Consider the following 115,343-nt stretch of genomic DNA (forward strand, 5'->3'; position numbering starts at 1 on the left):
AAAGCAATAAAAAAAGAATGAAAAATATCCCAAAAAGGATGCTTTCATTCTTTAGATTACTCTTTAGCCCATGGCTTCAGATAATATTTTTTTCCTTTTTTCAGATGAACAAGGAGAGCTAGCATTGGAAAAGCTATCGCCAAAAGCAATGCCGTATTCGGACTGAATTGATAATAACTATAGCTTCCGATCCATGATCCAAACGCTCCTCCTAAGAAGAAAATGGTCATATATAACCCATTTAATCTATTTCGAATGGCCGGGTTTAAGCTAAAAATAACCTTTTGACCTAACAGCATATTTCCTGATACACCGATATCTAGTATAATCCCAGAGATTACAATAAGTGCAATACTTAAGATAGAATGATCTTTTACAAAAAATAAAAGAAAAATCGAAACAACTACTAGAACCATTGATACATTCGTCATGGAGTAAATATATCCCTTATCCCCTAACTTTCCAATATATGGGGTTAACAATGCACCCGCAATGGCAACAAAGCCAAATAGGGCAATTTCGTTATTAGTAAAATGCAAGGACTCGGATCTTAATAAGATGGGCAAAACTGTCCAATACAGACTAAAGGTAGCAAAGATACAAGCATGGTAAAATGCCCTTTGTTGGAGAGGCTGCGTTTCTTTTAGGAAACTTAACATCGAGCGCAATAAAGCAGGATACGTTATGCCAAGATTAGATTCTAATTCAAAATCTGGTAAAAATTTTAATAATAATAGCAAAATAGTAACTAATATAAGGCAAGAAAAAAGAAAGACCATCCGCCAGCCAAGCCAGTCAGTAACGGCGATTGAAAATGGTCGCGCCACCATAATTCCAATAAAAAGCCCACTCATTACTTTACCGATATAATTCCCAGCTTGTTCTTTAGGGACAATTTTCATCGTTAATGGCACTAACATTTGAGCAGCACTTGCTCCAATCCCGATGAATGTAACAACAAATAAAAAGATCATCCCATTTGTCGAAAATAAAGCACCAATTAAAGAAAGAATGGTTAGCCCTATTAACAAGACAATGATTCGTTTACTTTTATAAAGATCTGCCAAGGGAACTAAGAAAAACAAGCCAGCACCATATCCAATTTGCGTTAAAGTCGTTAACAGCCCAGAGATATTTGAAGCAATATGTAAATCAGTAGAAATAAATTGAATAATCGGTTGGGTATAATATATATTAGCTACTACAGCTCCACAGCTTACCGCCAATAAAAAAATGAGAAAATTTGTTTTCGTGTTCATTACCAACACTCCTTTCACCAACCAAGATGATATATAATTATAACATAAGGACTATATCTGAAAATGTCTAAAACATTAATACTTGGCTAGTTGGTACTATATTTCATAACCCTATCCAAAGACAAGCTTTTTAAGAAACCTATATAAAAAAACAAGGAGTGTTCCCCCCCCTTGTTTTTCACTGCTAAATTACTCCCATATAAATGTACAAATCTCCGCTTCGTTCATTTGATTGGAATCGAACATTTCTCCGTTCATTTCTTCCAATAAATTAGATTTCCTTGGGTATTTCCCATTATATTTCACCGTTAAAGGCTGTTTTTCGTCCGTTAAATTGTATCCTCGAAGAACTATTTCTTTGCTGTTTTCTCTCCGCTTAAATGCTGTTAGTCGAAAAGCTTTTCCGTCCAATTGAATAAATTCATATATGGACGGATATGCACCTTTATGGATATCTGTTTGCACACTAGAAAAAGGAATTTGAAAGTTAATTGCTGCATGATAGGATTCCAGCTTGTTCGTGCTATCGTGAAATCCTACGGCAAATTTCACTGCTTGATTTCCTTGGCACTGAGCTTCTGGAGTTGGGAAGTAACCCCAATCTCCTAATTCCCCAACCGCTCGAAGCAAAGTAATGGCAATAGTATCTTCCATGATTTCATATTCATTCAGTCCATAATTCGCAACAGTCACCCCTCTATTCTCATCATGTAAATTAACGAATGCATGCTGATGCTGTGGGTTAGTTGGATTTTCCCAGTTGGAACTTACCTTATTTGCTCGCTTCACTACTTCGAAAATACTGTCTGCTTCATGCTCCTCTACATGAATGCCTGTTGGAAAGAGCACTCGTATGCGATGGTCCTTCATTTGGTTAGCAAATGATGTTTCGAATAAAAGCTGATTACTGTTTCGCTCTAATCTTATTTTTGTTTTCAGCTCCAATGTTTCCAGCTTGTTCGAACGACCTGCATGACGGCCTCGAAATTCAATTAGCCCTTTCTGCTCTTCCAATAACCTTTCATCTGCTGATTTTGGAATCAGCATTGTTTGTGTTAAAAGCACTTCTCCATATGCAAAAGTATCACCGATAACCTCCACCTCTGCTTTTCCTGCTGATGATAAAATGGGCTGATCTCCTTTTGGCATTTTGTAAATATACTCATTGCCAACATCGCCCGTATTCTCAAAAGTGAGGAAGTTTGTGTATATACTATTTGTTCCTTTATCCAAAACAGTCAATGTACCATTTTGTTCTATTTGCACCTTTAAATGATTATTTTCTAAAAGATGCCCTTGCTGCTGAACAATTCTTTTGTGTTCTTGCTGCTGAGATTCTCCTTCTATCAACGCATAGGTTTGCCATGATAATGGACTCATTTCGTTTAATGGGAGCTCAACAGTCACATAAGCACCGATAAACGGCTGACGAAAACGATCCTCTGGAAGATCATATCCAAACCGGATATCTGTATAGATAACCCTTGCTGGAACTTCCACTCCCTCTTTATCGATTACTTTCATTGCTGGAAACTCTTCGGCTTTTAGCTTGCGATACAATTCATCTGGACGTCCGCTCGAAAAGGGAAGCCTTTTCCACTCTATCTCTATTTCAACCAAACCTGTTTTTGTACTGCCAGCAGTATTAAAGACAATAAAAGGGCGGCTTCCAGCTGGAAATTCACTCGTGTCAATTTGTTCTGCAAGCATAGTTAAAGCTTCTGTTTTTATAAATTGACCTACTTCCTCTGCTTTATGAAAGCGAGTCATCATTTCACGATGCACCTCATCCACACTGCAGCCGCAAATACTGTCATGGGGATGGTTTTGCATCAATTGTTTCCATGCAAACTGAAACATTTCATGGGGATATTTTCCGTCCTTTTGATAGGCCATTGCAGCCAATGGTTCCGCAATATTTTCTAACAATCTACTAACATCTGTATTTCTTTGTTTCAGATATACTCTAGAGGAAGCGGTATTTGCTAAAGTATACCAGCCATCTGTCTCCTGACTAGTTAATTCTCCTTTCACTGTATGTAAATTTTCAGGAATGTCTTGTTTTATTATTTTCATATACTCATCAAAACTACTATGAATGAAGGTTATGTCAGGATATAGATTATTGGCAGCTTCAATGGCAGCTGTAATATTCTTTTGAACTGGCTGATGATCACAGCCATTCATAAACAATAGATGATCTGTAGATGCATATTGAAGGGCATCCTTTAATTTCTGATCCCAAAATTGCTTTGCTTCCACTTCATCCACAGGAATTTCATTCCCATTACTATACCAATTGGCAAAAAGAATGCCTAAAACAGTGGATTTATCAGGGCCTTCCCACCACATTTCTGAATATGGTGAACTATATTGATCATCATTGATAACAATATTATTAAACCCCGTAGGTTTAACCCCGCGCCCAAACGCCGCCACATCCATACCAGACTGTTTAAGAATTTGTGGTGCCTGCCCCATATTCCCAAATGTATCTGGGAAATAGCCTAACTTAACTGGTGCTCCCCATTTTTGGCATTCTTGCAATCCAATTAAAATATTTCGTACATTTGCTTCACTACTAATTAAAAAATCATCTTGCAGAATATAGAAGGGACCAATTTTTAATTTTCCTTCTTGAATATATTTTTTGAGCTTCCATTCGTTTTGCGGCTTTATCTCCAAATAATCATCGAGAATAATTGTCTGCCCATCTAAATGAAAACTATTAAAATGAGGGTCTGTGTCAAACAACTCTAATAAATCATCGATGAGCTGAACCAATCGCATGCGATGCTGTTCAAAAGGCAAATACCATTCTCGATCCCAATGACTATGGGATACTATATACACTTTTTTCATCTTCAGCTACTCCTCTCTAGTTCCTTTACTGTCCTGTCATTTATTTTTTCTTTACTCGAATATCAAAGTAATCCATTACTAGTTCGCAAAACATCATATTTGCCCAAGAAAACCACTCTCTCGTATATTGAGTAGGATTATACACATCAAAGCCTTCATGCATTAAATGTGTTCCTCCATCACAGGCTACTAGTAAGTCTAGTATTCTTTCTTTCTCCTTTTTATCCTCTGTCGTTAGACCTTCCATCGCAAGAGCAATCGGCCAAATATAATTTTCCGGTGTATGGGAGCTGCCAATCCCTTCCGCATATTTCCCTTTATAAAAGTAAGGATTCTCTTCACTAAGTATTGTCTGGCGTGTTGCTCGGTATCTTTCATCATTTTCCTCCACATATCCAAGATACGGGGCAGATAATAGATTAGGTATATTGGAATCATCCATAATTGTAAAGTTGCCTTTTCCATCTACTTCATAGGCATAAATTTCTTCACCGTTTTGATTGCGTACAACAGCAAACTCCTCAATCCCCTTTTCTATCTCCTCTTTGAGTTTTTGAAAGGCAGGAACTTGCTCCGTTATCTTCAAAACATCTTCATAAATCTCGGTTAGATAACCTAGAACTACACTAGCAAACATATTCGAAGGCACTAAATAACCATATGTACAAGCATCATCACTTGGTCTAAATCCTGACCAGGTCATTCCAGTAGGCACTACTTCTGCCCCTCTCCCTTTGTTTATTAACGTATCCTCTTGTCGATCAGTCACTCTTTCAAATGTATAGGAGGAATTCGTATGATCTTGCTCTATCATCCATACCTCGATTATTTTTTGGACCGCTTCCTGAAACGACTGATTAAAATGATCTGTTCTCCCTGTTGCCTTCCAGAACAAATAACTAAGCTGGATTGGATAACACAGTGAATCAATTTCATACTTTCTTTCCCATATCCATGGATTCATTGTCGTTAAATCGGTTTGATGTCCTGCCCCATTCGCTTCTTTATTGAAAGCGTTCGCATAAGGATCTAAACAAATATACTGACATTGTCGTTCAATAAGACCGGCAATCATATTAGCCATTTCTTCGTCCCTTTCAGCCAATACTAAATATGGTCTTACCTGTGCAGTGGAATCTCGCAGCCACATCGCTGGTATATCCCCTGTAAGGAGAAAAGTAGTTCCATCCTCCAGCTTTTCAACTGTTGTTTCTAATGTATTGGCAAAGCAAGTATTGAAATTAACGGCCCAATCCGCATGTTCATCCCCACATTTTTCTGTAATCCTTTTTATAAATTCTTTTACCGAAGACATCGTTGTTTTTTGATATGACATTTTTTAACCCCTCTCATATTTGATATATCATTTAAACTCATTTTAATTTCAATCGTCTTTATTGTCTAGTGTTTCTTTTTCTTAATTTAATGAAAAATTGTTTGTCTATCAATGGATATAACTTCTCTCCTATTTATCTTCATAAAATTTACTTAGCTTTACTATTTACGGAAAGCATTTTCATGTTATAATAAATTTGATATATCATTTAAGGAGTTTATGATGAAAAAAGAACCACTTTATCAAAAAATTGTCACTGACATACTAGCACAAATCCAAGCCGGTCATTTAAAGCCAGGTGATCAAGTACCGACAGAATTAGAAATTTCTAAGCAATACAACGTCAGCCGCATCACTTCAAAGAGAGCTTTAACCGAGCTGGAAAACAAGGAGCTAATCGAACGAATCCAAGGAAGAGGAAGCTTTGTTGCCGAACAAAAACCGTCTCCTTCCCATGTTATTCTGTTTATTCTTCCTTTTCCCAATAATCCGGGACTAGGAGATTATGCACAAGGCATTAGTCGCTTTATCGCGAACACACCCTATACAGTGCAAATCCAGACAAATGCTTACTTAAGCCAGCTTGATGCCAAAAAAATATCGTCTATGTATGCGGGTCTTCTCCTTTATCCAGAGGCTGGAACATCGCATTTAGATATTCTTTATACCTTATATCTCGAGAAATTTCCGGTAGTGGTACTCGATAAGAAAATCGAAAGCATCCCATTTCCTTTTATTACCTCTGATAATATGCAAGGTGGTTATCTAGCAGCACAGCATTTAATTAACCAAGGACATAAGAAAATCGTCTTTTATGCTACACAAAATTTAGAGAGAAGTTCCACTATTCGAGAAAGGTATTTAGGCTATTTAAAAGCTATACACGAAGCGAATATCGCGTATCATGGTTCAAAAGTAGTGCTCTCAGCTGAGGACAACAGCGCTTTTATCCATCAGCTAAAGGAAGAAGAAATTACAGGACTGATAGCGGAAAACGATATTAATGCAATTCATTTAATGAAAGAAATCAAAAGATACGGCTATCAAGTTCCTAAAGACTTTTCGATTATTGGCTTTGATAATATTCAAGCAGCTGAACTTGTCGACCCAGCATTAACCACAATTGCCCAAAGCTTCGAGGAGATCGGATATCAAGCAGCTGAACAACTTATTCAATTAATTGAAAACAAAGAAGCAATTCATTCTGTCGTCATTCCTATTGAAATGATCATTAGAGAATCCACTAATTAAGGAGCGGTGTCTATGCTAGAATTAATTGATACAAGACAAGGGACAGAAAATCAACATAGCTATTCAAACGGGAATACACTTCCCTATACAGGCTTTCCCTTTGGCATGAATTTCTTTGTTCCGCAAACGAAACATACAAATGGAAGTTGGTTTTTTCATCCGCGTGATCGGGTTTTTCAAGGCTTTCGGTTAACTCATCAGCCGAGTCCATGGATGGGGGATTTCTCTCATTTATTATTAACACCTCTTTCAGGCGCCGTTCACCATGACGATATTTACCATAATCAAAGTTCCTATCGACCTGAAAGTTCCGTATACCAACCACATTATTTACAAATAACGCAAGCACGCTACCGAATTAAGAATGAATTGGTTCCTACTACATATGGCTCCATACTTCGTTCTGCTTATAGAGATTTAAAGCTACCTGGTTTATCTCTACATCTTCCTGGCAAAGGAAACGTTTCACTAGATATAGAGAAAAACAAGCTAACTGGATATGTTTCCAATTTTGCTGGCTGTGAAGATTCTGATTTTAAAATGTACTTTGTCATGACCTTTAGCCATCCCATCGATCAAGTTAATACTGGCTTTTTCCAAGAGAATAAGATGTTTACTTCCGCTCTTTCAGCAACTGGCGAAGACCAGCACTTTTTGATGCGCTTCTTATTAACCGAAGACAAACCGCTAGAAACTCGTCTTGCCACTTCTTTTATAAGCAGTGCTCAAGCAGAATGGAATCTAAGTCAAGAACTATCGCCTTTTTCATTTAATGCTCTCAAAGAAAGGGCAGAGGAAGCTTGGGAACATTACTTAAATAAAATTGAAGTGAAGAATAAAGATTTTTCTACAGTTAAGACATTCTATCACTGTATGTATCGGATGTTTCTTTTTCCGCAAAAATTCTATGAAATAAATCAACAAGGTGAGCCGATTCATTATGATACAACAAGCAAAAGTGTAAAACCTGGTGTCCTGTATACAAATAACGGCTTTTGGGACACATTCCGAACCGTCTATCCTTTCTATTCTCTTCTTATTCCAGAAGAATATGAAGAAATGCTGAGAGGCTTTCTGAATAGTTATAAAGAAACGGGATTTCTCCCTAAATGGCTGTCTCCCGATGAACGTGGACTTATGCCGGGTACGTTAATCGATGCTGTTATTGCAGATGCGTCGCAAAAAGGAATTGCTGTTGATATCATTCCTGAGTTGTTTGAAGCAATGGTGAAAACTGCTTCTACCGTAAGTTCAAAGCGAACCTATGGCCGACAAGGAATCGAAGATTATGATACATATGGCTACATTCCTTCCAGCCATCATGAAAGTGTAAACCATACACTTGATTACGCATTTAGTGATTTCTGCATTAGCAGAGTAGCCCAAAAATTAGGACAGGATGATCTAAGGAAGACCTTCGAAAAGCGCGCTTATAATTATCGCAATATCTTCCATAAAGAAACGGGATTTATGCGTGCCAAAGATAAACAAGGCAAAGTAGAAGAACCCTTCAATTCCTTTAGCTGGGGGCAGGATTATGCAGAAGGAAGCGCTTGGCAAAGCAGCTTTGCGGTTTTTCACGACTTCGCTGGATTAATAAATGCTTATGGTGGAAAAGAACCTTTTCGAAACAAATTAGTAGATCTGTGCAATCAAGAACCGATTTTTGATACCAAAGGCTATGGTTTGGAAATACATGAAATGAGCGAAATGGCTGCAATTGATTTTGGCCAAGTTGCCATATCCAATCAGCCAAGTTTTCATCTGCCTTATTTATTTACCTATGCTGGTGATCCCGCTTCGTCTCAAGTTTTATTAAAACAATTAATGACCCAGTTATTCTCTAGTAGTCCAACTGGCTATCCTGGTGATGAAGATAATGGCAGTATGTCTGGCTGGTTTATTTTTAGCAGTATGGGCTTTTATCCTATCTGCCCTGGTACAGGGGAATATGTAATTGGAATGCCGATTTTTGATGAGATTACAATACATCTACCAAATGACAAAAAAATCGAAATTTCAACTGCATTCAACCAGCCACAATTTAATTTTGTTCATCAGGTTACTGTCAACAATGAAATTTACAACAAGCTATTTTTAAAGCATGACGTACTTATAAAAGGCTGCACCATCGACTTCCAGCTTGGTATTGTGCCGCCAAATAAAGACTATGCAGAAACAGATTTACCTTATTCCTTGTCGACAGACAGTGCCTCCCTCCTATAAATAAAAGCACACCAAAAACCTACCCGCGCCGACCAAGCCAAAGGGTAGGTTTTCTTTATATTCAAATCCACTTCCTCATTCATCAATCGGCTCAAATAATTGCTGATAGCTGTCCCTAAACTCTTTTGGAGAAATACCACAATATTTTTTAAAGTTTTTATAAAAGTAACCTGGACTCATATAGCCAATTTTTTCGGAGATTTCATTTATATTCAGCTCTGAATTCAGCAATAGATTCTGCGCTAGCTTTATGCGATAGTGATTTAAATATTGAGAAAAACTCTTATTGGTTTCTTTCTTAAAAATCTGCCCTACATACATCACATTTAAGTGGAGCCTTTCGGCAATTGCTTTTAATGTTAAATCCTCGTGATATTCTTCTTGGATGATTTTGAGGACATTTTGAACATTCATGCTGTATTCTCTTCTAAACTTCTTATACTTCAGATTGTCCAACAGATCTTTAATGATCATTTGCAGCTCTTTAAAAGAACAAGCTTTATTTATTTTCTCCACCATCTCTTCATAGATGAATTCATCCTGAACCTCAAGTTCGCGATAAATATCCATGAATACCAGGAAGATAATATAGCGAGTGTATGCAGGTGAAGCGGCGGATTCCATTAACTCCGCAAAGATTTGTTTAATCTCCGTTTGAATTGTTTCTATATTTCTTATTCCTAATGCCTTTTTAAACGCTGTGAACGATATATTCGGTACATTTTCATTTAAAACATTGGCGGTTGCCGTGTCCATAAATTGTTGCTGTCTTTCATAAAAAGAACTAAGATATAAACTACTCTTTGCATGTTCATAGCTTAAGGAAACATCAGCCATTTTCTTTACTTCTTCCCCGATTCCAAAAGTCACTTTATTTTGGCAGTATAGCACTTGGATTGATTTCATTAAGCTCTCCAGTCCCCATCTTCCACCAAAATAGATAACGACCCATTGGTCTTCTTCATAATGATGAAAAAAATATAAATCTTTATTCGTATGTAACAGCTGATGAACTTGGTCATGGAGTTTCTTTTTATAGGTAAAGATCAGCACTTGATACCTTTTCATCTCCGTACTTATATCAAAGGCAGCAAGCATCTTTTTTAAATCCATATAATCAATATCATCATGTACCCAGCGTTTGAGTAAATGTGCAAATAAATATTTTTCGCCTTGGATTCGCAGCTTTTCCTCTTCAAACTCCTTGATACACTTTTTTAACGTCTCGATTAATTCCTCTTTGTTTATCGGTTTAATTAAATAATTCTCTGCTCCCATCTGGAGACTTTCTTTCACATATTCAAACTCTTGATAGCCAGACAACACAATAAAACGGAAAAAGATGGACGCTTCTTGTGCTTGTTTTAGAAAGTCAATCCCAGAAAGGATCGGCATGGTTACATCGGTTATCACAATATCTACCTTTTGTCTTTTTACAAATTCAAAAGCCTCTTGGCCATTACCTGCTGTGCCGACAATTTCAAATCCAAGATTCTCCCAAGGAATCAACTTTTGCAAACCTCTTACAATCATATATTCATCATCAACAAGCAGAACTTTATACAAAGCTATCCTCTCCTTTTAAAACAAGATTTCGATTGTTAATCCGCCTAATGGATTGGTCATTAACCTCATGCTGTATGTATCTCCAAAAAAGGATCGCAATCTTGCATTTACATTATGTATGCCGATAGAGGACTCTAACTGATTTTCTGAAGAAGGCGTTTTCAATAATTCGTTGATTTTCTTTAATTTATCTTCGTGTACTCCTGTTCCGTTATCTTTGATTAAAATGCAGGTATACCCATCTTGCTTTGAGACCTTTACACTAATTGTATTGTTTTTCCTTGTATGATCAATCCCATGTATAAAAAAATTCTCCACCAGCGGCTGAATAGAAAATTTAGGGATGCTAATTTCTCCAAGCTCCTTTTCTATCTGAAACCCGTAAGCGATTCGATCCCGATAGCGCATTTGATACAAATAAGCATATTTCTCACAAAATTCGAGCTCGTGTCTGATTGTAACTACTTTCTCTTGGGTAATGCTGTTTCTTAACAAGCTTCCAAAAACATAAACAACATTCGATAATTCATCCGCCCCTTCACTAACCGCATACATCCGAATGTACTCAAGCGTATTATAGAGAAAATGCGGATCAATTTGAGACTGAAGCGCCCGCATATTAGCATCCTTTTGTTTGATTTCTAAGTTATAGATATCCTCAATATTGCGATTAATGCTATCTAACATCTGATTGATACTATGAGAAATATCCTTTAGCTCCCCTTGCTTCGTCTTTTCTTCAATGCGTACTTCCATATTCCCGTTTGAAACTTGATTGGTTCCTTTTTGAATATCTTCTACTTGAATCACATATCGTTTAAACGTTTTTCGGAGCCCAAAAAGAAGAATACCGTCTAAAATAGCACTAACAAATAAAAAGAAAAACAGGCTTTTCATCGATTCGTTAATTACTTCCTTTTTACTGTTGAAAGCGAGCACCTCAAAGTCATTGCTTGTATGAACACTTTTAATATAATATTGTTTTTCTAAATCCTTAAGACTAATAACGGAAGACTCTTCTAAATTTGCTGCAATCTTTTGGTGGAGCACAGGGTCTTGTCTGTATTGTCCTTGATAGTATACTAGTTTTTTTGTATCAGAAATAATTGCTACTTGAAGAGATGTTTTCTCTTTGTCATTATCTAAAATCCGTTCTAATTCTTTATCATTAAAGACAATTGATACAATTCCAATTTGTGATAAAGTATTGGGATCCTTTATTGCTTTTTGGTAGACTACTTGATTGGTGCTGATAGGAATATGGAGATATTTCTTACCCCCCTTGTTTTCCTTCGTTGAATAATAGACTTCTTTATAATCATTTAATGAAATGGTTACCGATTCAATATCATCATCCAAGTAATACATCTCTGTTACGATGCGCGGAAGATAAAGAAAGGCATTATTTTTTTGCTCACTTAACGATTTTTGTAAATATGCTGCTGGTTCTAACTCAAAATACTGATACATACTTGTGATCATTTCTGAGCTGGCCATTAAATTAGCGACTACTTTATCTAACTTTTTCTCATTGTCTGTCACAATATTTTCTAATTGATTAGCGACCCTCTCAACAGAATCGATTGCGGTCCTTTGCTTACCCTGGCTTGTATTATAGCTGACTAATAAAGAAAAAAGAGTAACAGCAGAAATTAAGATAATAGAATATGTTTTTAATAGTGAATTAATAAAATACTTACTTCCCAATTAGCATCATCCTTAAGATACATATACGAGTTTTTGACTAAGTCTTATAAATAGCTTATTGGAAATAAGGCTAGCTAGTATGATAAATAGCGAGATACTTCCGAATAAAATTAGGGCAGGATTAAAATAGGTAAGAACAGAAATGACAGCGAGCAGCCCTCCTAGTTTAAGGAGTGTCCAGAAGTCCATAAAGAACAAGAGAAACGACAGCTTCCATACATCTTTTATCGCTGCTTCATATTGTGCCTCAATAAAGAGCGAAAACAGGAAGCTGATAGCCATTAAAAATAGGGCAAAAATAAGCAAGAAGTCAATGATGAGAAAGAGCAAATGATTAATTTGTAGGGAAAAATAAAGATTATAGCTTAAAATGACACCTAATAGCAAAAATCCGTAAAAGGAGAAATTGCCACGTTTATAGCTGGTCTTAAAGGTAGAAAAAACATTCTTCCATGTTAATTCCTGATGGTCCCAACGGCACTCTAAAGATAGCTTTACAATCGTTAACAATGCAGGGCCAATACCAAAAATAACCCCCCCCATTATAGTCAGCAGCCAAAAATACAGATTCAGTTTTACTACTACATAAAATCGGTTAAAAAAAGTAGTCAAAAAAGAGGCAATCATATCGCTTTTCTCCTTTCTATTATATGATGAGAAAAGGCACGTTAACTAGAGCTAACGCACCTTTTAAAGATTAGTTTTTAGAGGCTTGAAATGCATCAAATTGCTTCTGCATTTCTTCGCGGACTTTTTCATACCCCGCGCCTTCTAATTTCTCATTTAATTCAGGGATTGCTTTATCTGGATCTAATGTTCCTGTGTTTAATCCATCAAGGTATTGGCTCATTACATTCGAAATATTGGTGATTTCTGTTTTCACGGAATCTGTATTAAAGGTGAAGCCTAGAATTGGAGAGCTTGTTGCATTGGCAATATTTTCATCTCGCTCTTTGATCTGTTCATCAGTAATAGAATCTTGAACATAAACAATTTTATTATTGCCTGTATTCCAGGCTGCCATATGGTTATTTGACTTATAGCCATCTAATAATTTTACTTTGTTTTCTCCGGTCTTTTCCCATGCCTTCCCCTCTTCCCCATAAATAAGCCCATTTAATAGTTCTGGATCAGAATTTAGAAGACCTAAGAACTCTACTGCTTTTTCTTTATTCTTGGAGTTACTAGAAACAACAAAGTTTGCCATTTGCGCTTGTGCTGTAGACTTAATTGGATCTGTAATCGGCATGGAAACTATTGGCTGCTCTGCCACTGTTGATAAAAGGGTATCACCATAGTCATACGGTCCCTGTGTCTCTTGGCGAACAAACCATGTACCACTATTTAATGGGTATTCCGTATTGCTTGTTGCTGCATCTTTAGCAATATATCCTTTATTGTAGTAGTCATGCATGATTCGCAAGTTTTCTTGCATTTGATCATTTTCATACTGATTAATAATTTTGGCGGTATCTCCATTTAAATCCACTGCAAAAGGCATGCCATTTCCTAAGACAAAATCCATATTAGGGAGAACGCGGAATCCTTGCCCAACCGAAAATGGCATGACGTCTTTTTCGTTTTCTTTTATCACTTTCAAAAGCGGCTCAAGATCTTTGTATCCTTTCACATCAGAAATATCTAAATTATATTTATCAATATATTGCTTATTAAATGAAAACATCGTCTGTGCGTACACATTACCATTTACCGGGAACGCATAAAGCTTTCCATTCACTGTATTCCCTTCAATATAAGCTGGATCCAGCATGTCATAGGCTTCTTTCGCATATTTTGGAAGTAATTCCGTTAAATCTGCATAAGCACCTTTTTGCGCATTTGTTACATAGTTATTGGCATAGGCAATATCATAATTTTCACCAGAAGATACGATAACAGACATTTTTTTCTCATAATCGCCCCAGCCAATATACTGTAAATTAACACGAACGCCAATCTCCTTTTCCGTTTTCTTGTTAACATTCTCCATTAACACATCAAAATTTTCCGGTTTATCGCCAATTTGATACATTAATAAGGTGGTTACACCTTCTTTAGAACTGTTATCCGCTGTTGAATTTCCTTTTAAACTACACCCAGCTAACACAGTGCCAATCAAATACATCAATACAAGCAAAAAAGGAACTTTTTTCTTCATTTTCATATACCATATCCCCCTTTTATTTACTTACTCTTTTACCCCGCCAATTGTTAAACCGCTAACAAAATAACGTTGAAAAAATGGATAGCTGCACGCAATCGGTAAGGTAGATATCACAACCATCGCCATTCGCGTAGCCTCTTTTGGAATAGCGGCAAGGCCACCAGATAAGTTTCCACTTAAGCCCGCATTTTGGGTCATAAAATCAATATTGCTTTGGATTTTCATCAATAAGTATTGCAGTGGAATTAGATTATCACTTTGAATGTACAGCAGTGCATTAAACCAATCATTCCAATATCCTAGTGCGGCAAACAGGCTTATTGTTGCAATTCCTGGCACCGCTAATGGTAAAACAATTTGTGTAAAGATCCTCATTTCACTTGCCCCATCAATACGGGAAGATTCAATAATCGATTCTGGCACCTGTCTTCTAAAGAATGTTCGCATCACAATGATGTTAAACGGACTTAAAGCCATAGGAAGAATAAGGGCCCACACGGTATCTTTTAACTGTAGCATATTCGTCATCACAATATAGCTTGGGACCATTCCAGGGCTAAATAACATCGTAATTAAAGCGAAGATAGTGAAAAATCGCTTATAACGAAAATTTGGCCGAGAGATGGCATAGGCATAGGTTGATGTGAATGCAACATTGATAAAGGTTCCGACAACTGTAACAAATACGGTAATAAACAAGGATTGAATAATTTGCGTTTTTAAATCAGCTAAATATGTGTACCCTTGAATACTCCACTCACTTGGCCACAATGCATATCCATTCGTTATCAAGGCTGTTTCACTTGTAAACGATATAATAATTACGAATAAGAAGGGGAAAATACAAGAGAAGGCAAACAAGCCTACCATGATATTAAAAAAGATATTTGTTTTTCGATTAAAGGTTCGGACTCGAACATGCTCTATTTTTTTCTTTTTCACTGTATGATTTGGACCTCCTTTCCTCAAAACAATGCAGATTCTTCATCAAATTTGCGAACAATGAAGTTAGCCAGAACTACTAAAATACAGCCGACAACTGATTGATAAAGACCTGCAGCTGCTGTCATCCCAATATCACCTGTACTTGTTAGTCCGTTATAGATATAAGTATCTAAGACACTTGTTACTTCATATAAAGCACCTGAGTTTCTCGGGATTTGATAGAATAATCCAAAATCAGCTCTAAAGATATTGCCGACGGATAAAATAGATAGAATAGATATTAAAGGTACTAGCTGCGGAATCGTGATATTTTTTATCTGCTGCCATTTCGATGCCCCATCAACCATCGCAGCTTCATAATAATCCGAGTTGATTCCCATTATACTCGCAAAATAAATGACACTATTATAGCCGACACCCTTCCATATTCCTAAGACGATTAAAATAAATGGCCAATATTTTTGCTCGTTATACCAATTAATTTCTTCTCCACCAAAAAGAGTAAGGATACTATTCATTAGACCTTTATCTGGACTTAAAAATGCAAAGACAAAATAACTGATAATAACCCATGATAAAAAATACGGAAATAGCATCGAAGTTTGATAAATCTTAATCATTCTTTTAGAACGCAGTTCACTGAGTACTATTGCCAAGAAAACAGCAAAAATCAACCCTAACACAATAAACGCAACATTATATAAAACAGTATTTCTTGTAATCAAGTAAGCATTATTGGAAGAAAATAAAAACTTAAAATTATCAAACCCAACCCATGGACTTTCCCGCAAGCTTTGAAAAAATCCGCCACTTGAATAGTGGAAATCTTTAAATGCTACAACATTCCCGAATACCGGAATATAGAAAAATAGAATAAGCCATATAGTTCCAGGCAATGCCATTAACAAAAAGGCCTTATTTCTCCACAAATTTCGTAACATGGCCATTTTTCTATCCCTCCCCCCTTTTTAGAAAACGCTTTCTTTTTTTATATAGCTAAATTATAATATCGAAGAGGGTGATAACCAATAAACAAATTATAGGAAAAACTAAACGAATTATATGTTTTTGGAGTTAGAATATAAAGATGATGAACAAAATCTTAAATAAGGTTACATCCTTAATATGTACTCAATCACAGCCACTTCTGAAAACTTAATGATTTCCACCATAAAAAGAAAACCTGCCATTTGTGCTTCAAATAGTAGGTTTTCCTCATTTCCAATTATCTTGTAATTTTTTCACATCGCTTTTCGGCGGCAAGCCAAACATTCTGCTATATTCTCTGCTGAACTGCGACGGACTTTCATATCCAACTTGAAAGGCTGCTTCTGCAGCTTCCAATCCTTCAGCTATCAATAACCTGCGCGCTTCCTGTAAACGAATCATTTTTTGGAACTGTAAAGGAGACATACCCGTAATCAACTTAAAATTATGATGAAAGGAAGAGAGACTCATATTCACAGCTTTAGCTAGTTCCTCTACGCGAAGCGGCTGGGCATATGCCTGATTTATCAATTTAATGGTTTCTTTTATCGCCTGGGCATGGGTTCCTAAAATGGCAAATTGCTTTATCTGATCACCATCCTCCTTCTGTAAAATCCGATATAATATTTCCTTTTGATATAATGGCGCAAGCACAGGGATATCCTTTGGAGTATCAAGCAGCCTTATTAATCTAAGTAAGGCATCTGACATTTCAGAGGTGGTTTTATTTACAAGCATCGCTCTTTTAGGAGGATCTGAAACTACTTCCTTATGATTAGCAACTGCTTCTAAAATCTGTTCTGTCGTAAATCCAAGTCTAATACATAAATATGGCTTTTCCTTCATAGCCTCTGTTATTTTCCCGCGAATAGGCAGATGCACAGATATAACTAGATACTGGCTGGAATCATAGCGAAATATCTCCTCCCCCAACATCACTATTTTGGAACCTTGTATAATGAAACAAACAGAAGGCTCGACAATAGAATGAAGCGGTTCTGTTAATGTGGATGCTCGTACAATGCTTAGATGGTTAATTTCTGTTGCGTGTGTACCATCTGTTTTAAAGTGTTTTTCTACTAGATCCGTTAACTCATTTTTATTATTCACCATATCCCCCCTACTTTTCATACATTTTACCTCTTATTTGGAGAATTAGGCAAAGATTATACAGAAATCTTCTATCACTCTTGCTGAAAGTTTTCTTATCATTACAGTATGTTATCTAAAGACTAATAATTAGCTATGGAGGAAGAAATGAAGCATTTACAAGATAAAGTCGCTATTATAACTGGTTCATCGAGAGGAATAGGAGCAACTATCGCAGAAGAACTTGCTCAATTAGGGGCGAAGGTGATAATTAACTATTCAAGTAGCTCAGAAAAAGCCAAAGAAGTTGTCGCAAGCATCGTGAATAAAGGTGGAGAAGCTATTGCAGTTCAAGCAGATGTCAGTAAAGTTAAAGAGGTAGAACGTTTATTTATAGAAACGCTTCAGCACTTTGGAAAAATAGATATTCTTGTTAATAACGCTGGCATAATGCACACCATACCATTAAAGGCTGTAACAGAAGAAGAATTTGATTTACATTTCTCCATCAATGTAAAAGGAACTTATTTTGCTTGCCAACAAGCGCTTCAGCATATGGAGGCTGATGGAAGAATTATTAATTTCTCCACTTCTGTAGCAGGAATGATGTTCCCTGGTTACAGCCTATATGCAGCAACCAAAGGAGCTGTCGAACAAATTACAAGACAGCTGGCAAAAGAATTTGGTCCCAAAAAAATCACTATAAACACGATTTCACCTGGTCCTACAAATACCGAGCTGTTTATGGATGGCAAAAGCCCTGAACAATTAGAAAACCTAAAAAAACTAAACGCCTTCGGCCGCTTCGGAGAAACGGACGATATCGCAAAAGTTGTCGCCTTTTTAGCGAGTGAAGATGCTCGTTGGATTACAGGTCAGACCCTTCGCGTTAATGGTGGAATGGTTTAATTGTAAGAAAAAAATCGATTGAAAGAATCGGATTCACACTGAACAGTGCAAATCGATGTTCTTCCAATCGATTTTTCATTATATTATTTTGCTATTAATGAGATGGATGGTCTACTTTCACTCGTTTGATAAAGAACGATAGAACTAGACCAATGATTGCAACAATAATCGCAAAGCTAAATGATTTTTGTACACCAGCTGTAAAGGCGAGCAATGGACTTAACGGGTTGGTTAAATCGGTCGCAGCACTATCTATATATTCCGCTGAACCTGAAGCTAAAAGAGAAATAGCAATTGCTGTTCCGATAGCTCCACCAACTTGCTGCAACGTATTCATAATTGCAGTTCCATGTGGATATAATTCAGGCGGCAATTGGTTTAATCCATTTGTTTGTGCCGGCATCATTACCATAGAGACACCAATCATTAATACAATCAGCAAAGCAATAATAAAACCTGATGATGTATCAATATCAATTGTAGAGAAACCAAATAATGCAAGAGTTGCTAGTGCAAGACCAGGAATAACTAACCATTTTGGCCCAAATTTATCAAAGAGACTTCCCATAATTGGCGAAAGTAATCCGTTAATTAAACCACCTGGCAGAAGTAGTAATCCTGCTGTAAATGTGCTTAATGCAAGCACATTTTGTAAATATAGCGGCAATAAAATCATGGATGAAAGCATAACCATCATAATCATGATGACAAGTACTAAACCTATAACAAACATTGGATATTTAAAAGCACCTAAATTCATCATCGGCTGCTCACTTTTCACTTGGCGAATAGCAAACAAGATTAATGCTATTAGTCCAATGGCAATAGAAATAATCACTTCTAAGCTGCCCCATCCGCCGCCTTCTCCAGCATTACTAAACCCGTAAACAATACCACCGAATCCAATTGTTGATAAAATAATCGATAAAATATCAATCTTTGGCTTCGTTAATGTTGTTACATTTTGCATAAATATACTACCGAATACAAGCGCAACCACAAGCAGTGGCAGGGAAATCCAGAAAATCCAGTGCCAAGTAAGAGAGCGAAGAATTAATCCAGAAATAGTTGGCCCTACTGCCGGAGCAAAACTAATGACCAACCCCATCATTCCCATTACTTTCCCCCGTTTATGCGGTGGAATTAACACAAGAATTGTGTTAAACATAAGCGGTAATAATAGTGCTGTACCAATTGCCTGAACAACACGAGCAACCATTAAAATGGTAAAGGTAGGCGCGATTGCTCCTATAAGCGTTCCCGAAATCGAAAAAATAAGGGAAGTAATAAATAACTGTCTTGTCGTAAACCATTGTAGAATAAGTCCTGATACAGGAACTAAAATTCCAAGTGTTAATAAATAACCTGTTGTTAACCATTGTACGGTTGTTTCGTTAATACTAAAATCCGTAATAATTGTTCTTAGCGCCATATTCAGTGCCGTTTCACTAAATAATCCAATAAAGCCCGCAATTAAAAAGGAGGCAATAATCGGCACCGTCTTAAACTCCGTTTTCCCAATTGTTTCGCCTTTAGCGGGAATATCCATTGTCATTTCTTTTCCTCCTTTAAATCCAAAAAAATCACTGTTTTAACAGCACTGCTATTTGATTCGAAATGCAACGCAGGGGGTTACTGCTCTTATTCGTGAGAGCAAGCATGCACCCACCTTCTATCATTGCATTTAACGTAATACCCAGTTCCTTTGCCAGAGGTTCTGCAAAGCCAAAGTCCTCTAGCCTATTTGTATAAAGCGCCTGCCAATCGGTAAAAGTAGCATCACATGCCAAGCGCAGCGTTTCATGTGTTAACGCTGTTTCAGAAGCAATCAAACTAATTTGCAAGCCTTCAAGTGCACTGCAGCCCATCTGATCAAATTCATTTGCGATAGAATTCACATGTTGTTGAAATGCAGCCACAGGAGTTTCCCCACTATATAAGTCTGCTTTCATTTTCTCTACGACTAGCTCTCGCATTCGCTTAATTGCTTCTAATGCAATTTCTTCTTTCCCGTTTGGAAAGTGATAATACAAAGAGCCTTTGGGAGCACCACTCTCATCAATTATTTGATTAAGACCCGTTGCATGGAATCCTTGCAGTTGAAATAGTTTCGTTGCAGTAGTTAGAATTGCTTCTTTTTTATTGTTGCCTTTCTTCATTAGATCATCTCTTCTTAAAATTATTATAACAACTGGTCTACATAATATTAATGTGGCATTCTAAAAGTGTCAAGAAGATAATAGCTGATTTTGCTTCTTTTTTATACAAAAATTACTGATTCTTTACTTATTTTTAAAGTAAAGGGTTTTTATTTATATTCTTCACCAAGATGCCTTCTGGTACAATTGTTTCATCATAAAAGTGACTGGCATAAATATTTCAACCAAATAGCCCCCAGAACAATTAGACGGACATCGTAAAAATACATTCGTCCAATTGTTTTGGGGGGTATTTATTTTAAGAAAGATATGCTAGTGATAATTTAAAGCAGGCTGAAGACTTATCCCGCTTATTGTGGTAGGAAGTCATAAACAATTAAAGCCATTGATAAGAGACCCCCTGTCAAGAATACTAATAGGTTTCCAACAATAGAAAGGTATTTCAAGCGACTTTTTTCGCCTTTAAATCCGAATATCAATCCGACTAAAGGGATGATAAATATACTTGCTAATATACTATAACCGAGATAATCGTTCCCAATTCCAATGTTAAATCCTGTTTCATCATATAACTTCCGCATCATGTTAGCTAGAATAAAGACAACAATAAACTAAGAAGCAATAAAAAGATATGCCAGTGTTCTTGCTTTTCATTCGCCTACTCTCCTCTTTCCTGTTGTAAATTAATGGAACTTATATATACGTCATACACAAATAATGGAAATATATGAAGAGAAATCAGACTGATTTACCACAATAATTTCCTATGCTATACTCATAAACAAATTGGTTATCTTAAAGAAGTACTGGGTAATCAGATGGTATATAAGAAGGGAGATAAATTATGCGCAATAAAGAAGAGTTAAAACAGGAAATTCTTGCTGCCTATCATTTTCGTCATGCTACAAAAGAATTTGATCCAGAGAAGAAGATTCCTGAAAGTGATATGAAGTTTATTTTAGAAACAGCTCGTCTTTCTCCAAGCTCATTTGGTACTGAGCCTTGGAAATTTCTTGTGATTGAAAATCCAGAATTGCTAAATAAAATAAAACAATCATCTTGGGGAGCGTCTACAAAGATTCCAGCCGCTAGCCATTTTGTGATTTTATTAGCTAGAACAAAATTAGATACAGCCTATAATTCTACCTATTTAAAAGAACAGTTTACCAATGTATCCAAGCTTCCTGCTGGAGTGATTCCAAAAATGATTGAACGGATAAAAGAATTCCAAAAGGAGGATTTCCGCTTAGATACCGATCGTGCTTTATTTGACTGGGCTTCCAAACAAACCTATATCGCGCTTGGAAATATGATGACCGCTGCTGCCCAAATCGGCATCGATTCTTGTCCTATAGAGGGCTTTCATATGGAAAAAATGAATCAGTTATTAGATGAAGAAGGACTTTTAGAAGATGGCCATTTAGGTATTTCCGTCATGGTAGCATTCGGCTATCGTGCGAAAGATCCATATCCAAAAACACGCAGAGAATTTGACGATGTGGTGACGTGGGTATAAGTATTGTTTAAAATTGCTTAACAGAAACTCTCCCCGCTTTAGTGAATGTATTCAATGCGGGGAGAGTTAAAAAGGGATAACTAGTTCTTTATTTATACTGTCTCCATGCATCTTTTCTTTACGCTTCCTTTATACTTCTAGATATAAGACGATATTTTCTAGGGGTCACATGCTTAACTTGCAGGAATTTTTTTATAAAATAATCAGGATTCTGAAAACCTATATTTGTCGCTATTTGATAAATACGATCATCTGTTTCTTCTAAAAGCTGGCATGCTTTTTCTATTCTATATTCATTTAAGTAATCTTTAAACGCTACTCCATATTTTTTACTGAATAATTGGCCTAAATATACACTATTTATATTATATTTATCTCCTAATTTTCTTAAACTCAATTTTTCCATATAGCGCTCTTCAATGTCCCTTTCAATTTTAATTAAGATGTCTTTTGATGAATAATTTCTGATACTATATAAATAGTTTGCAAAATGTAATGAATAGGTTAAAAACTCATCCATTGAAATTTTTCCAGATAAAATATTCTTCTGATCATGAATAAACAGCGAGGACTCATCATTAGAAAAATTCGGTTTATTATTCTTGTTCCATAGATCTGTTAATTGATAAATTAACAGAGTAAGATTGTTTTTTATTAATTGAGGATGCAGACATTTCCGTTGAAATTCATCGTATATTTCTTTAACAATGACGGTTATTTTTTGCTCATTATTTTCTGATATACTATCCATATATTGATTTATCCGTTTTGGAGATAAGTGATATTGCTCTAAAGAAAATACTGGTGTATTATCGCAATAAATGATTGATTTATCGGCACAATAAAAATATTCATATTCTTTTCCTAAAACTACTTTATTATAGGAATCAGTTAGTTCTTCTATTTTCTGTACTGTATTTCCGATATACATTTTCACCCTGAACGGTACTTCACTTATTAATCTTCTTTGAAGTTTCTCTATATAATTTGCTCTATAAACCTCCGAACGATTGCATTGCCAAACAAGACTTACTGAGTATTCCATGTTTGTATTTTCTATATCATAAAGAATAAGGAAGTTCTCTTCCTGCACCATTTTTTCTATGACTTTATACAGCTTATTTCTCCACTCCTTTTTTTCATCTGTTGTAACACGTTCCTGCCTAGTTTCTTGTACAACATCCATATTAATAAAGGTATAGTTTTTGAAATCTCCATATCTATCTTTGATAAATTCAATGTCCTTTAAGGTAAATTTATCATATAATATATTTTTTAAATGATAATCATTAATTGCCTTGTTCTTTTTTTCTTCCTCTTTTTCTTTTCGCTTTAATACTATAAATCGTTTATTAATGGTTTCTAGTAAATCGATTAACTCCTTTTCCTGTATTGGTTTTAACAAGTAATCAGTAACCCGATATTGAATAGCTTTCTTCGCATATTTAAATTCATAATATCCACTTAAGATCACAAACCTTATTTCCTTATCCATACTCTGCTTTACTTGTTTAATTAATTCTAGTCCGTCCATAACAGGCATTTTTATATCAGTAAAAACAATGTCCACTTCATAGTCTCGAATAATTTGAAGAGCATCTTCCCCATTTCCCGCTTCATAACAAAGTTCAAAACCATAGTTTCCCCAGTCAATCATGACTTTAATTCCTTCCCGAATATATGGCTCATCATCAACAATAAGGACTTTTAACATTATTTATTCCTCCTAAATGATCTTTCTCCTATTCAAAATGAATTTGTGAAAGAAACACTAAATGAAAAAGTAATTAACACCTGCCTTAGAAATACTTTTCCCAGCTTACTCTCTATATAATGGGTAACTTAATGTATACTTCTGTTCCAGTGTAATTTTGGCTTTCAATTTCTAATTCCCCTTCCTCTTGATAGTGCATTTTTAACCGTAAATAGGCATTTAAGATTCCTGTGCTCTCTTCCCAATTGGATGTTGTCACATCATTTTTCTCAAGGTCCTCTCTTATTTTCCTTAATCTCTTTGCATCCATCCCAACTCCGCTATCTAAAATTTCAATATAAATAGCATTCTCTTGTGTAGAGACGATGATGCTAATTTCTCCTCCATTTTTCTTTTTCTCAATCCCATGAATACAGGCATTTTCCACAAAAGTTACTATCAGCATCTTTGGAATATAATGCTCCTTGCATTCCTCTTCTACATAGATAGAAAAGTTTAATCTATCTACAAAACGATATTTTTGAATATTTAAGTATCTTTGAACATATGCTAATTCTTCCTCGACAGTAACAAAATATGAATCACTCCATTTGGTCATTCTTCTAAATAACTGTGCTAATTCATTAATAACTGTTGCACTTTCTCGATCTCCATTTAGTAAATTCCTCATTCTGATGCTATCAAGCGTATTATAAAGAAAATGTGGATTTACTTGACTTTGAAGCGCATTTAGCTCTGCTTTTGTTTTGGCTAATTCTATTTTCTGCTGTTCTCTCTCCTTTTTGTACACTTCACCTAATAATTCATCGATTTTAACCACCATGAAATTATAACTCCTTATTAAATCACCTATTTCATCTTTCCCTTCATTTATATTGATTCTTTCGAATATCCCCTTTTCTACTTTCAATAAATGCTGCTCTGTTAGAGCAATTCTATCTTGAAAGGACTTATTAATAAGCAAAATAACAAGTGTGGGAAATAGAAAATTAAAAATTATTAACACCAGGAGTATGGTTTTCTTGTTCTCAATGAGATCAAAAATATTAATCTGATTATTAGATATATAGATATCCCATCGATCATTGATTGCTAGAAAAGAATCAGATAGATTAAATCTGGATTTTTCTTTTGATTTTAATTTTCGGAATATGGTATTCTTTTTCTCTGAGCCCTGATTACTAAAAATAACCTGATCATTATATGCTATTACAATATTATTACTCGTATCTTCATTTTTGATATTTGCCAATAATCGATAATAATTAATATTTATTTTTACAATACTTTTATATCCGTTGCTTCTATTTGGTAATTCTCTTATAAAACTAATCGTTCGATTCGACTCTAACTTTGGTGGGAATTGCTTATTCTCTTCATAATAAGGATATAAAATCATATTATGATTATTCTCTTTGTAAATTCTATACCAATTCGTTTGCTCGACCGCTCGCAAATTCCAAAAAACCCCACCGTTAATAATAGTTGGATTAGTAGTGTATATTTCTATACTTTCCAACGCTTGAGATACATAAAAATTATTAATGATGTTTTCTTGAACAAGGGAAATATAGTCACTATAATAATCTACATTATCTTTATACTTTTTTTGAAGAAATTCGTTGATTTTCAAATCTCTACTAATATAATTGGATACTTCCGTAATCTCGTTGAAGCTCTCATTAAGATGATATTTCAGCCGTTCTATCGTAATCTCCATTGATTTATTTTTTTGAATATCCTCATTTTCTCGAATGGAATGGATAATGACTAAATTAGTAAGAACGATAGGAATCACTACAGCTAATAAATAAATTAGTACCATTTTTTTCTTTATTTTTATATTATTCAGAAGCAGTGCAAGCAAATTTTTTTCCCATCCTTCCAAACCAGTCTCTACACAAATAGTAAAGCTAAAGGCTATTATCTACCATACTCAGACAGAAATATTAAACGATTGCGACTTCTGGTCCATTTGTTTTGTAAGCGTTTTCCACAATGCGTATTCTACCATTTATTCACTACTACTAGATAGAGATTTTTTTCATATAAATCAGTATTGCTATATTTCTTTGAAGATTTAGTTATAGTCTGTGCTTAATTCCTCTTCTTTCCCCCACACTCTCCTGTTATTTTTCTTTCAAATAGCTGGAGAATATAGTTTCCATATAGCGACTTATTATATAGGAGAAAAATGCAGGAATGATTACAACTAATATTGGTAATAACCATATACTAACTATAAAAAACACTAGAAGTATTAATAGAAATAGCGATTTAGGCAAATGGCTGATGGCTAAAATGGCAGCATTTTTCCAAACAATTTTTAATGGGGATTGAAATCTCGCTATATAGGAGATAGCATAAATAAAACAACAACATACCAAAGGGATAAGCAGAAGAAATATTGTTTGCCCTATTATAGATACAACACTCCCATTTGTTTGCGCTCCTAAAAACAGACTATTGTAATAAAACACAGAAATGGCAGCTACAAAAAATACCCAAGTAATAGTAGCCTGTTTAAAGCTACTTTTCATCGCTTTCCAAAATTGTTGAAATATATATCCCTCTTCCTCTCTAATAGCATGATGGGCTGCATAATACAATGCAGCCGTTGATGCCCCAATCGTAATGATAGGTAACGAAAATACTGTCCAAAGAATACTTAAATATAATAAATTAGCTACCTTTGTCAATCTCCTCATATATATGCCATTCATTAACCTATTCATACTGTTTCACCTTTTCTGTTACATGCAGCTCTACTTCCTCGTTTACTTGCTCCAACCATTGAAAGTCTGCATAACAACTGTTTGTAAGATCCGATTTACTAGTTACATAAACTCCCATTGTACAACCAACAAATCCTCCTGCCACTTCCGTACTTAGGATATGTGCATCTATATTCTTCACCACTTCTATTTCCTCGCCATCTTCTTGAGAATAATAGAAATGGAGTTTTTGACAATCGCCTTTTATTTTTAAGGTTAAATTACGAGAATCCTCTACTATACGTTCTTCCAGCTTCTCTTCCCCATTATAATTTGTTATGACTCTCAATTCTCTTTTTCCATCAAACAATCCTGAGACAAAGCGAATAGAATAACGATCATTTTGCAGAATGACAAGCCCGGCTTCATCCCCATTTTGTTGCGGAGTAAAATCCAGCCTCGTTTTAAGCGTATACCACATGGATTGTTGTCTAATCCCTATATAAGAAGGGGATGCAATATCTGCGATTGTATGTGGGGAAGCGTACATTCTTAACCAACCGTCTCTTTCATCAAAAACATACTTTTCTATATCAGGATTTCTTAAAAATAATAACCGCTTATCTAAAGGTTGTTCAAACAGAATTCGGGGATTTACTGTTTCTGTTGGAAAAAGTGGCAGCCTGTGCATCTGCTCTCTTGCTAACCTTCCTAATCCCGGATTAATGACTGGCCAATCACTCTCCCAGACTACTTCTGCTAGAAATGTCTCTCTGCCTAAATTGCTATATCCGTCAAAAATACGACTTGCAAGACAAGTCATATACCACTGCCCATCCGCTGTTTCCACTAAGTCGCCATGCCCTACATTACATACAGGATAATCACGTCCAAGATGCCTATGTGTAAGAATAGGGTTACATGGATTTCCTATATACGGACCATCAATTTTTTCACTTCTCGCAATCGTGACACAATGTTCAAACGAAGTGCCACCTTCTGCAATCATTAAATAATAATAACCGTTCCTCTTATATAAATGTGGTCCTTCTGGCCAAATTGCCTCTCTTAGAGCACCCTTCCAAAGTTTTGTACTGACTCCAATCAGTTTCATAGATTTTAGATCTATTTCCTGTAGCCATACCTCCCAGTCTCCATTGTAGCGCACTCCTTTGGGATTGGGCCTTGTCCCTACATAATAGCTTTTTCCATCTGTATCAAAGAATAGACTTGGATCGATTCCTGCTGCTCCTTCTAAATAATATGGATCAGACCAGGGTCCTGTTGGATCAGTTGCTGTCACAATAAAGTTTCCACCATTTGGAACATTTGTCGTTATCATATAGAAAATTCCTTTGTTATACCTAATAGAAGGTGCAAATATTCCTTGAGAATGTGTAACATCTGATAGGGGAAGCTGCGATTTTCGGTCCAATATATTTCCGATTAATTCCCAGTTAACAAGATCCTTACTATGGTAGATCGGAACACCAGGAAAATAAGAAAAAGTGGATGTAACCAAATAATAATCATCTCCAACTACACAAATAGATGGATCAGGCGAAAATCCTTTTAAAATTGGATTCTTAAAAGTCTGCACTGCCGATCATCCCTTCTTCTCAAAAATAGCACTACCATATTCTATAATTTCCGCTTAACGATAAAAACGCAAAGCTATAAAGAAAGTTATCATAATATCTCCGCTCTCCCGTTCTAAGGGGGGTATTCCAAAATTTCTCTACACAGTCTTTCGCATAATCAAACTTTCCTTCTGTTGCAAGGGAACCCATCGCATTTGTTGCTAATAGGCCAACAGGATGTAACACATTCTGCTCCACCTTTGTTCCATCTATAGCATAAACGTAATCCTCTTCTCCTTTGACTGTTTCGCAAAAGAATTTTTGAATCTTTGCCACGCAATTTCTTAATTCTTCGTCTTTGCCAAACCATTCGTAATCGAGGCCAATATTAGCCGCTACCCGATACGAATCACTATAAAAGTAGAAATGCTCGCTGTCATAGTAAGGATTTCCATCATAATCGGCATATTCTGCTGTAAGCCCCGTAACTGGATGACATGCTTTTAACAAATAGCTTCTACTCGCTTCCGCTGCTCCCTTCCAAAAATCACGATCTTCTTCATTTGCCCATAGGGAAAAAAGTTCATAAAAGTGGGGCAAATGATAGGAAGGATCAGAGTACTCTACTTCTGGAATAAATTTGATAAGCTTATTTTCAGGATTCCACATTGGAAAGCCATCATTGTTTTCTCCTTTATGGATGCAATAGTGGAGAATATCTTTCGCTTCTTTTGAATATTCAAAGATTCCGTCTCCATCTCCCCAGCGATGCGAAGCAAAAAATAATGCCATTGCAAAAAATTCTTCTCCGTCGGGAGCTGGTCCATAAGAATTTTTTACTCCTTCGGGTGAAACAGACCATGAAAAATAGTTAGCATGAACACCAGAATCCATCCACATATATGTTTTTGTCCATTTCCATAACCGATCAAATACTTCCTTTTGATCTAATTGCACACTTAACATCATTGCATAGGACATACCTTCTGTCCTTACATCGTTATTCCCCGTATCTACCACATATCCCATCTGGTTATCTGTTTCATAATAAATTCGTTCCTCCTCCTTTCCGAAAAATAACGTTTGCCAAATAAGCGCTAAGCGATTGTTAATTTCCTCTTCTTGATAGCCATATTTTTTAAATAAATTAGTATATTCCCCCGTCTGAAATGCTTTAACCATATTAATCTACCGAACTATCACGTTTTGATAGTAAGGCAGCTCACCTCCATCACTTATTTTTAACATCTTTATTCTTTTACTCCACCTATTGTTAGTCCACTCATAAAATATTTTTGTAAGAAGGGGTAGAGACAAACAATCGGCAATGCTGTAATAATGGTTGTTGCGGCTCGTATTGATGTAGGAGTGACCATAGAAGACGAATTTTTCATAGAATCCGCATTTGCACCTTGATTCGTCACAGAAGAAAGCAGTTTCATTAATTCATATTGTAATGTAGTTAATCGATCATTAAATCCATTGTATAACATCGCATCGAACCAAGAGTTCCATTGGTATACTGCTATAAATAATGCAACTGTTGCTAAAACTGGTTTGCATAGCGGCATTATAATACTTATAAATATTCTAAAATGAGATGCACCATCCATTTTGGCCGATTCCACTAAACTCTCCGGTAATCCATTAATATACGTGCGGATAACTAACATATTAAACGCACTTATCATTCCCGGAATAATATACACCCAAAAGCTATTTAACAATCCTAATTTACTCATCAAAAGGTAATTCGGAATCAACCCCGCATTTAAATACATAGTAAAGATATAGAGCAATGTAATAGATTTTCTAAATACAAATTCCTTTCTGCTTAATATATAGGCTAAAAGAGCAGTCAGAAATAATTGAACGATTGTAGCAATTACCGTTCTTGCAACAGTAATAATAGAAGCTTGGATAAGCGTATCTTTTTTCAATACAGTTATATAGTTTTCAAGTGTTAATTCTCTTGGAAAGAGGTAAATTCCTCCTTTAATAGAATCTAATCCATCATTAAAGGAAACTGCTAGCGTATTTAAAATGGGGTACAGTGTTGCAAGAATAAAAAACAGTAAAAAAATCCATTTAAAAATATCAAAAAGTACATCAGAATAATAGACCTTTTTCATCACTCTCCATCCTCCTTTAGAATAGTCTTTCTTCTCCCGCTGCTTTCGCTAAGTGGTTAGCAATGAAGATTAAGGTAAGACTAATTATTCCATTAAATATTCCAGCAGCAGTAGCTAATGAATAGTTATTTAAGCTAATTCCGTATTTTAAAACAAAGATATCAATTGTTTGCGATACTCCTTGCACTAATCCATTTCCTAATAAATATTGAACTTCAAATCCAGCATTTAATATATTTCCAATATTGATTAATAAGAGAATAAAGATAGTTGGTTTAATCCCCGGCAATGTAACATGCCAAATTTTTCTTAAGCGATTCGCTCCATCAATAGATGCTGCCTCATACAGTTCTTCATTAATCGATGCCATTGCCGCTAAATAAATAATGCTTCCCCATCCAGTTGATTTCCATACATTTGCAAAGCCTACAATCCACCAAAAGTATTTGGGATCTGCAAAAAAGTTAATAGGTGTATCAATTATGCCAAAAACTAACAATAATTGATTGATAATACCTGTTTCCGGAGACAATACTTCCATAACAATTCCTGTCACGATAATCCAGGATAAAAAGTGAGGAAGATAAGAAACGGTTTGCATAAACTTTTTGACTGTTTTATTTCTTACCTCGTTTAATAGAAGTGCAAATCCAATAGAAAAAATGAATCCTAGCACTAGGTTTATCATACTCATTGCTAACGTATTACGGACTACATTAATGAATGTAGGATCAGAAAAGAGAAATTTAAAATTGTTTAGCCCCACCCATTCTTGTTCAAATATTCCTCTTCCTGGCCGATAATTTTGAAAAGCCATTAACCAGCCACTAAGAGGAGCATAATAAAAAATTAATGCATAAATTACAAAGGGGATAGATAACAACACTAATTCTTTTTGCTCTTTACATTTTTTAAATAATTTTTTTAAAGAACCTACCTTTTTCGGAGATGGATGTACGACAGTTTCTAACATTACCGGTTTCTCCTGCTGCACCCTTTACACACACCTTTCCTTAATACGAAAGGGATTGGGAAAACGTCCTATATTTCAGGGCGCACCCCAATATTTCGTTAAATAATCATTACCAGCATTTTTAATTATTAGATTCAGAGACTTCGATTCTTCGTTGTACTTCCTTTGTTAAGGCATCTTCATAGGCCTTTACATCAACTTGAGAATTGTAAGCATCCATGTAATCATCCCAAGCACTTTCAAACTTATCTGGTGATGTCATAATAACTTTTGGTAACCACTGCTGCTTTACTTCCGTCATTTTTTCTTTTGAAATTCCTTCTGGTGTGCTGGCAGTCCATCCATTTGTCGCTGAATAAATAGGATACCAAGGTGCATTTTCCTTCACTGGTGTTAAGAAATCTGTCCATTTTTTATAGCCATAAGCATCAAGAATTTTTCGATCCAAATCAGATAAAGTAGCATAGAATTCATCTGGCTGTTCACCTGGAGATACAGCATTGATTCCGTCTTCCAGCATTCCAGTGTATGTCGGGAAATAATTATAATCAGAAAAATTATTCGTCACGTAATTCTGATTTTTTGCGTTTTTACGTTGTTCTTCGGTTCGATAGAATAAACCTTTATCATCTACTTCATAATCAACGCCCTTTTCTCCCCAAGTTCTCATAACCATCACCTCAGGATCAAGTAAGTCATTTAGGAACTTCAAGGAGCCCTCAACATCTTTATTACTAATGCTAATACCAAGACCATTTGCAACATTCAATGTTGGCGGACTAAAATATTGCGGTGTAACATTTTTATCTAAGACTAAATCAAGCGGAACATAAGTTAGATGATCTAAACCTTGTGATTTAAGAGAAGTTTCTGCATCCTGGAATTGCCAATATTGATCAACCATTCCTAATACACGCCCTGAAGAAATTTTTGCAATATATTGATCATAAGACATCGTAAAAGTTTCTGGATCAACTATTCCTTTGGCAAATTTCTCACTTAGGATTTTGTAATACTCTTTTGCTTCTGGAATTTGATCATAAACTTTTGCTTCCTTTGTTACAGGATCAATAACCGCAGCTCCGTCATTAGGATATCCCGCTAAAAATTGCGGTGGGTTTTCTAAACAGAAATATCTCCAATCATCAGACAAAATGGAAAATCCAATATTCTTCTGGCCATCCTCTGAAGTAGGATTTTCTTTAAGATAGCTTTCAATTAGATCAAAATATTCATCTAATGTGGTGATTTCAGGATAATCAGCCCATTCCAAAATGCGCTTTTGAATCCAAAATGCTTCATCACTATGGTTAACTGCCATATTCTGCCCTTTAACGACACCAAATTGCGGAATAATATAAATATGTCCATCCTCATGTCTAATTTGATTCCATTGAGCATCCGTATACAAGTTTTTAATATTGGGATAATCATCTAAATAATCCTCTAATGGAATTAATGCACCAGCATTGATTAATGCAGCTGTACCATCTGATCCATCAATAAAATCAGGATATTCACCTCCTGCAATCATTACCCCGATTCGCTCAGAAGCGGTTTGTCCTGTTAACCACGTAACATCTGCTTTTGCTCCTATTTTTTCAGCAATTTTATTCATCATTCTATTATCATCCGGTAATTCTTTACCAGGCACAGCCATAAATGCAGTAAAAGTTTTTATTCCATTTTCATCCACATTAGACGATGTTTCCTTATCTGATTCGCAGCCTGAGAGCACTAATAAACCTATTAAAAACAAAGATAAAACGGATATTATCTTCTTCATCTGTACACCTCCGGATAATTGTTCAACCAATAAGAATAAAGAAATGTATATACTCCATATAAAATAAAAGATAGCAAGGTCTTCCTTATCTCCCCCTTTTCATTCTAATAAAGAAAACGCTTTCTTCATCAACCATAACAAATGTAAACAATGTTTTCATCCATACATTCTAAAGAGAATACACAAAAAAGACATGATATATTTAATTTGTCTTATTTTTTTGGTTTTTTTATCCAAAATTATAGAGGGTTTAATGATGTGGTGAAGGAGGTATTGAAGGTTGTTTTATTGATATACAAATAAATAGGACATTTTTTTTAGTCCTATTCCTTAGGAGGAAAAAACAAATATTTTCCTCCTAATTCTTCCTATACTGGTGACTATATGGATTAAACGGAGTGAAATAAGAAACGGAGTAGTCCAAGTTTATCATCTCACTATATTCAAATACGGTGCCATTCTGCAGAATTCCTCGATTAAAAATCTTCATAGCAGCCGTACCCTTTTTACAGTTAAGCAGCTCGGCATCTTCTTTACTGACATTTATGGCACTATAGGTAGTAATAAAATGAGAGATTTGATAGCCACATTGCTGGACATACTCATGAACGGAGTTTTTTACTGCTTCCTCCTCTAAATCTGGGAAATAGACACACGGAAGTCTTGTCGTTTCTATTTGCATTTTTTGAAAATCCACAATGCGAACACGTTTATACTCCCATACTTTTGTTTTTTTACCACTTAAGTCAAATATTTTTTCTAAAGCATGATCTGCCTCTATTTTTTTAAAATAAATAATTTTTGATTGAATATCTTTAAACTTTCTTTCTGTGAGTGAATTATATATTAAAGGGCTTTTATACCGTGTCTCATTTACAAAAATTCCTGAACCCTGAATAACTTTTACACACCCTATATTCACAAGCTTTTTTAGTGCTTCACGAATAGTGTATCTCGATACATCATAATGTCTTGCCAGTTCTCTTTCCGTTGGGATTTTTTCGCCAGCTTTATATTTATTTTGATAAATCTTACTTAAAATATCTTCTGCTATAAAGTCTCTTTTTTTCATCATTCTTACCTCTCAAACAGAATAAGTTTCATCCGCCTCATCATTCTAACATATATTTATTTCTTAAAAATAAAAGAAAGAGACAGATCCCTTTTACTAAGACCTCTCTCTTCATTTCTATTATGGTGTATGAATAGCGCCGTTTGGTATTCGGGCTTGTGTCCATTCATGTTTGCGATAGATAACAGGGTAATTCTTCGCCATTTCCTCATCAAATTCTACGCCAATTCCCTCTCTTTCAATTGGGTAAATATAACCTTCATGCACTTTTATCGCATGCGGGAACATTTTCATTGTCGTTTCATCTGGTTCCTGAATCTCTTGAATTGCCGCGCTATGAAGATGAATATTTAAATGCGTATTAACCGCCACCCCAATTGGCGTCATATCAGAAGGCCCATGCCACGCAATGCGCACACCAAAATTTTCACAAAGAGCAGCTAGCTTAAGTGCTGGGGTAATTCCACCAATTTGTGAAACATGACAGCGTATATAATCAATTTGTCGATTAACGATTAGATTTCTCCATTCCATTGGATTATTAAAAAGTTCTCCCGTCGCAATAGGTGTCGTACATTGTACTTTTAGTTGGGAAAGCCATTCATTTTGATCAGGCGGCAAAATATCTTCTAAGAAATAAAGCTTATATGGTTCCAGTTCTTTTGCCAACTGAAGGGCTTGATTTGGAAATAACCGCTCATGAACATCGTGTAAGAAGTGAATAGAATAGCCATATTTTTCACGAAGTGCCTTAAACATAGTAATGACATCTGTCATATAAATATCTGGATCAAAATATTCCCCTTCACTTAGCTCGTTCGTCAAGTGCATTTTTTGATTTTTCCCACCATATTTCCCCAACTGACAACGAATATGACGATATCCCTTTTGGATTAACTCATCAACATTGGCGAAAAGTTCATCGAGTGTTAATCCGTCTGCATGAGTATATGCGGCAATGGCATTTTTAGATTTTCCGCCTAGCAATTGATAAAGAGGCATATTAGCAAGCTTTGCTTTTATATCCCATAAGGCCATGTCGATGCCGGCAATCGCATTATTTATTACTGGTCCATTGCGCCAATAGGAATTCACCATCATCATCTGCCATAAATCTTCAATATGATTGGCATCTTTATTTAATAATAAGGGTTTTAGATATTCCTCAAGGATGGATTGAACTGCTAAAGGCCGCTGCTGAAAGGTTGCACAGCCATATCCATAAATCCCTTTATTAGTTTCCACTTTCACGACAACTAAATTATGCCGATGTGGATTGGTTACAAAAGATTTAATATCTGTTATAATTGTCGGTTCCACCAAAATCTCCTTCTCTCTCTTTGCTTCTTCTTGTCAAATCAAAGCCAATCAATACTTAAATTTAAACATAGGAAAAATACAGCGTCAATTTGGTTAGGCAAGTCATAATATAACGTTAATTTACCGTACCAATTTTATAAACAAATCGGAAAAAACCTTTATTTTATAAGGACCAGATCATTATCTTGGTATTTTTAAACCGTTTTCAAAAATTAAAGAGCTATGCTATGATTTCCTTGTCAAATCAAAGTGCAATTATACATTTTCCGCATTTATGTAAGAGGAAAGGATGCTATGAAACTATGAGGGAAAAAGACACGATTTCAAAAATCATTGAATATGTTGGCGGTAAAAGTAATATTAAAAAAGTTTGGCATTGTATGACTCGTTTACGTTTCGATTTATATGACCAGTCGTTAATAAAAAGAGAGCAAATAAAACAGCTGGATGGAGTAATCGGAGAACAATTACAAAGTGATCAATACCAAATCATTATTGGTACCCATGTCCAAAAATTTTATACAGCAATCATCGATGAGTTAGGACTAGATGAAGATAAGCAAGAAGCACAAGAAGGCGACAAGAAAAAAGGAGTTTTTGGAAGATTACTAGATGTTGTTTCAGGTGTTTTCGGACCAATAGTTCCTGCTATTGCCGGAGCTGGAATGATAAAAGGGATATTAGCTGGACTCATTGCCTTAAATATTCTTTCTAAGGAAAGTGAAACTGTCACTATTTTAGATTTAGTTGCAAGCGGTGTCTTTTACTTTCTACCATTCTTTTTAGCAGCCTCAGCAGCAAAAATCTTTAAAACCAATCAATACTTAGCTATTGCCATCGCTGGAGGACTGATGTATCCAACCTTATTGGATGCAGCTAAATTAGGAGAAATAAGTCAATTCCAATTTATCGGCTTACCGATTCCCGTTATTAATTATTCTGGTACAGTTATACCTGTTATCCTTTCAGTTTGGGCATTAAGCCATATTCACAAATGGGTGGACCGTTTTATGCCAAATGTTTTACGCACAGTATTTACACCTACTTTGGCTCTATTTATTGCTATTCCTTTTTCTTTAATTGTCACGGGTCCATTGGGTGGTTATGTCGGTAAGGCATTGGCTTATGTTATCGAACTTTTATTTGATATTTCGCCTATAGTAGCTGGTGTTGTAATGGGAGGAGCAAGACCCATTGAAATTGTATTCGGAGTGCATCACGCTATCACGCCAATCGCCCTGCAAAACTTCGCCGATAAAGGCTATGATATGTTAATGCCAATGATGTTTATGACCAATATGGCAATTGCTGGAGCGACCTTTGCTATGTTCTTTAAAGCAAAAAATAAAATGGAGAAATCGATTATCATTTCTGCAACTATATCAGCACTACTCGGCATTACAGAACCTGCTTTATTCGGTGTATTAATTAAAAATAAAAAAGCATTTATTGCATGTACAATCGGAAGTGCCATTGCCGCTACCTTCTTTGCCGCTGCAGGAGTGAGAATATATGGCTATATCCTTTCTAGTATCGTAAGTCTAGTTGCCTATGTTGGTCCTTACTTCCCATATGCGATAGCTGGAATTATTATTGCCATCGGATCCGCTTTCTTGATTGCCTACTTTACGATTAAAAAAGCTGATACTAATGATGTAAATGAGCCTGTTTCTGATACACAGAAGCTTTAATGCTAGCTACTAAAATAGCTGTCTCTACAAAGAGACAGCTATTAATCATAAGAATAGATAAATATGTATTAATTAATGAAAGATTTCTTATCTCTCACAAGCATACCCATCCTTATCTCTATCCATTTTTGACTGATAAGCAGGATGAGAGCTTGGTACCCCATTTGGATAGACAGATCTTAATTCCGTACAATTAGCAAAATTATTATTGCCTGAATTAACAGTTGAAGCAGTTGCATTATTATTTTTGGAACTAGCGGTACTGCCTGAATTCGAAGCTTTTGTTGAAGATCTTGATGGCGTGTTCGCCGCAGCAACTTTGTCTTCTAAGTTATTTACTTTTTCTTCAAGCTCCTTCTTTTCACTTTCTAAGTTAGCGATTTTTTCTTCTTGTGATTTTTTGTATGCTGCAAATTCCTTATCTTGATCCTTGCTATCAGAGAGCTTAGCTTCTGTATCACTTAATTCAGTTGAAAGTTTTTCTTTATCTGATTCGAGTTCTACAACTTTATCTTCAAGCTCTTTTGCTTTTGTTTTTAATGCTTTTACTTCTGACTCTAATTTACTATTCTTTCCCTCTACTTCTTGTAATTGTCCTTGAGTTCCTGTATCAAGAAAAGAAGCCGAAAGAATCATTAATAAGAAACCACCAATTAAGGAAAAATAAAATATTTTCTTTGAAAGAATTGGATTTCTGCCTCTCACCTTTTTAAGCAAATAGATAACGAAGTAAATAAGCGCAAATACCATTAATAATAATCCTATAAGTCCTAAGCCAATCATGCTATCCTCCAAAAAATTATATTTAGGAGCCTCTTCCTATAACTTGAAAAGTAGTCATTAAGAAGTAAATCCCACCCATTTACTATCGGTAGTTTTTCCTATATTTCTATAAAATTCTTTCGACAAAATCTGCATATTCCTTTTAATTTTACTATCTCAATACAAAAAACTCCAATCTCACAAAACCGATATAACGCAGTTTTGATGAGATGGGAGCCTCTTTGATTTGCATCTACTTCTCTTAAACAACTACTCGTTAATCTATAGGCAAAAGTTATAGCGTAATACTATCATTTTTAGATACTTTCATAAATATTAAGAGAGAGAGAACTGTTATTATCGTTAATATTGTAGACAGTGCTGCTGCAATACCATAATTCCCCCGAATTACCTCCGTATAGATTGCTACTGTCATTGTTTTGGTATTTACCGTATATAGCAATATGGACGTAGAAAGCTCTGAAAGCATGGTAATCCAGCTCAATATTGCTCCAGAGATAATGCCAGGCAACATCATTGGAACGGTTATTTTGATAAAAGTATTTAACCGGCTACTGCCTAAACTTTCAGCCGCTTCCTCAATAGAAGGTGGAATTTGCTGTAAGGAGGCTACTGATGATCTTATCGTATACGGCAATCTTCTAATAGATAAAGAAATAACCATAATAAACGCTGTACCAGTAATTGCGATTATTCCACTTCCACCTATTCCCGTATTAAATGATGCTAATAAGGCTATCCCTAAAACAGTGCCAGGAACAATATAAGGAATCATACTTAAACTATCAATCAATGATGTAAATAGGTTACGTTTCCTTACCGCCAAATAAGAAATAAAGATAGCAAAAATAACTACGATTACTAGGGCTAAGAAAGGTATCCTTATCGTGTTAATTATCGCTGATCCCATTCTATCCCATGCTTCTATATAACTATTAAAAGAATATCCCTCTTGAAATACCATCCCTTTTGTATTTAAAAACGAGGTATACATCAGGTAAAATTGTGGCAGCATCGCAATAAATACAATGCCATAAACTACTATATAAACAAAAAGTTTCTTAAATCCTTTCATACTTTTGGGCTGCACAGGGTGAAGCGAACTCATACTAAAAGAATTTTTATTGGACACATATTTCTGAATTAAAAATATGACTAAGGCAATAACAATTGCAATAATAGCTAAAGAAGCTGCAAATGCTGCATTTCCTCCTACCTCACTAATGAACTGCGTATAAATTAACACCGGGAAAGTTCGATAACCTTCTCCAATTAACATTGGGGTTCCAAAATCGGAAAACGCCCGCATAAAAACTAGTAAAGCTCCTGCTAAAATGGTAGGAATCAACAGTGGTAATAACACTTTGAAAAACCGAGCTATTCCTGTACATCCCATACTCTCAGCTGCTTCTAAAATCGAATTATCAATACTCTTGAAGGCACCTGTAACATATAAGAAAATAAGCGGAAACAACTGCAAAGTAAAAACTAGGGTTATTCCAGAAAATCCGTAAATATCAAATGGAGGAAAATGAAGATATTCCACTAAAAATTTAGTAATGACTCCATTTCTTCCTAATAATAGGATCCATGAGTAGGCACCAATAAAAGGTGCTGACATGGAAGCTATAATAATTAATACTTGCAGCACTTTTTTTCCTTTAAACTGAAACATGGAAAATAAATAAGCTAAAGTTATTCCAATTACTAACGCAAAGAACGTTGCAGAAATAGAAACTTTAAAACTATTGATTAATGTTTCCGAGTAGTAACTTTTAGAGAAAAACTCAACAAAGTATTTTAATGAAAAGGAACCATTTATAAATAATGCTTGTATTAAAATCATTAATACCGGATATATAAGGAAAACGGTATAAGTAAGAAGGATAAATAAGGAGGAGCCGGTCCAAATATTAAATTTAAACTTGTTTCTCATTATTTACACCCCCAATAAATTACGTGAACCATCATCTGTAAATATATTGATTTTTTGTTTATTTATCGCCAGCCAGACTTCATCCCCAGCCTTCAAATCCTCTTCAAATGTTGACTCTTCACTTACTTGAATATTTTCTCCTGTATCAAGATGAATGAAATATTCCGTATTCATTCCTAGGTAAACACTATCAGTTATTACGCCACGAATAGTATCAGGATTTTGCTTTGTTCTTACATATTCCTCTGGTCTAATACTCACTCTAACTCTTTGACTATGTTCGCTGGCTAGTTCATCAAAGGGAAGATTAAAACCATTTTCGAACTCTATTGTGGCACTATCTCCAGTAGAAACTAGTTTCGCTTCTTGTATATTGGTTCTCCCAATAAAGGTAGCAACAAATTCATTAGCAGGGCGGTGATATAATTCTTTCGGACTTCCAATTTGCTGAATTACTCCATTATTCATAACAGCAATCTGATCTGAAATTGCCATGGCTTCTTCTTGATCATGGGTAACATATACGGTTGTTATTCCCACTTCTCTTTGGATATCCCTAATAGCTTGGCGCATATCAAGTCTTAATTTAGCATCTAAGTTACTTAGCGGTTCATCCATCAGTAGTACATCAGGATTTATTGCTAATGCACGTGCTAGCGCAACACGCTGCTGTTGTCCACCACTTAATTTTTCTGGTTTCCGCTCACTATATTGCTCAATTTGCATTAATTTCAAATATTGAGTCGTCCTCTGTTGGATTTCCTCTTTCGTAAGTTTTCTTTGTTTTAAACCAAATTCTACATTTTCTCTTACCGTTAAATGAGGAAAGATTGCGTAGTTTTGAAATACCATTCCAATATTTCTTTTACTTGGTTCTTTATCATTTATTCTGTTCTCATTAAAATAGAAGTTTCCTCCTTCTATTGAATTAAAACCAGCTATCATTCTCAGTAAGGTTGTTTTCCCACATCCAGATGGACCTAAGAGGGTAAATAAAGATCCATCTTTTATGTTCAGGGTTAGATCTGGAATTACCGCTACTCCTCCATATTCCTTTTTGGCATGCTCTATATTAATAAAACTCATTCTCTTTCACCTCCTGGCCTCTCATTATTTAGATTGAATATCAACAAATATTTCATTATAATGTTGGACAATTTCATCCTTATGCTGAATAACATATTCATAGTCTTCTGTTAATGTCTTAATATCTGCAAGCGGCTTCATATTTTCTCCGATTTCTACATCATCTCTAACTGGTCTATTAGTTGTTGATTTTGCAAGTACCTCTTGAACATCTTTAGAAATAATGAAATCAAGGAATTTTTTCGCATTATCCATATTTTTGGCATTTTTCACAACCGCTGAGTTTGCAGGTAAGAAAACCGTACCTTCTTCTGGATAAATAATTTCAACATTCGCTCCATCATTCAATAACTTCACTGTCGGATCTTCATAAGATAATCCAACTGCCATCTCTCCATCGGCCACTGTTTTATATACATTACTAGAACTAGAGTTGATTTTTCCATCTATATTTGTAAAGAGATCTTCTACATAATTCCAGGCATCATCTGAATCATATCCGCCCTTTGCAAGTAAAATATTCGTTAATTGCGAAAATGCACTTGATGAATTAACTGGATCAGCTGTAGAGATTTTTCCTTTTAACTCGGGATTCAATAAATCAGCATATCCTTTAATATCCACTCCTTTTGTCAGATCTTTATTTACAACAAGTACACTTCCATCTAAAGTAAATGGAGTAGAATACCCATTAGTATTGCGATATTCCTCTATTACGTTTTCGTTTTCAGCAGAAACATATTCTTCGAATAATTCTCCATGAAGAGCATAAGTAGTATAGGTTCCTCCAAACATTACATCCGCCACTGGAGAGTCTTTTTCGCTTTCCAACTTTTTGAATAACTCTCCTGTACCAGCCTGAATTAACTCAACCTTGATTCCATATTTTTCTTCAAAGGCAGGGATTGTCGCATTAATTAACCCTTCTGAATTTGGTGTGTAAATAACTAATTTATCCGATGCTCCTTCTCCCGCTTTCTCTTCAGATGAACAAGCAGTTAGTGCTAATACACCCACAACTACTAAAATGAACATTTTCCAATATCTTTTCATTTATTATCCTCTCCTTATCATTGATATGTTTAGGATAATATATAAGCAAACGCTTTCAAATGGTACTATTCTATAAATTCAGAGAAAATTCTACACTACTTTCTCTCCAAAAATTCAGTACAAGTATATCCTGTGTATTTCTTAAACACTTGATTAAAATACTTATAATCAGTGAAACCAACTTTTTCAGCTATTTGATAAATTTTATACTCTCCGCGTTGAACCTCTTCAATTGATTTTTTTATTCGATATTGATTCAGGTATTCATTAAAAGTTTGTTTGGTTTCCTCTTTAAATTTCTTATAAAGAAGAGATGAGCTATATCCCAGTTCATTTGACACTGCATTAAAAGTAAACTTTTTTGCGTAATTTTTCTCAATATATTGAATCATCTGCTTAACTAAATGATCATAATGACCCTCAAAAGATGAATGTGCTAACCCCTTAATCATATCGTCTATTTTCTGCTTTTCCTTTTGTTCCAGTTTCAATATATCTACCATTGTCCCTGCTTTTCTGATAGCTTCTTTTAATTCGGATTCATTTGTCGGTTTTACAATAAATTCAACTGCGTCATAAGAAATTGCCTTTTTTGCATTAGGAAAATCATTATATCCCGAGACAATAATTTTTGAAAAAATAAGATATTTTGTTTCTTCAAGCATTTGAAAGGCATTTTTTCTTGGCATATTAATATCTGTAATGACAATATCAGGCTTTAGTTCATTTATAAGTTCAATTCCTTCTTCCCCATCACTTGCTTCTCCAATTACTACGCAATTAACTGATTCATAATCGAAACCATAACGCAGCCATTTTCTTATTAATTTTTCATCTTCAATAATGAGAACTCTGTACATTTTTCTCTCACTCCCTGATTTTCATAATGACAGTCGTATGTTCCCCAGGACTTTTTACTTTGAAGTAAGAATTTGGGTACATTAATAATAATCTTCTCTTTGCATTATATAGGCCATGATGGTTCCCACTTTTCTTAAATACATTTGAATTTACTTTAACTAACGTACTATCATCTATACCTCCTCCATTATCGCTTATTTGTATCGTCAAACTTTCCCCAGTTCTGACGATATTAATTGATAAATGTAAATCTCTTCTATCTCTAAATCCATATTTCATACTATTTTCTACTATTGGCAAAATTAACAATTTCGGAATGAGGAATTCCTCTGTTTGTTCCTCTATCGTTATGTCAAACGTAAATCGCTCAAACCGTTCTTTGCAAATTTCCAAATAGTTTTTAATATAAAGCATATCGGTTTTAATGGCTGCTACTTCATTCATTTTGGAAATGCTATATCTCAAAATGGTATTTAGATTTAAGATTAATTTGTTAGCTAATTCTGTATCATAATAAGTTGCTACTCGTATCGTTTCCAATGTATTATACAGAAAGTGAGGATTAAATTGCGCCTCTAGCATTTTGCGTTCTGAGATGACATTTTCCTTTAGTAAAGAAATGTTATTTTGATTTAATTCTTCTAATTCATCGAGCATTTGATTTATATTTTCACTCAAAAACTGGAATTCATCTTTTGACTCTATCTTAAAGCGATAGTTTTTATTATTTGTTACTTTTTTCATTTCATTGGATATAAATTCCACATATCTAGCATTATTGTAAGCGATCTTTTTAGAGGAATAACGAGAAAAAAGTAATAAAAAGAAAACCAAAATCATGACGATGCTAAACGAAAAGCGCCATAATATGTTTAGTGATTCTAATTTTTTATAAACAATTAAATTCATATTTGATTCCAGCAGTCTATGTTTGGAGTAATAGTTCTCTTCTTCACTTTGAAAATTTCCATCCCTTACTTCTGAACTTACTTTTTCTAAAGATCCTTTTAAAAATTCGAATGAGCTACTGGAGAAAACATTATGATAATTATCATACAGTAGATATTGGGTTCCATTTCCTGAAGAATTTTGCAGAAAATCATTTCCATTCATTAAAAAAGCCGCATATCCAATCGTATAGGAATCCTCCTTTATCTTTTTTAAGGATAATAAGGTATGCTCTCTTTGAGGAGTCATAAATATCCGACGGATAACTTTTTCCTCTAATGGATTATTATCTACTACCGTATTTAAGAAATAGATCAACCTAATATCTTCTTTCTTCTCGCTATCAAATAATAAATTTTTATTTTTATCCAATAATAATAACCGAATTCTTATATTCCTTTCCTTTCTGCTTAGAAGGTGATAATACTCTTCATATAAATCTCTATCAGTTAATTTTCCATCTACATATCTTGCAAATATGGTTTCGCTGTACATTTCTAAATTTTCATCAAGGTAACTAGTTATACTTTTATACTGATTAGTAATCCTTTCCCTTTCTTCTGTTATTTCTTGGTTGATTGAATAGTAATAGTAGCCAAATAGTCCTCCAAAAATCACCAAGGAAGCCAGCGAGATAGTAATAAGCGAACTTACCATAATTTCCTTTCGTAATCTATCTTTAAATTTAAACGTTTTCAAAAAAAATGATTCACCCACCTTTCTTTACTAACTCCTTATTATTACGACTACTTTACCAAGATAATTAAAAATTGGAAAGGTAATTTGAAAAACGATACTCACAAACTATTAAATACCAAAAACAGCAGAAGAGACAATTCAAGATAAATAGGATTGTTCTATGCGAATTATATGACTTTCAGGATCATATTGTAAGTCGCATATTAATGTATTCTTCACCATATAAGATAAAAAGAAGCATAGATTTCTTTTCACTTTCTTTCTTAATCATTTATGTAGGTATGTTTAAATAAAAACAGAAGATATCAATATGAATCATTGATACCTTCTGTTATAAATACTCTACTATTTATTGCGCCTTGCGCACTTTTCCAAATAATATTGTTAAAAGGAATGGGACGATTATGACAATGGCCATTCCAATGAAGAATGCTCCCCAATTATTAGGGAAAATGGACAGGAATCCTGGCAAGCCGCCTACTCCTATTGAAGGTGCTTTTACTGCTTGGATAGAAATAAAGGCACCAGCTATAGCAGATCCAATAATGGCCGAAATAAAGGCAAAGCGGAAGCGCAGATTAACACCAAACAACGCTGGCTCCGTAACACCAAGATACGCGGAGATAGCTGAAGTTACTGACAAACTCTTTAATTTTTCATCTTTTAATATAAACAACATGGCAAGTGCTGCTGACCCTTGAGCAATATTGGATAAAGCAACCATCGGCCATAGAAATGTTCCGCCAGTGCTTCCGATCAACTGCAAATCTACTGCTAAGAATGTATGATGCATACCAGTAATAACAAGCGGTGCATATAATCCGCCGTATATTAATCCACCTAAAATTGGCGCAAAATCAAAAATTGCTACAACGCCATCTGTAATTAAGTTGCCAATAAAAAATGTGATGGGACCGATTGCAATAAATGATACAAAACCAGTTACAAGTAAAGCAATAGGTGCTACGAATAACATTTGAAAAGAATCTGGAATTCTGTTTCTTAAGAAAATTTCTAATTTAGCTAAAACATAAGAAGCAAGCAGGACTGGTAAAACCTGACCTTGATAGCCAACCTTTTCTACTTCTAAACCAAAAATGTTCCATGTCGGAATTTCTTTTGCACTTCCATATCCCCATGCATTCAATAAATCAGGATGAACGAGCATTAATCCAAGCACAATCCCTAATAAAGGACTGCCGCCAAATCGAGTCATTGCAGACCAGCCGATTAAACCGGGTAAAAAAGTAAACGCTGTATTAGCTATTAAATTGATAATACTAGCAAAGTCTGCCCATTGTGGATATGCTTGAACCACCGATTGCTCAAAAAAGATACCTTCACCTGTTAGGACATTATTGATTCCCATTAGTAAACCAGCTGTTACAATTGCAGGCAAAATCGGAATAAATATATCAGCTAACATTTTTACAGCACGCTGTAATGGATTTAAATTTTGTTCTGAGGCTTTTTTGACATCATCTTTCGACCCTTCGGATGCACCCGTTTGATTGATTAATTCTTTATAAACCTTCTCCACCGTACCTGGACCAATTACAACTTGAAATTGTCCATTTGCCGAAAACGACCCTTTCACTAAATCTATTGATTCAAGCTTCTCTTTATCTACTTTTCCTTCATCTGCTAATGCAAATCGCAATCTTGTCACACAATGCGTTGCAGCAGAAATATTCTCTTTGCCGCCAATCGCGTCAATTATATTACTAACCTGCTGTTTATCTATGCTCATTTCTTACGTCCTCCCATTCTATGATGAAGATGAATTCTATTCCAAAACTAATAAAACGTTTGCAAATATTTGTCGAATCTTGTATATACATGTTATAAAACTAATGATATAGATGTATATACAAGTTGTCAATGAAAAAGTAATACGTTTACAATGATATTTTTTTCCATTTGTTTCTGAAATATAAATCCTATTAGTAGTTATAAAACAAGTAAAATCGTATTGTATTTAATGATGATATTAAATCCTGCCAACCTTCCGTAGCTGAAGGGAGAAGATATTCATTCTTTTCTATAATATTTTAAGGATGTTTCTAATAGTTTGAGTTTGGAAAGCAAATACTTACAATGAAGCCATTAGCAATCAGCTGTTTACGTCATAGGAGTAGTAAAATATAGGAGAAATTACTGGAAAGATGCTTCCCAGTATGGCAAAGATAAGAGAATTCTAGCCGAAATGGGGTTTTATCAGTCAAATCTGTTGGCTTTTCAGCCAAACTTCTTTTTTATCAGCTAAAACTGGGGGCTTTTCAGCCAAACTTCGATCTTATCAGCCAAAACTGGGGGCTTTTCAGCCAAACTTCGATCTTATCAGCCAAAACTGGGGGCTTTTCAGCCAAACTTCGATCTTATCAGCCAAAACTGGGGGCTTTTCAGCCAAACTTCGATCTTATCAGCCAAAACTGGGGGCTTTTCAGCCAAACTTCGATCTTATCAGCCAAAACTGGGGGCTTTTCAGCCAAACTTCTTTTTTATCAGCCAATCTCACTGGCTTTTCAGCCATACTTCTTTTTTATCAGCCAATCTCACTGGCTTTTCAGCCATACTTCTTTTTTATCAGCCAATCTCACTGGCTTTTCAGCCATACTTCTTTTTTATCAGCCAATCTCACTGGCTTTTCAGCCATACTTCTTTTTTATCAGCCAATCTCACTGGCTTTTCAGCTAAAGTCGAATTTTTTCAGCCAACATCAGTTTCCCTTGAAGCCTTACATAATTAACGTAAACACCTAATAAAGCTGATACCTTCCTTCTTTTACCCTTTTAGGCACTACATTATTCTTAAAATAAAAGCAAAATAGACTGTTCTATATGTAGAAACAGTCCTTCGCTTTCCATTATGGGAAATTCCTTGCCCATGTAGTTACTATTAATGTATAATCTCGCTTGCTTTTGCCTTTTCTGTCATTTTTCTTGTTCCATTTGCCAATGGCTTTTTTAAAAATAGAGCAATAATCAAAGCAATTACACTAAAGATGATAAGCATGCTGATTGAAAATAATACTTTTTCCTTTACCATCCCGCCTACGGTTTCTCTTAATAGGTTGATTGCATGTGTAAATGGTAGGTAGGGATTAATTTTTTGGAAAAAAGGTGGTGCAACTTGAATAGGAAAAGTTCCTCCAGAACCAGATAGCTGCAATACAAGAAAAATAATCGCTAATCCCTTACCTAAGTTGCCAAAAACAGAAACCAATGTATAAACAATTGTCATAAATACTAAGCTGATAAACATGCTGAACAATACGAATGCAACTGGCTCAGCTACGTATGCCTTTAAGATAAACATATCTCCCAGTGTCACAATTAAGCTCTGGCATAATCCAATTGTGACAAAGGTTAGCCATCTGCCAAAGTAAATTTGGTTCGGTGTGTAAATTCCTTCAGGATCTCGAACATCCACGCGTAATAAAGAAATGAGCAGCAAGGCACCAACCCATAAACTCAAGGTTGTATAAAAAGGCGAATTCGCTGATCCATAATTAGGAATAGGAAATAACGAATTTTCATTTAATACAATCGGATCAGATATAAAGTCACTTTCTTGTTGTATATCATTTTTCAACAAGGAAATAATTTCTCCTAAATCATACTCATCTTCAAAATTCCGGATAGAATCTGCCGTTTTAGTCAAGGTCGCTTCTAAATTTGGCAATTCATTTTGTACCATATCTGCCGCTTTATGAACAGCCTCTTCCACTCTAGGTAAATCTGTTTTAATAAATGCAGCTACTTTAGAAATATCTTTTTCAGCTGCCGGAAGATCATTACGAACAAAGCTTGCTGCTGCATGAATCTTCTCTTTTAGACTTGGAAAAGATTTTTGATAAAATTCTGCAGCATCATTAATCCTTGCTAGAACTTTATCCATATTTTTCTGGATAAGATTTGTTGTTTCATGAATCTTCTCTTCTATTGTAGGTAGGTCAGAATGAAGCTTTGTTAATTCTTCTTGCGCAAAGGCAAGTGACTCATCCGTATTTTTTAATATCTCTTCTAGCTTTGGTATATTCGCTTGTGCACTTTCCAAATCATTCATTGCATTTTGAGCCGAATCCTTTATCCCCTCTAAAGCACGATGAATAGCTGGCTCTGTTTGCTTGTCATAGCGATTCACTAGAGTAGTACTAAGCTCGATTGCCTCTTGCGACAACGCCAATAAACTGGATGCTTTTTCTTTATCCTCTGCCTGTATCGTTTGTAGCAGCTCTTTTTCTTGCTGAAAATTGGTTTGTAATGCCTGTAAGTTTTTAATTTCAGACAAAAGAGCCTCATCCCCATTTGGAGTTGCACTATTAAGAGTAGTAAATAATGCAATAGAACGTGTTAAACTATCGATACTAGTTTGCACTTGTGCTTGCAAAGCTACTGCATTTGTCTTTGTTTCCTCTTCAGTTAGATTACCATTTTGAACTAATCCAGCAAATTGATGAACAGCATCAGCCGTTTTTTGATGGAGAAGAAGATTTTGTTTATAAACTGGTCCCACCGCATCGAGCGCTTCCCCATTTGCATCGATAAACGCCGGCAGTGTATCTGCTAATTGCTTCCCGTTATTTATCCCTTGTTGGATTTTCTCTAATGAACCACTTGCTGTTTCCAGAAATGACTGCATGTCTTCTACATTTGATAATGCTTTTGTTACCATTTCACTAATGTCAGCAAAATGAGCATCTAGCTCTATCACGCCATCTGCTAGCTTTTGAATCTCTGGCGCCTTTTCCTGTAATACCAGAATGCCTTCTCCAACCTTATCTAGTTCCGGAAGCTTTTCTTCTAATAACAGAATATTTTTACTTGCTTCATTAATATCTGGAAAAGCTGCTTCTAATGTTAAGATTTTTTGGGCTTGTTTATTGATTTCAGGCAATTTACCTTCCAGTGTTACTACTTTTTCTCCTAATTCATTTATTTTCGGAACTTCTTTTTCTAATGCGAAAATTTTCTCTTCTATATTTCTAATCGTCGGTAATTCTTCTTCCAGCTTAATTCCAGCATCATTAAATACACCCAATACGGATTCACTTACCGTATGAATAAAGTTTTCTTTTACTTGCTGCACAATCGTCGAGGCACCAGTAGAAGTCATCTTTGGTGCGATTGCGTTTAACTTTTCATTTACGCTATAATCAATTTCTGGCTTTACTTGTTTGTCCTCTAAAATGGTTGCAATCTTGGCAGAAAAATCATGAGGTATGTACAAGCTTGCATAATACTCTCCTTTTGTAACACCCTCCTTCGCTTTTTCTTTACTTACAAATTCCCAGCCAAGCTTATCATTTTTCTTTAAGCTTGAAATAATTTCATCGCCAATATTGACGGAGGAATCGCGAATAACTGCTCCATCATCTTCACTTGTTACTGCTATTTTTATCCCACTCGTATTCGAATATGGATCCCACGAAGCAGCCAAATTAAACCACGCATATAAAGATGGCAGCACCATTAAAGCCACAATGAGAAGTGCAGCAATAGGCGCCTTAAATATACGAATCCAATCATTTCGGTAAATAGTAAAAACATTCTTCAAAAAAATCACCCTTCGTTAGTTTATGAAGCCGGATAGAAAAGCATTCAGAGGAAAGATTTATTTAATCTTAAACAAAAGCTTCCTTCTGCAATCCCTATCATCTTAATAACGGCAGTCACCTAAAATCCATCCTCTTTTTTCTTAGTATATATTGGAAAAATCTAATATTTCTCTATGATACCACTTCAAGTGATACAACAAAACATTATGGATAAAGGAATTCATACAAAGTCCAAGTAATCAATACAAAACAATCTTCTAAGTAGAAACACTGTAGTACCATTGAATTTTGATTTCTATTCCACCATTTCCGTTTCTCTTTCATGTTCCCACCAAGTTATAAAGCCAATAAAACTTTGTGTTAAGACCCGTCAGTATGTTCATACTCTTTTAAAGAGTTACTTTATCACATGAAACTTTTGTCCATCATCTTCGTAAAATATTAAAAGGAGTGATTGGGCAATGTTGGAAGTCAAAGTAACAAAAAATGATAACAAGTTACAAATAAAATGGCAGCTATGCACCATTGAAATCCCTTTATCAGATATAACAGCAGTAGCAAATGATGAAACCTATGCTGGGAAAGAAATAACCGGAATAAGAATTGGTTTCCCTTATGGAAACACTGACAGGGTCCTTATACATACCAAAACAGATCATTATATTATTTTTACAAGTAGCGGAAATTTGAAGGACAAGATTACGGATTTAATTAAGGAAGAATAAAATTCTTTATCGCCACGATATTGGCTGACTTGTATTTTTGGATAAAAGCCGTTTACTTGAGGTTAAGAGAAACTATTGATTAAAATATACTACCAGTTTTCGAAGTTAATATTACCTTTCTTAAAAATCTTAACCGTACAAGCGGGAGACTTAGTTTTCATCGTTGATGATAGCTGTGGGAGGATACTCCTTGATAAAAAAGATGGCAAGCTAGGCTGGGTATCAACAGCATGATTATAACTCAGAGGGACGGTTTTTTTCCGCTTTCCTTTTTTAGTATGTGCTACCAACAATCTTTTAAGGAAAGAGGAGATTTTCTTATTTGAACGCGTTATCATTTAATGGTATAGTTTATTTTATTAATAAGACTATACAATGAATATTAAGGATTGAATCTAACTATGCTTGTGATTAACGAACTTCCTGAGGTAACCAAGATTTATCCGTCAAGTAGCTTTAAAGGGCTGGAAATTTTATTCCGCATAGAAAATCATGATTATCACTTTCTAATTGGAAATTCTGTTAAACCTTTTCCCTTGAATGTAAAACACGTATTCAAAGAAAAGGATGTCTGTCCGTTATGCAAAAAGAATATTTATGCCGCTCCATTAGGCCAGCAGATTTGTTTAGAATTCCAGAAAAATTTACCCATTCTTTTGCAGTATTTTCAGAAAAAGTTTCCAGAAGTTTTTTAAAAGAAAAAACTAGTAGTGGTTCATGAATGATTAACGGCAGATAAGAGTAATTTCTAAGCTTAGTGATTGTCTTTATTCTGTGTCTTTTGCGCACTAACCAACCTATTATTCGTTTTCACAACTTAAATGTTCGTTCTCAACCCCTCTTTCTTTTAGAGAATATGCGTATCCTTCCTTGCATAGGTCTTTATGGTAAATAAATGTATCAGATACATGGATACTTATGGCAGCTGTCTCTATAGCTGTAACAGTTCTATCTGGGTTAAACATTCCAGTATACAAAAAACTATATATGAAATGAATCCAGGCTTCTTATTAAGTACAATCGCAGTAGTGCTAGTCAGCTTAACAACTTAAAAAACATCAAATGAAATTGAAACACATTATCATCAAATGGAAGAAATCTTGAAAATGAAAGCTTGGGACGCTTTGACCGGTCCAAGCTTTCTACCTAAAATAATGATAAAAAATCTAACAAAAGACTAGTAAAATAAAAGATGATATATTAAGGTTATGAATAGATTTAATTTTAATAATATTTAAATAGATATTCCTTTGATTCATTCTATCTAGGTTAAAGGGAATCATCAGAAATGCTCCCCTCCCTCTCCTTATGCTTATAGTTCGCCTTTTACCATATTACTTCCTCTTAAAACGACAAAATTATATTTTTTTCGCCAAAATCCGCACATTCTATTGAATTATTTAAAAATGATATGTATAATAACCAATATCAATAGTTTGGCAGGTGATTTATCATCGATGCAAATGAAATGAAAAGATTTCTATCTCAGGTATACAATAAGATTTCAAAAGATTTGTTTGGTGCTGGAACGACATTATTGAAGGTAACGATTGATCAGAATGTGATTACACTTCAAGCGAAGCATCCACGTGCCCCTCGCTCTGCTGCTCTCGAAGGAGAAGTACCGAGCCTTAAACAAGAGGTTGACTTTCATCTGTCCTTACTTTTTAAGAAAAAGCTAAAAGAACAACTAGAAGAAACGACAAATTGGAATATTGAAGCGATTCTTAGGGATTATGATTCTTTCACACAGCTTGCTTTTACAAACATTGTATTAACTAAACATTAATCTTGGATTTCTTCTTGGATTTATCTAAGCAGAACGCCACTATATACAAAAGATAAGTTTAATCTTTGTTTACAAAGAAAAGACAATCTTAAGTAGAAGGATAATTCTATTTAAGCTTGTCTTTTTTTATTATTTATAGCTTGCGAGAAAGATCGTTTCCTAAAGCCTAAAAAACTAAATCATTCGGAGGGTTCTAAAATGAAAATGAAAAAATTAGTTAGTGCAGTAGCCGCATCATCCTTTTTATTATTAGCAGCATGCAGTTCCGATGACACATCAAACAGTAAAGAAAAAAAAGAAAAGCTAGTTGTTTCCACTTGGGGTTTTAATGAAGATTTCTTCCGCAGTGAAATTTATGCACCATTCGAAAAAGAGAACAATGTAGAAATCGTTTTAGATACAGGTAATAACGCAGACCGCTTAAACAAAGTGAGACAAGGAAATTCAGATGTTGACGTCATCTTTTTATCCGACTATTACGCCCAGCAAGGAATTGAAGATAAAGTTTTCGAAACGATTGATCGCAGCAAGCTGACTAATCTAGACAATATTTATGAAACGGCAAAAGCTCCACTTGGTGAAGAGTATGGACCTGCCTACACTATAGCGCAATTTGGAATTGCTTATAATCCAGATGAAGTAGCAAAACCCGTTACTTCTTGGAAAGACCTATGGAGTGCAGATTTAAAGGGAAAAATTACAATCCCAAGCATTACCTCTACAACAGGCCCAATGATGGTAGACGTGGCTTCTTTAGTTAGCGGTGAACAAACTTTTAGCGAAGATAAAGCCTTTAAACAATTAAAATCCTTAATGCCAAGTGTTGTAAAAGAATATGGTCAAACTTCTGAATATGTAAATATGTTTGCTCAAGGAGAAATTGCCGCTGGTCCGATCATGGAAATGTACTTTGCTGATTTAAAAGAAGCAGTTCCTAATGCTGAATTTGTTACACCTGCTGAAGGTGGATATGCCGTTATGAATACAGTAAACATCGTAAAAGGTTCAGACCAAAAAGAACTATCAGAAAAATTCATCAACTATATTTTAGGAAAAGAAGCACAAGAAAAATCAGCTAAAAATAAAGTAGATTCACCGGTTAATACGCAAGTCAAATTAACAGAAGAAGAAGCACAAGGGTTAACATATGGCGAAAAGGTAATCACTAGCTTGCACACATTAGATATGAAATTTATCAACGATAACTTAAAGGGCTGGATTGATCGCTGGAACCGCGAGCTAGTTCAATAATAGAAAAGAGGGTCATCATGAAAGAGAAGCTGATATTGGATGTAGACACTGGCATTGATGATGCAATTGGTATTCTACTAGCCGTGAAAAGCAAAGCATTTGATATTCTAGGGATTACAACTGTTAATGGCAATGTCTCCCTAGACCAAGCAACAACAAACACATGCAAAATACTAGATTTAGTAAAAGCAGATCATATTCCAGTAATAAAAGGAGCTGCCACCCCCCTCGTACGGGCACCATTCTTCGAACATCGCATACATGGAGAAGATGGTTTAGGCGGAGCACTAAAGGAGACAGCTGTCACTCATCCAGTGAGTGATGGCTTCGCTCCCGACTTTTTAATCAATTCCATTTTAAGCTTTTCGGGCGAAGTAACATTAGTGTTTACTGGTCCCTTAACCAATTTAGCCTTAGCCGTGAAAAAATGTCCGCAAATTACGAATCATGTGAAAGAAGTTATTTTTATGGGTGGGGTTGTAAAAGGTCCAGGTAATGTAACGCCAACTGCTGAATTTAACAGCTATGTCGATCCCGAAGCAGTAAAAATCGTCTTACATGCAGGCTTTCCTGCTATCACGCAAGTCGGATTAGATGTAACAAGAAAAGCATTATTAACGAAAGATCATCTTCATTTAATAACGGATAAATCATTACAAGATTATATTGCTCAAAGTACAAATGACTATCAACAAAAATATTTTAACCGGTACGGAGTCCATGCTTGCGCTATGCATGACCCGCTCGCTGTAGGAATTGCCCTCAATAAAGGCCTAGTACAAACAGAAAAGTATTTTGTCGATGTTGAAACAAGAAGTGAATTATGTGATGGTCAGCTCGTCTGTGATTTTCAAAATCGTCTACAAAGAGAAGCAAATTTACATATTTCCTTACAAGTAGATGCTGATGCCTTCTTCCAGATGTTTATTGACATTTTGAATGGTCACTTTGAGGAAAGGGAGTGACGTCTTGAAGAAACGATATTTATATTTACTTTTACTGCCAGGAGTATTATTTTTAACAATATTTTTAGTAATACCCATTCTTTCAATGATGGGGACAACCTTTAATGACGGAGGATCCTTTAGTTTGCAAGGATATATCGACTTTTTTAAAGATAAATACTTTATCGATATCCTTCTTACTACTTTACGCGTTAGTTTACTCACAACTTTTATCTGTATTTTAATTGGATTTCCCGTTTCCTATTATATCGCGAAGCTTCCTAGCAAAAGAAAAGCGGTTCTCCTGTTATTCACGATTTTTCCATTGCTGACAAGTCCCGTTGTTCGTTCCTTTAGCTGGATGATTATTATTGGGAAAAATGGTGTGTTAAATAAAACGTTATTGAGTCTAGGGCTTATTCAAGAACCTTTAAATATTTTATATACGCCTAATGCAATTATTATCGGTTTAGTTCACCTTTTTCTTCCATTAATTATCGTAACGCTTGTTGGTGTAATGGAGAATATCGACAATGATTTACTGCGCGCAGCAGAAAGTCTTGGTGCTTCCAAAATGGCATCCTTTATGAAAATCATTGTGCCATTATGTGTTCCCGGCCTTGTGATTGGAAGTATTTTAGTATTTGTGGGCAGCTTTACCGCATATACTACACCTGCTTTGCTCGGTGGAAAACAACGGGTTATCTCCACTTTTCTTTATCAAAATGCAATTACCTTAAATGACTGGAAACTTGCCTCTATTGTGGCAACTATAATGATTATTTGTACCTTTATCATTATTTCGATCATGAATGGTGTTGCGAAAAAACTAAATCCAAAGGGGTAAACGTGTATGCAGGAAAAACATAGAGGATTGGCCCTGTTTACGATCCTTGTTTTTATTTTTTTACTTGGGCCGCTTGTAATAATATCGATTACCTCTTTTGAGAGTGGAAGTATTCTGAAATTCCCTCCAGAAGAGTTTTCCCTTAGATGGTATGAGAATATTTTTAAAGTGGAAATGTTTTTAAGCACCTTTAAAACATCCATTATTGTATCCATAGCAGGAAACATTTTAGCATTACTACTTGGTGTACCAGCAGCCTATGCGCTTAGCCGCTTTAACTTTGCTGGCAAAGGGATCATTAATGCTATCTTCGTTTCTCCGATTCTTATTCCAGGAATCGTTCTAGGTTTCTCGTTTTTGCGCTATATTGTTGTGACCTATAACCTTCCTATTTATTTATCCTTATTTATCGGTCATACAGTCATCATGCTGCCATTTATTATTCGCGTCATTTCTTCTAGTCTGGCAAACTTTGATTTTTCCATAGAAGAAGCGGCACTTAGTCTTGGTGCGAATCGAATTGGTACATTCTTTCGTGTTGTATTGCCAAACATTAAATCTGGCATTATCGCCGCTGTCATGATTGCTTTTTTAGAGTCCTTCAACAATGTGGATATTTCGGTTTATATGACTGGACCCGGTGTCAGTACGTTCCCTATTCAAATGCTGCTTTATGTAGAGAATTATTTTGATCCTACTGTTGCAGCCATCTCTGTTCTATTAATGTTCTTAACTGCTATCTTTATGTTTGTAGTGGAAAGATTAATGGGATTGTCTTATTTCACGAAAAGATAATGGAGGATAAAAATGGCTTTATTTACTTTAGAAAATGTATCCGTAGCATATGAAAAGAAAAATATATTAGAAGATTTTAATTTAAGTATTGAAAAAGGACAGCTTGTTTCCCTGTTAGGTCCAAGCGGCTGTGGAAAAACAACGACATTGCGCTTAATTGCAGGATTTTTAGAAGCAAGTAAAGGAAAATTTATTTTTGAAGGTAAAGATTATACAAAGGTTCCTGTGAACAAACGAAATTTCGGCTTTGTTTTTCAAAACTATGCGCTCTTTCCTCACCTATCTATTTTTGACAATATTGCATTTGGCTTGCGATTACGAAAAATCAACAAAAAGGAAATCGAGAAACGCGTTTTAAATATGCTGGAGATCGTTAACTTAAGGGGATTTGAACAACGATTTCCCAGCGAGCTATCTGGTGGTCAAAGACAACGTGTGGCAATCGCAAGAGCTTTAGTAATCGAACCTGATATTCTATTATTTGATGAACCACTAAGTAACCTTGATGCAAACCTTAGGGTCAATATGAGAGTAGAGATTCGCAGAATTCAGCAAGAACTAGGAATCACTACTGTTTACGTCTCCCATGACCAAGAAGAATGCTTCTCGATTTCAGATCAAGTTGCCATTATGAATAAAGGAGTCATTGAACAGTTGAGCGACCCAGCGACCATTTATCAATATCCCGAAACAAAGTTCGTTGCTGACTTTATCGGCTTTAAAAACTTCATTTCTTTTGATAAACGGACAGATCACAAGGATCATATCGAACTTGAAAAGGCTGGATTGATCTTCAAGGTTGATCGACATGCACATATGGAAAATCACAATAAAAAAGTGGGCGCCATTCGTCCCGATGATTTTATGATGGAGCCAAGCACAGCTGCTATCCCAACGAATGGAATGAAGGGAATCATTAAAATTACGACATTCCTTGGCAGAAGCTATCAATATGTGGTAGAAACAGCCCTCGGTGATTTTACGATTAATAAAGAAATGGTTCAGCCATTTAAAAACGGACAAGAAGTAACGGTAATTATTCCACAGAATCAAATGGTACTAGTGGAATAGAGGAGGGTTTTTCGTGCAAGTAGATACACTCGTTTTGAACGGAATTGTGTTTAATAGTTATTTTAAACAATTTAGAAAAGAAAATATTGCGATTAAAGATGGAAAGTTCTTTTATATCGGAAAAAAGGGAAAAGAATTTTTCCAAGCAAAAGAGACGGTTGACGCTGATGGAAAGTATATCATTCCAGGCTTAATTGATATTCACTTGCATATTGAAAGTACGATGGTTACACCTGCAACCTTTTCATATGGATTAATAAAGAATGGAGTTACAACTATCGTCCCAGAACCCCATGAAATGGCCAATGTATTTGGAATTGCTGGGGTAAAAGAAATGATTAAGGCAAGCGAAAATGAAGTGGTCGATATGTTTTATGGCATCCCGAGCTCTGTTCCAGCTACTGCAATGGAAACGACCGGCGGCGCAATTGAAATAGAGGATATCGAAGAATTGCTGCAAACAGAGTCCATCAAATGCCTAGGCGAAATCATGAATTACTATGATGTTCTCACAAAGCCAGATTGCAAAACCAATCAAATTCTCGACTTTGTTCGCAGCAACTATCCTGAACTAATAATTGAAGGCCATGTTCCTAAGCTATTAGATGATGAGTTACAAGAAATTGCTTTTGCTGGCGTCGGCTCCGACCATACTCACCAGACTGTGGAAGGAATGATGGAAAGAATTGCAATTGGCATGTTTTTAGAAATTCAAGAAAAATCGATGACAAAAGAAGTGATCGACTATCTCAGTGCAAATCCAGTTAAAGAACATTTTTGTTTTGTGACAGATGATGTAATGGCAGATTCTTTTCAAAGAAGAGGCCATTTAAATGTCTTGCTAAAGAAAGCTATTGCTATGGGAATGTCCATGGAGGACGCCATTTATGCTTGCACCTATACTCCTGCACAGCGGATGAGAATGTATGATAGAGGCGTTATCGCCCCAAGTAAAATAGCTGATTTTGTAATGGTGAGTAATATCGCAGACTTTTCCATTGATGCTGTATATAAAAACGGCCAAAAAGTTTTTGACCGAGACCTCCCTTATGTGCAAAGAGCGGTCTCCAAACAATTCCCTGCCTCTTTCTATGAAAGTGTAAAGCTTGCTCCCTTAAAGGCAGAGGATTTTGAAGTACCTATCGAAACAAAGAAAAAAAGGGTGACTGTCCGTACGATTCATGTACAAAATGGCTCTACTTTTACAGAAGAAAGACAAGATACACTTGCAGTGGAAGAAGGCAAACTACAATGGATGAATAGCGCTTATTGTTTAGTGAAAACATTTGAACGCTATGGGAAAAATAACAATCAAGCACATGGCTTAATTGGCGGAGATATTTTAAAAAAGGGTGCTGTTGCCACCACCTACTCCCATGATAATCACAACTTATTAGTAGTCGGAAAAAACAAAGCAGATATGCAGCTCGCTGCAAATGAAGTCATCAAAAACCAAGGCGGCATCTGCTGTGTCTATAATGGAAAAATCCTCTCCATGGTGCCACTACCAGTTGGAGGCATTCTATCGGAAGAACCTTTAGAAGTCATAGCATCACAGGTAGAAGAATTAACAGATGCTTTAAAGTCATTAGGTTACGAACATTATAATGTAATCATGTCATTAAGCACCCTGTCCCTGCCAGTAAGCCCAGCCCTAAAAATAACAGACCACGGCTTAATTGCAGTAAACGAAGGCAAAGTTGTTTCCTTTGAAGTATAAGGACATTTCTTGTGATGTCATTTTTGGCGAAGGAAAAACTTTTCTGTTTTAACCCCTTGATAGAACGTACAAGAGAGAGTTCTCACAATTTGCTTTGTGGGGATTCTCTTTTTTTATTTGCAGTTTGTGAAACTGTAAGGATCTTCTTTTAATAGATGATAAGTATGGGACATTTCTCCACTTCTATTTTTGAGGAAGCAGAAGAACGTCTCTATGTTTCCCACCAAGAACTTGCTATAATGGAAGTAAAGTTAAAGATTACTTAAATTATACATGTATTGGTGATGATTATATGAACAGGATATTATGGGCTACTTTTATTTTTGTTGTGTTATTTGCGGGACTGGCAATAGGCAGTTCACTGGAAGTGTTAAATCCAACCACCATCAATGGCATTTTCTCCATCCTTCTTTCTGTTTTTATTATGTTTCTTTTAGATAGCTTCTTGCATCTGCTGTCTAATAGTGAAACAAGCTGGAAAAAGAAGCATTATAAAAGTTTGTTAGAATGGGTTGATGATGGAGGAAACGGCGGCAGAAGACTGGAACAAAATCTTTTGAAAGACATTAAACCGAAGTATAATCTTTTAGACAACCTTGAGCTTATCAAACAGGCATTCACTAAACTCGAGAAGGAAAAAAGAGAACTCTTACTAGCTTACTTTAAGGCACAAAGAAACTCAGTTTCCCTTCCTGCCACCATTATGGCCATTTTTTCTACTCTATTCGCTGGCATCCTGTTGTATTTCATTCAACACCCAGGGATATTCCGTATAGAAATTAGCGTCAATGCTGACTTTGCTTTCATTGTACAGCTATTTACTTGGATTTTCTTTTTTATCATTGTAATGTATCACCTTGTCAAAATGAATAAAAGAGCATCCACCAAAAATGAACTATTTATCGAAATATTGGAGAAACTAAAGGACTGATTGTGAGAACGGGGGAAATATGGATACTATTACACATACTTTATTTGGTATAGGAATCTATAAAAGTGTTAATAAAGAAAAAATGACTAGAAAAGAAAAATATGCCCTGCTTGTTACATCCATAGGCGCTAGCCAAATCCCTGATATTGATGTTATCTCCCAGCTCTGGGACACTACAGGACAGTATCAGATGTGGCATAGAGGCATTACCCATTCTATTTTTCTAGCTCCTATATGGGCTTTAATCTTTTACATGATCAGCCGTTTTGCTTTTAAAATAAAAGGATTTCAATCATTCTATATTGCCCTTCTCGCCGTTTTCATCCACAATACTAGTGATGTATTCAACGCATGGGGAACAGGTTATCTCGAACCATTTTCATCTGTTCGTTTAACTTTCGGAACAGTTCCGATTGTGGATTTGGTGATATGGTTTATCTTTTTACTAACCTTTATTGGTTCCAAAGTTTATCCTAAAGTAAATCCTCATGTATTATTCCGTATTGGCTGGATTCTAATTGCACTTCATGTCGCTATCCAATCTCTTCAGGGTGCTATTTTATTCCAAAACTATAAAACGGATTATCAGGATGTCGCGCTGTCTGCCAGCTTTATCCCTTGGCATTTTACCATTATCGGAAAAAATGCTGATACGGTCGATATCATTAATGATTCCCTTCTAACAAAAGCTAAATTTGTGGACAGACTTACTTCAAGCGATGAAGTGGACCTTGATTACCTATTTGCAGAAAATCCTGCAGCTGCAACATTATACAGATGGTCGCCATTTGTAGTTGTAGTAGATGACGACAATAGAATCGGCATTTATGATCCACGCTTTTACCGAAATGGAGAATCTTTTTTAGGAGAGTATTTAGATAAATAATCTTATCCTATGACAGCTATCAAAATAGTACTATGCTAGACCAGGAAAAAGACCAATTGGCGGGATTTCCCACGATTGGTCTTTTTGTTCATAATCCACACAGTATGTGTTTTTCTACTCTGCTTTCGTTACATTTTCCTTATCGTTTTTTGCATATACTTGCACTTCTACTAACCCATTAGCCCAGTTCCCATTACTATTATCATTCACACGCTTTATTGCAGATACTGATAGACGAACGTACCTAAATTTGCCTTTTAAAGGGGTTGATTTAAACCCTGCCCATGTATTTTGGGACTCATCCGCTATTTCAACCCAATTCTCATTATTATTAGAACCATACACCTTGTATTGATAATACATTTCCGATCCATTATATAATCGAAATGCAATATCTATTCTAGAAAGGTCATACGCTTCTTCTAAATCGACAGTATAATCAAATGGGGCATTACCTGGGCGATACCAATGTGTATTATCTCCTGAGGTCCTTAAATTAAAATCATATCCATCATTCGCTAATTCAATTGGTCTTTCAAGGTCTTCTTCATTTGAACCATATGCTGTTTTCCCCTGTGAAACTAATGATATTCCTTCTGGCAAGCTGATATTTCCATCTTCCACATTCACTTTCCAGCCAGTGGCGTATTTCATGGACGCAGTATGATTTTCTCTGTCAATCGTTAACGGCAGCCACACATATCTAGAATCGCCCAGTTGCTTCGAATTCCAACGATCTCCCATATATACATATTGTTTTGTTCCATCTTGCTTAGTGATCGTCATAATATTGGTAGATTGACTATAATACGTACTATTGTTCCCAAGTGCAGCATGCTCTAAGATAAGTCCATCGCTTCCTTTTAGCGGTGTCCATCCATCGGGATTTGTTATATCGTTTGTATATCCTACCGTTGACTGATTTGGCAGCCATCCAGATTGACCGGATGTCACTAGGTAATATCCGTCATTCTCCACATGAACGATGGCAGGAGCTTCTCGGCCAACTCCTTCATAGAAGTTATAGGATTCAAAGACTGGATCTTTGCTATCTGATGATGAAAATGGATATGTTGTAAAGTCTACATCATCAAAACGGTCATTTAATCGGTGGATTCTCATCGAATGTCCTTCAGAAGAAATCAAGTATGCGGTATCTCCTTCTTGAAATACAGTGAAATCTCTCGAAACATAACCATATTTCTGTGGATCGTTTTGTTCAGAGACTGGTATTTGCTCCCTATCTCCAGCTTTAAAATATTCTTCATCTGTATACCATCCATTATTATTTCTCCAGTTTCTTTCGGTTCCTCCCGGACGCCAATGTCCTTGAAATACATAGGGGCCTTCAGGTTTATCAGCTGTTGCCACCATTATTTGACTGGAGGAATAGCCACTTCCATCCTCCCAGTGTCCCCATAATACATATTTCTTTGTTTTTTCGTTATAAAGGAGCTTTGGCCGTTCCACCTTGCTATACTGTAATCCTAATTCAGCACCAGGTACTGTTTCCGAAAATTGGTCCAAGATATTTCCTTCATTTTGCCAATTCACCAAATCTCTTGATGAATATAAGCTCACTGCAAAAAAGTTTGCGCTATTGTGTATTTTATTCTCTCCAACCCAATAATAGATTGGTTTACCATCCGGTGCTGTTTGTTGTAAGAAGCCTCCCCCATGTGCCTGAATATGATTTCCTTCTGTATCCAACCATGTATCTCCTACAGGGATTCCAAGTTCCGAATAATCAACTGTTTCTCGAACGTGCGCTGCATATTGAAAAGCTTGCTCTATTTGTGCTTTAGCCCTATTTAAGTCTTGAATGGTTATTTGCTCTTGTGCAAGGAGTTCTTCAGCATTTGTTAAAGCTCGAGTTATATTATTCCAAGTGCTTACCGTAAAGGTTCCCTTCTCTGTATCCTTATATTCATTATAAATTTCTGCTAGGCTTTCTTTTACACTTGCTAGATAACTCGTTTCAATTTCTTCCTCTGTTAGAGCTCTTGAATAAATTTTCACATCATCAATTAATCCTTGAAAGTACTCTCCATTGCCCCAATTCGCTTTTCCTAATTGAATAATTCCTCCAGTCTCCGATAAAATATCTTTTAGTTTATACGTACTCTCCTTCGTATCCTGCTGTATACCATCTACAAAAATAGTTGTTCTATTTTTGTTCACTACTAAATCAATATGTTTCCAAGAAGTACTGGATAGGGCACTTAGATTATTCCCTGGTCGAGCACCTTTATTATAGTATCGTTCTACTATAACATCACTGGTTTTATCCATTATCCCTAAATAACGCTCCTGTTGGTAAGATTGTGTTTTTTCATCGCTGGAAGCATAAAATACCCAACCATTTCCTCCTTCCGGTTTGCTATTATAAGAAATAGTTATTTCGTCTTTACTTTTTAATAATGGCTTACCGTTTTTCTTTTTGACTTGAAGCCAAAAGGTTTCACTCAGCTTTGCTGCTTTTCCACGTGGGGCATCTACATAAACAGGATTCCCTTGAACTTCAGCCTTTGCTCCTGAACCAACAATCCCATTCACCGGATCATCAAAATGAAAGCTTGCTATCAATGCATCATCAATGGAATTCTCCTTTGCTAATACTTCTTGTCCAATAAAGTACTGAGAAAAAAGTGTAATGAAAGTCAGAGCGGCAATCTTCATCAAATTATTTGAGTTAATTATCATTGTTCCCTCCTTTGGACTTATAAAGAACTTTAGTTTTATAAAAAGTCGTTTACTAACATGATCACTTAGTCTTTGCTAAGTTTGGGCAAATCTGTTAATGTAATCGACTCTCCAACCTTACCTTCTGATTCAAAAACAATAATTTCATTAATACCTTGCTTTAAGAGAGGACCTGGAATATAAAGACGCTGCTGCGGTCCTTTTTCCCAGAATCGACCTATATTGAACCCATTGACGGTTATAAAGCCTTTCCCCCATCCTTCTAAATCAATAAATGTATCTCCTATAGTCGAAGCATTAAATGTAAACTGATAGAAAGCTGGCTGCCCGGATTGCCAGGTTGCTTCAAAGTCTAATTTATTCAGATTATCCATGGGTAAAGAATAGATATCCCATTCACTTTGAAAAGCTCCATTGATGATTACCCCATCCCGAATTCCTTTTTCTTGATGATTCATTTTTACGGAATAATTGACTCTCCCCATATTTTCCACTAGAATGCCTAATTGATTTTTTGGTTCTGTTAATTCAAATTCTAATTTCTGTCCTATTTCTAAATCATATTGCGTGGCTATATGGTTCTCATTAATAAAAATTTGTGCTCGATCCATACATTCAATCAAGCGAAAATCTTCAATTGGACGTGCCTTACCAATTTGACTTTGATAATAAATATATCCAGTCCCTTGATTCAACTCCTCCATTGTCAGTGGATAGTTATGATGGAACCTCTTGCTCAATTTATCAAGGTTATGGAATAAGGATGTTTTAGCCCGTACCTTTAATTCACCATAAGCAATTTTTTCTATTTCTGTTGAAAAACGCACTTCAGGTATAGTGGTAAATTTTGCAATTACTTCTTGAAATTTACGATACTTCGGTGTAATATCGCCCCATTCTGTAAGTAATGCATCATAATCATAACTTGTCACATCTGGCGCCAATTTCTCATAATAATTGGCACCACTTGTAAAGCCAAAGTTTGTCCCCCCATGGAACATATAAATATTCACTGATCCTTCTTCTAAAATATCGGCTAATTCGTGTGCAGATTCCTCTGCATCTGTCGTATGATGAATGACATCTCCCCATGCATCAAACCAACCAATCCAGAATTCCATCACCATTAGTGGTTTTTTTGTGCCATGAAATGCTCTAAGTCGTTTAAAATGTTCCTTCACTTTTGACCCACAGTTAATAGTTGGTAAAGCCGTTTCCGGGATAGAACCATTTTCTAACATATCTCCCCATGGTCCGTCAGAGGTGACGAACGGAACATTTACGCCATGACTCTTCATCATGTCCGCCATTCTCTCCATATAATTTTTATCATTGGCATATCCACCGTATTCATTTTCTACCTGCATCAAAATGATAGGGCCGCCATTTGTAATTTGCAAATCTACAACTTGAGGAAAAAGATGCGCAAAATAACTACTAATTTTTTCCATAAATTTCGGATTCTCAAAACGAACTTTCACACTTGGATCTTTAATCAGCCAGTACGGTAATCCCCCAAATTCCCATTCTGCACAAATATATGGAGCTGGACGAAGAATCACATACAAGCCTAAATCACCAGCTAGTTGAATAAATTTACGTACATCCAATCTTTTTTCAAAATCGTATATTCCTTGATGCGGCTCATGTAAATTCCAAGGAACATAAGTTTCTACCGTATTACAGCCCAATGCTTTTAATTTTTCCAAGCGGTCTAACCAGTACTCTGGAACCACCCGAAAATAATGGATGGCACCTGATATAATTTTGAATGGCTGATTATCTAGATAAAAATCATCCTTTATTTCAAACCTCTTCATTTTTATACACCTCTCTATTTAAGTAGTAAAATATTGTATTTGCCCTTTTGTACTTCTCTATTTCTTTTTGCAAATAGGAGGGAATATCTAAAAACACACAGTGACCAAGATGCAGGAGATGTTTCTTCATGGATTCTCTGCCAAGCAAAAAGTGATTTGATTCTAGTTGATTTTCAATCATCTAGTAAACTGACTTGTGACTGGTGTGGCAGGCATGATAGAGCTGCGGCAATTGCTGTTTGTAGGTTACTTAAAATGGTAGAGTTAATAGGGAATTCAGAAGAACCACCTTAAAAACTATTAACTGTTTTAACAGAGTAAGGCTGTAATTTTGCTAGAAATGCAGACTGTTCAGCAGTTTATAGAATTTAAGATGACAATGATATGCAGACATTCCATGTTGCTACTTTCTAATTAATATTGCCCCGTGAGCATTTACTATTTGTTTTTCCAAGCAGGTATCCTTATTCCCCCATAAATCTCTCACTACTTTATTCGCTCCAATAAATCTATTAGATAGCTCACTAGGAATCTCAAGATTAGAGTCACCCACATTAAAGAGGGCAATATATTCATTATGTTCACTTCGTCCTTCCCAAACGATCCAGTTATCATCTCGATAAGCTTGTCGACGATATGTCAGCGTTCGATACATATCTAGTACTTCTTCATTTGTAAATAAGCTTAGAGTAAAATCATCAATATCCGGCAATGTTCCACCATACATTAATGGGGATTGGAAAATGGTCCATAAGGTCATCAACAAATACTGTTCGTTCTTTGTAAACCTTGTCCAGTTATCTCCCCCTCCTCCATCCACAGCCCGAATCCCAATATGGCCCAATGGCAACATATCGCAATCTGGCCAATTTCCCGGGCGAACATAGGAAACCCACTCAGCTGCTCGATCAAACATTCGATATAACGCATCCCAATGATCCCAGAAATCATCCGTTAATCTCCACATATTGGCGTGATCCTGCAAAAATGTTCCATTTTTCAACTGTGCAGGACCAGGAGATAAAGAAAGAACAATCGGTCGCTTGGTTTTATCAATCGCTTTACGAATTGCTGCAATTTCTTTTTTATGGGCATCATCATATAATCTTGAATAAGCGATATCATCCACTTTAATGAAATCTACACCCCATGAAGCATAAAGCTCTATTAGCGAATCATAGTACAGCTGACCTTCTGGCAAATCAACGTTTACGCCATACATATCCGAATTCCAAGGACAAATATTATTCAACGCAATATCTCTGGCTCGTTTATCCGTTCCTTTAATAGCCGTATTTTGATGAACAGCCTGTCTAGGAATTCCCCGCATGATATGAATGCCAAACTTCAATCCTAATTGATGAATATATTCCCCCAAAGCTTTAAAACCTTGTCCATTACTAGAGGAAGGAAAGCGATTCTCTGCCGGAATTAATCTAGAATAGTCATCCATATTCAAAGGGAAAAATTGATTATATCTAGTCGATTTGGCAGCTGGCTCTGCCCATTGAATATCTACTACAATATACTCCCATCCATATGATTTAAGATGCTTGCTCATAAATAAAGCATGCTCTCTCACTTCTTCTTCTCTAACAGACGCACCATAACAATCCCAGCTGTTCCACCCCATAGGTGGAGTCTTAGCAAAATATAAAAATGTCATATAATTTTCACCTCAAGAATATTGATAACGTTTTCAACAGTATGATAATAACAGAAGAATAAATTAACCACTTCAATATACTCTATGTAAAAAGACCTTGGATATCCCATTTCCGCAGATAAACAGTACTTCTTTCTTGAGATAATTTCTTTCTAAGCTGCTTCTTCTATTTCTCGATTTACAAAGTCTATTACTGGTTTAAAATTTATCATACATAACAGAATAGCTACCGATGCCCCAAACATCAATAAATAGATTGGAAATAGTTTCAATAAAATAAAGGTTCCTATCAAAATTAAAAAATTCAAATTACTTCTTATAGACTTTACTATTGCTAATTTAATAGTTAAGATGGCTGTTTCTTTAATCGTCTGCTTCCAGTTCGCCATTACAATTAGGAAGTTAATCGTAAATGTAATAAGAACTAATAGAAAAAGGATGTTTAACCAAAAAAGTACTTGGAGTCTTGGCAGTTGTGCAGTAATAAAGATATTTCCGACCATAATCCATAAAAAAAACAGCAATATTAAAGACAGCTTCAAAAGTCTTTTATATCCTATTTTTAAATGAATAAAGAAATTCTTCATAACCTTCGGCTCAGTTGTAACATCTTTCAACGTTCTAATAACAGCATAGGTGGAAGGAACGAGAGTCACCGATGAAAGATAAAGGATAGGCAAAGTCCCTAGGCGTATATCCAAAATAAAAATTAATACTGCGAATGGTAAGTTCATGAGCAAAAAGAGCATATTCATTTCAAATAACCAAATAATATAGTTAAAGTAACTAGAGTAATGATAGAGTCTGTATAACCACTCGTCTTTTTTCATAGGTGACTCCTTTCTTATTTCGTTCCACTGCTACCTACACCCAATTTCAATTGGAACAAATATTTCTGACCAAAGAAATACAACAGAATTTGTGGTATTGACAAAAGCAATGATAAACACATAACAAGAGACGTATTAAGTGTACCTGTAGGGTTTGTGGATGCTGATAAATTCGCAGCACCTAAAGCTAAGGTAAATTTACTTGAATCGGAAATATAAATTAATGGGCCCATTACATCTCCCCAAGCATGATTAAAAGTAAAGATGGCAATTGCCGCCAGCGCAGGCATGATGAGGGGCAATACTATTTTCCGATAGATACCAAAATTATTTAATCCGTCCATCTCAGCTGCTTCATAAAGAGAACCAGGAATGGCAGTCATAAATTGTCTTGTAAAGAAAACGTTATATGCTGAAGCAAAAAATTGTGGAATAATTAACGGCCACAACGTATTATATAAACCTAAGTTTCTAAAGATAACAAAAACTGGAATCAGTGTTATTTGAGCAGGAAGCATCATTGTCGCTAACAATAATAGAAAATATTTGTTCTTATGCTTATATTTCATCTGAGCAAATCCGTATGCTACCAATGAACTTGAAAATATCTGCCCGATAATACTTAAAATAACGACAAACATGGTATTTAAGAACCATAACCCTATCGGGCGAGATCCCCCAAATATATTAGAAAATAGTTCTATGAAATTTCTCCAATAAAACTCCTTTGGAAAGAAGGTGAAGTTTTGTATGATGTTTGTCTCCGGAGACGCAAGCGAAATCGAAACCATATATAAAAATGGGGCAAATAATATGAAACCAAAGAAACAAAGTACTAGGTACACCACTATTTTCTTCGGCAAATTTAAATGTCTATCTAACATATTATTTAACCTCCTCTTCGTAGAATACCCACATCTTGGATGATCTTAAGACAATCAAGGAGAGAACCAAAATGATCGCAAATAAGACCCATGCCATCGCGGAAGCATATCCCATTCGATAATAGGAAAATGCATTTTTATAAAGATAAGGAACAATCATGGAGCTGGCGTTATCTGGTCCACCATCTGTTAATAAATACACTTGGGTGAATGTTTGTAAGGATCCAATAATCCCCGTAATTAAATTGAAGAAGATAACTGGTGAAATCAGCGGTATTGTAATCGATCTAAACATTTTCAAACGGCTTGCTCCTTCCATCATTGCCGCTTCATACATTTCGTCCCCAATACTGTTAATGGCGGAAAGCAATAAAACCATCGTACCTCCCACACCCCACAGTGCTAGTAAGACAAATCCATATAGTACAGCTCCTTTTTCAAGTAACCAAGCCGGACCATCAATACCAATGTAACCCAATACTTTATTTAACAATCCATTTGCAGCTAAAATATTGGTAAATAAAATAGAGCTGGCAACGATAGGAACAATTGCAGGTAGATAATATAAGGTTCTAAAGAATCTCATGCCTTTTAATTTAAAGCTAAGTAAATATGCCATACCAAGTGAAACCAATAAGCTTACCGGAACACTCATAAGTGCATAAATGAACGTATTCTTTACACTTAGAAGAAATATTTGGTCTTTAAATAGATTGATATAATTCTCCAGTCCAACAAACTCCATTTTTGTTAGCATATCCCAGTCTGTAAAGCTCATAATAAACGAATAAATCATCGGTCCTACTGTTAATCCAAGAAACCCAATTAACCATGGAGAGATGAAAATAAAGAACCATCTTCTATTCATTTTAACGCGGTGCTCTTTACTAGATATTTTGGACATTGTAGATTCTGCCAATTTCACTTCCATCATTCTGGCCTCCCTCATGAGATATGTGTGAGGATTCCTCCATGAAACCGCTCACACATAGTAGTTATCACTCTACTAACTTAATATTTTGCAACAATATCAGTTAAATTCTTTTGCAGTGTAGAAAGAGTCTCTTCAGGAGTTAAGTTCCCTAGTAGCATTTCTTTAATTTTCGCACGCGCTTCTGTTGTCGCTTCTGAATACCAAGGACCAGTTAATAATTCATCAATCACGACACGTTCTTGGGCAACCGGAATCGCACTTAAATCAATCTCATGACCTTCAACCTTTTGATTTAAGAACTCATCGGAATTTAAGGTTTTTAAGTTTGCAGGACAGTCATACAAACCTTTTCCTACTAATTGTTGCGCTTCCTCACTAGCCATATATTCAATAAACTTCCAAGATGCTTCTTGTTCTTTCTCACTAGATTGAGTAGAAATAGTTAATGCACTACCAGTTGACCAAGATGTTTTTTCTGTTCCAATCGGCATAGGGGCAATTCCGTAATCAAATTTGTCTCCAATTACTTTTGCATTACTATTCATATCCCAGAATCCTGTCATATTCATTCCGACAAGCCCTGCCTGAAAACGGTTAACTTTATCTTCGGCAATTTGATAAGAGACACTCCACTTTTTAAAAGCTTCATCATACGCTTTGATGGTTGCTTGGTTTTCTGCTGAATCAATTACAACTTTGCCATCCTCGATTACAGCTCCGCCATTTGCTCGCAGGAAGTTGCCCCAAATTAATTGATAGTCACCTGCTGTACTTCCCCATTGATCAATTTCACCATCACCATTAGTGTCTTTTGTCAAGGTTTCTGCAGCCTTATAATAATCATCGATTGTCCAATTTTCATTTGGATATTCAATTCCCGCTTCATCAAATAAAACTTTATTGTAGTATAAAAGGGAAGAGCCGCCACGATCTGGTATACCAAAAATTTTATTATCTAATGTATAAAGATCAATAGCACTTCCCCATGTTGCTGCAATATCGATATTTGCTTCTTTAATTTTATCGGTCAAATCTATAAATGCATTTTTGGATGCAAAACCAGAACCGTTTTCTGCTACTTGTGCTACATCCGGTGCTTGTTTACCAGCAATCATGGTCTGTAGCTTTGTATCATAATCATCGGCAACGGTTATCGTTTTTACTTTGATATCAGGATTTTCCTTTTCGAAATTTTCAATTCTTTCTTGGTAAACTCCTTCAAAAGTTTCATCTCCGCCCCAATGCATAAATTCAATTGTCGTTTTGCCGTCGCCTGAGTCTGCATCAGAATTAGCGGCGCCTGCACAGGCAGTAGATAAGAGAGTAGTGGAAGCAAGCAATACTGAAAACCCTAGTTTTTTCCATTTTTTCATTTGTTGAGACCTCCCGATTTTTACTTTTTCTCCTTACTCATACTGAAAGAATAACTTTTTTACTAAAAAAAGTAAGCTAGTTATGATTTCGGACTGCAATATATATTTTGATTTAATAATATTGTTTCCGCTTTCATGTTTTTATGATAAGCTTTTACCAATTAAAAGTAAATAGCAAAAATAATAATTTTTTAGTAAAATAATAGGCAAAGATTAACTTTTTCTGACACATTACTTTAAAAGATAACTATTTTTTCTGTATTATCGAATAATCCTTGTGATCGATTAGTCTTACTACTAACTTTTTTTGGGAGAAGAGGAAAACAAAAATGAAAATAACCTTATCAGAAGAATCGCTGCCCATACTTGAGGCTATCGCTAGCTCTGTTCGCATTAAAATTATTAAACTACTTTCTACCAAACGTATGAATGTTAAGGAATTAGCACACGAGCTTGGTTTGAGTAATCCAGTTGTTGCAAAACATATTAAAATCTTAGAGGAATCCGGTGTGATAAAAACCGAAAAAATCCCTGGGAAGGCTGGTCTACAAAAGCAGTCGATATTAAAAGTCGATTTAATAGAAATTGAATTTCCAAAGAAAATATTTCAAGCTTTCGAATTTTACGAAACCTCTATTCCTATTGGACAATATGTCGATTACCTTATTACCCCTACTTGCGGAATCGCCAGTATAGAACATCTTATCGGGGAGTATGACGAACCTAAATACTTTATGGATACTGATCGATTTAATGCAGCAATATTATGGTTTACAACAGGCTTTCTCGAATATAAAATCATTAATCCTTTAAAGAATACAGATAAATTAGAAATGGTTGATATAAACTTAGAAATCTCCTCTGAATTTCCTGGGGGAAATAATGTCTGGCCATCTGATATAACATTTTCCTTGAATAATGTGGAAATTGGTACGTGGACTAGCCCTGGTGATTTCGTTGACACGAAAGGAAAGTACAATCCAGACTGGTGGTCACCAAAACTTAATCAGTATGGTACGAATTTAAAAATTAGAATTACTGATTATGGAGTTTGGATAAACGGAAAACAGCTTACATGGATTTCTTTTAATCGCCTTGCTCTTGAAAAAAGCGTATGGAGTCTTCGGATAGAAGTCAAAGAAGATGCCGAAAACGTCGGTGGATGCACACTATTCGGTAAAGGCTTCGGAAATTATAATCAGAACATTGATTTTAAGTTTTACTATACAGATAAAGAAGAGCCCTTTTAATTTAGGGTTTGGTTACATACTGAACAATAGACGACTAAAAAGGAGAGGTGAAAACCTCCCCTTAAAAACGTTCATCAAAAAAAACGCCAATATTACGAATAATCGTTTACCGTTCGTTTGGACTCACTTTAATCTTCTAAATGCTCTGATCAATCGCACCCTCTTTCCCTTGCCATATTTTTTTACTACTCCATTCTTCATCCTGATCATTCCAAAAAGCGTCTTCTTCAGATAATCCCAGTGGTAAAAACACTGCTGAACAGAGATATAAGCTTCCAATGCCAATATAAGATTCCGCTAATGCAGGTTGATGTCCATATACTCCGGGTAACAACCACCCTTTTTCATCAAAGGTTCCAGGTGCTTGCATTCCTTTTTCCATTATAGCTGTTAACCCACATCTGACTTGAGCAGGAGTGACTGTAGCAGGCAAGGCATGTTGCAATGCTGATTGAGCTAAAGCTTGAAATGCTCCAAATCGATATGTACTAGATCGGCCAATCACAGGATAAGTTCCATCAGGTCCTATCATTCTTTCTTGAATTGCTGCATAACGAATGAATCTTGGCAGCATTTTTTCCCGATAATTTTCCAGCTCTTTACTTTGGTGATAGAATAGATTTAATATATCTATTGCCATCGGCTGTATAACAAAGCTGTTGTAATAATCCCAATGGAAGACTGGACCATCCCCATAAACGCCATCCCCTACATACCAATCGTCTAATAGTCTAATAGCATAAATTACTCGAAGCAAATCGTATTCCTTCTCTCCTAGAACATATAATGCTCCTTCTACCATGGCAGAAAAAAGATTCCAATTCATATTAGGAGGCATTGTTCTTCTCGTTGACTTTAGTGCTAGAATAATATTTTCTCGCACATACTTTGGAAGCGCGTCTCCAATTTGTTTCGGCGCACGAATAATCGAATGAGCTAAAAAAGCAGCATCAACTAGTGGTTGACCCGGGTCGGTAAAGTTCATGTAGTCCTTAGAGTATGGATTTGTTGATTTATCTAAACACAGAAGAACCATTTGTCGATATCTCTTTTGCATCTTTCTTTCTGACGATTCCGAGATAGAATCTAACTCAAGCCACGGAGCGATACCAGTCATCGTTCGTCCAAAAGCTTCTAACATTCCATATGATTTACGATCGGGATGAAAATCTGTTGGCAATTCTTGATGTAATTTCTCTTCACTTAATGCCTTAATTACTGGATATGCGATCTTATCCATTGCTTCTAACCATTTTCTTCTCGTCATAAGTAAAACTCTCCATTCCATTAAAAATTTTCTATCATTGATCTGGCTCAGAAATTGATAAAACCAAATCCCTCTCCTTTTTGACTAAATAAACAGGAAACATCGTAGTTTTTTTCCTAAAGTTCAGATATTATTATATTAAAAGAATTACTGAAAGGAATTTACATATGGCCACTATTACAGATATTGCCGAAAAAGCTGGTGTCTCCATTTCTACCGTCTCTCGCGTATTAAATCAGGACAAAAATTTATCCGTAACGGAGGACACAAAACGTAAAATATTTGAAATTGCGGAAGAATTAAACTACACAAAATACAAACAAAAGAAAAAGAAAAGTGCGGAACAAAAAGCAAAGCAAAAAAGCATTGCCATTATACAGTGGCGTATTGGCGAACAAGAGTTAGATGATATTTATTATATGTCTATAAGAATAGGAGCCGAAAGAAAAGCCCAAGAACTTGGCTATTATTTAATGAAATACTCTGATCTAAATGATTCTTTAAGCAATGTTGATGGAGTACTTTGCATCGGAAAATTCGATAAAATTACGATTGATAAGATACTATCAAAAAATGACAATGTGGTTTTTGTCGGCACAAATTTTCCTTTAAACAACTTCGATACTGTTAATAGCGATTTCTCTTATGCTGCCGAATTAGCATTGCAGCATCTGCTCGAACTTGGACATAAAAGAATAGCCTTTATAGGTGCAGAAGAAAGTAATAATTTATATGGCTATCGTACGTACCGCACTCCAGTAACGAACACTTACATAGACATGATGAAACATTTGGGATATTATGACGAAAAATATTTTTTCGTTGCAACAAATACTTACCTATCAGCTGAAACTGGTACAGATCTAGCTAGACAAGCTTTGGCAAAATGGGGGGGAAATCTTCCTACTGCTATCCTTGCTGGTAATGACGCTATGGCTATTGGCATTATGAACGTGTTAACTGCAAATAATATAAAAATACCAGCGGATATCTCTATTATTGGCATCAATGACTTAGCGTTCAGTCAATATACCAATCCTCCCCTTTCAACCGTACGAATTTTCACAGAAGAAATGGGGGAAATCGGTATGGAGACATTGAATCAAAGAATTTCCTCTCCAAAAATAGATCGCAGAATCATATTAACTACTGAATTAATCAAAAGGGCTTCCACCGCTAAACCACGTGAATAAGGAAAATTGCTTCCTTATAATTTATTTATTCCATATACTTCAAATTCGGTCAAAGCAGGAAACGGTGACTCATCCTCTGCTTTGACCAAGTTTGTTAATTGAACATATTTTACCGCTCTCTTTTTAAAATAAAAAAATTGTGGACTTGTGTTTTTCTGCAAGCTGAATGTTTCGCTTGATGCGTCTGAAAATAGCAAGGTAACTTCGGTCCAATAACTATCGTGAGGGAAATCTGCTCTGATTGTTATACCAATCTTATCTACCTCAACCAATCTACCAAAATCAATTGTCAATGTTGCATCAGACTGCCGATTTATTCCCCAAGATTGGTACGGATAGGACCCATGACTATTATTTGCATATATTCCGTTTATTGCATTGCACGCAAAGAATGTTGCATCATTTCTAGTTTCTACATTTGCACTCGCATGAGGATAAGCTCCTGAAAACTCCTTTTGATCATGAGGATTTAATGCCCAATTCTGATATCTTCTAATCTCTTCATTTGTCGCATATCTAACACCTAAATAATGTCTTTTGCTCTTAAAACGATGATCTGGCATTGCCTCTTTTGCCGTTTGCTCCATGTTTATTCTGTACGTCCAGCTATGACTTGGAATAAAGACAATTGTACTATCCAGACTTTCATCTAGCTTAACCATCAAATATTGATTTTTCTGTGCTACAAATATATTAATCTCATCCCCCTCTTCAAATATAAAATCTTGGGAAGCAATATAGCACATAGTATCTCCAGCACTTTCTAAGTTGTGACTTTCCTCTTCATAATCATTCCTCCCCTTTTTTATATTTCCATATTTATCACTGATACTTAATTTAAGCATTACATCCACCTCCATTGATTCTTTTTTGAATTATAATGTTTTTTTAGTACAAATACTACAAAAATTTCTGTTTTTTTACTTTTGATTATTACATAAAAAATCCTAAAGATCAGATTCAATCAACAATTATCATTGATAAATAAGGGTTCATTTTAAAATCACGCATTGTTTTTTTTAGTAAAAGTAGTAAACTATCATTATAACAAAATATTTACATTTTCTTATCTTGAGCAAACACCATCTTCTTCCACTTGAAACAAACTCGAATTTCGAAAGGACGTACATTTTATGGACAAATGGATTAAGGAAGCTAGTGCTTTTATCGAAAGGAAAACGACCAAAAATGCAATCGATATTGGTGCATCCTTCCCTCATGCAACAAAGCAGGGTAAGTATGATAAGGAAAGCCCTCAATGGTGGACAGCAGGATTTTGGCCTGGGATTTTGTGGAATGTCTATCACGCGACTAATGAATGCGCTTTCAAAATTTAGCCATTCAGCTTGAGCATAAGATGGATTACTTATTAAATAATCCAAACAAAGTGGATCACGATATAGGATTTATGTGGACACTCACGAGCTTAGCCCGATACCAAATAACTGCTGATGAAACAGCGAAGAATACAGCACTTCTTGCTGCTAATATGCTGCTCGCACGTTTTAATAGTGCTGGTCATTTCTTTAAAGCATGGAACAATTGGCATGGGACTAATGATAATAGTGGCATTGTTATCATTGACAGCATGATGAATATGGGATTGCTTTTCTGGGCATCTGAAGAAACCGGTGATCTTCGCTTTATGGTGGCTGCAAAAGCTCATTGCGATATGGTCTTAAATCACTTTATTCGGAACGATGGTTCTGTTCATCAAATGGTTAGATTTAATTCTTTAACAGGTGAATTAATAGAAAAACTTGGCGGTCAGGGGTATTCAAAAAATAGTTCATGGTCTCGTGGATGTAGTTGGGCTATATTTGGTTTTGCGATTGCCTATCATTATACGAAAGAAGAACGCTACTTATCTAGTGCAATGAAAGTAACGAACCATTTCGCGTTACACCTGCAACATGACCCTATTCCTCTTTGGGATTTTCGAATTCCTTCCCATACTGATGGAACGAAATATGACTATCGAGATTCCTCTGCTTCTGCAATAGCTGCTTGTGGCACCTTATTAATTTCCCAATATGCACCTTTGGAGGAAAAAAGATTTTACTTAGCTTTCGGAAGGGACTTATTAAAACGACTATACGAACACGCAGCAACAATAGAAGATGATCAAAATCAAGCACTCATTATTCACGGAACAAGTCATTGGCCAGAGAAAAAAAATTTAGATACTGGCTTAATTTACGGAGATTACTTCTTTACGCAAGGTATCTATGCACTCAATGGTATTAACAATAACTTTTGGTTAGGAGATTCTTGGAATGTACTTTAATACAATTTAATTTAATTTAATGCTTAAGCTGTTGAAAGAACAATTTTTGATCCTGTGCCACACCTATATAGTATTTACTAAGACAATTCTTCCTGCTCTTTGCAGAAAGGTAAAAAAACCATAGCAATCCTGTAACACGAGAATCGCATGAGAAATCATACTCTTCCTATCATTATGGGGGAAGAGTCAAAAAGAAAACACTTACTCACTTGAAAACTAGTGGTCTATTAGAAAATAGTTTAAGAAAAAGTATCAATATACAAATTATATTTTTCGAAAGAGAGTGTTCATAATATGAGAAACTATAAAATTTCTAACTGGTTATTCTTTCAAGGCGATGATTCTAATGCTTGGCAAAAAGATTATGAGGATAAATCTTGGCAACCCGTAACCGTCCCACATGACTGGAGCATTACCATGCCATTTAGTAAAAATAATTCTAGTGGTACTGGTTATTTACCTGGAGGAATTGGCTGGTACAGATGTCATATCCCATTAACAGACTTTACCAATATCGATAATAGTGTTGTTCAATTGACCTTTGATGGTGTTTATAAGAATGCTCAAGTGTGGATTAATGGATACAATCATGGCATTCGACCATCTGGATACTCGTCCTTTACCTTTGATTTAACAGAAATTCTTCCGTATACACCAGATAATGAATTAGTCATTGCAGTAAGAGTTGACCATTCAGATATTGCTGATTCTCGTTGGTATAACGGATCTGGGATTACTAGAAATGTTTGGCTGGAAATACATGATTACATTTATATCCCAAAATACGGAACTACATTCTCTACACTAGAGACCAAAACAGATGTCTCCAACATTCGTATTCAGCATTTAATCACAAATACATATCCTGCTGCTAGTGATGTAAGAGTTGTGAACGAATTAGTTTCTATCGATGGGGAACAAACCTATTGTTTTGAAAAGAAAGTAAAACTAAATCCACAGGAAACGTCGAATATTACATTTAATGAAAAACTAGATAATCCCAAATTATGGACAACTGATGAACCAAATCTATATATGCTCCATACTCATCTATATTATGAAGCAGACGACAACAAAGTCCATTCAGCCTATACTAATCACGTAGGAATTAGAACTTCTCAATTTGATGTTAATAAAGGATACTTCCTTAATAACCAAAATATGAAATTAAAAGGTGTGTGCCTTCATGAGGATGCTGGCTGCTTTGGGACTGCTGTGCCTGTAAGTGTATGGGTAAGAAGGCTTTCTAAGTTAAAAGAAATGGGATGTAACGCAATTCGCATGGCTCACAACCCACATGCTCCTGAACTGTATACCCTATGTGATATTCTAGGTTTTCTAGTTATTGATGAAGCCTTTGATGAATGGGAAAACCCCAAAAACAAATGGTGGCAAGGGCATAATGTTTATCCACCTAAAATCGAAGGCTATGCTCATCATTTTCCAAATTGGCACCAAGATGATTTAAAAAATATGATCATCAGAAATAGAAATCATCCTTCCATCATTGCATGGAGTATTGGCAACGAAATTGATTATCCTAATGACCCCTATGCAAATCCTTTATTTGAAGAAATGACAGGTAATAATGATGCGAACAAACCAGCTCAAGAAAGAATTTATAATCCAAATAGGCCAGATACTACTAGACTCACAACAATCGCCAATAGATTAATTAAAACGGTTAAGTCGATTGATGATACAAGACCTGTAACTTTAGCTGCAGCTTTTCCAGAATTGTCCAGCCAAACTGGCTTATTAACTGAAGTCGATTTAAAAGGATACAATTATAAAGAGCATCTTTATGAGGAACATCATAAAATGTTCCCAAACCAGCCAATCATAGGCAGCGAAAATGGACATGGATATTCACAATGGAAGATTGTTCGAGATACTTCTTATATATCAGGACAGTTCTTATGGACTGGTATCGATTATCTTGGAGAAGCTCATGGATGGCCCATACACGGATCCGCAGCAGGAGTATTAGATTTAGCCGGAAATGAGAAAACACGTTATTTTCTTCGGAAAAGCTGGTGGACAGAGGAACCTATGATTTATTTAGTTACTCGTCCATTAGAAACTAATACGAATAATCATTCTCAGATAAAGGAACTATCGAAAAAGTGGGATTACTGTATAGGTGAAAAAGTAGAGGTCATCTGTTTTTCCAATTGCGAGCAAGTTGAAGTAGAGCTAAATGGAAATAGGATACCATTAAAGTTTGATGAAGACTTTGGTTATTTTGTTACATATGTAGCTGCAACAGAGTCTCCTATCAAAGCTTTGGGATACAAAGGAGATAAAGTAGTCGCGGAGGAATTAGCCCCTGTTTTATCCCCAGCACAATTAAAATTAGATATATGGGAAATACCAGAAATATATAAGAATGTCTTACAATCAGTGTTTCCTAATATAACTCAGGACGTCATCCAAATAGAGTGCTCCCTTCTAGATAGAAGTGGAAAGTTATCAGATTATAGTCAGAAAGTAGCCGTTTCTGTGCAAAATGGAAGACTCTTAGGAATAGAAAACGGAAAATTAGATGACATAACCGATTACACCGAGCCTTTTAGAACATCAAATCATGGTAAATTAGTTATCTATGTCCAAAAAAATGGGGATAGTGAAACTCAAGTAAAAGTGGAAACAGATGGAATCAGAGATACTTTATTTACTTTAAAAACAATTAATTAGCGATTAATATATTGCTGAAGCTTTAGTGCAACATATATACTGGATTTCCGCTTGCAGATACTCTAGAGGATAAATTATTCGTTTTTTAAACATTTTTCATAAAAATAAAAGGCCAAGTAAAAGTATTTCCACTTCTACTTGGCTTTTTTATGGAGAAAGTCCTCCGAAGAACGTTCCCTCTGCTTATTTCACTAGACTTTCTACTACGTCGTCAATGATTTGTGTATTGGCGATTGGACCCGAGTATAGCCAGCTTGTGTCTGGACCGTATTCATAAATATTTCCTTTTTTCACGGCTGGAATATTAGACCATAAGGAATCTTTTAGCACTTCTGCTCCTTCGCCATCACTGTTGATTAAGAAAAGATGATCGGCATCCAATTGAGCTAGTTTTTCTAATGAAATAGCTGACCAGTTTCCTGTTGCGGTAGCGGATATTTCTTTTACTACTTCTGGAACCTTCAAGCCTAAATCGCCATATAGAACCGCTCCGCTTGATACATTTTCTCCCACAATAAATAATTTATTCGATACAAGCCAGATTGCTGCTGCTGATTCATCCTTAATAGATGCTTGAATCTTCCCTTTTGCATCTTCTGCCTTTTGGTCATAGTCTGCTAATACTTTTTCTGCCTCGTCCTTTTTGCCAATTACTTCTCCAATTGTTTGAAGTCTCTTGCGCCAGTCGTTATTATTTTCCTTTGAAACAACATAGGTAGGAGCAAGTTTCGCGTATTGATCATATTTCGCTCCCTCTACTTGTGCGCCCGATGACATTAATACTAAATCAGGAGCAAAGCTGGACACTGCCTCATAAGGCAATGAAGAGTCAATAGTTGGAACATCTTTTAACGAGTCTTGCAGATAAGCTTGAACTCCTTTTCCTTCTCTAATGGACCATTGAGCAACTGGCGTTACCCCTAATGATACTAAATCATCTTCTAAGTAAGAACCGATAATTCTTTTTGGCTCTGCCGGAACTTTCACTTCATTTCCGATAGCATCTGTTAATGTTCGTTCCTTTGTTTCTTGGGAAGCACCATTTTCTTTATTGTTATTTTCTTTACTATTATTTCCACATGCCGCAAGAACAGTGAAAACTAGTAGTAAACAAATAAATAATACCGATTTCATTTTCCGGTTATTCATTACGTATCCTCCTAATAGGTTATGTTATATTTAAATTATAAATGATAACGATTATCACTTTCAATAATAATATCGATTTTCAATTAATTTTATAGTAAAATTAATTGAAATGTTTCCGATATCCATTATTATTTAACCATTTACATACTATTATTTACTATTTTTCTCTCTATTTTATTAGAAAGTGGGTTCCTCATGAGTAAAAGTAACTCTATTGAAAATGATCAAGCTGCCATATTTAGACCAAAAGCTGCCACTTTGGTTCTCATAATTGGTCTTATAATGCTTTTCTTTTCTATTTGCATGTCCATCATTTTAGGAGTAGCCGATATTAACCTATCAACAGTTATACAAGGACTATTTCATTTCGATAATACGTCCACTGCTCATCAAATTGTTTATCGTTTACGCCTGCCAAGAGCACTTGCTGCAACCTTTATCGGAGCAAGCCTTGCTGTATCTGGTGCCATTATGCAAGGGATGACGAGAAATGCACTCGCTTCCCCTTCTATAATGGGGGTAACATCTGGAGCTATGTTTGCTGTATCGATTGCCTTTGCTTTTCTGTCTGCTGTTTCCAATATGACTATTATGCTCTTTGCATTCATTGGCGCAGGTTTAGGGGCAGCTTTAGTCTTCTTGATTGGCGCACTCTCCAAAAGAGGATTAACACCAATGAAATTAGCACTCGCTGGTACTGCTATTAGTGCCTTTCTTGGTTCCATTTCCACTGGAATTGCCCTTCGCTTTGATGTAGCAAAAGATATTAGCTTTTGGTATGCAGGAGGAGTAGCTGGAGTACAATGGATTAATGTAAAATTACTTATCCCTGTAGCTATACTAGGACTAATTCTCGCTTTTTTCATTAGTAAATCTATTACCATTTTAAGTTTAGGTGAGGATATTGCTGCTGGTTTAGGCCAAAAGGTTGGTCTAGTGAAATTATTAGGGACGATTGTCGTTTTGCTTTTAACTGGTGCTGCTGTGGCAGTCGGGGGAACTATTGGGTTTGTAGGACTCGTTGTTCCCCATATTGTTCGTTTTATTGTAGGATCGGATTATCGATTAATTATTCCTTGTTCGGCAGTTGTTGGTGCTCTTTTGTTAGTGCTGTCAGATATCGTTGCCCGTTTGATCCACCCTCCTTTTGAAACACCATTAGGAGCGATAACAGCGGTAATTGGCGTTCCTTTCTTTCTATATTTAGCACGTCGAGAAGGGAGGGGTCTGTAATGTCTTCTTTAAAATTAGCGAACAAAAAAATATATATTGTTAGCACCACCTTACTTACTGCTCTCGTTTTAGTCTTTATTCTAAGTCTAAATATGGGAACCATAAAAATTAGTCCGATGGAAATGATAGAAGCTTTTACCGGTAAAGGCACTGTTCAAAACTTTAATATTCTATATAACTTTCGATTACCTCGTTCTGTAATTGCCGTTTTAATAGGAATGGGTATGGCGATTGCTGGAGCAATTTTACAAGGGGTTTCGCGAAATAGTCTAGCAGATCCAGGTATTATAGGCATCAATTCTGGAGCTGGATTTGCCGTTATCCTTTATATCTTCTTTATTCAAGGAAGTGCCTTTCAAGCAGGTCCATTATCAGTTTATATCATGCCATTTTTTGCACTTGCCGGAGCTCTAATGGCTGCTGCACTCATCTACATCATTGCATGGAAGGATGGGGTTACGCCTGTTCGCCTAGTATTGGTCGGTATCGGCATTAACGCTGCTTTCGGTGCTTTAATCATCATTTTTCAATTGATGATGGACCCCCGGGATTTTACTCAAGCAACAATTTGGCTTTCCGGAAGTATTTGGAGCGCAAGTTGGAGTTATGTTCTTGCCCTTTTACCGTGGATTCTTATTCTTGTTCCAATTGCAATTAGTAAATTCCAATCCATTAATTTACTACAGCTAGGTGATAATCTGGCAAAGGGTCTTGGTGTTTCGATTGAAAGAGAGCGAGGATTACTTTTGCTGCTTGCTGTCGGACTTTCAGGAGCATGTGTATCAGTTGGCGGAGGAATCTCTTTTTTAGGGCTTCTTGCACCACATTTAGCAAGAATGCTAGTTGGTCCAAAACACCAACGACTCCTGCCGATAGCGGCCCTAATAGGAGCACTTCTCCTGTTAACATCTGATATCATCGCCAAAAGTCTCATGGTTGGCTCAGAAATACCAGTTGGGCTCGTTCTATCCTGTTTAGGTGCTCCATATTTTATCTATCTTCTAATTAAAGAATAAGGAAGCAGAGCCACGGTTCCTGCTTCCCTTTTTATGGTAAAAGAATATCCCCCTCTTATTGAATCAGCAAGGAATGGACTTCTCGTATTTTTAATTTTGATATGTTTGCACGCTTATCTGTTCCAGAGAAATAGGCTAAATAGGATTCTCCGAATAATTCAATGCGAACAATTTTCTTTAAATTAACAAGAAAGGAACGATGGGTACGATAAAAATACCACGGCAATCTGTCTACGAAGGAGAGAAAGGTTTCTGACGTTTCATATGACTTCTTGATTGTATGTACCATTGTTTTTCGTGCGATTATTTCTATATACAAAATTTCTTCTATTGGGATATAAACAAATCGATTACTTAATTTAATTAAGATCCGCTTTCCCTTCCCTGTATGAATCTGTCTTCTACTTTTAGAATAAGAATCCTTTATTTTATATAAAAGGGATAGGAAGGATGATTCCATAATAGGCTTCTGCAAATAACCAACAGCTGAATAATTAAATGCTTCAATTGCCATTCTCTTATCCTTGCCTACTAAAATAAGCTGGAAATCGGGGAGATAATCTTTATAGGCACTATTAAAAATAGTGGAATGGATAGATGGTAAGTCATAATCAACAATTATAATATTAGGCTTCGCTCGATAAATTAATTCTAATAATTCTTCTCCAGTCTTTGCTTCTCCTATTATTTTAAAACTAGAATGGATAGCAATCAAATGATGGATAGATGAATTAATAGGCGAATCGATACAAGCTACCGCTATCGTTAGCGTTTCCATTCTTTCTCCTTTCTATATAAGACAACTACCTCCTGATGTTCCATCTCATTAACTCCCTATTCACTGATGAAACTATCGGAATCACCTATGCAGCACGAAGAATCAAAAAAGTATCGCATCCCCTGTATTTTTCCCTGTAATAGATACTCATCCAACAGCCCTTATTTAAATGCCTCATATAACCTTATGTAAATATAACTTTATTTTATTCATAATTTCAATGTCATTCTATGATTCTCCGACTTTTTATGATTCCTTTATATAAAAAAGCTGCCATAAGATGTTTGATCACATGTAAATAGTTGAGATCTAAACACAATGATACGGCAGCGTGCTTTTTCTATAAAAAACATTTATGTTAGTCCTTGTTTTTAATAAATAATCCATTAAAAACTAATTATACCAACATCTCCGGCTTTCCTAATAGAAACCCCTGGCCAAAAGGAACCTTCAATGCTTTAGTCATCGCTAAATCTGTTTCCTCTTCTATTCCTTCCAAGATGACCTTCATCATCTTCTCATCCGCAAAATCCAATAATAAGTGCACCAGTTTTTGTTTTTCAGCAGAAAAAGCCAAATTGTTGGAAAAATAGCGATCTAGTTTAAGATAGCTAGGAGCAATCTCTAAGATTTTCTCAAAATTTGCTATTCCTTTCCCAAAATCATCTAAAGCAATTTGAAACTGATTGTCTTTTAGAAAGGCAATTTTCTCCTTAAAAAGAGGGGAATTCCATAGCTCTTCTTCTAATACCGTTTCATTTAATTCAAAGATAATCTTCCCATTCATGGCTGGGAATTTTTCTAGTAAAGATAGAATTAATGATTCAAATGATTCATGTATGATAGTCGATGGAAATATATTGATAAATAGTGGCTTCTTTCTTCTTGATGAAAGTATCTGGTAGTGTTCGATCGTATCGTTAATAAGAAAGGTATCTAATTCAGATAAATAATTCTCTTTTCTCGCATCAGCGAAGAAAGCTTCTAACGAGATGTCTGGCTCTTGGGATATACGTAGCAATGATTCATATCCAATGATTTTCCATTCTTTTATATTCCAAATTGGCTGATATACATGATAAAACTTTTTGCTTTTTAATCTTGTTATTATATCCACTTAGGGTATCCTCCAAAATAAACGAAAAGTCCTGATTTTTCAAATTTATCTAATCATACAAGTAAATTTACCGATTCTGTCAGTATTTGTCTATTGAACTTAACGCCATTTAGACATAATTTTAGTCATTTCTGTATGAAAAAGATACATTTTAAACAGAACTTTAGTCATTTTAGAGTAGCTACATAAAATTCCATGTTTCGACATATTTAATTTTATTTAAAAGATATAAAAGTACTAGCTAGCTTATAAAAACAAAGATACTCTTTCCTTTACCTCATTAATTTTCAACTTTGATATTTTCGCTTGTCTGTTTACTCCATCAAAATAAGCAATATACGTTTCCTTATAGGGACTAATTTCTGTCACCTTTTCTAGATTGATAATATAGGAACGATGCGACAAAAAAAATGTATCATCTAATTGCGGTAATAATTCTCCGATATTCTCCCGAGTCTCCACTATTTCTGCGTCCGTATATATAACACATTTCTTGCCTATTTTTTCAATAAAATATATTTCTTCCTTTTTAATATAATACACGCCTTTATTATATTTAACTGGTAAATTGTTGAAAGAATATCTTTCTCTCTTGCTCGCTATTACTCGTTTTGCTTTTTCAATAGCTTTAGATAAACGAAAACTTCTGAATGGCTTGACCAAAAAATCAATAGCATCTAATTCCAAGGCTGCTAATGCATGCTTCTCATCTTCTGCTAAAAAAATAAAATGAATTTGGTCCCCTAGTTGATAACATTGCTTCATGACTTCCAGTCCGTTCATAGATGGTAAATCGACTTCTGTTATTATCAAATCAGGCTTCCACTTCTTATATTGATAAACTAAATCATTGCCGTTATCACACATGACAATAATTTTTATATCCTTATGATCCTTTAAATAATAACGAATACGAGCGATCACTCGTTTATCTTTATCGGCAATCATTACCCTAATTAACATAGTAACTCCTTTCTCTATGTTTCTATTAAATACAACAGGATAGAGTTATTTTCTTAAAACTTCTTCTCAAAAATCAATGTTTTTATCATTGCAAATAGTTAAGCAACTGAACTATTTTAACATGTTCCTTTTCTTTAAACCAAACAAAAGTCTTTAGTGAATTCTCCTACTTTTGCCATAAAAAAAGGGCGACTATAATAGTGACCCTTTCCACTTGCACTTATGAATGCTTTTCCAATCCTTCAATAAAAGTAGAAACCAAATAATGAAAGCTTTTATCTACCTCTATCGGCATGCCAAATCCTTGTTGATTTTCAATAGAGGCAAATCCATGAAGAATGCTCCTTAGCCCACGAATGGCATGAATGGTCTCTTCTTCGTTTAAGTCATATGGCTTTAATACTTCTATTAATAATTGAATGATTTGATTTGCAGCTGTTTGAATTTCCTCTCCTTTCTTCGATGCTGACTCGATAGTTAACATGTAGAGCCCTGGCTGCTCTCTAGCATAGGTTAAGTAGGCAAAACTTAGATTATGGATAGTCTCTTCTTTTTCCCCTTCCATTATTGCTTTCTTTAATAATTGATATAAACTTTCTAATGCTCGCAATGTTAACAGATTCATAATATCGGGAAGCCCCTTGATATGATTATAAAGGGATGGAGATTTAACCCGAAGCCGCTTAGCTAAATTAGCTATCGTTACTTCCTTTAATCCTTCCGTATTGGCAATTTCGATTGCCGTGACAATAATATCATTATGTGTTATTCCTGCTCTTGGCGTCATATTTATCCTCTTTCCTTTTGGAGTAATGATTCTATCAAAGGCTGTGGATTTTCGAGTAGATCTCCATGCCCAGTAGCTAAAAGACTAACATTTAGAGACATCACTTTCTTCGCACTTTCAATGGCTTTCTCTTTATTCCAGGTTGCCATTGCTGGAAAAGGAAAGAAAGACCGAAATTGACCACTTATAGCAAAGCCTCCTCTTGTATGAAAAGCATCTCCTGTAATCAAACTAGTATCTCGTTTATCGAGAAAACCAAAGCTCCCTGGTGTATGTCCTGGTAAAGAAATACTTATTAGTGAACCAATTTGATCCCCCTCTTTTATTAGCACATCTGGATTTGTCTTGATATTTTTAGGTAAACCGCCTTTTAAAACAAAGGGTTCCTCTTGCTTGTCAATAGTATGATCCCCGCCTAATATGCGAGCATCCCGTACAGATATATAGACTTTCACATCTGGTAATCTTTCTTTTAGAGCATCTAATGATCCAATATGATCTCCATGAGCATGAGTAAGAATAATCTTCGTAATCGGTTTATTCAGTTTTTCAGCAAATGCGAGAATTTTTTTATAACTAAAAGGCAAAGCAGTATCAATTAATGTTAATTCTTCCCCTTCCTCGACGAGATAGCAGTTCACTGGAAAAATTCTTGGCAAAAAAGTCAATTGATATAAATAATTATGGTGGATAATTCTCAATAGTCAAACCTCCTGATTAGAAAACTAATGGCATTAGTTTTATTTTAACTAATACCATTAGTTTTAGCAAGTCATTGTTTTCAAACAAAAAAATACTCTTCATCATACGAGAGTATTCAAAAAAAACAGCTTATGATTTGTTATCCTTTTAAATCTCTCTTTTTTTGCCGCAACGTACACACTTATTGGAGTAATAGCTAAATTTATGGCGTCTTTTAAAAAAACAGATAATGGAACCTAGTCTCACTTTATCATCTCCATCCCCCAATAAATAACTCAAGTATTCAATTATCTTATTCTGTGATGTTACGACTTTGAAAGATTTAAGCCGCTTCTATATATTGTATTCATTATATAACAACATATTAATAAGATAAAAGGTAACACTGTAAATTTACTGTATATTTTTAATATTTCAATAGTGATTTGTACAGCAACTCTTCTCTTTACTTATTTTATTTATATCATGCATAAAATATGTAAGATTTCATCTATTAAAAAAAATATTTTTCTAACAATCAATAGGATTTATTTTCAGCATCTTGTATATAATAAATCATTGGTGAAAGCATAATATTTGAATTAAAAAGTGTCTGGTGGTAAGTTTTTTAGATAAACATATATTTTTTTTATGAAAGAAGGCAAGAATATGAAGGATCTATTTTCTCCTTTTTCTTATAAAGGATTAGAATTAAAAAACCGAGTGGTAATGCCTCCAATGTGTCAATATTCAGTGGAGAAGAAAGATGGAATTGCAACGGATTGGCATTATGTTCATTATGTAAGCCGTGCGATTGGCGGTGCTGGATTAATCATTATTGAAATGACTGATGTAGAACCAGATGGCCGTATAAAGTACAAGAATATACGCGATGCGAACAATGCGGAAGACCTCATTCTGTATACCGCAAATTTAAATTATGCCGGATTTGCTTAAGAGAATTAGCCTACAAAGGCCAAATTCCTGGACTAAAAAAAGCAAGCTGGTAATATAGAGGAGAATCATGGGGATAGTTTTCTAATTCCCTTTCGTGGTTCTCTTCAAAAAGAGAGACAGTAAAACGTTCTCGTCGCTTCCCCCAATGATATATATGCTCCTATTCTAAACTTAGGTACGTTTCAACATTATCTATTAAATCCGTATAATTCACATTAGTATAATCGGTCACATCCACTTCAAAAAGTCTCCCTAAATTGAATGTGTTATAACCTCTTGTTTTACATCTTTCTATGAACTCTTCATAAGTTAGTAAGTTATCTGCTTTTTCTCTATTAGTTAAATAATCTCCCTTCTTATAAGAATTAACTATATGACTTAAGTGTCTAGTTGGATCTAAGTCTCGTTTTTGCTGACGCATATATAATATATCCAAATCTGCGATTAACCTAATGGTAATTACTTTATAGTTATAATTTCCGCTTAATTTTTCTAGATAAGTTTTTTGTTTATTGCTAAAAGGATAATCTGAAATAATACCGTTATCTCTTTTCATTTGCTTTTCCATTATTTCATAGTATTTTTCCCATGCTATTCTTTCAATTTGCTGCTTCTCTTTTATATTACGAAAGCCGTACCTATCGAAATAGTCCTCTTTTATATCGTCTGGTGAAATCCTGACTAAACCGCCAAGCTTCTTTTTAATAATATTACTTAGAAAGGTCTTCCCAGTTCCTGGATAACCCGCTAATAAAATTAAGACCCCATTCATTTCTAATCACCTCTTCCACTATTCATACAAGAAAAAAGAGTACTTTTTTAAATACTTGTACTCTCTTCTCGCAATAAGGAGCAATATTTTGGGTAATTATTAGACGTTATTTATAGCCCCTTCCTTATTCATGAAAATTTCTATTTTATGTTTTACAATTTCCTTTACAGCTTCATTACATGGAATAATATTGTGTCGCAGGGATTTATTTTCTTTTGTTTCATCAAAATATTTTTTTGCTGTTTTTGTCCAAGTCACCAGTAATTCTGTACCTACATTAAACTTCCGAATACCGTTATTTATTAATTCGTGAATATCGTTTTCCTTTACACCTGTTCCTCCATGAATAACTAAAGGTACATCTACTAATCTGTTGATTTCTTTCAATAGCGGTATATTTACATCTGTTTTTGATTTGTATTGTCCATGATTGGTGCCAATGGCAATTGCCAATGCATCTACTCCTGTTGCTTTTACGAATTTCAAAGCATCCTGCGGATCTGTATAAATTTTGTCACTCTCCTCCACATGAATTCCTTCTTCAGTTCCCCCGATAGTTCCTAACTCTCCTTCTACAGATACACCATGCTGGTGAGCATATTCCACTACTACACTTGTCTTCATAATATTTTCCTTAAAGGGCAAGTGAGAACCATCAAACATAACAGATGTAAACCCTTTATCTATCGCTTCTTTAATGTCATTGAAATCACGTGCATGATCCAAATGGAGAACTACATCTACCATCTCCTTAGTAGCCATAGACTTACAAACCGCTACTATGTTTTCATGCCCGATATATTTAGCCGTATCTATACTTGTTTGGATAATGATAGGTGCGCCCATTTCTTTTGCCGCCCGTATCATTTCTGGCAGCATCTCTAAATTATGTGCATTAAAGGCACCTACTGTATAATTTAGTGCCTCGGCTTTACGAGTAACTTCTTTTAATGTTGTATACATATTGTGATTTTCCTCCCTAAATAAGTATCACTTAACACCACGGGTAACATCTTTTGAAATTTGCATCAGCAGATCTATTTTATTCAAAAAAGTCTGTAAATTATCGACATCATTACTTTTCGCTGCTTCTGCTCTTTTCTTGTTATATAGCTTTAATAATGTTTTAAAGCTTTCTCCAATTGTTTTTTTCAGCTGAAGACTTTTTTCTAGTGAAGCTATTGCATTCTCTTCATCACCAAGCTCGTAATAGGCTAAACCTATTTCTTCAAAGACCCTTGCCTGATTCTCAATATTCAACGACTGTACTTCTATTGATTTTCTCGATATAAAACCTAATAATTCTTCTTTCTGATCCTCCGTAAGCTTCTTTTTCGATATGGTATTCTCGTTTTTATTTATCTCTGATTTTCTTTTAAACCACATAAGCATTCCCTCCAAATCCAGTTAATTCCTCTTAGAAGGCCTTCATTAATGGACCAATCAGCCATGCATATAATAAAGCAACTGTTACAGTATCTACATCTGTTGCTGTTGCATTGACAAATCCCATAGAGTTAAAAATGGTTACTAATAGTGCCGGTAATAAGGTGATAAAAAATCCGTGGAATATCCCTCCTATAATGGCACCTCGTCTTCCACCTGTTAGATTTCCAAAAATTCCTGCTGTCCCCCCTGCAAAGAAGGCGGTTAATATCCCTGGTAAAATCATCGCTAAACCAAAGACAGGAAGAACAAACATCGCAATGATTGATCCAATGACAGTCGTAATAAAACCAACAATTACCGCATTAGGACTGTAAGGAAAAAGAACTGGACAATCAAGCGCAGGCTTTGCATTTGGAACAACACGCATAGCTATCCCTCTGAACGCCGGGACAATCTCCCCTAATAACAAGCGCACTCCTGATAATAGTACATAAACTCCTACTACAAATTGGATGGATTGCAAGAATGCATACATGATATAATTCGTGCTTCCAGAAAAAGTAGAAGCAAATTCCTCACCGGCAAAAATAGCTGTAATAATGAATAGAGGAACCATCACTGTCATTAAGGAAAGATACGTATCTTGCAAAAATTCTAATTGAGAAGGCAGCTTTATATCTTCCACTGATTTTTTCTTTTCGCCTTTTTCCCCGAATACTTTTGCTACCCCAGCTTCAAAAACATAACCAATTGTACAAAAATGCCCTAATGCAATCTCATCCATACCCGTAATTTTTCGTACAAATGGCTGAGCAATTGCCGGCATAGCGACCGCAAAGATTCCTCCAATTAAACCGCCTACCAGTATTAATGCTAATCCGCGTAAGCCAGCAAAATATCCAAAAACAGTGGTCATAGTAGCCATCCATAATATCGCTTGACCTGTAAGGAATATATATTTCCATCTAGTGAATCGAGCTATTAGAATATTAAAAACAAATATAGCTAAAAAGGTAAGTGCAATATCGCGACCTAACCCCAATTCATTCATAGCCTGACCATTAATAGCCTCTATGGAGGGAATAATCCCTTGCATATGAAAGCCTTCTGTAAAAATCTCTCCGAAATACAGTAAACTTCCTACAATAATACTGGAGCCAGCTGATAAAACCATAAATCCTAACAATGTCTTTAAAGAGCCCGATATAATTTGTCCAGTCGATTTTTTTTGTAAAATAAGTCCAAGCATCGCAATTAAAGCGACCGTAATAGATGCTTGCGTTAAGATATTTTGGATGATAAAGTTTATGACGCTCATTTTTATCCCTCTCTCTACCTATTTATTAAGATAGCACACCTTTTTCTCGTAAAATCGGTGTTAGTTTTTCTTCAATTTCTTGTTTTGAAACAATATTTTTCAAATAGATGATGTGAGTTTTGGCAGGATCAATAGTGAACTTTTCGAATTGAGTCTGGAAGTTTTGTGCCGTAATAATAATGTCTGGTTTTGCTGCCGCGCTTGAGGAAATGTCACTGTGATCTAATTTTGCATTTACTTTTAGTTTATTTAACACATCCTCCGCTGCCATCTGACACGCAAAGCTGCTTCCTAACCCAGCACCACAGACAAATAAAATATTTAACTTTTTCAATTAGCATTCTCCTTTAACTTTTTAATAGTTTGATAGCATTAGCAAAGTCCATTTTTATTGCATGAATTCTTTTCAAACAACTCTTGCTTAAAAATAGCTAGATTATCTGCATGGATTAATCTTTCTACCTTTTGTTTATCATTTATCAAATCAACCAAGCTCTTCATTATGTTTAGATGAGAGTAAGAATCTACAGCTGCTAAGCAAAAAATAATTTTCACAGGATCATTTTCTTCATTTCCAAACATAATTGGTTCTTTCAATGTCATCACACTAATTCCTAATTCATTCACACCGTCTTCTGGTCTAGCATGCGCAAGCGCCAAGTTCTTCCCTATCACAATATAAGGACCGTATTCTTCAACAGAATGAATCATAGCCTCAATATATCTAGCTTCGATAACTTGCTCCTTTACTAAAGGGAGAGAGACTCGCTCAATCACCTCCTTCCAATCTTCACATTCTTGATGGAGTATAATATTCTTATCCCTGAGGATATCTTGTAACATTGGCTGAATCTCCCTTGTATTAAATTTCAAGCGGTGTTGTTTAAAGGTATCTACTAGGTTCAGATAGCTCTCCGCTGTTATCTTTGCACCGCACGCTTCCATTAAGGTTAGTATGTCCTGCAGCATCTTGGTTGCATCTCTTTCATTAGACACTAATCTTCTTTTTTCTTTATTTTGTTCTAAGAAAGCATCAATCTCTTTTTTATCACTTTCTCTTAATATAGGATTAAGCAAAAGGGAGGGTTTCTTAGAATATTCAATCGGAATGGTTGAGAAAATAATGTCTACATCTAACTTGTCGATAAAAGACAGTTCATAGGAACTCAAAACAGTGACTATCTCTATATTGAATTGCTCCTTTAAATTTGCCGCCAACAGCCTTCCTGTAGAAATACCGTGATTACAGACAACTACCGCTTGATAAATATACTGCTCCTCTTGCTTCATCCGACTTGTCGATGTAGAAAAATAAATAGTCAAAAAGCCTATTTCATCCTCTGATAATGGTTTCTTTATATAACTTTCTATATGATTACTAAATCCTGCTACAGCTTGATAAATCCAACTATAGGATTCCTTAATTGTCTCTTTTAATGGATTGAATACCTTTATGTCATTCCTTGCTCTACTGAGTAAGCCTGTAATATGTTTATACAATCCCTCATATAAATCTTCTTCTTCCAAAGAGAAAGGGATAAGTGTTACTTTCTCCACATGAGTGATTAGTTGAATTGTCAATAACTGTGCTGTAACCCAATCAAGTGAATTACTCATATCTTTCGAATCAAAAGATTCAATCGTAAAGGCAATATATTTCATTTCTGATAGGGAGGGATATAGCTTAAAGCGCTCACAAATATGATCGATAAAATCTCTTATTTGCCCTTCCGTTAATTCTCTTTTTCCTTTTACCGTATCACTAATGGTATTGCCATCATGTATCCGTCTGATCCAAATGGCTAAAAATAAGATAACTTGATTATGATATAAAGGATTAACATCTGGGTTCAACTGCTTCAATTGCTGGTTATACAATTGTGCAATAATCTTTATCCGTTCTCTTTCCAAATAGTTTAATACTAGCCTAGTCTCAAAATTAATTTCCTTCGGCATTCTGCTCGATAGCGTTATATAATCGAAATCTGTCCGATTATTAATGACATCAAAAAGCATCGACCGAATAGACCTTTCATCCCCTTGTAAAACAACTCCTTGCTTCGAAAGACTTACGACTTGAATACCATACTTTTTTAAATACTGACGAATCTTACGCATATCTTCATCCACTGTACTTTTAGATACTTGTAAGCGTCCTTCCATTTCATATAAGAGAGTGGTCTTACTAGTATCAGCAATATCTAAAAGTAATACTAAGAAACGCTCATCAGGATGGTAATATTCTTTCGTTCCTTCCGCATTCATTCGCTCCAATAAGGTTTGTGCATCTCTATGTGCCAGAGTAAGCTGCATTCCCTTCCCTCTTTTTGTGGTAACCAGTGAATAATTGTTGCTTTGGAGAAACTCATTAATTATCATTAATTCATTTCGCAAGGTTCGTTGGCTAATATGGTATTCATTACTTAAATCTTCTAAAGTTAAATACGTATTTGCCGTTAGAAGTCTTTTCAATACTTGTTTTGTGCGTTCCTTCATGAAAAGTAACCCCTTTCATAATTTGATTATAATTAACTGTTTATAAGAAGTTTAGTATATGTTTTTGCAACTTTAACTGGCAAAAATGTAAGCGGTTAAATAATTATTCATATGCATAGTTATTGCATCTTTATCTCATTATCAAAAAAATATGAAATATGATAAATTACATAATTGTAGGCGTAGAAAGTGTCCAGAAAAATCGAACTGGATCATAAATAGAAAGTTCAAATGTTAGTTATTTAAAAAAAGGGAGAACCATCCCTCCGCTTCCTCAAAACCCAAATAATCCCACTTTTTCCTATTACTTTACCGTTTAATCTGCTTCAAATCGTCTATATATAAGAAAAAGGGAGGCGTTATAGATGGTTAAAAATGAAGATTTAAAAAACAAAACAGTGGATCGTGATTTTAAAATAACAGAGGAACAAAAAGAGAAACAGCTAGAAAAGAAAAAAGAGGATAAAGAGAAATAATAATCATAAAAAAGGGTACTTGCTTCAGGAGCTAGTACCCTTTTTATGATTTAATTTATTGCTGAACCTTTATTTTCCCTCTACTACTTCTCTCAATATTTCATAAGATCGTTTCTGTTTTTCAGGGTCATAAATATAAGAAACTGCCATAATTTCATCGACATTAAAGCGTTCCTGAAAAGCTGTAAGCTGGTTGCGAACGGAATCTTTGCTTCCTAAAAGAGTCACGCTAGACATGGATTTGGCCATTTCTTCTTCCTGTGGATTCCAAAGACCATCTAAACTATCCACTGGTGGCTGAAGCGGCATTTGTGTTCCGCGCACAACATTTAGGAAAAATTGATGAGTAGACGTCTGTAAAACAGCTGCCTCTTCATCTGTTTCGGCGGCAATCAGATTTAAACAAACCACCATATATGGCTTATCCAAATACTTCGAAGGTTTGAAACGCTCACGATAAATCTTGATTGCATCTGCCATATATCTCGGTGCAAAATGAGAAGCAAACACATAAGGCAGTCCTAGACTTGCCGCTAAGTAAGCTGAATCTGTAGAAGAACCAAGAATATATATCGGTACATTTGTACCAACACCTGGATGTGCTTTTACATAGCCTTGATCCTCTTCAGGTCCAAAGTACGTTAGAAGAGCATTAACATCCTCTGGGAAGGTATAGACGGAATCCTTTTGCGAACGTCTTAATGCACTCGCAGTCAGCATATCAGTTCCAGGTGCTCTACCAAGTCCTAAATCTACTCGATTTGGATAAATCGTTGCCATCGTTCCAAACTGTTCGGCAACAACTAATGGAGAATGGTTTGGAAGCATCACGCCGCCAGATCCTACGATAATGCTGTCTGTGTGTTCAAGCGTATGCTTAATAAGAATTGCAGTTGCCGAACTAACAAGTGTAGATGTATTATGATGCTCTGCAATCCAATAACGTTTATAGCCCATTTTCTCTGTTGCTTGAGCTAAATCCACCATTGATTCAATAGCTTCTTTAGAAGTTTGTCCCTCTCGAATCGGGGCAAGGTTTAATACGGATATAGGTATATTTAAATTTGCCATTTTGCAAGATCCTTTCTTATTTAAGTCATTCTTAATCATATCAATTGCCTTACAGGAAAAAAAATTATTTGCTTGCGGAGCACCACAGGAATAGAAAAGGAAGGATAAATAGCCATATAACTCATGAAAATATTGTTCCCTATTCAGTCACAAACATCCTTATGATCCACTCTAAAAGAAGCAGAAGATACTCCCCTCTGCTTCTATTTATACCATTGGATAGTTTGGGCTATACCGGTTTGAAATGTAAAAGTTGGCTGCCAGCCTAAAGCTGTTATTTTTGTTGGATCGATGGCATATCGTTTGTCGTGGCCGAGGCGGTCCGGGACGAATTCGATTAAATCTTCTGACTTACCTAGTATGTTTATAATGGTTCTTACTACTTCTAAGTTTGTTCGTTCATTATGTCCACCAATGTTATAGACTTCTCCATTTTCGCCTTTATGGAGCACTAAATCGATGGCTGCACAGTGATCAAATACATGTAGCCAGTCACGAATATTCTTCCCGTCTCCATATATAGGAATCTTTTGATCGTTTAAAACACGAGAAATCGTCAAGGGGATTAATTTCTCAGGAAATTGATAGGGTCCGTAATTATTCGAACAACGGGTAATATTAATTGGCAAACCATATGTATGATGAAAGGCACGAACAAGCATATCTGAAGATGCTTTACTTGCACTATAGGGACTATTGGGTTGAAGTGGGCTATCTTCCGTAAAGAAAGAAGTGAAATCGAAGTCTAATTCTCCATATACTTCATCGGTTGAAACATGTAGAAACTTTGTTACGCCAATTGTTTTTGCCGCATCTAATAATACTTGCGTGCCAAGAACATTTGTCCTTACAAAAATTTCTGGATTTGTAATGGAGCGATCAACATGGCTTTCTGCTGCAAAATGTGTTACGTAGTCGAACCTCTCTTTTTCAAAAAGAGCAAGGATGGTATCTCTATCTACAATATCTGCCTTAATAAAATGATAATTCTTCTTTCCTTCTATTCTTTTATGCTTTATTAAATCACCTGCATATGTTAGTAAATCCAAATTATAAATTTCATAATCCGGATATTTATTCACCATATATTGAACAAAATTTCCTCCAATAAACCCTGCCCCACCTGTTACTAAGACCTTCTTTCTCGCCATTTCACTTACCTCCTTCTCTTTTATATATAAAGCATTTATCTCTCTTTACTATTGGAATACAGTATGTCTATAATTATTATAATGAAAATTTCCCTGCCAATATAGACAAACAAAAAAACACTGCTTTCTTCAGATTTTTGTTCATCCATATAAGAAAGAGCGGTTGGGTTATAAAAAGAAATTCCTATACTTGTAATTTGCAATTCATTGCATCCTTTTAGCAAAGACAGAGACAGGAGAATTGTCCCCCTAAAAAAGGTACTAGCTATTTTCAGCTAGTACCTTTTTATCCTTCTTTATTGTAAATTCTCACTCAACATATCATGCACTTTCGTTTTTTCTTCTTCTGGAACATTTAAATAATAGGTTTGTCCGGGAGGAGTGCCTTGTCCTTTTACTTCATATTGCTCTACAGATTTTCGCACATCACGGTAATTTTTCTGTATGGTCATCATTTGATCAAACGTAATGTTTGTTTTTACATTTACTCCAAGGGCATCTAGTATTTCATCAAAATGAGCTACTGTTGATATTCCTGTGGCCTTGTCAATAATAGCCGTAATGACTTCCCTTTGTCTATCATTTCGACCAAAATCACCATTTGGATCTAAATGACGCATTCTAACAAATCCCAATGTTTGTGGACCATCTAATGTTAAAGTTCCTTTTTTATAATGATAGCCTTTTTTATAATATCCTTCATCAATCCAATCCAAGTCATTTTGAACTGTAATTCCCCCAATGGCATCAACTAAATCACTTAGCGCTTCCATATTTACTTGGATATAATAATCCATTTTAACACCTGTAAAATTTTCTACTGTATCTTTAGCCATTTTCACCCCGCCATAAGCATAGGCAGAATTGATTTTTGTTACTCTCCCATCTCCAATAATTTCTGTTTTTGTATCACGAGGAATACTTACCATCTGCATTTTATCTTTATTTGGATTCAAAGTCATGACGATGAGAGTATCCGATCTTCCTACATCACCTTTTCTTTCATCCACACCCATAAGCAAAATAGAAATGGGTTTTGTATTATCAAGCTTTTCTTCTCTTGCTTTTTTTTCTAAATTCGAATCACCCTCAAGAGGATTATACATTTTGTTTGCTGTCTCTTCTACGCTATGATATAGATAAAATACATAAGACCCTAATCCAATAACAAGTATTCCAATAATTACTCCTAAAGTAATCCATATCTTTTTCTTTTTGCTTTTCCTTGTTCTCATTCTCGCTCTCACTTTCCTTGTTAAATTTTCGCTCATCCATTTTATTATAAAAAAATGAGAAAATGATGAAAATAAGGATGATTCTCCTAAATTTTCTAACAAGAAAGCAGGAGAACCGTCCCACCCTATCCTTAATAGACTCATTTTGCTTCTTCGTAATACTAGGACCAATAGAGTAGGCTGCAATCCTTTCCATCTGGCGCAGGCTCATTGAATTCATTCATAGATTTCAATTTTTGATAAGCATCCTCTCCGCGTGTCACTTCCAATACAGTTAAATCAAATTTTATGGGAAAGGACTCCCCTTTGTCATTATATAGTTCATCTTCAACCGTTACTGTCTTCTTAAATGGGACTGGATTGGTTCGAGAGCCGAGCTTCGACTTTGCTTCTTCTTTCTTATCTGACTTTTTTTTCTGCACTTCTTCTTGAGCTTCATCACTCTCTTTCATTTTTACATCCTTGGTATCTTGTCCACATCCTCCAAGAATAGTGATAATAAATAAACTAGTTAGACACAGCTTAAATGTATTTGGTAGATTCTTTTTCATGTTCATTCTCCTTACTTGCTCTATATTAAAAACGACCTTCTATTTATTTCGAATCTTCTTCTAAATCATCAGGATAAATAGTTTCATCCAAAACGTCTTTTGTAGCCTCGTCTTTTGTCAAAATCTTGACCTGATAATCATCGGGGTCTACTCCACTATACACTTGATACATCATGCCTGTTATTCCAAGGGTAAAAATAGCAAAACTATCCATACTATCTTCATATTTCTTTTTATCAACCACTAACGTAAATTCAGAAAATGCTTTATTATGCGTGATATCCTTAATCGACACATAATCATCACTCTCTTTTATTTCCTTAATGGATTCTTCTAAAGAAGCTTCCATTTCCTTCATCATCTCTTTATGCTTTGCCTTAGACATTTTATAGGTAAGGGAACCATCTTCATTTTTAGTAACTTTAATGCCCTCTTTTTCTACATCGGCAATTACGGAATCAATATCTTCCCCTTCAAACAAAGAGGCTGGCAGTGTGATTTCAACATTTGAAAGACCTTTATCCACATTCATCTTTTGTTCATCTGCTTGTTTGTTATTATCCGTATTTTCCTTTTTATCCTTATCTGCTGAACAAGCAACAAGCAATATCATACATACTGCTAGAAAAGCATACGTAAATTTCCTCATAAAAAATCCGCCTCCAAATCATTTTTAACAGAACCATTTCCATTATTATTCCTTTTTCCTATTTTCCAATACATCTAAAAAAGAAGCATAGAGATGGTTCTTCCGAAGACATAACTTCAGATGATCCGTCCCTCTGCTTCCCTTAAACGAGTAATAATTCCTTCATTTCTTTTTCTGCTTTGCTCAAACTACTTAACCAGCTTTCCACAAACTTAACACCGTCGATTAATTCAACATTTAATCCTTTGGCATATTCATAAGCTGCCGGTGTAAAGCTGCCTGTTGTAATAACATATCCACCTTGAGCTCCTCGTTTGATTATATTCGAATGAATCAGGGCAATTGAATCAAATGGTAAATCTTCTTGATAACATTTTACTTGCCCAAGAAACAATCCTTTTTCTGTTTCATGTTCAAAGTCTACTCCAAAATCACCTGTTGGAGGAGTCACCCATGTCGATCCGCCTCTTGTCTTCTCCATAATTTCCGCAGCAAACCTTTCAAATTGGAGAGGATCTTGTTTTAAATAAATGGAAGAATAGTCCTTGTCTTCTTCCTCTTTACAAAACCTCAAATAAAGCCCCATCGCCAAAGTCTTTTTTAACTCGTCACTTGACTCGATATGATTAGCCAGTAGAGCAGTCTGATATTCATTTTCTTTTTTCGTCCATAAATATTTCATAAAAGCCAAGATTAAAAGAATTGCTACTATAATCTCTATGTAGAACATTGCACAACACTCCCTGCATTATTAAAGGGTAAACAGGAATGCTGCTTTTTATACCGCCATTTGGTATTTAAATCTAATCTCCGTTACTTAATTTGCGCCATTCTTCCGTTTAATAACATATCAATATGGGGAATATTATCTTCTAAATACACTTCAGATATGGCTTGAAAGCCAAAAGACTGATAAAAGTTCCGCAAATAGTCCTGTGCCTGGATTTTTATCCTCTCTTCTTTTAACTCTTGCTTGGTATAATCAATTCCGCGACTTACAAGCTCTTCTGCAAACCCTTGTCCTCTATATTCCTTCTTCACAAAAATCCTCCCTAAAGAAGCCTCTGGATATGACACCCCTGGAGGTAAAATTCTTAAATACGCAACAATCTCCCCCTGTTTTTCAGCAAAAAGATGATACGATTCTAAATCCTTTCCATCTACCTCTAAATAAGGACAATTTTGCTCCACCACAAAAACAGCGGTTCTCTCTTTCAGAAGCGTATATAATTCCACATTTGTTAACTCATTAAATTTCTTTATATGCCATTTCACCTGTATATTTCCCCCTCTTTAGTCCTGAGAGGACCGATCGTACTAAAGGTATATCTCAGTAGTACCGTCCCTCCGCTTCCGCCATTTTCCTCCTCAGCTCAGCTGCCACCTCTGTTGGATTTTCAATTTGGAAAATGACATAGCGATACTTCTCATGGTTATCCAATTCGATGATTACGACTGGAATCCTTCCTTCGTAAGATAAAAAGTACCATTCATCTTGGTATTTATAAGAGCCCTCATATATATTTAACGGCGAAATAGAAGTTCCAGGCATACGAATCATCCATTTCGGTGGATCAAAATAATCAACAAACACACTTTTAATCATTCTATAGGGCAGCTTCACTTTATGCTTGAAAGTGAACAGCATCATTAATCCTCTTATCTTCAGTACTGCAGCATCCTCTTCAAAAATAATTTCCCTGTTCATTTGACTCCCTCCTAAAGAATGTCTCTATGTATTTACGAATTAACCAGGATTATGTTTCATCTACTATTGTATTACCCTAGATAGCATTTTCCAAATTAAACGAAAAAATGCTATATTTTATAAACAGCTTAAATTAAACTGAATAGTAAAAGATAGTGAAAAGTGTTTTAGCAAAAGGAGGGTGTTCCTAGGGAAGAAATTAGCAAACTAGGAACAGAGGGATGGTTTGAGGGGAGTGGAACAGTCTTTTTTCTTTAATGAGAATGTGTGAACAAGCTTCAAGAGGAAGTAGCACCAATAATTTTAAATAATAGAAATGTAAAGAGGATAGTACGGCTGCTATCTAGTGAAGCTTGCGAAGAATCTGGCCACTCAGCGGTACTGCCGCGTCCCCTTTTCATTATTTAGAAGGAATAAAAGATTTGTTGTGGTTATCCTGACTGGCTACCGCATCGTCCGTAATTGTCGGAACACCTAATTTTCTCGGAGTAGCGTGTCGGTAGCACATATTTATAAACCAAACAGATTATAACTGATTGAGCTTGCTAACAGGCTCTTCTCCATTTTCTATACGTTTTATATTCTTTATAAAGAAGTCATATCTTTTTTTATGAAATTTCCGACCATCAGGCATTCCTGCTGTATGGGGAGTAAGTATCACATTACCCAGATTCCGGAGCTCGCTGTCAATAGGAAGCGGTTCGGATTCAAAAACATCCAGGCATGCACCTGAAATGTCCTTGTTTTTTAATGCAGCAATCAAGTCACTTTCGTGCACAATCCCGCCGCGGGCTGTATTGATAAAAAGAGCGGTCTTCTTCATTTTTCTAAATGCAGCTTTGTTGATCAGGTGTTTGGTTTGCTGATTCAAAGGTACATGTACACTGACTATGTCCGATGTGCTTAGAAGTCACAAGCTATTGTAAGCTATTGGTTAAAAACAATGGCGTAGGAAATGGGGACCATTTGATTGAGTGAAAAAAGGGGTACCAAAAAATCTGTCCCCCTCTTAGAAAGTCTCGAAATATATAGTTATCCTACTTAGCAAATGCTTCAAAATAAATCTTTTATTGGCAACTTCAGTTAGCGATACTTAGTTCTTTCCTCCATTCAATCATTTCCGCAATGAGCAATTTAATTGTTTCTGTACTCATAAATTGATCTTCTGCATGCATTAATAAAATAGAGAATTCTGTTTTATTACCCGCAGCCTCATTTTTAATTAATTCACCATGAATTTTATGACCTTCAACCAAAAGGTCTGATCCTTCCTTCATCAATGAAGCTGCACTGGAAAAATCACCATTTTTCGCTTGAGCTAGTGCTTCTATAAACTTTGTTTTCGCCATTCCTACATTCCCAATGATTTGAAAAGCAATTAGTTCTATTCCTTCCATTCCTATCCCTCGCCATCTAATAAACTATTTTTCTATCATTTCTAAAGCGGTCTCCAGAACTGCCGCTCCGTTTACTCTTCCATAATCAACAAAATCAATGACAGTAACAGGAATACTATTACCGACTACTTTCTCTGTATTGCTTTTTAAATATCCTACCTGTGGTCCCAATAAAATAATATCTGCTTTTTCCCAGTTTTCATGTAATTCTGCATCTGAAACTGCCCAAATATTTACCTCCATGCTCTGGTCTTTTGCCGCCTGCTTCATTTTTTCTACTAAAAAACTTGTAGACATTCCTTGATTACATACTAATAAAATATTTTTCATACAAACCACTCCTCCTATAGAATAGACTGTTTTATTTCCTTATTTATTCTGCATGGCACTTACTCTCTCATCTATTTTCAAAAATGGCAGATACATAAATACTGTTATGATGATTATTAATAATTGTAATACAGATGCTCGCCAGTCACCTCCTGTAGCTAGGAATCCTGAAATAATCGGTGGCGTAGTCCATGGGGTTTGAACAACCACGTGATTTATTAAACCTACAGCTGTCGCAAAATAGGCAACTGATAAAGAAAAAATTGGAGCAAGAACAAATGGAATGATTAACATTGGGTTAAATACAATTGGTAGCCCAAATATAATTGGTTCACTAATATTAAAGATAGAAGGTGTTAAGGACATTTTCGATATATCTCTATAATCCTTACGTCTACTAAAAATAAAAATGGCAATTAACAATGAAATCGTATTTCCCGATCCCCCCATAACAGCGAAGGTATCTTTAAAAGCCATATTAATTATATGGGGTATCTCTTGATGATTAGCGTATGCTAACATATTATCTTGCATGTTTTGTAATAAAAAAGGATCCAAAAGTGCTCCAGAAATAACTGCCTGATGGATACCGAATCCAAAAAATAAATTAGCGATAGAAGTAATTAATAAGAACCCTGGTAAACTGGTTGTCACATAGCTTAACGGCTTAGTAATAATGGTGGATATTAAAGTATTAAAATCCATATTAAATAATTGATTTAATAAAAAGGATGCAACTGCAAAGATGATAACATTCACCATAATTGGAATTAACACATTAAAAGATTTAATAACTGCCGGTGGTATATTTCCACTGATATTGATTTGCATTTTTTTATTTGAAGATAATTTTATAAATAAATCGGTTGCAAGCAGCCCTACGATAATTCCAACAAACATCCCTGATGCGCTTGTATAACTTACAGGAATCACATTAGAAACAAGAAAGCTTTCGGTTGATCCTTCTGGTGAAAAAGTCGTTGTCAATGGTGTAACTACTATCATTGTAGAAAGTACAACTAAGATTGGAGCTATTACATTTTTATATCCCCTATTTACACATAGATGATAAGAAATGGCAACAGCTACTAAAAGTGTCATGATATTCAGTGTACCGTTAGCAATGGATACCCCAATAGATTGCCAAGTTGTTAAAGTATCAGGATTAACCAAATTTCCCATAAAACCAGTTGGCTCTAAAATAACATAATTAATTAGAGTCATAAATCCAGCTAGTATCATAAATGGCATAATCGATGCAAAGGCATCACGCAAACTTCTTAGATGAATCTGCGCTCCTAATTTTTGTGCAACAAAAGCAAACCGATCTGCAATACCTTGCTTTGTTGAGTTATTCATGATCTATCCACCCTTTTTATTTTATTTATCCTAATTTACTCGTTTCGTACTCAAATCCGTTGTCCTTGCTCATTTTTTTATAAAATTCTCCACTTTTCTTGATTGTTCTTTCTTGTGTCTCTAAATTAAGAGAAACTAGTCCATATCGATTTTTATAAGCATTAATCCATGACCAGCAATCAATAAATGTCCATAAATGATATCCTTTGATATGGCAGCCTGCTTGAATGGCTTTATGGACATAGGCGAGATGATCTTTAATAAACTCAATTCGATAATCATCGATAATTTGTCCATGCTCATTAAGAAATCGTTCTTCATTCGCTACCCCCATACCATTTTCAGATATAAAAGCTTCTATATTACCGTAATTATCTCTAATGTCTATACATAGATCATAGATACCCTTTTCATAAATTTCCCATCCGCGGTACACATTCATTTTTTTCCCTGGCATATTATGAAGTTCAAAAAACCATTCGGGTAAAAAAGGGCTTTTTTTATTAATTTCTGTCAGGCGTGCCTTCACTCTTCTTGGTTCATAATAATTCAACCCTAAAATTTGAGAAGTATTTTCCGCAATTACTTTTAAATCGTTCTCTTCATATAAAGGCATCTGGTTATATTCCTGCAATATTTTTACCAATTTCTTTGGAAATGTTCCTTTAACCATGGGGTCTAAAAAGCTTCTTGTATAAAAGGCATCCGCAATTTCAGCTGCTTCTACATCAAACTCATTTTGGCTTCTCGGATAAGTTGGACTTAAGTTTAATATTACTCCTATCTTAGAAGGCAGTTGCTTTTCCTTAAAAGATTGAATAGCCTTCGCATGTGCCAATATAGTATTAAATGCTGCCTGTGCGCCACGCTTGAAATCTACTAAATTTGGATAATGAAAATCTTCTAAATAACTTCCTAAAATTGGTCCTAACGGCTCATTAAAGGTGAACCAATGATAAACCAAATCACCAAACTCTTCAAAACAAGCAGCTGCATAATTTACATATGCTTCAACCACTTCACGTGATTCCCATCCTCCCTTTTCTTGAAGTACATACGGCATATCAAAATGATAAAGATTAGCAAAAGGTTTGATACCGTTTTCATTCATTTCAGTCAAAAGGTTTCGATAGAAAGAAATAGCCTTTGGATTTCTTTCTCCTACTCCACCATCTGGAAACATCCTTGCCCATGAGATGGAAATACGGAAAGAATTATGCCCTGTTTCCTTCATTAATTGAATATCTTCCTTGTATCGATTTATATGATCAGTTGTTACTTCAGGTCCAATCCCCTGATAAAAACGTGATGGTTCCGTTTTAAACCAATGTTCCCAAACTGTTTCAGCTTTTCCTGTATTACCTCTACCTTCTGCTTGCTCAGCTGACCAAGCCGTTCCCCACCAAAAACCACTCGGAAACGTTAACATTTCTTTCATAATAAATGCCTCCCTCTTTCCTTTACGAACAAACTATAACACTCTTTTTAATATAAGTAAATACTTTTAATGAAAAGTATATATCTTTTGTGATTTATATACTTGTTTTTAACTGTATGGTATACTTATTATGAAAACCGTTATAAAATGGAGGATTTAACTTGAGTCAGTTACCTAAATATATGGAAATATATACAGATATTAGAGATAAGATAAATAATAACGAATATGAGATAAATGAAAAGTTACCTGACGGGGATACGCTTGCTGATTATTACCAATGCAGTAAACTGACAGTAAAAAAAGCATTAGATATTCTTGTAAAAGAAGGAATGGTTGTTAGACGTAGAGGTTCCGGAACTTATGTAAAAGGGGTTTCTACTAATGGAGGAGCTATTGCATTAGGTCCATCAGAAGGTTTATCTAACATTGTTGGAAAAGAAAATATTTCCTCAAAAATCATTCTTTTTTCGATCGAAAAACCGTCCTTAGAAATTGCCAAAAAACTTGAGATTGATGACGAATATATTTATCGAATTATTCGAACACGGCATATTAATAATAAGCCTTATTCGCTGGAACATACTTACATGCCTTTATCTATTATTACTGGACTAGAGCCAAAACATCTAGAAGGTTCCATCTATAATTATATACGCGAGGAATTAAAGCTGAAAACGCATAGCACCCATGTCTGGATTAGAGGAGACAAAGCAAATAGTGAAGATACTTCTTTACTAAAGATTCCAGACAACTCCTTCATGATGGAAATCGAAAAATTAGCTCAGTTAGAAGATGGAAGAATATTCGAATACTCCATCACACGCCATCTGCACGAGAGTTTTGTTTTTGAAACAGTTTTTGTTCATAACTAAGAAGGAAATAAGAGGGCAGGTGTGGAGTATCCCAAATCAGAAGGAAATTTCCAATCTTTACCCATTTAACCAGAACTGAGGACTATATTCATTAATAAAATAATAAAATAGTTTATATCCATTTTATTAATGAATAAGGGAGAAGAAAAAAATGGGAATAGTGAATGGAAAGACATATTTATCACGAATCAGCAGTTTATCTACAGAAATTTGGTTAGATGGGGAAAAAGTCCAGGATCTCTCTAACCATCCTGCTTTTAAAGGGATACTACATTCAAAAGCTTCTCTTTATGATTTACAATGTCAGCCTAACTTAAAGGAGGAAATGACTTTCTTGTCCCCATTATCTGGGGACTCTATAGGTATGTCATACTTACAGCCAAAGACAAAAGAGGATTTGCGAAAAAGAAGAAGGATGATCGAACGGTGGGCTAAGGAAACAGCAGGAATGATGGGACGGAGCCCAGATTATTTAAATACAGTAATCATGAGTTTTGCCACTTCTGCTTCCCTTTTAGAAGGAAAGGAAAATTGTTATCCAAAACATATCCAATCCTTATACGAATCGGCAAGAGAAAAGGATCTTAGTTTTACCCATACTTTTATAACACCTCAAGTTAATCGCTCGAGTATGTATCTAGAGTATTCCAACGAGCCAATCTCTGCCCAAATAATCGAGAAAAATAATAAGGGGCTAATTATTAAAGGGGCGCGGCTCCTAGCCACACAGGGAGGCCTTACAGATGAACTTTTGGTTTTTGGGGCGCCCAGATTTGCAAAAGAGGAAGCATTTGCATTTGCAATACCTTCAGACACTAAAGGAGTAAAGTTTCTCTGCAGAGAGTCCTATGTAGGAGGAGAATCTACTATTGATTATCCATTAAGCTCACGATTCGAAGAAATGGATTCTATTGTTGTATTTGATAACGTCCTTGTTCCATGGGAACGTGTTTTTTTCCATGAAGATCTAGAAACCGCAAGTATGTTTTTAACTCAAAGCTCTTTTAATTCATTTGCTTATCATCAAGTTATTACTAGGCAAATTGTCAAAACAGAGTTTATTTTGGGCTTAGCGGAAAATATGATAAATACGATTGACGTAGGCGAATATCAACACATCCAAGAAAAGATGGCAGAAATCATTATTGGATTAGAAACGTTGAAAGCACTATTAGAAAAAGCAGAGAACGATGCTCTCTTAAATGACCAAGGATTTATGATTCCAAACAAAACCATCCTGCTAGTTGCTAGTAATATTTTCCCGAAAATTTATCCTCGTTTTTCCGAAATCCTTCAACTAATTGGCGCAAGCGGTTTAGTATCACTGCCAACAGAGAAAATGTTTCACTCAGAAGTTGGGAAAGATTTAAATCAATATCTTCAAGCAACGTGCAGATCTGCAGATGAGCGCAATAAAATCTTTCGATTAGCTTGGGATTTAACAATGAGCTCCTTCGGCACAAGACAGACACAATATGAAAGATATTTTTTTGGTGATCCTGTCCGTCTTTCTGGATTTTTATATAATAACTACCCTAAAAGTAATTATGTAGAGAGAATTAATGAATTTTTGACAGACTGAATTATCAACGGCTGCCCAAATGACTACATATGGGCAGCACTTCTGCATAAGGTTAATAACTAATGAGCGCCCTTCCCTTTTCCTCCCAAATTCAGCCGTCGCATTATTTTCGTCAATAAATCCTGGCATACTTTAACTCAGGAACAATAAAGGATTATTACAGATGGCAATCGAATATTAAATTTTTAAAAAAGGAGGAATAGAATCATGCAAAAGGTTATGGAGGGAATAAATTATTGGATAAAAAGATTACCAGAAGAATTCAACTCTATGTCTGAAAATAGTTCTTCTCATCGTCCCTTGCCAAACAAGTGGTCAAAAAAAGAAATTTTAGGGCATCTTTGTGATTCAGCGATAAATAATATAGAAAGGTTTATCAAAATTCAATATGAAGAACCGGTGTATGCTATTCAATCATATGGCCAAAATCATTGGGTTAAGATGCAAAATTATCAGGATAGACCACTTGATGAAATGATAAATCTTTTTCAAACACTCAACAAACAAATTATTCACATTGTAAAAAACATCCCAGTCGAAAAGCTTTCCAATCTTTGCGACATAGGAAATAATCAGCATAAAACACTAGAGTGGCTGATACAAGATTATCATGAGCATATGGAACACCATATTCACTCTCAAATCTTAATCGAAAAATCTTATTAAAAGAAAAGACACACATTAAAATCTGCTATATTTATAACCCCGTTCTCCTTTTAGAACGGGGTTATAAATAGGAAGTCAATCTAAAAAAGTCATATTGTCATTTTATCAATAGAAATCTTTTTACAAAGAATAATAATTACTTAAAGAAATAGGCTCTCCATTTTCATGAGAATCATTTGCAGCAAGGGTAGCAGCTAATGTTTGAACACCATTTTCATAGGATGACAGGATTAATTCTGGCTGATTGGCAGCAATCGCTTTAATGAAAGCTCGATCCTGGGCCTCATAATAATTCAACTTTGGTCGATACGTAGTAGTTGAAAATTCATCTGTAATCGTTATATTGGAACCGTTAAAAGCAACACGGAAATTCTTCCCTAAAATTTCTAGACCCATCCGGTGATCTGGTTGTATAAAAGAGCAGCCTAATTGGCCGATTGCCCCGTTCCTTAAAGTGAAATTGACCGAAGTGACATCTGGTATATCAATATGAGGAATATCCTTTGAAACCAATAGATTCATATTTGCATAGATTTTATCTATATCTCCTGCTAAATAGCGAATTAAATCCAAAATATGTGTGGCTTGTTCTACTAATTGTCCACCTGATTTGGATTGTTCCCGATACCATGGAGTTGGAACAAATTTTGTTAAATAATAGCTGTTAACCATCGCAATTTGTTTGCCTTGTAGATACTCTTTTGCTTTTGCCACTGTATCTAAGTACCGTAAACAGTATCCTGTAGCACAAATAATCCCAGAAGCTTTAATAACCGCAGATTTTCTCTTTACATTATCCAGATTTAATCCAACAGGTTTTTCTACCATAATATGAATGCCCTTTTTAGCAGCCTTTTCCTCGATATCTCCATGGGCAAATGGAGGGACACATATAAAAAGTGCATCCAATGCAGTCTCTTCCATCATCTTGTCTACATCTGTATATGCTGGAATTTGATATTTCTTCCCTACAGCTGTTGCTTGGTCTTCGGATATATCACATACCGCTGCCATTTCTGCCTGTTCAATCAAAGCAATATTCTTCAAATGTACGGATCCAATTCCCCCGACACCTATAAAGCCTACACGAACTTTTCTCATAGCGGACACTCCTCTAAGGACTAACCTTTTTCAGATTTAACACGACATCCAGATGCTTGGAGGTATCTTGGGCAAGATACTCTGGCCCAAATGCATAGGCTGGTATTTCAGCGGTTACTGTATCCTTATAGCCTATGTTCTTTAATGCTTGGTACACTTTTTCCCAATTTACATCCCCAGCTAATAATGGAACAAAGCCAGTAATATTCCCAACGTTCAATTTAAAATCCTTAACATGAACTTTTCGGATTCGCTCTCCTAATATGGAAATCCATTGTTCTGGATAGCCATATTGTAATGCATTTCCGACATCATAATAAGCACCAATATAATCGGAATGGAACTCATCAATATACCTGGCCATTTCGAGTGGAGATAGCAAAAATTTATTCCATACGTTTTCGATTCCCACATGAATATTGTGTTTTTCAGCTAATGGCAGAACTTTTCTTAACTCATCTTGACTGCGCCTATAACAATCAAGGTAAGACGTTTCTTCATTAACTACCCCTGGGACAACTAAAACAGTGTCTGCCCCAATATATCCGGCTAATTCTATTTGTTTTTCAATCACTTTTCTCCCTTGTTCCCGTACCTTTTCATCATAATGAGAAAGAGGGAACTTCCATAATAGATTCGTAGAAATACTGCTTAAGCGTAAACGATAATGCTCTGCCATTTTCCGAATTCGTTTTGCTTCTTCTCTAGACGTATTCATCGTAAGCCCAATGCCATCTATACTTACATTAAGCTCTATTGCATCAAAGCCTGCATCACGACTGTACTTAAATACCATCTCTAATGGTGTATCATCGGGATAACACCACTGATTAATCCCCTTTAGCATCTTTATTCCTCCCTAAATAGCATCCCTGCATAGAGCTATCTCTATTGATTATTCGATTCAATTTTTTCTATCAAAACAGGCCTTTTGCTTTGCGCAGATTCATAGCCTGCCAGAGCAACCTCCATTGCTTTTAGACCATCTTCTCCTGTTATAGTAGGTGCAATTCCCTTTTGCACATTTGTAACAAAGTCTTCTACAAGAGCTTGGTTCATATCATCTCCCCAATAATCCCATTTTGCTCCCTCTGCACTGTACAGCTCACTTTTCTGCGCAAAGGCATCTACTGACAATGTTCCTTTCGTCCCGATTATTTCTAATGTAACGTCTCCCCATGTTGGGAATGTCTTATTTCTTGACCAGCTACAATCAATTGAAGCAAACACATTGTTTTCAAATTCCATTGTTACGATCCCACAATCATCTATCTCATAATCAGAAAAGAGATTATCTACTTCTGCATATACTTCTTTCACATCTGAATTCATATACCATCGCATAATATCCACAAGGTGAACTGTATGATCCATTACGGCGCCGCCGCCTGATTTTTCTTTGTCTACAAACCAGCCGCCCGGGTTAGTGCCGCGATTCGTTCCTTTTATAGCAATAATACTGCCAAGTTCTCCTGTCTCGATAATGTGTTTCGCTTTTACTATTGGTGTACTAAAGCGTACAGGAAAAGCAATTTGCAGGAATACATTATTTTCTTTGCAAACTTCCATCATTTCCAATGCATCCTTCCTATTTGTCGCAATCGGCTTTTCGCATAAAACATGTTTTCCTTTCTTCGCTGCTGCAAGCACATGTTCATGATGCTTATAATTTTCGGAAGTAATGATGACAGCATCTATATCTTGGTCTAAAAGATCTTCATAGTTTGAATAGTAATTGGTACTGTATTTCTTCGCTGCTTCTGCACCGCGAATCTCCTGGTCATCTGCGATTCCTACTAACTCTACTCCTTTGCTTTTCTTTAATGCCTCTGCATAGGCGTACGCATGACCATGAGCAAAACTAATAATTCCTACTCTCATCGTTTTACCTCCATTTCTTGTTTACGCAATTCTACTACTTTTCCTTCCTTTAATGACTCAATAGCAGCTAACGCAATTTCCATTGCTTTATAAGCATCTAGAGGAGTCACTATCGGCTCCTCCTTATTCTTGATACATGAAATAAAATGTTTTAATTCTGTTATATATGGATTTTCTTTTAATGGACTTTCGGGCACCGCGACTCCAGCTGAACCTGTATTATTGTGATTAATGCCTTTTACAAGCGGAGTTGCTTTCGAGCTATCATAGTGAATAACCCCTTCTTTTCCAGCTATTTCAAATTTTGTTGCAAAATTTTGGTGAGCCCAAGTTCCTTCCAAATGAGCAATTACTCCACTTTCAAAGCGCAATGTTACTAATGCATAGTCTAATTTTGCCATCGCTCTTCCTTCGGCACTTTTGGCATAGACTCGCTCTACCTCACCGAAGCACCAGCGTAGATAATCAAAATCATGGATCATTAAGTCGAGCACTAATCCACCACTGCTGTTATAGTCTGCATACCAATCTCTAGAAGCAGATGGGAATCCGCCTCCTCTTTTCGTATTTACAACACCTGGCTTGCCAATTTTCCCTTCTTCTATCATTTGCTTTGCACGCTGGTATTCCGGGAAAAAACGCACGACATGACCTACAAAAAGCTTCACGCCCTTTTTCTTGCAATAGTCGATCATTTCTTTAGCATCCTTTAAATTGCGAGCCAATGGTTTCTCACAAACAACTTGAAAACAATCATCTGCTACTTTTTTGACATATTCCTTATGAAATGGAGTGGGAACACAAACGGACACAACATCAACAGCACCAAGGCTTTCAATCGCTTCCTCATAGCTTGCAAATGCTTGAGCTCCTAATTTCCGTGCCAATTCTTCCGCTTTTTCTAAGGTTCTGTCCACAATTCCAACTAATTGAACATCATCCATGGTTGAATAGGCGAAGGAATGAGTACTCCCCATCGTTCCGGCGCCAATAACTAATGCTTTTAACATATACACACACTCCCTATTCTATTTATCAATTCTTTCTCTTTCTAAATATCTATCTTCTAACCCCTCCAAGTGCAATCCCTGCCAGTAAATGCTTTTGCAGAAAAATAAACATTAACAGCATAGGAATCGTGGACAAGACAGCACCAGCCATTAACAGCGGATAATCTGTAGAATATTGTCCTGAGAAAGTGGAAATCCCAACGGACAATACTCTCATTGACTCAGAGTTTGTCATAACAAGCGGCCATAAGAAATCATTCCATGCAGCGAGAATCGTAAAGATTCCTAAAGCAGTAAGGGCGGGTGTCGAATTTGGTAAAATAATTCTCCAATAGATTCCAAAGTACGAACAACCATCAATTTTAGCTGCTTCATCCAACTCTTTTGGAATGCCCATAAAGAATTGGCGCAGCAAAAAGGTACCATAGGCACTAAAAACGCCTGGAACAATCAAAGCAAAGAATGTGTCAATCCAGCCCAGCTGTGTTAATGTTGCATAATTTGGTATTAAAATTACTTGAGCGGGTACCATAAGCACGGACAGCATTAAAATAAAGAGAACATTTTTCCCAGGAAAATTTAAACGTGCAAAAGCAAATGCAGCTAAAGAACATAAAACAAGTTGACCAATCGTTCTACCTAAAGTGAGAATAATCGTATTCAGATAGTATTTTAAAAAATCCACAGCTTCAAAGACGTTCCCATAATTCTCGAAATGCCATTCCTTAGGGATAATCGTCGGCGGAACTTGCATGGATTCTCCAAAGGATTTCAGAGAGGTAGAAATCATCCAGAGAAATGGCACAATCATGATAAAAGCTCCGATAATGAGCAGTAAATGTCTAGAAACCCGCTTCAAGTAAATCCCCCCTTATTAAGAATCGTAATAAACCCATTTCTTTTGGAAAATAAATTGAATAATGGTCATCAATAGAATGGCAAGAAACAAGATAAATGCTTGGGCAGAAGCAATACCCATTTCACCATACTTAAAGCCTGATTCATAAACGCCATACACAATCGTACGCAGTGGTTCTAATAGCGCTGTACTATTACCAATCATGACAAATAATAAGTCGAATACTTGTAAGGAACTAATCATTCCTGTTATAAAAACAAAGAAAATAGTAGGTGTTAATAGCGGTAAGGTAATACTAAAAAACTTCCGAATCCTTGAAGCACCGTCAATGTCGGCCGCTTCATAATACGTCTTTTCTATTCCCTGAAGTCCCGCTAAGATTAAAATGATATTATTGCCGACACTCATCCATGTGTAGACGATAATAACGGATATTAAAGAAATCTTCGGGTCAAATAACCACGATGGCTGCGGAAGATGAAAGATACCTAGAATGTAGTTAATTAAGCCATAATCGGTGTTATATAGCCATTTCCATACCATCCCAACTGCGACCGGCATCGTAACTACTGGCAAGAAATACAAGGTACGATAAAAGATAATGCCTTTTATTTTTTGATTCAGCATGACTGCTATAAATATCGCAATAATGACAGTAAATGGAACGGAAACAAAGGTAAATACTGCTGTATTAACAATCGAACGAAGAAAGGAAGAATCAGTAAATAATTGGATCAAATTTTCTAACCCGACATATTCTGGCATGGAAATACCATTCCATTTTGTAAAGGACAAAGCAAATGAGGCAAGTGCAGGAAAAATATAAAACATAAATAGCCCTATCATGGTGGGAGCAATAAATAAATAAGCAGCAATAGCTTCACGATTGAATTTCTTTTTCTTTCTCTTTCTTGCCACAGTCTCTGGACTCTTTTTATTCACTACCATCGTTTCCAATCGTATCTCTCCCTTCTTTCTTGATTTTTTTCATCCCTTCCCTTTCCATTTGGAATCAATGAAAAGGGAAATTACATTAAAAACCAGCTTAATCCTTCTGTTCTTCTTCCAAAATCGCATTCATTTCTGCAGCAATTTTCTCCAAAGCTTCATCAATCGATTTTTGTCCTAAGAAGGCACCTTGGATTTCCGTTGTTTCAATATTTTGCCATTCTGATGTTTTTTCGGAAACTGGATAAGGGACTGCTTTTTCAAGCGCATCTAAGAATATTTGTAATTCGACATTTGGCAGAGAATCTAACCAAACCTTACTAATTTCCATATGGGCTGGTGTAGCAAATCCTGTCTTAGCCATCACCGTTGTTCCTTCTTTATTAGATAAGCTTTTAATTAGTTCCCAAGCTAATTCTTCATTTTTTGTTTTGCTATTCATTGCCCATCCAATACCATGGACAATGGATGTATCTACTTTTCCTTTCGGCAGGGGCGCTACCCCTAAATCCTCTCCAAGAACCTCTTCATACTCCGCTGCATGAACAGAAATTTCTGGAGTCATGGCCACCTTCTGGGACATGAACCACTGATCTGCATCTGTTTCGATTTGTGCCTTCACGGTCGGAGAAATCTTCTTTTCAATTAATCTA

At 35.6% G+C, this 115,343-nt stretch carries 96 protein-coding genes and 3 pseudogenes (1 of these 99 running past the window's edge); 28 read left to right on the forward strand and 71 right to left on the reverse strand.

Annotation, left to right across the window (positions count from 1 at the left end; all coding sequences use genetic code 11):
- Positions 1-56 precede the first annotated feature (56 nt).
- The 3 genes from NST77_RS16645 to NST77_RS16655 form a co-directional block, all read right to left on the reverse strand.
- Complete coding sequence (locus tag NST77_RS16645; protein ID WP_341123236.1) at positions 57-1,259, reverse strand: MFS transporter; 1,203 nt, start codon at positions 1,257-1,259, stop codon at positions 57-59.
- Positions 1,260-1,448: 189 nt separating this feature from the next.
- On the reverse strand, positions 1,449-4,121 hold the full coding sequence (locus tag NST77_RS16650) for a glycoside hydrolase family 38 N-terminal domain-containing protein (protein ID WP_163186505.1): 2,673 nt from the start codon (positions 4,119-4,121) through the stop codon (positions 1,449-1,451).
- Positions 4,122-4,161: 40 nt separating this feature from the next.
- On the reverse strand, positions 4,162-5,457 hold the full coding sequence (locus tag NST77_RS16655; RefSeq protein ID WP_341123237.1) for a glycoside hydrolase family 125 protein: 1,296 nt from the start codon (positions 5,455-5,457) through the stop codon (positions 4,162-4,164).
- A gap of 222 nt (positions 5,458-5,679) precedes the next feature.
- Between NST77_RS16655 and NST77_RS16660 the strand changes: the two genes are divergently transcribed.
- Both NST77_RS16660 and NST77_RS16665 read left to right on the forward strand, forming a co-directional pair.
- Positions 5,680-6,708 (forward strand): GntR family transcriptional regulator, encoded by a 1,029-nt coding sequence (locus NST77_RS16660; protein ID WP_095329837.1) that lies wholly within the window; start codon positions 5,680-5,682, stop codon positions 6,706-6,708.
- Between the two features lie 12 nt (positions 6,709-6,720).
- On the forward strand, positions 6,721-8,934 hold the full coding sequence (locus tag NST77_RS16665) for a GH92 family glycosyl hydrolase (RefSeq protein WP_144544618.1): 2,214 nt from the start codon (positions 6,721-6,723) through the stop codon (positions 8,932-8,934).
- A gap of 75 nt (positions 8,935-9,009) precedes the next feature.
- Here NST77_RS16665 and NST77_RS16670 read toward each other — a convergent pair whose 3' ends face one another.
- The 7 genes from NST77_RS16670 to NST77_RS16700 form a co-directional block, all read right to left on the reverse strand.
- Positions 9,010-10,500, reverse strand: a complete 1,491-nt coding sequence (locus tag NST77_RS16670; RefSeq protein WP_047943836.1) for a response regulator transcription factor — start codon at positions 10,498-10,500, stop codon at positions 9,010-9,012.
- Between the two features lie 15 nt (positions 10,501-10,515).
- On the reverse strand, positions 10,516-12,207 hold the full coding sequence (locus NST77_RS16675; RefSeq protein WP_341123238.1) for a sensor histidine kinase: 1,692 nt from the start codon (positions 12,205-12,207) through the stop codon (positions 10,516-10,518).
- Between the two features lie 12 nt (positions 12,208-12,219).
- A complete protein-coding gene (locus NST77_RS16680) occupies positions 12,220-12,834 on the reverse strand; it encodes a DUF624 domain-containing protein (RefSeq protein WP_144544614.1) in 615 nt (204 codons plus the stop codon).
- Positions 12,835-12,904: 70 nt separating this feature from the next.
- Complete coding sequence (locus NST77_RS16685; RefSeq protein WP_144544612.1) at positions 12,905-14,371, reverse strand: extracellular solute-binding protein; 1,467 nt, start codon at positions 14,369-14,371, stop codon at positions 12,905-12,907.
- A 24-nt stretch (positions 14,372-14,395) separates the two neighbouring features.
- Positions 14,396-15,313 carry a carbohydrate ABC transporter permease gene (locus NST77_RS16690; RefSeq protein ID WP_095329832.1) on the reverse strand — a complete coding sequence of 306 codons (918 nt, stop codon included), beginning with the start codon at positions 15,311-15,313 and terminating at the stop codon, positions 14,396-14,398.
- Positions 15,314-15,336: 23 nt separating this feature from the next.
- A complete protein-coding gene (locus NST77_RS16695; protein WP_204259868.1) occupies positions 15,337-16,263 on the reverse strand; it encodes an ABC transporter permease in 927 nt (308 codons plus the stop codon).
- 268 nt (positions 16,264-16,531) lie between these two features.
- On the reverse strand, positions 16,532-17,413 hold the full coding sequence (locus NST77_RS16700) for an AraC family transcriptional regulator (RefSeq protein ID WP_341123239.1): 882 nt from the start codon (positions 17,411-17,413) through the stop codon (positions 16,532-16,534).
- Between the two features lie 147 nt (positions 17,414-17,560).
- On the opposite strand from NST77_RS16700, the gene NST77_RS16705 reads away from it, so the two are divergent.
- Complete coding sequence (locus NST77_RS16705; RefSeq protein WP_095329831.1) at positions 17,561-18,301, forward strand: SDR family oxidoreductase; 741 nt, start codon at positions 17,561-17,563, stop codon at positions 18,299-18,301.
- A gap of 94 nt (positions 18,302-18,395) precedes the next feature.
- On the opposite strand, the gene NST77_RS16710 is transcribed toward NST77_RS16705, so the two are convergent.
- Together NST77_RS16710 and NST77_RS16715 are read right to left on the reverse strand one after the other, a co-directional pair.
- Positions 18,396-19,850, reverse strand: coding sequence for a DHA2 family efflux MFS transporter permease subunit (locus NST77_RS16710; RefSeq protein ID WP_371471514.1), 1,455 nt, complete (start codon positions 19,848-19,850; stop codon positions 18,396-18,398).
- A gap of 34 nt (positions 19,851-19,884) precedes the next feature.
- Entirely contained in the window at positions 19,885-20,460 is a 576-nt protein-coding gene (locus NST77_RS16715) for a TetR/AcrR family transcriptional regulator (RefSeq protein WP_047943829.1), read from the reverse strand.
- Between the two features lie 844 nt (positions 20,461-21,304).
- On the opposite strand from NST77_RS16715, the gene NST77_RS16720 reads away from it, so the two are divergent.
- On the forward strand, positions 21,305-21,976 hold the full coding sequence (locus NST77_RS16720; RefSeq protein ID WP_095329829.1) for an NAD(P)H-dependent oxidoreductase: 672 nt from the start codon (positions 21,305-21,307) through the stop codon (positions 21,974-21,976).
- 118 nt (positions 21,977-22,094) lie between these two features.
- Here the strand turns inward: NST77_RS16720 and NST77_RS16725 are convergent, their stop codons facing one another.
- From NST77_RS16725 to NST77_RS16770, 10 genes are all read right to left on the reverse strand, one after another.
- Positions 22,095-23,690 carry a response regulator gene (locus NST77_RS16725; protein WP_095329828.1) on the reverse strand — a complete coding sequence of 532 codons (1,596 nt, stop codon included), beginning with the start codon at positions 23,688-23,690 and terminating at the stop codon, positions 22,095-22,097.
- 112 nt (positions 23,691-23,802) lie between these two features.
- Positions 23,803-25,515 (reverse strand): sensor histidine kinase, encoded by a 1,713-nt coding sequence (locus NST77_RS16730; protein WP_341123241.1) that lies wholly within the window; start codon positions 25,513-25,515, stop codon positions 23,803-23,805.
- Positions 25,516-25,819: 304 nt separating this feature from the next.
- Positions 25,820-26,425 carry a YesL family protein gene (locus NST77_RS16735; protein ID WP_123258311.1) on the reverse strand — a complete coding sequence of 202 codons (606 nt, stop codon included), beginning with the start codon at positions 26,423-26,425 and terminating at the stop codon, positions 25,820-25,822.
- Positions 26,418-28,004, reverse strand: coding sequence for a glycoside hydrolase family 43 protein (locus tag NST77_RS16740; protein ID WP_095329825.1), 1,587 nt, complete (start codon positions 28,002-28,004; stop codon positions 26,418-26,420). The genes NST77_RS16735 and NST77_RS16740 overlap by 8 nt, the downstream gene beginning before the upstream one ends.
- A gap of 31 nt (positions 28,005-28,035) precedes the next feature.
- A complete protein-coding gene (locus NST77_RS16745; RefSeq protein ID WP_095329824.1) occupies positions 28,036-29,166 on the reverse strand; it encodes a glycosyl hydrolase family 8 in 1,131 nt (376 codons plus the stop codon).
- Positions 29,167-29,234: 68 nt separating this feature from the next.
- The gene (locus tag NST77_RS16750) at positions 29,235-30,116 is read right to left on the reverse strand and encodes a carbohydrate ABC transporter permease (RefSeq protein ID WP_095329863.1); all 882 of its coding nucleotides are present in this window, start codon (positions 30,114-30,116) and stop codon (positions 29,235-29,237) included.
- A gap of 16 nt (positions 30,117-30,132) precedes the next feature.
- A complete protein-coding gene (locus NST77_RS16755) occupies positions 30,133-31,089 on the reverse strand; it encodes an ABC transporter permease (protein WP_341123242.1) in 957 nt (318 codons plus the stop codon).
- Between the two features lie 121 nt (positions 31,090-31,210).
- Positions 31,211-32,875: a sugar ABC transporter substrate-binding protein gene (locus NST77_RS16760; RefSeq protein ID WP_095329822.1), complete on the reverse strand. Its 1,665-nt coding sequence runs from the start codon at positions 32,873-32,875 to the stop codon at positions 31,211-31,213.
- A 358-nt stretch (positions 32,876-33,233) separates the two neighbouring features.
- Positions 33,234-33,947, reverse strand: coding sequence for a GntR family transcriptional regulator (locus tag NST77_RS16765; RefSeq protein ID WP_095329821.1), 714 nt, complete (start codon positions 33,945-33,947; stop codon positions 33,234-33,236).
- A 120-nt stretch (positions 33,948-34,067) separates the two neighbouring features.
- Complete coding sequence (locus tag NST77_RS16770) at positions 34,068-35,267, reverse strand: enolase C-terminal domain-like protein (protein ID WP_095329820.1); 1,200 nt, start codon at positions 35,265-35,267, stop codon at positions 34,068-34,070.
- 302 nt (positions 35,268-35,569) lie between these two features.
- Here NST77_RS16770 and NST77_RS16775 point away from each other — a divergent pair, with 302 nt between their 5' ends.
- The gene (locus NST77_RS16775) at positions 35,570-36,958 is read left to right on the forward strand and encodes a PTS transporter subunit EIIC (protein WP_095329819.1); all 1,389 of its coding nucleotides are present in this window, start codon (positions 35,570-35,572) and stop codon (positions 36,956-36,958) included.
- Positions 36,959-37,045: 87 nt separating this feature from the next.
- Here NST77_RS16775 and NST77_RS16780 read toward each other — a convergent pair whose 3' ends face one another.
- From NST77_RS16780 to NST77_RS16815, 8 genes are all read right to left on the reverse strand, one after another.
- A complete protein-coding gene (locus tag NST77_RS16780; RefSeq protein ID WP_095329862.1) occupies positions 37,046-37,741 on the reverse strand; it encodes an excalibur calcium-binding domain-containing protein in 696 nt (231 codons plus the stop codon).
- 274 nt (positions 37,742-38,015) lie between these two features.
- On the reverse strand, positions 38,016-39,677 hold the full coding sequence (locus NST77_RS16785) for an ABC transporter permease (protein ID WP_047944411.1): 1,662 nt from the start codon (positions 39,675-39,677) through the stop codon (positions 38,016-38,018).
- A 3-nt stretch (positions 39,678-39,680) separates the two neighbouring features.
- The gene (locus NST77_RS16790) at positions 39,681-40,763 is read right to left on the reverse strand and encodes an ABC transporter ATP-binding protein (protein ID WP_047944412.1); all 1,083 of its coding nucleotides are present in this window, start codon (positions 40,761-40,763) and stop codon (positions 39,681-39,683) included.
- Between the two features lie 24 nt (positions 40,764-40,787).
- On the reverse strand, positions 40,788-41,816 hold the full coding sequence (locus NST77_RS16795; RefSeq protein WP_341123243.1) for an ABC transporter substrate-binding protein: 1,029 nt from the start codon (positions 41,814-41,816) through the stop codon (positions 40,788-40,790).
- Positions 41,817-41,911: 95 nt separating this feature from the next.
- Positions 41,912-42,676: a response regulator transcription factor gene (locus NST77_RS16800; RefSeq protein WP_341123244.1), complete on the reverse strand. Its 765-nt coding sequence runs from the start codon at positions 42,674-42,676 to the stop codon at positions 41,912-41,914.
- A gap of 7 nt (positions 42,677-42,683) precedes the next feature.
- A complete protein-coding gene (locus tag NST77_RS16805; RefSeq protein ID WP_095329817.1) occupies positions 42,684-44,324 on the reverse strand; it encodes a sensor histidine kinase in 1,641 nt (546 codons plus the stop codon).
- A gap of 349 nt (positions 44,325-44,673) precedes the next feature.
- Positions 44,674-46,074, reverse strand: coding sequence for a PTS system trehalose-specific EIIBC component (treP, locus tag NST77_RS16810; RefSeq protein WP_095329816.1), 1,401 nt, complete (start codon positions 46,072-46,074; stop codon positions 44,674-44,676).
- 1,148 nt (positions 46,075-47,222) lie between these two features.
- On the reverse strand, positions 47,223-49,883 hold the full coding sequence (locus NST77_RS16815; protein WP_341123245.1) for a YhgE/Pip domain-containing protein: 2,661 nt from the start codon (positions 49,881-49,883) through the stop codon (positions 47,223-47,225).
- A 462-nt stretch (positions 49,884-50,345) separates the two neighbouring features.
- Between NST77_RS16815 and NST77_RS16820 the strand changes: the two genes are divergently transcribed.
- The 11 genes from NST77_RS16820 (at position 50,346) to NST77_RS16870 (ending at position 60,843) form a co-directional block, all read left to right on the forward strand.
- On the forward strand, positions 50,346-50,609 hold the full coding sequence (locus tag NST77_RS16820; protein WP_095329809.1) for a SunI/YnzG family protein: 264 nt from the start codon (positions 50,346-50,348) through the stop codon (positions 50,607-50,609).
- 580 nt (positions 50,610-51,189) lie between these two features.
- The gene (locus NST77_RS16825; RefSeq protein ID WP_341123246.1) at positions 51,190-51,330 is read left to right on the forward strand and encodes a hypothetical protein; all 141 of its coding nucleotides are present in this window, start codon (positions 51,190-51,192) and stop codon (positions 51,328-51,330) included.
- A 747-nt stretch (positions 51,331-52,077) separates the two neighbouring features.
- Positions 52,078-52,398 (forward strand): Na-translocating system protein MpsC family protein, encoded by a 321-nt coding sequence (locus NST77_RS16830; protein WP_047944423.1) that lies wholly within the window; start codon positions 52,078-52,080, stop codon positions 52,396-52,398.
- Positions 52,399-52,602: 204 nt separating this feature from the next.
- Positions 52,603-53,649: an ABC transporter substrate-binding protein gene (locus tag NST77_RS16835; protein WP_171510358.1), complete on the forward strand. Its 1,047-nt coding sequence runs from the start codon at positions 52,603-52,605 to the stop codon at positions 53,647-53,649.
- 17 nt (positions 53,650-53,666) lie between these two features.
- Complete coding sequence (locus NST77_RS16840; RefSeq protein WP_095329805.1) at positions 53,667-54,614, forward strand: nucleoside hydrolase; 948 nt, start codon at positions 53,667-53,669, stop codon at positions 54,612-54,614.
- A gap of 4 nt (positions 54,615-54,618) precedes the next feature.
- A complete protein-coding gene (locus NST77_RS16845; RefSeq protein ID WP_095329804.1) occupies positions 54,619-55,440 on the forward strand; it encodes an ABC transporter permease in 822 nt (273 codons plus the stop codon).
- A gap of 6 nt (positions 55,441-55,446) precedes the next feature.
- Entirely contained in the window at positions 55,447-56,235 is a 789-nt protein-coding gene (locus NST77_RS16850; RefSeq protein WP_047944426.1) for an ABC transporter permease, read from the forward strand.
- 12 nt (positions 56,236-56,247) lie between these two features.
- Complete coding sequence (locus NST77_RS16855) at positions 56,248-57,306, forward strand: ABC transporter ATP-binding protein (protein ID WP_047944427.1); 1,059 nt, start codon at positions 56,248-56,250, stop codon at positions 57,304-57,306.
- A 13-nt stretch (positions 57,307-57,319) separates the two neighbouring features.
- On the forward strand, positions 57,320-59,026 hold the full coding sequence (locus NST77_RS16860) for an adenine deaminase C-terminal domain-containing protein (RefSeq protein WP_341123248.1): 1,707 nt from the start codon (positions 57,320-57,322) through the stop codon (positions 59,024-59,026).
- Between the two features lie 292 nt (positions 59,027-59,318).
- Positions 59,319-59,957 (forward strand): hypothetical protein, encoded by a 639-nt coding sequence (locus tag NST77_RS16865; protein WP_095329801.1) that lies wholly within the window; start codon positions 59,319-59,321, stop codon positions 59,955-59,957.
- Positions 59,958-59,976: 19 nt separating this feature from the next.
- The gene (locus NST77_RS16870; protein ID WP_095329800.1) at positions 59,977-60,843 is read left to right on the forward strand and encodes a metal-dependent hydrolase; all 867 of its coding nucleotides are present in this window, start codon (positions 59,977-59,979) and stop codon (positions 60,841-60,843) included.
- A 114-nt stretch (positions 60,844-60,957) separates the two neighbouring features.
- Here the strand turns inward: NST77_RS16870 and NST77_RS16875 are convergent, their stop codons facing one another.
- The 7 genes from NST77_RS16875 to NST77_RS16905 form a co-directional block, all read right to left on the reverse strand.
- Positions 60,958-63,546 carry a LamG-like jellyroll fold domain-containing protein gene (locus NST77_RS16875; RefSeq protein ID WP_341123249.1) on the reverse strand — a complete coding sequence of 863 codons (2,589 nt, stop codon included), beginning with the start codon at positions 63,544-63,546 and terminating at the stop codon, positions 60,958-60,960.
- A gap of 65 nt (positions 63,547-63,611) precedes the next feature.
- A complete protein-coding gene (locus NST77_RS16880; RefSeq protein ID WP_095329798.1) occupies positions 63,612-65,366 on the reverse strand; it encodes a glycoside hydrolase family 35 protein in 1,755 nt (584 codons plus the stop codon).
- Between the two features lie 403 nt (positions 65,367-65,769).
- Entirely contained in the window at positions 65,770-67,032 is a 1,263-nt protein-coding gene (locus NST77_RS16885) for a glycoside hydrolase family 27 protein (RefSeq protein WP_095329796.1), read from the reverse strand.
- Between the two features lie 152 nt (positions 67,033-67,184).
- Complete coding sequence (locus tag NST77_RS16890) at positions 67,185-67,862, reverse strand: hypothetical protein (protein WP_095329795.1); 678 nt, start codon at positions 67,860-67,862, stop codon at positions 67,185-67,187.
- A gap of 14 nt (positions 67,863-67,876) precedes the next feature.
- Positions 67,877-68,746: a carbohydrate ABC transporter permease gene (locus NST77_RS16895; protein ID WP_095329794.1), complete on the reverse strand. Its 870-nt coding sequence runs from the start codon at positions 68,744-68,746 to the stop codon at positions 67,877-67,879.
- A gap of 1 nt (position 68,747) precedes the next feature.
- Positions 68,748-69,677: a carbohydrate ABC transporter permease gene (locus NST77_RS16900; RefSeq protein ID WP_341123251.1), complete on the reverse strand. Its 930-nt coding sequence runs from the start codon at positions 69,675-69,677 to the stop codon at positions 68,748-68,750.
- Positions 69,678-69,757: 80 nt separating this feature from the next.
- Positions 69,758-71,053, reverse strand: coding sequence for an ABC transporter substrate-binding protein (locus NST77_RS16905; RefSeq protein WP_095329793.1), 1,296 nt, complete (start codon positions 71,051-71,053; stop codon positions 69,758-69,760).
- Positions 71,054-71,382: 329 nt separating this feature from the next.
- Here NST77_RS16905 and NST77_RS16910 point away from each other — a divergent pair, with 329 nt between their 5' ends.
- Positions 71,383-72,303 (forward strand): ArsR/SmtB family transcription factor, encoded by a 921-nt coding sequence (locus NST77_RS16910; RefSeq protein WP_095329792.1) that lies wholly within the window; start codon positions 71,383-71,385, stop codon positions 72,301-72,303.
- 136 nt (positions 72,304-72,439) lie between these two features.
- Here NST77_RS16910 and NST77_RS16915 read toward each other — a convergent pair whose 3' ends face one another.
- Positions 72,440-73,570, reverse strand: a complete 1,131-nt coding sequence (locus tag NST77_RS16915; protein WP_341123253.1) for a DUF2264 domain-containing protein — start codon at positions 73,568-73,570, stop codon at positions 72,440-72,442.
- A 167-nt stretch (positions 73,571-73,737) separates the two neighbouring features.
- Between NST77_RS16915 and NST77_RS16920 the strand changes: the two genes are divergently transcribed.
- Positions 73,738-74,763, forward strand: a complete 1,026-nt coding sequence (locus NST77_RS16920) for a LacI family DNA-binding transcriptional regulator (RefSeq protein WP_341123254.1) — start codon at positions 73,738-73,740, stop codon at positions 74,761-74,763.
- Positions 74,764-74,777: 14 nt separating this feature from the next.
- On the opposite strand, the gene NST77_RS16925 is transcribed toward NST77_RS16920, so the two are convergent.
- Positions 74,778-75,608, reverse strand: coding sequence for a hypothetical protein (locus NST77_RS16925; protein ID WP_341123255.1), 831 nt, complete (start codon positions 75,606-75,608; stop codon positions 74,778-74,780).
- 288 nt (positions 75,609-75,896) lie between these two features.
- Between NST77_RS16925 and NST77_RS16930 the strand changes: the two genes are divergently transcribed.
- The 3 genes from NST77_RS16930 to NST77_RS16940 all read left to right on the forward strand — a co-directional run bounded on the left by NST77_RS16930 (position 75,897) and on the right by NST77_RS16940 (position 79,747).
- Entirely contained in the window at positions 75,897-76,100 is a 204-nt protein-coding gene (locus tag NST77_RS16930; protein ID WP_341123256.1) for a hypothetical protein, read from the forward strand.
- Between the two features lie 20 nt (positions 76,101-76,120).
- Positions 76,121-77,050 (forward strand): glycosyl hydrolase, encoded by a 930-nt coding sequence (locus NST77_RS16935; protein ID WP_341123257.1) that lies wholly within the window; start codon positions 76,121-76,123, stop codon positions 77,048-77,050.
- A 294-nt stretch (positions 77,051-77,344) separates the two neighbouring features.
- Positions 77,345-79,747 carry a glycoside hydrolase family 2 TIM barrel-domain containing protein gene (locus tag NST77_RS16940; RefSeq protein WP_341123258.1) on the forward strand — a complete coding sequence of 801 codons (2,403 nt, stop codon included), beginning with the start codon at positions 77,345-77,347 and terminating at the stop codon, positions 79,745-79,747.
- A gap of 183 nt (positions 79,748-79,930) precedes the next feature.
- Here NST77_RS16940 and NST77_RS16945 read toward each other — a convergent pair whose 3' ends face one another.
- Positions 79,931-80,896 carry an iron-hydroxamate ABC transporter substrate-binding protein gene (locus tag NST77_RS16945; protein ID WP_095329787.1) on the reverse strand — a complete coding sequence of 322 codons (966 nt, stop codon included), beginning with the start codon at positions 80,894-80,896 and terminating at the stop codon, positions 79,931-79,933.
- Positions 80,897-81,091: 195 nt separating this feature from the next.
- On the opposite strand from NST77_RS16945, the gene NST77_RS16950 reads away from it, so the two are divergent.
- Both NST77_RS16950 and NST77_RS16955 read left to right on the forward strand, forming a co-directional pair.
- The gene (locus NST77_RS16950) at positions 81,092-82,129 is read left to right on the forward strand and encodes a FecCD family ABC transporter permease (RefSeq protein WP_095329786.1); all 1,038 of its coding nucleotides are present in this window, start codon (positions 81,092-81,094) and stop codon (positions 82,127-82,129) included.
- Positions 82,129-83,145, forward strand: coding sequence for a FecCD family ABC transporter permease (locus NST77_RS16955; RefSeq protein ID WP_095329785.1), 1,017 nt, complete (start codon positions 82,129-82,131; stop codon positions 83,143-83,145). Before NST77_RS16950 ends, NST77_RS16955 begins: the two co-directional genes overlap by 1 nt.
- A 55-nt stretch (positions 83,146-83,200) precedes the next feature.
- Here NST77_RS16955 and NST77_RS16960 read toward each other — a convergent pair whose 3' ends face one another.
- The 5 genes from NST77_RS16960 to NST77_RS16980 form a co-directional block, all read right to left on the reverse strand.
- A complete protein-coding gene (locus NST77_RS16960) occupies positions 83,201-83,923 on the reverse strand; it encodes a LytR/AlgR family response regulator transcription factor (protein ID WP_095329784.1) in 723 nt (240 codons plus the stop codon).
- 397 nt (positions 83,924-84,320) lie between these two features.
- Positions 84,321-85,040, reverse strand: coding sequence for an EAL domain-containing protein (locus NST77_RS16965; protein WP_341123259.1), 720 nt, complete (start codon positions 85,038-85,040; stop codon positions 84,321-84,323).
- Between the two features lie 246 nt (positions 85,041-85,286).
- Complete coding sequence (locus NST77_RS16970) at positions 85,287-85,988, reverse strand: LytTR family transcriptional regulator DNA-binding domain-containing protein (protein ID WP_164464081.1); 702 nt, start codon at positions 85,986-85,988, stop codon at positions 85,287-85,289.
- 235 nt (positions 85,989-86,223) lie between these two features.
- The gene (locus NST77_RS16975) at positions 86,224-86,790 is read right to left on the reverse strand and encodes a TetR/AcrR family transcriptional regulator (protein ID WP_341123260.1); all 567 of its coding nucleotides are present in this window, start codon (positions 86,788-86,790) and stop codon (positions 86,224-86,226) included.
- A 2-nt stretch (positions 86,791-86,792) separates the two neighbouring features.
- A complete protein-coding gene (locus tag NST77_RS16980; RefSeq protein ID WP_095329780.1) occupies positions 86,793-87,491 on the reverse strand; it encodes an MBL fold metallo-hydrolase in 699 nt (232 codons plus the stop codon).
- A 649-nt stretch (positions 87,492-88,140) separates the two neighbouring features.
- On the opposite strand from NST77_RS16980, the pseudogene NST77_RS16985 reads away from it, so the two are divergent.
- Positions 88,141-88,344, forward strand: a pseudogene (locus NST77_RS16985) (oxidoreductase); the annotation flags it as partial.
- Positions 88,341-88,481 (forward strand): annotated as a pseudogene (locus NST77_RS16990) (type Z 30S ribosomal protein S14); the annotation flags it as partial. The pseudogenes NST77_RS16985 and NST77_RS16990, both read left to right, overlap by 4 nt.
- A gap of 107 nt (positions 88,482-88,588) precedes the next feature.
- Here the strand turns inward: NST77_RS16990 and NST77_RS16995 are convergent.
- The 19 genes and pseudogenes from NST77_RS16995 to NST77_RS17085 all read right to left on the reverse strand — a co-directional run bounded on the left by NST77_RS16995 (position 88,589) and on the right by NST77_RS17085 (position 105,768).
- Positions 88,589-89,200, reverse strand: a complete 612-nt coding sequence (locus tag NST77_RS16995; protein ID WP_095329777.1) for an AAA family ATPase — start codon at positions 89,198-89,200, stop codon at positions 88,589-88,591.
- A gap of 99 nt (positions 89,201-89,299) precedes the next feature.
- A complete protein-coding gene (locus NST77_RS17000; protein WP_095329776.1) occupies positions 89,300-90,163 on the reverse strand; it encodes a class II fructose-bisphosphate aldolase in 864 nt (287 codons plus the stop codon).
- A gap of 27 nt (positions 90,164-90,190) precedes the next feature.
- Positions 90,191-90,586 carry a hypothetical protein gene (locus tag NST77_RS17005; RefSeq protein ID WP_095329775.1) on the reverse strand — a complete coding sequence of 132 codons (396 nt, stop codon included), beginning with the start codon at positions 90,584-90,586 and terminating at the stop codon, positions 90,191-90,193.
- 31 nt (positions 90,587-90,617) lie between these two features.
- The gene (locus tag NST77_RS17010; protein ID WP_095329774.1) at positions 90,618-91,907 is read right to left on the reverse strand and encodes a PTS sugar transporter subunit IIC; all 1,290 of its coding nucleotides are present in this window, start codon (positions 91,905-91,907) and stop codon (positions 90,618-90,620) included.
- Positions 91,908-91,932: 25 nt separating this feature from the next.
- Entirely contained in the window at positions 91,933-92,241 is a 309-nt protein-coding gene (locus NST77_RS17015; RefSeq protein WP_095329773.1) for a PTS sugar transporter subunit IIB, read from the reverse strand.
- 38 nt (positions 92,242-92,279) lie between these two features.
- Positions 92,280-94,403 carry a BglG family transcription antiterminator gene (locus NST77_RS17020; RefSeq protein WP_095329772.1) on the reverse strand — a complete coding sequence of 708 codons (2,124 nt, stop codon included), beginning with the start codon at positions 94,401-94,403 and terminating at the stop codon, positions 92,280-92,282.
- Positions 94,404-94,948: 545 nt separating this feature from the next.
- Positions 94,949-95,950 (reverse strand): LLM class flavin-dependent oxidoreductase, encoded by a 1,002-nt coding sequence (locus NST77_RS17025; protein WP_095329771.1) that lies wholly within the window; start codon positions 95,948-95,950, stop codon positions 94,949-94,951.
- Between the two features lie 203 nt (positions 95,951-96,153).
- The gene (gene rfbB / locus NST77_RS17030; RefSeq protein WP_341123263.1) at positions 96,154-97,101 is read right to left on the reverse strand and encodes a dTDP-glucose 4,6-dehydratase; all 948 of its coding nucleotides are present in this window, start codon (positions 97,099-97,101) and stop codon (positions 96,154-96,156) included.
- Positions 97,102-97,397: 296 nt separating this feature from the next.
- Positions 97,398-98,336 (reverse strand): LCP family glycopolymer transferase, encoded by a 939-nt coding sequence (locus NST77_RS17035; RefSeq protein WP_095329813.1) that lies wholly within the window; start codon positions 98,334-98,336, stop codon positions 97,398-97,400.
- A gap of 161 nt (positions 98,337-98,497) precedes the next feature.
- Positions 98,498-98,887: a hypothetical protein gene (locus NST77_RS17040; protein ID WP_341123264.1), complete on the reverse strand. Its 390-nt coding sequence runs from the start codon at positions 98,885-98,887 to the stop codon at positions 98,498-98,500.
- Between the two features lie 43 nt (positions 98,888-98,930).
- Positions 98,931-99,536: a hypothetical protein gene (locus NST77_RS17045; RefSeq protein WP_095329765.1), complete on the reverse strand. Its 606-nt coding sequence runs from the start codon at positions 99,534-99,536 to the stop codon at positions 98,931-98,933.
- Positions 99,537-99,678: 142 nt separating this feature from the next.
- The gene (locus NST77_RS17050; RefSeq protein WP_095329764.1) at positions 99,679-100,266 is read right to left on the reverse strand and encodes a restriction endonuclease; all 588 of its coding nucleotides are present in this window, start codon (positions 100,264-100,266) and stop codon (positions 99,679-99,681) included.
- Between the two features lie 83 nt (positions 100,267-100,349).
- Entirely contained in the window at positions 100,350-100,811 is a 462-nt protein-coding gene (locus NST77_RS17055) for a GNAT family N-acetyltransferase (protein ID WP_095329763.1), read from the reverse strand.
- Positions 100,812-100,866: 55 nt separating this feature from the next.
- Positions 100,867-101,244 (reverse strand): hypothetical protein, encoded by a 378-nt coding sequence (locus NST77_RS17060; RefSeq protein WP_095329762.1) that lies wholly within the window; start codon positions 101,242-101,244, stop codon positions 100,867-100,869.
- A 526-nt stretch (positions 101,245-101,770) separates the two neighbouring features.
- A pseudogene (locus NST77_RS17065) lies at positions 101,771-102,142 on the reverse strand (NAD(P)-dependent oxidoreductase); the annotation flags it as partial.
- Positions 102,143-102,323: 181 nt separating this feature from the next.
- Positions 102,324-102,641, reverse strand: coding sequence for a PTS lactose/cellobiose transporter subunit IIA (locus NST77_RS17070; RefSeq protein WP_095329761.1), 318 nt, complete (start codon positions 102,639-102,641; stop codon positions 102,324-102,326).
- A 24-nt stretch (positions 102,642-102,665) separates the two neighbouring features.
- Positions 102,666-102,971, reverse strand: coding sequence for a PTS sugar transporter subunit IIB (locus NST77_RS17075; RefSeq protein ID WP_095329760.1), 306 nt, complete (start codon positions 102,969-102,971; stop codon positions 102,666-102,668).
- Between the two features lie 39 nt (positions 102,972-103,010).
- Positions 103,011-104,330 (reverse strand): PTS sugar transporter subunit IIC, encoded by a 1,320-nt coding sequence (locus NST77_RS17080; RefSeq protein ID WP_163185401.1) that lies wholly within the window; start codon positions 104,328-104,330, stop codon positions 103,011-103,013.
- Positions 104,331-104,355: 25 nt separating this feature from the next.
- Positions 104,356-105,768 carry a glycoside hydrolase family 1 protein gene (locus tag NST77_RS17085; protein ID WP_095329758.1) on the reverse strand — a complete coding sequence of 471 codons (1,413 nt, stop codon included), beginning with the start codon at positions 105,766-105,768 and terminating at the stop codon, positions 104,356-104,358.
- Between the two features lie 161 nt (positions 105,769-105,929).
- Here NST77_RS17085 and NST77_RS17090 point away from each other — a divergent pair, with 161 nt between their 5' ends.
- The 3 genes from NST77_RS17090 to NST77_RS17100 all read left to right on the forward strand — a co-directional run bounded on the left by NST77_RS17090 (position 105,930) and on the right by NST77_RS17100 (position 108,891).
- On the forward strand, positions 105,930-106,643 hold the full coding sequence (locus NST77_RS17090) for a GntR family transcriptional regulator (RefSeq protein ID WP_095329757.1): 714 nt from the start codon (positions 105,930-105,932) through the stop codon (positions 106,641-106,643).
- 151 nt (positions 106,644-106,794) lie between these two features.
- Positions 106,795-108,225, forward strand: a complete 1,431-nt coding sequence (hpaB, locus tag NST77_RS17095; RefSeq protein ID WP_095329756.1) for a 4-hydroxyphenylacetate 3-monooxygenase, oxygenase component — start codon at positions 106,795-106,797, stop codon at positions 108,223-108,225.
- Positions 108,226-108,432: 207 nt separating this feature from the next.
- Complete coding sequence (locus NST77_RS17100) at positions 108,433-108,891, forward strand: DinB family protein (RefSeq protein ID WP_163185397.1); 459 nt, start codon at positions 108,433-108,435, stop codon at positions 108,889-108,891.
- A gap of 120 nt (positions 108,892-109,011) precedes the next feature.
- Here the strand turns inward: NST77_RS17100 and NST77_RS17105 are convergent, their stop codons facing one another.
- From NST77_RS17105 to NST77_RS17135, 7 genes are all read right to left on the reverse strand, one after another.
- Positions 109,012-109,992 carry a Gfo/Idh/MocA family protein gene (locus NST77_RS17105; RefSeq protein WP_095329754.1) on the reverse strand — a complete coding sequence of 327 codons (981 nt, stop codon included), beginning with the start codon at positions 109,990-109,992 and terminating at the stop codon, positions 109,012-109,014.
- Between the two features lie 13 nt (positions 109,993-110,005).
- Positions 110,006-110,839 carry a sugar phosphate isomerase/epimerase family protein gene (locus tag NST77_RS17110; RefSeq protein ID WP_095329753.1) on the reverse strand — a complete coding sequence of 278 codons (834 nt, stop codon included), beginning with the start codon at positions 110,837-110,839 and terminating at the stop codon, positions 110,006-110,008.
- 41 nt (positions 110,840-110,880) lie between these two features.
- Positions 110,881-111,873 carry a Gfo/Idh/MocA family protein gene (locus NST77_RS17115; RefSeq protein ID WP_095329752.1) on the reverse strand — a complete coding sequence of 331 codons (993 nt, stop codon included), beginning with the start codon at positions 111,871-111,873 and terminating at the stop codon, positions 110,881-110,883.
- Positions 111,870-112,883 carry a Gfo/Idh/MocA family protein gene (locus NST77_RS17120; protein ID WP_341123268.1) on the reverse strand — a complete coding sequence of 338 codons (1,014 nt, stop codon included), beginning with the start codon at positions 112,881-112,883 and terminating at the stop codon, positions 111,870-111,872. The genes NST77_RS17115 and NST77_RS17120 overlap by 4 nt, the downstream gene beginning before the upstream one ends.
- A gap of 49 nt (positions 112,884-112,932) precedes the next feature.
- Complete coding sequence (locus NST77_RS17125; RefSeq protein WP_095329812.1) at positions 112,933-113,694, reverse strand: carbohydrate ABC transporter permease; 762 nt, start codon at positions 113,692-113,694, stop codon at positions 112,933-112,935.
- Between the two features lie 63 nt (positions 113,695-113,757).
- Positions 113,758-114,690 carry a carbohydrate ABC transporter permease gene (locus NST77_RS17130; RefSeq protein WP_341123756.1) on the reverse strand — a complete coding sequence of 311 codons (933 nt, stop codon included), beginning with the start codon at positions 114,688-114,690 and terminating at the stop codon, positions 113,758-113,760.
- A 97-nt stretch (positions 114,691-114,787) separates the two neighbouring features.
- On the reverse strand, positions 114,788-115,343 hold the 3' portion of the coding sequence (locus NST77_RS17135) for an extracellular solute-binding protein (RefSeq protein WP_163185393.1). It continues 701 nt past the right edge of the window; the window shows 556 of its 1,257 coding nt (coding positions 702-1,257); its start codon lies off the right edge, out of view; its stop codon occupies positions 114,788-114,790.

This window comes from Niallia sp. FSL W8-0177, assembly GCF_038006285.1.
GTDB classification, from domain to species: domain Bacteria; phylum Bacillota; class Bacilli; order Bacillales; family Cytobacillaceae; genus Niallia; species Niallia circulans_A.

Coding starts and splice junctions, on each gene's coding strand:
- NST77_RS16645 (WP_341123236.1), bottom strand. CDS start 1,259: ATGAACACGAAAACAAATTTTCTCATTTTTTTATTGGCGGTAAGCTGT.
- NST77_RS16650 (WP_163186505.1), bottom strand. CDS start 4,121: ATGAAAAAAGTGTATATAGTATCCCATAGTCATTGGGATCGAGAATGG.
- NST77_RS16655 (WP_341123237.1), bottom strand. CDS start 5,457: ATGTCATATCAAAAAACAACGATGTCTTCGGTAAAAGAATTTATAAAA.
- NST77_RS16660 (WP_095329837.1), top strand. CDS start 5,680: ATGAAAAAAGAACCACTTTATCAAAAAATTGTCACTGACATACTAGCA.
- NST77_RS16665 (WP_144544618.1), top strand. CDS start 6,721: ATGCTAGAATTAATTGATACAAGACAAGGGACAGAAAATCAACATAGC.
- NST77_RS16680 (WP_144544614.1), bottom strand. CDS start 12,834: ATGATTGCCTCTTTTTTGACTACTTTTTTTAACCGATTTTATGTAGTA.
- NST77_RS16685 (WP_144544612.1), bottom strand. CDS start 14,371: ATGAAAATGAAGAAAAAAGTTCCTTTTTTGCTTGTATTGATGTATTTG.
- NST77_RS16695 (WP_204259868.1), bottom strand. CDS start 16,263: ATGGCCATGTTACGAAATTTGTGGAGAAATAAGGCCTTTTTGTTAATG.
- NST77_RS16705 (WP_095329831.1), top strand. CDS start 17,561: ATGAAGCATTTACAAGATAAAGTCGCTATTATAACTGGTTCATCGAGA.
- NST77_RS16710 (WP_371471514.1), bottom strand. CDS start 19,850: ATGGATATTCCCGCTAAAGGCGAAACAATTGGGAAAACGGAGTTTAAG.
- NST77_RS16715 (WP_047943829.1), bottom strand. CDS start 20,460: ATGAAGAAAGGCAACAATAAAAAAGAAGCAATTCTAACTACTGCAACG.
- NST77_RS16720 (WP_095329829.1), top strand. CDS start 21,305: ATGCGCAATAAAGAAGAGTTAAAACAGGAAATTCTTGCTGCCTATCAT.
- NST77_RS16725 (WP_095329828.1), bottom strand. CDS start 23,690: ATGTTAAAAGTCCTTATTGTTGATGATGAGCCATATATTCGGGAAGGA.
- NST77_RS16730 (WP_341123241.1), bottom strand. CDS start 25,515: ATGGTACTAATTTATTTATTAGCTGTAGTGATTCCTATCGTTCTTACT.
- NST77_RS16735 (WP_123258311.1), bottom strand. CDS start 26,425: ATGAATAGGTTAATGAATGGCATATATATGAGGAGATTGACAAAGGTA.
- NST77_RS16745 (WP_095329824.1), bottom strand. CDS start 29,166: ATGGTTAAAGCATTTCAGACGGGGGAATATACTAATTTATTTAAAAAA.
- NST77_RS16750 (WP_095329863.1), bottom strand. CDS start 30,116: ATGAAAAAGGTCTATTATTCTGATGTACTTTTTGATATTTTTAAATGG.
- NST77_RS16755 (WP_341123242.1), bottom strand. CDS start 31,089: ATGTTAGAAACTGTCGTACATCCATCTCCGAAAAAGGTAGGTTCTTTA.
- NST77_RS16760 (WP_095329822.1), bottom strand. CDS start 32,875: ATGAAGAAGATAATATCCGTTTTATCTTTGTTTTTAATAGGTTTATTA.
- NST77_RS16765 (WP_095329821.1), bottom strand. CDS start 33,947: ATGAAAAAAAGAGACTTTATAGCAGAAGATATTTTAAGTAAGATTTAT.
- NST77_RS16775 (WP_095329819.1), top strand. CDS start 35,570: ATGAGGGAAAAAGACACGATTTCAAAAATCATTGAATATGTTGGCGGT.
- NST77_RS16780 (WP_095329862.1), bottom strand. CDS start 37,741: ATGATTGGCTTAGGACTTATAGGATTATTATTAATGGTATTTGCGCTT.
- NST77_RS16785 (WP_047944411.1), bottom strand. CDS start 39,677: ATGAGAAACAAGTTTAAATTTAATATTTGGACCGGCTCCTCCTTATTT.
- NST77_RS16790 (WP_047944412.1), bottom strand. CDS start 40,763: ATGAGTTTTATTAATATAGAGCATGCCAAAAAGGAATATGGAGGAGTA.
- NST77_RS16795 (WP_341123243.1), bottom strand. CDS start 41,816: ATGAAAAGATATTGGAAAATGTTCATTTTAGTAGTTGTGGGTGTATTA.
- NST77_RS16800 (WP_341123244.1), bottom strand. CDS start 42,676: ATGTACAGAGTTCTCATTATTGAAGATGAAAAATTAATAAGAAAATGG.
- treP (WP_095329816.1), bottom strand. CDS start 46,074: ATGAGCATAGATAAACAGCAGGTTAGTAATATAATTGACGCGATTGGC.
- NST77_RS16820 (WP_095329809.1), top strand. CDS start 50,346: ATGTTGGAAGTCAAAGTAACAAAAAATGATAACAAGTTACAAATAAAA.
- NST77_RS16825 (WP_341123246.1), top strand. CDS start 51,190: ATGCAAAAAGAATATTTATGCCGCTCCATTAGGCCAGCAGATTTGTTT.
- NST77_RS16830 (WP_047944423.1), top strand. CDS start 52,078: ATGAAAAGATTTCTATCTCAGGTATACAATAAGATTTCAAAAGATTTG.
- NST77_RS16835 (WP_171510358.1), top strand. CDS start 52,603: ATGAAAAAATTAGTTAGTGCAGTAGCCGCATCATCCTTTTTATTATTA.
- NST77_RS16840 (WP_095329805.1), top strand. CDS start 53,667: ATGAAAGAGAAGCTGATATTGGATGTAGACACTGGCATTGATGATGCA.
- NST77_RS16850 (WP_047944426.1), top strand. CDS start 55,447: ATGCAGGAAAAACATAGAGGATTGGCCCTGTTTACGATCCTTGTTTTT.
- NST77_RS16855 (WP_047944427.1), top strand. CDS start 56,248: ATGGCTTTATTTACTTTAGAAAATGTATCCGTAGCATATGAAAAGAAA.
- NST77_RS16865 (WP_095329801.1), top strand. CDS start 59,319: ATGAACAGGATATTATGGGCTACTTTTATTTTTGTTGTGTTATTTGCG.
- NST77_RS16870 (WP_095329800.1), top strand. CDS start 59,977: ATGGATACTATTACACATACTTTATTTGGTATAGGAATCTATAAAAGT.
- NST77_RS16875 (WP_341123249.1), bottom strand. CDS start 63,546: ATGATAATTAACTCAAATAATTTGATGAAGATTGCCGCTCTGACTTTC.
- NST77_RS16880 (WP_095329798.1), bottom strand. CDS start 65,366: ATGAAGAGGTTTGAAATAAAGGATGATTTTTATCTAGATAATCAGCCA.
- NST77_RS16885 (WP_095329796.1), bottom strand. CDS start 67,032: ATGACATTTTTATATTTTGCTAAGACTCCACCTATGGGGTGGAACAGC.
- NST77_RS16890 (WP_095329795.1), bottom strand. CDS start 67,862: ATGAAAAAAGACGAGTGGTTATACAGACTCTATCATTACTCTAGTTAC.
- NST77_RS16895 (WP_095329794.1), bottom strand. CDS start 68,746: ATGTTAGATAGACATTTAAATTTGCCGAAGAAAATAGTGGTGTACCTA.
- NST77_RS16900 (WP_341123251.1), bottom strand. CDS start 69,677: ATGGAAGTGAAATTGGCAGAATCTACAATGTCCAAAATATCTAGTAAA.
- NST77_RS16905 (WP_095329793.1), bottom strand. CDS start 71,053: ATGAAAAAATGGAAAAAACTAGGGTTTTCAGTATTGCTTGCTTCCACT.
- NST77_RS16910 (WP_095329792.1), top strand. CDS start 71,383: ATGAAAATAACCTTATCAGAAGAATCGCTGCCCATACTTGAGGCTATC.
- NST77_RS16915 (WP_341123253.1), bottom strand. CDS start 73,570: ATGACGAGAAGAAAATGGTTAGAAGCAATGGATAAGATCGCATATCCA.
- NST77_RS16920 (WP_341123254.1), top strand. CDS start 73,738: ATGGCCACTATTACAGATATTGCCGAAAAAGCTGGTGTCTCCATTTCT.
- NST77_RS16925 (WP_341123255.1), bottom strand. CDS start 75,608: ATGCTTAAATTAAGTATCAGTGATAAATATGGAAATATAAAAAAGGGG.
- NST77_RS16930 (WP_341123256.1), top strand. CDS start 75,897: ATGGACAAATGGATTAAGGAAGCTAGTGCTTTTATCGAAAGGAAAACG.
- NST77_RS16935 (WP_341123257.1), top strand. CDS start 76,121: ATGGATTACTTATTAAATAATCCAAACAAAGTGGATCACGATATAGGA.
- NST77_RS16940 (WP_341123258.1), top strand. CDS start 77,345: ATGAGAAACTATAAAATTTCTAACTGGTTATTCTTTCAAGGCGATGAT.
- NST77_RS16945 (WP_095329787.1), bottom strand. CDS start 80,896: ATGAATAACCGGAAAATGAAATCGGTATTATTTATTTGTTTACTACTA.
- NST77_RS16950 (WP_095329786.1), top strand. CDS start 81,092: ATGAGTAAAAGTAACTCTATTGAAAATGATCAAGCTGCCATATTTAGA.
- NST77_RS16955 (WP_095329785.1), top strand. CDS start 82,129: ATGTCTTCTTTAAAATTAGCGAACAAAAAAATATATATTGTTAGCACC.
- NST77_RS16960 (WP_095329784.1), bottom strand. CDS start 83,923: ATGGAAACGCTAACGATAGCGGTAGCTTGTATCGATTCGCCTATTAAT.
- NST77_RS16970 (WP_164464081.1), bottom strand. CDS start 85,988: ATGATTGCCGATAAAGATAAACGAGTGATCGCTCGTATTCGTTATTAT.
- NST77_RS16975 (WP_341123260.1), bottom strand. CDS start 86,790: ATGACGCCAAGAGCAGGAATAACACATAATGATATTATTGTCACGGCA.
- NST77_RS16995 (WP_095329777.1), bottom strand. CDS start 89,200: ATGAATGGGGTCTTAATTTTATTAGCGGGTTATCCAGGAACTGGGAAG.
- NST77_RS17000 (WP_095329776.1), bottom strand. CDS start 90,163: ATGTATACAACATTAAAAGAAGTTACTCGTAAAGCCGAGGCACTAAAT.
- NST77_RS17005 (WP_095329775.1), bottom strand. CDS start 90,586: ATGTGGTTTAAAAGAAAATCAGAGATAAATAAAAACGAGAATACCATA.
- NST77_RS17010 (WP_095329774.1), bottom strand. CDS start 91,907: ATGAGCGTCATAAACTTTATCATCCAAAATATCTTAACGCAAGCATCT.
- NST77_RS17020 (WP_095329772.1), bottom strand. CDS start 94,403: ATGAAGGAACGCACAAAACAAGTATTGAAAAGACTTCTAACGGCAAAT.
- NST77_RS17025 (WP_095329771.1), bottom strand. CDS start 95,950: ATGGCAAATTTAAATATACCTATATCCGTATTAAACCTTGCCCCGATT.
- rfbB (WP_341123263.1), bottom strand. CDS start 97,101: ATGGCGAGAAAGAAGGTCTTAGTAACAGGTGGGGCAGGGTTTATTGGA.
- NST77_RS17035 (WP_095329813.1), bottom strand. CDS start 98,336: ATGAGAACAAGGAAAAGCAAAAAGAAAAAGATATGGATTACTTTAGGA.
- NST77_RS17040 (WP_341123264.1), bottom strand. CDS start 98,887: ATGAAAAAGAATCTACCAAATACATTTAAGCTGTGTCTAACTAGTTTA.
- NST77_RS17045 (WP_095329765.1), bottom strand. CDS start 99,536: ATGAGGAAATTTACGTATGCTTTTCTAGCAGTATGTATGATATTGCTT.
- NST77_RS17050 (WP_095329764.1), bottom strand. CDS start 100,266: ATGTTCTACATAGAGATTATAGTAGCAATTCTTTTAATCTTGGCTTTT.
- NST77_RS17060 (WP_095329762.1), bottom strand. CDS start 101,244: ATGAACAGGGAAATTATTTTTGAAGAGGATGCTGCAGTACTGAAGATA.
- NST77_RS17070 (WP_095329761.1), bottom strand. CDS start 102,641: ATGGAAGGAATAGAACTAATTGCTTTTCAAATCATTGGGAATGTAGGA.
- NST77_RS17075 (WP_095329760.1), bottom strand. CDS start 102,971: ATGAAAAATATTTTATTAGTATGTAATCAAGGAATGTCTACAAGTTTT.
- NST77_RS17080 (WP_163185401.1), bottom strand. CDS start 104,330: ATGAATAACTCAACAAAGCAAGGTATTGCAGATCGGTTTGCTTTTGTT.
- NST77_RS17085 (WP_095329758.1), bottom strand. CDS start 105,768: ATGAAAGAAATGTTAACGTTTCCGAGTGGTTTTTGGTGGGGAACGGCT.
- hpaB (WP_095329756.1), top strand. CDS start 106,795: ATGGGAATAGTGAATGGAAAGACATATTTATCACGAATCAGCAGTTTA.
- NST77_RS17100 (WP_163185397.1), top strand. CDS start 108,433: ATGCAAAAGGTTATGGAGGGAATAAATTATTGGATAAAAAGATTACCA.
- NST77_RS17105 (WP_095329754.1), bottom strand. CDS start 109,992: ATGAGAAAAGTTCGTGTAGGCTTTATAGGTGTCGGGGGAATTGGATCC.
- NST77_RS17110 (WP_095329753.1), bottom strand. CDS start 110,839: ATGCTAAAGGGGATTAATCAGTGGTGTTATCCCGATGATACACCATTA.
- NST77_RS17115 (WP_095329752.1), bottom strand. CDS start 111,873: ATGAGAGTAGGAATTATTAGTTTTGCTCATGGTCATGCGTACGCCTAT.
- NST77_RS17120 (WP_341123268.1), bottom strand. CDS start 112,883: ATGTTAAAAGCATTAGTTATTGGCGCCGGAACGATGGGGAGTACTCAT.
- NST77_RS17125 (WP_095329812.1), bottom strand. CDS start 113,694: ATGATTGTGCCATTTCTCTGGATGATTTCTACCTCTCTGAAATCCTTT.
- NST77_RS17130 (WP_341123756.1), bottom strand. CDS start 114,690: ATGGTAGTGAATAAAAAGAGTCCAGAGACTGTGGCAAGAAAGAGAAAG.